This window comes from Neobacillus cucumis (genome assembly GCF_023715505.1).
In genome coordinates, this window is sequence record NZ_JAMBOH010000007.1 from 1 (window position 1) to 115,343 (window position 115,343).

The 115,343-nt window shown below is 39.5% G+C and carries 109 protein-coding genes and 2 pseudogenes; 24 read left to right on the forward strand and 87 right to left on the reverse strand.

The window, feature by feature from the left end; translation table 11 throughout:
* Nucleotides 1-62: 62 nt before the first annotated feature.
* From M3226_RS12025 to M3226_RS12040, 4 genes are all read right to left on the reverse strand, one after another.
* Nucleotides 63-344 (reverse strand): hypothetical protein, encoded by a 282-nt coding sequence (locus M3226_RS12025; protein ID WP_251565641.1) that lies wholly within the window; start codon nt 342-344, stop codon nt 63-65.
* 629 nt (nt 345-973) lie between these two features.
* On the reverse strand, nt 974-2,617 hold the full coding sequence (locus M3226_RS12030; protein ID WP_251565643.1) for a M4 family metallopeptidase: 1,644 nt from the start codon (nt 2,615-2,617) through the stop codon (nt 974-976).
* Between the two features lie 218 nt (nt 2,618-2,835).
* Nucleotides 2,836-3,015: a hypothetical protein gene (locus tag M3226_RS12035; RefSeq protein ID WP_251565645.1), complete on the reverse strand. Its 180-nt coding sequence runs from the start codon at nt 3,013-3,015 to the stop codon at nt 2,836-2,838.
* 99 nt (nt 3,016-3,114) lie between these two features.
* Entirely contained in the window at nt 3,115-3,411 is a 297-nt protein-coding gene (locus M3226_RS12040; RefSeq protein WP_251565647.1) for a phospholipase, read from the reverse strand.
* A 273-nt stretch (nt 3,412-3,684) separates the two neighbouring features.
* Between M3226_RS12040 and M3226_RS12045 the strand changes: the two genes are divergently transcribed.
* Nucleotides 3,685-5,196 (forward strand): ATP-binding protein, encoded by a 1,512-nt coding sequence (locus tag M3226_RS12045; RefSeq protein WP_251565649.1) that lies wholly within the window; start codon nt 3,685-3,687, stop codon nt 5,194-5,196.
* An 87-nt stretch (nt 5,197-5,283) separates the two neighbouring features.
* On the opposite strand, the gene M3226_RS12050 is transcribed toward M3226_RS12045, so the two are convergent.
* Nucleotides 5,284-5,892: a flavin reductase family protein gene (locus M3226_RS12050; protein ID WP_251566074.1), complete on the reverse strand. Its 609-nt coding sequence runs from the start codon at nt 5,890-5,892 to the stop codon at nt 5,284-5,286.
* A 137-nt stretch (nt 5,893-6,029) separates the two neighbouring features.
* Nucleotides 6,030-7,067, reverse strand: a complete 1,038-nt coding sequence (locus M3226_RS12055; RefSeq protein ID WP_251565651.1) for a GGDEF domain-containing protein — start codon at nt 7,065-7,067, stop codon at nt 6,030-6,032.
* A gap of 313 nt (nt 7,068-7,380) precedes the next feature.
* Between M3226_RS12055 and M3226_RS12060 the strand changes: the two genes are divergently transcribed.
* A complete protein-coding gene (locus tag M3226_RS12060) occupies nt 7,381-8,364 on the forward strand; it encodes a DUF3231 family protein (protein WP_251565653.1) in 984 nt (327 codons plus the stop codon).
* 153 nt (nt 8,365-8,517) lie between these two features.
* On the opposite strand, the gene M3226_RS12065 is transcribed toward M3226_RS12060, so the two are convergent.
* From M3226_RS12065 to M3226_RS12125, 13 genes are all read right to left on the reverse strand, one after another.
* Nucleotides 8,518-9,897, reverse strand: a complete 1,380-nt coding sequence (locus tag M3226_RS12065) for a tetratricopeptide repeat protein (protein WP_251565655.1) — start codon at nt 9,895-9,897, stop codon at nt 8,518-8,520.
* A 173-nt stretch (nt 9,898-10,070) separates the two neighbouring features.
* Nucleotides 10,071-11,141 (reverse strand): sulfate/molybdate ABC transporter ATP-binding protein, encoded by a 1,071-nt coding sequence (locus M3226_RS12070; protein WP_251565656.1) that lies wholly within the window; start codon nt 11,139-11,141, stop codon nt 10,071-10,073.
* On the reverse strand, nt 11,142-12,029 hold the full coding sequence (gene cysW, locus M3226_RS12075; RefSeq protein ID WP_251565659.1) for a sulfate ABC transporter permease subunit CysW: 888 nt from the start codon (nt 12,027-12,029) through the stop codon (nt 11,142-11,144). It lies immediately after the preceding gene.
* A gap of 17 nt (nt 12,030-12,046) precedes the next feature.
* Nucleotides 12,047-12,868, reverse strand: a complete 822-nt coding sequence (cysT, locus tag M3226_RS12080) for a sulfate ABC transporter permease subunit CysT (protein ID WP_251565661.1) — start codon at nt 12,866-12,868, stop codon at nt 12,047-12,049.
* Between the two features lie 332 nt (nt 12,869-13,200).
* Nucleotides 13,201-14,283, reverse strand: a complete 1,083-nt coding sequence (locus M3226_RS12085; RefSeq protein ID WP_251565663.1) for a sulfate ABC transporter substrate-binding protein — start codon at nt 14,281-14,283, stop codon at nt 13,201-13,203.
* A 140-nt stretch (nt 14,284-14,423) separates the two neighbouring features.
* Nucleotides 14,424-14,594: a YezD family protein gene (locus M3226_RS12090; RefSeq protein ID WP_251565665.1), complete on the reverse strand. Its 171-nt coding sequence runs from the start codon at nt 14,592-14,594 to the stop codon at nt 14,424-14,426.
* Nucleotides 14,595-14,914: 320 nt separating this feature from the next.
* Nucleotides 14,915-15,433, reverse strand: coding sequence for a GNAT family N-acetyltransferase (locus tag M3226_RS12095; RefSeq protein ID WP_251565667.1), 519 nt, complete (start codon nt 15,431-15,433; stop codon nt 14,915-14,917).
* A gap of 212 nt (nt 15,434-15,645) precedes the next feature.
* The gene (locus M3226_RS12100) at nt 15,646-16,071 is read right to left on the reverse strand and encodes a DUF4395 domain-containing protein (RefSeq protein ID WP_251565668.1); all 426 of its coding nucleotides are present in this window, start codon (nt 16,069-16,071) and stop codon (nt 15,646-15,648) included.
* Between the two features lie 232 nt (nt 16,072-16,303).
* Complete coding sequence (locus M3226_RS12105; protein WP_308211942.1) at nt 16,304-16,759, reverse strand: DUF2269 family protein; 456 nt, start codon at nt 16,757-16,759, stop codon at nt 16,304-16,306.
* A gap of 45 nt (nt 16,760-16,804) precedes the next feature.
* Complete coding sequence (locus M3226_RS12110; protein ID WP_251565670.1) at nt 16,805-17,344, reverse strand: HD domain-containing protein; 540 nt, start codon at nt 17,342-17,344, stop codon at nt 16,805-16,807.
* A gap of 83 nt (nt 17,345-17,427) precedes the next feature.
* Nucleotides 17,428-18,675 (reverse strand): MFS transporter, encoded by a 1,248-nt coding sequence (locus tag M3226_RS12115; protein ID WP_251565672.1) that lies wholly within the window; start codon nt 18,673-18,675, stop codon nt 17,428-17,430.
* Nucleotides 18,676-18,936: 261 nt separating this feature from the next.
* Nucleotides 18,937-19,119, reverse strand: coding sequence for a hypothetical protein (locus tag M3226_RS12120; RefSeq protein ID WP_251565674.1), 183 nt, complete (start codon nt 19,117-19,119; stop codon nt 18,937-18,939).
* 142 nt (nt 19,120-19,261) lie between these two features.
* The gene (locus tag M3226_RS12125) at nt 19,262-19,792 is read right to left on the reverse strand and encodes a GNAT family N-acetyltransferase (protein WP_251565676.1); all 531 of its coding nucleotides are present in this window, start codon (nt 19,790-19,792) and stop codon (nt 19,262-19,264) included.
* 141 nt (nt 19,793-19,933) lie between these two features.
* On the opposite strand from M3226_RS12125, the gene M3226_RS12130 reads away from it, so the two are divergent.
* The gene (locus M3226_RS12130; RefSeq protein WP_251566078.1) at nt 19,934-20,224 is read left to right on the forward strand and encodes a YqzG/YhdC family protein; all 291 of its coding nucleotides are present in this window, start codon (nt 19,934-19,936) and stop codon (nt 20,222-20,224) included.
* Nucleotides 20,225-20,730: 506 nt separating this feature from the next.
* Here M3226_RS12130 and M3226_RS12135 read toward each other — a convergent pair.
* The 4 genes and pseudogenes from M3226_RS12135 to M3226_RS12150 all read right to left on the reverse strand — a co-directional run bounded on the left by M3226_RS12135 (nt 20,731) and on the right by M3226_RS12150 (nt 23,769).
* On the reverse strand, nt 20,731-21,429 hold the full coding sequence (locus tag M3226_RS12135) for an MOSC domain-containing protein (RefSeq protein ID WP_285857824.1): 699 nt from the start codon (nt 21,427-21,429) through the stop codon (nt 20,731-20,733).
* A gap of 2 nt (nt 21,430-21,431) precedes the next feature.
* Nucleotides 21,432-21,925, reverse strand: a pseudogene (locus M3226_RS12140) (HIT family protein).
* A 75-nt stretch (nt 21,926-22,000) separates the two neighbouring features.
* Nucleotides 22,001-22,798: a pentapeptide repeat-containing protein gene (locus tag M3226_RS12145; protein WP_251565678.1), complete on the reverse strand. Its 798-nt coding sequence runs from the start codon at nt 22,796-22,798 to the stop codon at nt 22,001-22,003.
* A 266-nt stretch (nt 22,799-23,064) separates the two neighbouring features.
* Nucleotides 23,065-23,769 (reverse strand): hypothetical protein, encoded by a 705-nt coding sequence (locus M3226_RS12150; RefSeq protein WP_251565680.1) that lies wholly within the window; start codon nt 23,767-23,769, stop codon nt 23,065-23,067.
* A 307-nt stretch (nt 23,770-24,076) separates the two neighbouring features.
* On the opposite strand from M3226_RS12150, the gene M3226_RS12155 reads away from it, so the two are divergent.
* From M3226_RS12155 to M3226_RS12185, 7 genes are all read left to right on the forward strand, one after another.
* Nucleotides 24,077-24,826, forward strand: a complete 750-nt coding sequence (locus M3226_RS12155; RefSeq protein ID WP_251565682.1) for a DeoR/GlpR family DNA-binding transcription regulator — start codon at nt 24,077-24,079, stop codon at nt 24,824-24,826.
* Entirely contained in the window at nt 24,823-25,740 is a 918-nt protein-coding gene (pfkB, locus tag M3226_RS12160; RefSeq protein WP_251565684.1) for a 1-phosphofructokinase, read from the forward strand. The genes M3226_RS12155 and pfkB overlap by 4 nt, the downstream gene beginning before the upstream one ends.
* 12 nt (nt 25,741-25,752) lie before the next feature.
* The gene (locus tag M3226_RS12165) at nt 25,753-27,627 is read left to right on the forward strand and encodes a PTS fructose transporter subunit IIABC (protein WP_251565686.1); all 1,875 of its coding nucleotides are present in this window, start codon (nt 25,753-25,755) and stop codon (nt 27,625-27,627) included.
* Nucleotides 27,628-27,785: 158 nt separating this feature from the next.
* Nucleotides 27,786-28,508, forward strand: coding sequence for an ABC transporter ATP-binding protein (locus M3226_RS12170; protein ID WP_251565688.1), 723 nt, complete (start codon nt 27,786-27,788; stop codon nt 28,506-28,508).
* Complete coding sequence (locus M3226_RS12175; protein WP_251565690.1) at nt 28,505-29,611, forward strand: ABC transporter permease; 1,107 nt, start codon at nt 28,505-28,507, stop codon at nt 29,609-29,611. The genes M3226_RS12170 and M3226_RS12175 overlap by 4 nt, the downstream gene beginning before the upstream one ends.
* 11 nt (nt 29,612-29,622) lie before the next feature.
* A complete protein-coding gene (locus M3226_RS12180) occupies nt 29,623-30,273 on the forward strand; it encodes a TetR/AcrR family transcriptional regulator (protein WP_251565692.1) in 651 nt (216 codons plus the stop codon).
* A gap of 62 nt (nt 30,274-30,335) precedes the next feature.
* A complete protein-coding gene (locus M3226_RS12185; protein ID WP_251565694.1) occupies nt 30,336-30,815 on the forward strand; it encodes a GyrI-like domain-containing protein in 480 nt (159 codons plus the stop codon).
* Nucleotides 30,816-30,875: 60 nt separating this feature from the next.
* On the opposite strand, the gene M3226_RS12190 is transcribed toward M3226_RS12185, so the two are convergent.
* The 8 genes from M3226_RS12190 to M3226_RS12225 all read right to left on the reverse strand — a co-directional run bounded on the left by M3226_RS12190 (nt 30,876) and on the right by M3226_RS12225 (nt 38,741).
* Nucleotides 30,876-31,841 (reverse strand): hypothetical protein, encoded by a 966-nt coding sequence (locus M3226_RS12190; protein ID WP_251565696.1) that lies wholly within the window; start codon nt 31,839-31,841, stop codon nt 30,876-30,878.
* 161 nt (nt 31,842-32,002) lie between these two features.
* Entirely contained in the window at nt 32,003-32,596 is a 594-nt protein-coding gene (locus M3226_RS12195; RefSeq protein WP_251565698.1) for a VanZ family protein, read from the reverse strand.
* A 319-nt stretch (nt 32,597-32,915) separates the two neighbouring features.
* A complete protein-coding gene (locus M3226_RS12200; RefSeq protein WP_251565700.1) occupies nt 32,916-33,752 on the reverse strand; it encodes an aldo/keto reductase in 837 nt (278 codons plus the stop codon).
* Between the two features lie 20 nt (nt 33,753-33,772).
* A complete protein-coding gene (locus tag M3226_RS12205; protein WP_251566082.1) occupies nt 33,773-34,420 on the reverse strand; it encodes a bifunctional 4-hydroxy-2-oxoglutarate aldolase/2-dehydro-3-deoxy-phosphogluconate aldolase in 648 nt (215 codons plus the stop codon).
* 287 nt (nt 34,421-34,707) lie between these two features.
* On the reverse strand, nt 34,708-34,863 hold the full coding sequence (locus tag M3226_RS12210; RefSeq protein WP_251565702.1) for a hypothetical protein: 156 nt from the start codon (nt 34,861-34,863) through the stop codon (nt 34,708-34,710).
* 1 nt (nt 34,864) lies between these two features.
* Nucleotides 34,865-36,112 carry a Ger(x)C family spore germination protein gene (locus M3226_RS12215; RefSeq protein WP_251565704.1) on the reverse strand — a complete coding sequence of 416 codons (1,248 nt, stop codon included), beginning with the start codon at nt 36,110-36,112 and terminating at the stop codon, nt 34,865-34,867.
* Entirely contained in the window at nt 36,087-37,193 is a 1,107-nt protein-coding gene (locus M3226_RS12220; RefSeq protein WP_251565706.1) for a GerAB/ArcD/ProY family transporter, read from the reverse strand. The genes M3226_RS12215 and M3226_RS12220 overlap by 26 nt, the downstream gene beginning before the upstream one ends.
* A 6-nt stretch (nt 37,194-37,199) precedes the next feature.
* The gene (locus M3226_RS12225) at nt 37,200-38,741 is read right to left on the reverse strand and encodes a spore germination protein (RefSeq protein WP_251565708.1); all 1,542 of its coding nucleotides are present in this window, start codon (nt 38,739-38,741) and stop codon (nt 37,200-37,202) included.
* A 145-nt stretch (nt 38,742-38,886) separates the two neighbouring features.
* On the opposite strand from M3226_RS12225, the gene M3226_RS12230 reads away from it, so the two are divergent.
* From M3226_RS12230 to M3226_RS12245, 4 genes are all read left to right on the forward strand, one after another.
* A complete protein-coding gene (locus M3226_RS12230; protein ID WP_251565710.1) occupies nt 38,887-39,477 on the forward strand; it encodes an HAD hydrolase-like protein in 591 nt (196 codons plus the stop codon).
* A 59-nt stretch (nt 39,478-39,536) separates the two neighbouring features.
* Nucleotides 39,537-40,235: a DUF421 domain-containing protein gene (locus M3226_RS12235; RefSeq protein WP_251565712.1), complete on the forward strand. Its 699-nt coding sequence runs from the start codon at nt 39,537-39,539 to the stop codon at nt 40,233-40,235.
* 93 nt (nt 40,236-40,328) lie between these two features.
* Nucleotides 40,329-41,219, forward strand: a complete 891-nt coding sequence (locus M3226_RS12240; protein WP_251565714.1) for a DMT family transporter — start codon at nt 40,329-40,331, stop codon at nt 41,217-41,219.
* A gap of 156 nt (nt 41,220-41,375) precedes the next feature.
* Nucleotides 41,376-41,894 carry a DoxX family membrane protein gene (locus tag M3226_RS12245; RefSeq protein ID WP_251565716.1) on the forward strand — a complete coding sequence of 173 codons (519 nt, stop codon included), beginning with the start codon at nt 41,376-41,378 and terminating at the stop codon, nt 41,892-41,894.
* A 51-nt stretch (nt 41,895-41,945) separates the two neighbouring features.
* On the opposite strand, the gene M3226_RS12250 is transcribed toward M3226_RS12245, so the two are convergent.
* The gene (locus tag M3226_RS12250) at nt 41,946-42,335 is read right to left on the reverse strand and encodes a YybH family protein (RefSeq protein ID WP_251565718.1); all 390 of its coding nucleotides are present in this window, start codon (nt 42,333-42,335) and stop codon (nt 41,946-41,948) included.
* Between the two features lie 362 nt (nt 42,336-42,697).
* On the opposite strand from M3226_RS12250, the gene M3226_RS32220 reads away from it, so the two are divergent.
* Nucleotides 42,698-42,820: a hypothetical protein gene (locus M3226_RS32220; RefSeq protein ID WP_285857826.1), complete on the forward strand. Its 123-nt coding sequence runs from the start codon at nt 42,698-42,700 to the stop codon at nt 42,818-42,820.
* 21 nt (nt 42,821-42,841) lie between these two features.
* Here M3226_RS32220 and M3226_RS12255 read toward each other — a convergent pair whose 3' ends face one another.
* The 13 genes from M3226_RS12255 to M3226_RS12315 form a co-directional block, all read right to left on the reverse strand.
* Nucleotides 42,842-43,339, reverse strand: a complete 498-nt coding sequence (locus tag M3226_RS12255) for a DMT family transporter (RefSeq protein WP_251565721.1) — start codon at nt 43,337-43,339, stop codon at nt 42,842-42,844.
* A 19-nt stretch (nt 43,340-43,358) separates the two neighbouring features.
* A complete protein-coding gene (locus tag M3226_RS12260; RefSeq protein WP_251565723.1) occupies nt 43,359-44,036 on the reverse strand; it encodes a Crp/Fnr family transcriptional regulator in 678 nt (225 codons plus the stop codon).
* Between the two features lie 16 nt (nt 44,037-44,052).
* Nucleotides 44,053-44,478 (reverse strand): DMT family transporter, encoded by a 426-nt coding sequence (locus tag M3226_RS12265; protein WP_251565725.1) that lies wholly within the window; start codon nt 44,476-44,478, stop codon nt 44,053-44,055.
* A 1,167-nt stretch (nt 44,479-45,645) separates the two neighbouring features.
* The gene (locus tag M3226_RS12270) at nt 45,646-46,629 is read right to left on the reverse strand and encodes a fumarylacetoacetate hydrolase family protein (protein WP_251565727.1); all 984 of its coding nucleotides are present in this window, start codon (nt 46,627-46,629) and stop codon (nt 45,646-45,648) included.
* A gap of 86 nt (nt 46,630-46,715) precedes the next feature.
* Nucleotides 46,716-48,011 carry an MFS transporter gene (locus M3226_RS12275; protein ID WP_251565729.1) on the reverse strand — a complete coding sequence of 432 codons (1,296 nt, stop codon included), beginning with the start codon at nt 48,009-48,011 and terminating at the stop codon, nt 46,716-46,718.
* An 81-nt stretch (nt 48,012-48,092) separates the two neighbouring features.
* The gene (locus M3226_RS12280; RefSeq protein ID WP_251565731.1) at nt 48,093-48,887 is read right to left on the reverse strand and encodes a 2-keto-4-pentenoate hydratase; all 795 of its coding nucleotides are present in this window, start codon (nt 48,885-48,887) and stop codon (nt 48,093-48,095) included.
* 471 nt (nt 48,888-49,358) lie between these two features.
* On the reverse strand, nt 49,359-50,246 hold the full coding sequence (locus M3226_RS12285; RefSeq protein ID WP_251565733.1) for an alpha/beta fold hydrolase: 888 nt from the start codon (nt 50,244-50,246) through the stop codon (nt 49,359-49,361).
* Between the two features lie 33 nt (nt 50,247-50,279).
* Complete coding sequence (locus M3226_RS12290; RefSeq protein WP_251565735.1) at nt 50,280-51,263, reverse strand: hypothetical protein; 984 nt, start codon at nt 51,261-51,263, stop codon at nt 50,280-50,282.
* Nucleotides 51,264-51,279: 16 nt separating this feature from the next.
* The gene (locus M3226_RS12295; protein WP_251565737.1) at nt 51,280-52,089 is read right to left on the reverse strand and encodes an FAD synthetase family protein; all 810 of its coding nucleotides are present in this window, start codon (nt 52,087-52,089) and stop codon (nt 51,280-51,282) included.
* Between the two features lie 21 nt (nt 52,090-52,110).
* Nucleotides 52,111-52,584 carry a flavin reductase family protein gene (locus M3226_RS12300; protein ID WP_251565739.1) on the reverse strand — a complete coding sequence of 158 codons (474 nt, stop codon included), beginning with the start codon at nt 52,582-52,584 and terminating at the stop codon, nt 52,111-52,113.
* Between the two features lie 227 nt (nt 52,585-52,811).
* A complete protein-coding gene (locus tag M3226_RS12305) occupies nt 52,812-53,996 on the reverse strand; it encodes an acyl-CoA dehydrogenase family protein (RefSeq protein WP_251565741.1) in 1,185 nt (394 codons plus the stop codon).
* A gap of 598 nt (nt 53,997-54,594) precedes the next feature.
* Complete coding sequence (locus M3226_RS32485) at nt 54,595-56,460, reverse strand: XylR N-terminal domain-containing protein (RefSeq protein WP_251565743.1); 1,866 nt, start codon at nt 56,458-56,460, stop codon at nt 54,595-54,597.
* Between the two features lie 189 nt (nt 56,461-56,649).
* Entirely contained in the window at nt 56,650-57,297 is a 648-nt protein-coding gene (locus M3226_RS12315) for a pentapeptide repeat-containing protein (RefSeq protein ID WP_251565744.1), read from the reverse strand.
* 210 nt (nt 57,298-57,507) lie between these two features.
* Between M3226_RS12315 and M3226_RS12320 the strand changes: the two genes are divergently transcribed.
* The gene (locus tag M3226_RS12320) at nt 57,508-57,687 is read left to right on the forward strand and encodes a DUF5808 domain-containing protein (protein ID WP_251565746.1); all 180 of its coding nucleotides are present in this window, start codon (nt 57,508-57,510) and stop codon (nt 57,685-57,687) included.
* A 145-nt stretch (nt 57,688-57,832) separates the two neighbouring features.
* On the opposite strand, the gene M3226_RS12325 is transcribed toward M3226_RS12320, so the two are convergent.
* Nucleotides 57,833-59,113 carry an MFS transporter gene (locus M3226_RS12325; RefSeq protein ID WP_251565748.1) on the reverse strand — a complete coding sequence of 427 codons (1,281 nt, stop codon included), beginning with the start codon at nt 59,111-59,113 and terminating at the stop codon, nt 57,833-57,835.
* 304 nt (nt 59,114-59,417) lie between these two features.
* Here M3226_RS12325 and M3226_RS12330 point away from each other — a divergent pair, with 304 nt between their 5' ends.
* On the forward strand, nt 59,418-59,999 hold the full coding sequence (locus tag M3226_RS12330; protein WP_285857828.1) for a M15 family metallopeptidase: 582 nt from the start codon (nt 59,418-59,420) through the stop codon (nt 59,997-59,999).
* Nucleotides 60,000-60,007: 8 nt separating this feature from the next.
* Here M3226_RS12330 and M3226_RS12335 read toward each other — a convergent pair whose 3' ends face one another.
* Nucleotides 60,008-60,901 (reverse strand): LysR family transcriptional regulator, encoded by an 894-nt coding sequence (locus tag M3226_RS12335; RefSeq protein WP_251565750.1) that lies wholly within the window; start codon nt 60,899-60,901, stop codon nt 60,008-60,010.
* 138 nt (nt 60,902-61,039) lie between these two features.
* On the opposite strand from M3226_RS12335, the gene M3226_RS12340 reads away from it, so the two are divergent.
* Complete coding sequence (locus tag M3226_RS12340; protein WP_251565752.1) at nt 61,040-61,807, forward strand: class I SAM-dependent methyltransferase; 768 nt, start codon at nt 61,040-61,042, stop codon at nt 61,805-61,807.
* Nucleotides 61,808-61,910: 103 nt separating this feature from the next.
* Here the strand turns inward: M3226_RS12340 and M3226_RS12345 are convergent, their stop codons facing one another.
* The 23 genes from M3226_RS12345 to M3226_RS12455 form a co-directional block, all read right to left on the reverse strand.
* Nucleotides 61,911-62,474, reverse strand: a complete 564-nt coding sequence (locus M3226_RS12345) for a TetR/AcrR family transcriptional regulator (RefSeq protein ID WP_251565754.1) — start codon at nt 62,472-62,474, stop codon at nt 61,911-61,913.
* Nucleotides 62,475-62,884: 410 nt separating this feature from the next.
* Nucleotides 62,885-64,228 (reverse strand): NAD-dependent malic enzyme, encoded by a 1,344-nt coding sequence (locus M3226_RS12350; protein WP_251565756.1) that lies wholly within the window; start codon nt 64,226-64,228, stop codon nt 62,885-62,887.
* Nucleotides 64,229-64,580: 352 nt separating this feature from the next.
* Entirely contained in the window at nt 64,581-65,513 is a 933-nt protein-coding gene (locus M3226_RS12355; protein WP_251565758.1) for a response regulator, read from the reverse strand.
* Between the two features lie 4 nt (nt 65,514-65,517).
* Nucleotides 65,518-66,831: a sensor histidine kinase gene (locus tag M3226_RS12360; protein ID WP_251565761.1), complete on the reverse strand. Its 1,314-nt coding sequence runs from the start codon at nt 66,829-66,831 to the stop codon at nt 65,518-65,520.
* A gap of 141 nt (nt 66,832-66,972) precedes the next feature.
* Nucleotides 66,973-68,409 carry an aspartate ammonia-lyase gene (gene aspA / locus M3226_RS12365; protein ID WP_251565763.1) on the reverse strand — a complete coding sequence of 479 codons (1,437 nt, stop codon included), beginning with the start codon at nt 68,407-68,409 and terminating at the stop codon, nt 66,973-66,975.
* Nucleotides 68,410-68,435: 26 nt separating this feature from the next.
* Entirely contained in the window at nt 68,436-69,716 is a 1,281-nt protein-coding gene (locus M3226_RS12370) for a cation:dicarboxylate symporter family transporter (protein ID WP_251565765.1), read from the reverse strand.
* Between the two features lie 483 nt (nt 69,717-70,199).
* Nucleotides 70,200-71,165 (reverse strand): MBL fold metallo-hydrolase, encoded by a 966-nt coding sequence (locus tag M3226_RS12375; RefSeq protein ID WP_251565767.1) that lies wholly within the window; start codon nt 71,163-71,165, stop codon nt 70,200-70,202.
* A 191-nt stretch (nt 71,166-71,356) separates the two neighbouring features.
* Nucleotides 71,357-72,358 carry an MBL fold metallo-hydrolase gene (locus M3226_RS12380; RefSeq protein ID WP_251565769.1) on the reverse strand — a complete coding sequence of 334 codons (1,002 nt, stop codon included), beginning with the start codon at nt 72,356-72,358 and terminating at the stop codon, nt 71,357-71,359.
* A gap of 99 nt (nt 72,359-72,457) precedes the next feature.
* Nucleotides 72,458-73,711 (reverse strand): MFS transporter, encoded by a 1,254-nt coding sequence (locus M3226_RS12385; RefSeq protein WP_251565771.1) that lies wholly within the window; start codon nt 73,709-73,711, stop codon nt 72,458-72,460.
* A 502-nt stretch (nt 73,712-74,213) separates the two neighbouring features.
* The gene (locus tag M3226_RS12390) at nt 74,214-75,140 is read right to left on the reverse strand and encodes an alpha/beta hydrolase (protein ID WP_251565773.1); all 927 of its coding nucleotides are present in this window, start codon (nt 75,138-75,140) and stop codon (nt 74,214-74,216) included.
* A gap of 24 nt (nt 75,141-75,164) precedes the next feature.
* Entirely contained in the window at nt 75,165-76,271 is a 1,107-nt protein-coding gene (locus M3226_RS12395; RefSeq protein WP_251565774.1) for an FAD-dependent oxidoreductase, read from the reverse strand.
* A gap of 13 nt (nt 76,272-76,284) precedes the next feature.
* Nucleotides 76,285-77,619 carry an MFS transporter gene (locus M3226_RS12400; protein ID WP_251565775.1) on the reverse strand — a complete coding sequence of 445 codons (1,335 nt, stop codon included), beginning with the start codon at nt 77,617-77,619 and terminating at the stop codon, nt 76,285-76,287.
* A 74-nt stretch (nt 77,620-77,693) separates the two neighbouring features.
* On the reverse strand, nt 77,694-78,449 hold the full coding sequence (locus M3226_RS12405; RefSeq protein ID WP_251565776.1) for a GntR family transcriptional regulator: 756 nt from the start codon (nt 78,447-78,449) through the stop codon (nt 77,694-77,696).
* Nucleotides 78,446-79,132, reverse strand: a complete 687-nt coding sequence (locus M3226_RS12410; protein ID WP_251565777.1) for a 3-oxoacid CoA-transferase subunit B — start codon at nt 79,130-79,132, stop codon at nt 78,446-78,448. Before M3226_RS12410 ends, M3226_RS12405 begins: the two co-directional genes overlap by 4 nt.
* Nucleotides 79,125-79,820, reverse strand: a complete 696-nt coding sequence (locus M3226_RS12415; RefSeq protein ID WP_251565779.1) for a 3-oxoacid CoA-transferase subunit A — start codon at nt 79,818-79,820, stop codon at nt 79,125-79,127. Before M3226_RS12415 ends, M3226_RS12410 begins: the two co-directional genes overlap by 8 nt.
* 15 nt (nt 79,821-79,835) lie before the next feature.
* Nucleotides 79,836-80,783 carry an MBL fold metallo-hydrolase gene (locus M3226_RS12420; protein WP_251565782.1) on the reverse strand — a complete coding sequence of 316 codons (948 nt, stop codon included), beginning with the start codon at nt 80,781-80,783 and terminating at the stop codon, nt 79,836-79,838.
* A gap of 117 nt (nt 80,784-80,900) precedes the next feature.
* Complete coding sequence (locus tag M3226_RS12425) at nt 80,901-82,598, reverse strand: CocE/NonD family hydrolase (protein WP_251565783.1); 1,698 nt, start codon at nt 82,596-82,598, stop codon at nt 80,901-80,903.
* Nucleotides 82,599-82,758: 160 nt separating this feature from the next.
* A complete protein-coding gene (locus M3226_RS12430) occupies nt 82,759-83,172 on the reverse strand; it encodes a Zn-ribbon domain-containing OB-fold protein (protein WP_251565785.1) in 414 nt (137 codons plus the stop codon).
* Between the two features lie 3 nt (nt 83,173-83,175).
* A complete protein-coding gene (locus tag M3226_RS12435; protein WP_251565786.1) occupies nt 83,176-84,339 on the reverse strand; it encodes a thiolase domain-containing protein in 1,164 nt (387 codons plus the stop codon).
* A gap of 125 nt (nt 84,340-84,464) precedes the next feature.
* Complete coding sequence (locus tag M3226_RS12440; RefSeq protein ID WP_251565787.1) at nt 84,465-85,460, reverse strand: phosphotriesterase family protein; 996 nt, start codon at nt 85,458-85,460, stop codon at nt 84,465-84,467.
* A 20-nt stretch (nt 85,461-85,480) separates the two neighbouring features.
* Nucleotides 85,481-86,521 (reverse strand): phosphotriesterase, encoded by a 1,041-nt coding sequence (locus tag M3226_RS12445; RefSeq protein ID WP_251565788.1) that lies wholly within the window; start codon nt 86,519-86,521, stop codon nt 85,481-85,483.
* Between the two features lie 429 nt (nt 86,522-86,950).
* A complete protein-coding gene (locus tag M3226_RS12450) occupies nt 86,951-88,144 on the reverse strand; it encodes an FAD-dependent monooxygenase (RefSeq protein ID WP_251565791.1) in 1,194 nt (397 codons plus the stop codon).
* Between the two features lie 439 nt (nt 88,145-88,583).
* The gene (locus M3226_RS12455) at nt 88,584-89,486 is read right to left on the reverse strand and encodes a LysR family transcriptional regulator (protein ID WP_251565793.1); all 903 of its coding nucleotides are present in this window, start codon (nt 89,484-89,486) and stop codon (nt 88,584-88,586) included.
* Between the two features lie 261 nt (nt 89,487-89,747).
* On the opposite strand from M3226_RS12455, the gene M3226_RS12460 reads away from it, so the two are divergent.
* From M3226_RS12460 to M3226_RS12470, 3 genes are read left to right on the forward strand one after another with little or no spacing between them, the layout of a single operon-like run.
* Nucleotides 89,748-90,806 carry an ABC transporter substrate-binding protein gene (locus M3226_RS12460; protein ID WP_251565794.1) on the forward strand — a complete coding sequence of 353 codons (1,059 nt, stop codon included), beginning with the start codon at nt 89,748-89,750 and terminating at the stop codon, nt 90,804-90,806.
* Between the two features lie 27 nt (nt 90,807-90,833).
* Nucleotides 90,834-91,619, forward strand: coding sequence for an ABC transporter ATP-binding protein (locus M3226_RS12465; protein ID WP_251565796.1), 786 nt, complete (start codon nt 90,834-90,836; stop codon nt 91,617-91,619).
* A 15-nt stretch (nt 91,620-91,634) separates the two neighbouring features.
* On the forward strand, nt 91,635-92,489 hold the full coding sequence (locus M3226_RS12470) for an ABC transporter permease (RefSeq protein WP_251565798.1): 855 nt from the start codon (nt 91,635-91,637) through the stop codon (nt 92,487-92,489).
* Between the two features lie 93 nt (nt 92,490-92,582).
* Here the strand turns inward: M3226_RS12470 and M3226_RS12475 are convergent, their stop codons facing one another.
* The 3 genes and pseudogenes from M3226_RS12475 to M3226_RS12485 form a co-directional block, all read right to left on the reverse strand.
* Nucleotides 92,583-93,077 (reverse strand): GNAT family N-acetyltransferase, encoded by a 495-nt coding sequence (locus M3226_RS12475; RefSeq protein ID WP_251565800.1) that lies wholly within the window; start codon nt 93,075-93,077, stop codon nt 92,583-92,585.
* 18 nt (nt 93,078-93,095) lie between these two features.
* On the reverse strand, nt 93,096-93,533 hold the full coding sequence (locus tag M3226_RS12480; RefSeq protein WP_251565802.1) for an SRPBCC domain-containing protein: 438 nt from the start codon (nt 93,531-93,533) through the stop codon (nt 93,096-93,098).
* A gap of 137 nt (nt 93,534-93,670) precedes the next feature.
* Nucleotides 93,671-94,079: pseudogene (locus M3226_RS12485) on the reverse strand (NUDIX hydrolase).
* Nucleotides 94,080-94,259: 180 nt separating this feature from the next.
* On the opposite strand from M3226_RS12485, the gene M3226_RS12490 reads away from it, so the two are divergent.
* Nucleotides 94,260-95,228 (forward strand): NAD(P)-dependent alcohol dehydrogenase, encoded by a 969-nt coding sequence (locus tag M3226_RS12490; protein WP_251565803.1) that lies wholly within the window; start codon nt 94,260-94,262, stop codon nt 95,226-95,228.
* Between the two features lie 564 nt (nt 95,229-95,792).
* On the opposite strand, the gene M3226_RS12495 is transcribed toward M3226_RS12490, so the two are convergent.
* The 14 genes from M3226_RS12495 to M3226_RS12560 form a co-directional block, all read right to left on the reverse strand.
* A complete protein-coding gene (locus M3226_RS12495) occupies nt 95,793-96,776 on the reverse strand; it encodes an ROK family glucokinase (RefSeq protein ID WP_251565805.1) in 984 nt (327 codons plus the stop codon).
* Nucleotides 96,777-96,922: 146 nt separating this feature from the next.
* Nucleotides 96,923-98,110, reverse strand: a complete 1,188-nt coding sequence (locus M3226_RS12500; protein ID WP_251565807.1) for a Gfo/Idh/MocA family protein — start codon at nt 98,108-98,110, stop codon at nt 96,923-96,925.
* Between the two features lie 66 nt (nt 98,111-98,176).
* A complete protein-coding gene (locus M3226_RS12505) occupies nt 98,177-98,998 on the reverse strand; it encodes a sugar phosphate isomerase/epimerase family protein (RefSeq protein ID WP_251565809.1) in 822 nt (273 codons plus the stop codon).
* Between the two features lie 493 nt (nt 98,999-99,491).
* Complete coding sequence (locus M3226_RS12510; RefSeq protein WP_251565811.1) at nt 99,492-100,292, reverse strand: SDR family NAD(P)-dependent oxidoreductase; 801 nt, start codon at nt 100,290-100,292, stop codon at nt 99,492-99,494.
* A 128-nt stretch (nt 100,293-100,420) separates the two neighbouring features.
* Entirely contained in the window at nt 100,421-100,714 is a 294-nt protein-coding gene (locus tag M3226_RS12515) for a putative quinol monooxygenase (RefSeq protein ID WP_251565813.1), read from the reverse strand.
* A gap of 45 nt (nt 100,715-100,759) precedes the next feature.
* Nucleotides 100,760-102,040 carry an MFS transporter gene (locus M3226_RS12520; protein WP_251565815.1) on the reverse strand — a complete coding sequence of 427 codons (1,281 nt, stop codon included), beginning with the start codon at nt 102,038-102,040 and terminating at the stop codon, nt 100,760-100,762.
* A gap of 55 nt (nt 102,041-102,095) precedes the next feature.
* Nucleotides 102,096-103,067 carry a sugar phosphate isomerase/epimerase family protein gene (locus tag M3226_RS12525; protein ID WP_251565817.1) on the reverse strand — a complete coding sequence of 324 codons (972 nt, stop codon included), beginning with the start codon at nt 103,065-103,067 and terminating at the stop codon, nt 102,096-102,098.
* The gene (locus M3226_RS12530; protein WP_251565819.1) at nt 103,064-104,299 is read right to left on the reverse strand and encodes a Gfo/Idh/MocA family protein; all 1,236 of its coding nucleotides are present in this window, start codon (nt 104,297-104,299) and stop codon (nt 103,064-103,066) included. The genes M3226_RS12525 and M3226_RS12530 overlap by 4 nt, the downstream gene beginning before the upstream one ends.
* Before the next feature lie 417 nt (nt 104,300-104,716).
* A complete protein-coding gene (locus M3226_RS12535; RefSeq protein WP_251565821.1) occupies nt 104,717-105,724 on the reverse strand; it encodes a LacI family DNA-binding transcriptional regulator in 1,008 nt (335 codons plus the stop codon).
* A gap of 532 nt (nt 105,725-106,256) precedes the next feature.
* A complete protein-coding gene (locus tag M3226_RS12540; protein WP_251565822.1) occupies nt 106,257-107,345 on the reverse strand; it encodes a GerAB/ArcD/ProY family transporter in 1,089 nt (362 codons plus the stop codon).
* 22 nt (nt 107,346-107,367) lie between these two features.
* On the reverse strand, nt 107,368-108,573 hold the full coding sequence (locus M3226_RS12545) for a Ger(x)C family spore germination protein (RefSeq protein ID WP_251565824.1): 1,206 nt from the start codon (nt 108,571-108,573) through the stop codon (nt 107,368-107,370).
* The gene (locus tag M3226_RS12550; protein ID WP_251565826.1) at nt 108,563-110,176 is read right to left on the reverse strand and encodes a spore germination protein; all 1,614 of its coding nucleotides are present in this window, start codon (nt 110,174-110,176) and stop codon (nt 108,563-108,565) included. Before M3226_RS12550 ends, M3226_RS12545 begins: the two co-directional genes overlap by 11 nt.
* Before the next feature lie 227 nt (nt 110,177-110,403).
* A complete protein-coding gene (gene iolB, locus M3226_RS12555) occupies nt 110,404-111,207 on the reverse strand; it encodes a 5-deoxy-glucuronate isomerase (protein WP_251565828.1) in 804 nt (267 codons plus the stop codon).
* A gap of 35 nt (nt 111,208-111,242) precedes the next feature.
* Complete coding sequence (locus M3226_RS12560; RefSeq protein ID WP_251565830.1) at nt 111,243-112,256, reverse strand: LacI family DNA-binding transcriptional regulator; 1,014 nt, start codon at nt 112,254-112,256, stop codon at nt 111,243-111,245.
* 219 nt (nt 112,257-112,475) lie between these two features.
* Here M3226_RS12560 and M3226_RS12565 point away from each other — a divergent pair, with 219 nt between their 5' ends.
* Together M3226_RS12565 and M3226_RS12570 are read left to right on the forward strand one after the other, a co-directional pair.
* Nucleotides 112,476-113,648: a M24 family metallopeptidase gene (locus M3226_RS12565; RefSeq protein ID WP_251565832.1), complete on the forward strand. Its 1,173-nt coding sequence runs from the start codon at nt 112,476-112,478 to the stop codon at nt 113,646-113,648.
* 194 nt (nt 113,649-113,842) lie between these two features.
* Entirely contained in the window at nt 113,843-115,090 is a 1,248-nt protein-coding gene (locus M3226_RS12570; protein WP_251565834.1) for an MFS transporter, read from the forward strand.
* Nucleotides 115,091-115,343: the final 253 nt, after the last annotated feature.

Consider the following 115,343-nt stretch of genomic DNA (forward strand, 5'->3'; position numbering starts at 1 on the left):
CCCTTTGGGTGTCAGGCACCTTTTTTACTTTGTTAACTCCGTTTATACTCAAAGTCTGTTTGTTACCTTTGACCTCGTTGGTATGTGCCGTGGCCGTGGTGGTAACCATGACCTGGATAATATCCTCCATGACCATGATGATAACCATGCCCCGGATAATAGCCCCCGTGGCCATGATGATAACCATGCCCTGGATAATAGCCTCCGTGTCCGTGATGGTATCCATATCCTGGATATCCTACCGGAGTTGGATAATACCCTCCATGGCCGTGGTGATAACCACCACCTGGATAATAACCGCTATGGCCATGGTGATATGCTCCAGATTGTTGTCTATCTTCCATTGTAATAACCCTCCTTTACGACTAGCTGTAAACAGTGTATGTGTACACTTCAAAATTGGAATGGATACTTGCCCATTACACTTCCGTGCATATATTAGTAAATCTTCACAACTTCCACATAAGATTTGCACAAGTTCTACATATATTTTTCATATAATAAAAATAACTTAATTAGGAAATGGTTCAACGAACTCATTTCTTAAAACTTCCCATACTTTGATTGGTGATCCCGCCAATCTATTTTTTTGCAATCCACTCCCAATCTTCACAACTTCCACACAACTTCCACCTATTTTCTACACAATTTTTCACTATTATAAAAGTAACTTATTTAGGAAATAGTTCAATGAGCTCATTTCTTAAAACTTCCCATTTTTAGATTGGTGCCGGCACCAATCTATTTTTTTTGCTCCTCTAACAAAGAAAAGGGCTGCAGAAAGAGGGCACTGCAAAAGTCAAAAAATAAATGAAAAAAGGGTGAGTACCTACCACTGGTAGTGTCTCACCCTTTTACTATTCCTCTACATATCGTGCTTCAGTAATTAAATCTAGTGTTTTGCAGTAGCCTCAGAAACGCGCAGCCTTTTTCTTGTATGATGTTTATTTATCTTTTATATTCCACTCTTATCTTAATTTACTCCTACTTGGTTCCAAGCGGAGGCAACTGCGTTGTACTGGGTGCTGCCTGTTCCGTAGAAATCTGCAGCGGCTGCAAGCAGTGAGGCGCGTGCATCACTAAAGTTACTTTGTGGGTTTAGATACACGATAAGCGCACGATAGTAGATTTTCTCAGCAACAGCTGTTCCTAAGCTGGAAATCGTTAAATAGGCCGCCTTGTTAGGGATTCCACTATTGGTATGAACCCCTCCATTATCAGAAGTAGTATAAACATAGTTGTTCATATGATCAGGCTGTCCATAAAGTGTTGGGTTAGATAAGCTGCGGAGCGCATCCCCTGATTTATTTGGTGTGTACACATCCTCACCAACTAAATAATCCCCCTTATCTAGGAAAACCCCAAACGTATCGGAAATCGACTCATTCAATGCCCCGGATTGGTCAACATAATCTAACCCTGCGGTTCTTTCCGTAACAGCGTGTGTTAATTCATGGGCAACCACATCGAGAGCGCCTGATAAAGGTCTAAATGTTACTCCATCGCCATCCCCATATACCATTTGCGAACCATTCCAGAAGGCATTATTGTAATTTCTGCTATAATGTACCGACGAACGAATCGTTGCCCCATTGTTATCGAAGCTATTACGATTAAACGTATTTTTATAATAATCATAGACTTTGCCGGCATAGTAGTTGGCATCTACATCTGCACCCTGAGAAACCGCATTGAATTTATTATCTGGGTCTACAGAATAATTACCTGGCAGCACGCTCCGGCTTTGTGCCGTTCTAGTTTCAATTACACCTGACATCGGTTTTGTTACATCATATAAATAGTAAGTACCGTTTGAATAATAGGTATTTAGAGTTTTATAATCTCCTAATACTCCGTATCCAGAGCCTGTGGTGGCACCATCCGCTACGGCATTATATGAATCTATTACATTCCCATTCACCGCATCCACATATACTACCCAGTTGGCCCCATAAGGCTGGATGAATTGCAGGTTAGTTTTGTAGGCCAGATAGAAATCATTTGCCTTTTTATAAACGACTAATTCAGCTTTCTCAATCGTATCTTCAAACTTCGCTCCAGTTGGACCTGCCTCCGCATTTGTTAATGTTTCTTCCTTAGTCAAATTTATAGATTTCCAGGCCCTATCTAGCGCAGCATCCTTAGTCAGCTTTGCTTTCAGGTTCCCCTTGAAATAGTTGGACGCGGCCGGAAAAACATCGCCATTAATAGCGGTAATGAAACCATTTTTATCGGTATGCACCTTGAATTTTGCCCCATCTACCGGAATACCTTGCACAGATTGAACAAAATTATAGTGTTTGCTGCCAAGCTCGTCGGTCTGCACATCAAGCAAAGTTAAATCTTTATCTGCATCTAATTGATAAAGTGATTTATTGTCTTTTAAAAATTGCTTTACGGATGCTTGATCTTTATAAACCTTAGTAGAGAGTTTACCGTGGACGAAGGAGGGAACCGTTTGACCCTTTTTCCAAGTGACCTTTGCATCCTTGCCAAACTGACTTGCATCCTTTGAAACAGTAACATTATACGGAGTAGTGTTGGCCGCGGCCGATATCGGCAGCACTGCCCCAACCGTTAATCCTAATGCTAGTATAATAGATGTTCTTTTCTTCATCGTTTCCCAGCCTCCTAATTCTATATTTGTTTACTATTGCAAAAACATCATATCACGCTAAAAGCCTCCGCATAATTGGGAAAAAAGTGAGGAAAAGGGGGTCAGCTCCTGTCGATTCTTGAAATTCCATAAAAAATCCCAACACTCATATCTACTGGCGTTGGGAAAATTAATAAACCTCTATTCTTATGACATGAAATTCAAGTTGAGTTTTTACACTATTTCTTCTTTGCTAAGATGATCTTTTCCATGCTTTTATTAATCAAATGATTTCCCGCTACAAACACAGCTATACATATGATGACAGACCATAAACCCATACGGCTTAAATAAATATTTCCAATAAAAATAATCAGCAGCAGCCATCCACATTTGAGGAACCAATAGAGGAAGTGCATGAACTCCCTCCTTTCCTAAACTCTTTAGCATTATATTCTCCGAAACCACTTAAATTTTCAATCAATCAGTTTGACAACTTATCCTATTTTTTATCCACTTTACAGCCAATTCTTCCTGCCGCAGTTAAAGGCAGTTCTTACTTTCATAAAATCATACATCAGCGCAGCCTTTCTGCCTTTTTCCGTATTGGGATTCATCTTTGGACGAAGACACTCCATAAATTGCGTATCACATTGGCAGGATGATAATCCGCGGCTCAAGCAGTAATCATGTTTTTGACAGCAGGCATCTACATCATTTATCGGTGCTCCAGGGCCGCTGCAGCCCGGTCCGCACCACTTATATCCAGGAAAAATACAGATTGAAAAGGGACTCCTTCTCCTCTTATTTTGCATTGTAACACCTCCCTAACCTCTTTCTATTAGGGTATGAAAATTTAATTTGGATGAAATAGCCAAAATCCCTATTCAGTTAGTAGGAAATATTAAACTTTTCTATTTTCAGATAATAAGATATTTGATATAACTAACATAGCAACTAAACTATTTTCAAAAAACAATATAGATGTGCACCACGATTTATTACTTCTTTTTCAGCAATTACTCCTAAGTGTATCAAATTAATAAATATATGGAAAAATAGTACATAACATAGAGGGGTAGATCCGCTTGGTACTTTTTCGCCTGCTTAAGGCTCTTATACATAAAAAATCATTAATCTATCTTTTAATTGCTCTGATTCCATCCCTTGCTGTCAGTTTGACTTTAGCCCGGCACCAAGTGAGAGTGGTGAAAAGTGACTATAAACTCAGGGCACAAGAGTATGCTAACTTTCATGCCATGAATATTGAGAGGTTTGTTGGGGAGACAGTCGGACGATTAGAAATGCTCTCCACCGCCCTTAATATCCAGCACATCAGCTTAAAGGATATAGAAAAAATACTCCGAGAAACCAAGGGGAAAGACCCGCGTTTTTCTGGTTTCTATTGGGCTAATACAAGTGGTGACGTTATCATAAGCACCAACAAAATCACAACCCGTATAAATGTTAGTGATCAGCCTTACTTTCAACAGGCCCGCGATGAAGCACAAACCAGTATTTCTGAAGCTCATAATGGACGGGTAACAGGACGGTATATTATCTCAATTGCTACCCCAATCGTCGATAGGCACAGAGTTAAGGGTGTATTCGTTGCGAGTTTGCGAATGGATGAAATAAAAAAAGAAATATTTAGATTAGTAAATAATGAACGTATTACCATTAAAGATGCGACTGGCAAACCATTAATTCAATCTGGTTCCATTCCAAACCAATATAACGTTAAATCAGTTATGAAGATTTCTAGGGTCCCATGGACGATAACAGCTTTTGTTAACCCTAATACTAAAAAGGTATTTTGGGATAGCTTTTTTAAAAATCTCTTCATCTCCTTATTCACAATGAGTATATTATTTTTATTGATTAACTATCTGCTTTTAAAAAGAAAGGTCCAAAAAGAAAAAGAACAAACGGAGCTCCATAAACTGGAGCTAATTGGCAATCTTGCAGCTAGTACCGCCCATGAAATTAGAAATCCGCTCACTGGTATAAAGGGTTTGGTCAAACTATTAAGTGAAGAAAACGATGAGCCGAAGGCACAATCCTATTACAAGGTTATCCAATCTGAGATTGACAGAATTAATGCCATTGTAAGTGAACTGCTTATCCTTGGAAAACCAACGGCTTACACGCTTAAAACCTATAATGCAAATGTGATTGTTTCGGAAATCGCACCGATTATTACCTCTGAAACCAATTATACAAACGTGGAATTAACCTTCCACTACCATCCGGAAGAGTTGCCGGTATCTTGTGTAAAAGACCAATTAAAACAAGTCATTCTTAACCTTACAAAAAATGCTTTACAGGCAATGCCCTACGGCGGGAATTTATCCATCCATTTAGATAAACAATCAGATAACTGCCGGATAACTGTTAGCGATAACGGGGTTGGTATGAGCAAGGATCAAGTTTCACAAGCGTTTAATCCGTTCTTTACTTTAAAAAAAGCCGGTTCAGGTCTGGGGTTAACGGTTTGCAAGCGGATCATAGATTCCTACGGAGGAGAAATTAAGATAAAAAGTACCCCAAACCAAGGGACACAAGTCGAAATACTTCTTCCATTAGTTTCACAAATATAGCTTCAGTTTGAAGAATTGGTACTTACTAAAAACGCTCAGAGTTTAACCCTCTGAGCGTTCCTATTTCTTATAGTATAGGCAGTTAGACTACTTAGGTCTTTCGATTTCAAAAATCTCGCCGATTTTCGCATAATTATTACCCGCCAGGCGGCTTACCGCAGCTAAGCCTTTTGAATCGATTCGTCCACTTTCATAAAGGTCACTTTCAATATGGTATTGAACAATTCTACCGATGATAAAATCACATCCTGGAGAATCCTCCCCGCCTACTTCCAAGGAATGCTCTAATCTACACTCCATTCTAATTTTAGCTTCCCTAACACCTGGTGTAGAGACCTTTATGCTTTTTACAGGAGTTAATTGCGCTAGTTCAATTTCACTTTGATCTGGCGGGAGGCTCGCGGCTGTTTTATTGATTAATTCAACATTATGTTCATCAACAATATGCACGACAAATTCTTTTAAGTCGATTATATTTCTAGCTGTATCCTTTTGTCTTCCTCCCGAGCGTTGAATAGCTACCGATATCAATGGAGGATTGGCCGAGACAATATTAAAATAACTAAAGGGTGCGCCATTCAAAACACCCTCTTTCGACAAGGATGTTACGAAAGCGATTGGTCTAGGTATAATACTTCCAATTAGAAATTTATAATTTTCTCTTTCAGTATTTTTAGATGGGTCTATTGAAATCATCATTACGCCCTCTCCTCGCTCTTTGGGTCTGGTGTAGATCCATTTTTATTATAGCAGTATTTACCAATTTTATGCGAATTAGAGCTTAATTAAGACCAAAAAAGCCCCCAGAATAAACTGCCCGGGGACTTTATTATTTAACTTACACTGCTTACCTTATTTCGGCCGCGATGCTTGGACTGGTACAATCCCTCGTCAACACGGCTTAATAAAGAATCAATTGTGTCTTCTGGCAAAGATTCTGTAACGCCAAAGCTAGCTGTTAATCTCCCTACAATTTGAAAGTCATGCGTGGCAACCGTTTCCCGTAATAGTTCCGCTAGGTTAATAGCTCCCTGCCCTGTCACTGTAGGAAGGATAATAAATTCCTCCCCGCCCCATCGACCAAACCATTCTCTAGCCGAAAGGTTGCTTTGGATTAAATCAGCTAGCTCAATTAATAGAGCATCCCCTACTTTATGGCCATACTGATCATTAATCATTTTAAAATGATCAATATCGAAAAAGATCACAGAAAATGTGATATTCATTTCCTTGGCATCTTTTAATTTTTGTTCAAACCATCCGTCAATTTGATGGCGGTTGGCAATTCCAGTTAATGAATCTAAATATGCATGCTTTTTAAACAGTTGGGCTTCCGCATATACTTTAAAAATGTGCTGGGCACTATAAAGAACGACGATATAAACAAAATTTGCGAAATAGTATTGAAATAAAGAATCCATTGATTCAGTTGATAGCCTGTTAAAATAAGTAAGACCATCTACCAGAGTAAGCAGGAAGATAAAAATAGAGAAAGTAAGCCCCTTCTTAACTCCTAATGTTAAGAAAATAAATACGATATAAATGGGCATCCATACAATAAAATCTCCTAAGGAGCCGCCACTTGGGAGCAAATAATGAGCTACCGTGTCACAAAAAGTAGCAATATGATAGACCGTTATTAAAGCTAAACATGAATACTCTATAAACTCACCCCCACGCCTTTTGATTAATAATACCCAGCTCAAAAACAGCCAAATGGTGAGGGCATTGTTAATGATAAAATTCATTTTAAATTCGTTATACCCATTTTGCATGACGGTATTTAAAATAAGAGCGATTATAATTATCGGAACAATCCAGAGATAAACACCTCTCTTTAGATCGGCTAGTGATTCAAACTGTTTTTTCATCAAATGATCATCTCCCTAACTAATCAGCAATGATTAGTCCAGCCCAAGAGTTCTTTAAAACTGACATTACTTGTCACCATTCCTTAAATTTACAGTCTTTACATTCTTATTTTAAATGAAATGTTCCGATTTTGATATATGATTTATGACATTTGGATTGGAGCATTTTGACTATTTCATGATATTTTTTAGTCCATCAAATCATCTACCGTGGATCTTTTAGAAATAATGGGTTCCAATACAGATTCATGCATAACAATTGAACGTAGAGCGAAATATATGTAATATTTGAATGGAATTTTTAGGAGGAATTATGGAGTTTAAACCAACAGCAGGAGAGATTTCGAATTTATGGCAGTTTATTATCGCCAATCAAGCTCACCTTTGTTTATTAGAATATTGGGGTCATCACGCAGAGGATGAAGAATTAAACCGGATCATAGAGCAATCAAAAAAAATAGCTACGCAAATCGTTGAAGATGGCCTCTCTTTATATAAAAGAGCAGGGTTTGCCCCGCCCATTGGATTCAGTCTGAAAAGTGACGTGACAAAAGAGGTACCCCGGCTGATGTCTGATAAGCTAATACTTTTTGTGCTTCATGTACTTTCCGAGTATGGTATATATGGGTACGGGTTAACCTTGGGAAAAACAGATTATCCGGAAGTTTTAACCTTTTTTGAGACATGTCTCAAAAACTCAACAGATCTTTATAGGATGATTACGGAAATTGTTCATAAAAAGGGCTACGGGCATCAGCCTGTTTACATACCAGTAGTAAAAGAGCCAGAAATGATTGAGCATCATTCTTTTATGTCAGGCTGGTGGGGTGACCAACGTCAACTTAGTGGGATTGAAATCGATAACCTTATTTTTAGCCTGCGAGGTGTAATTCTCGCGAAAACAATGTTTATGATATTTTCACAAATTGCTAAGGACCCTAAGGTTCAAAAATTATGCCGTAGAGGCAAAAAGATCGCAGGAAAAAGGGTAGAAAGGTTTCAGTCCTTTAACACAGCGGAAAACATCCCATTTCAAGCAACGTTTGAATCCGAGATTACGGACTCTTCCATTTCTCCTTTTTCCGATCGTTTAATAATGTTTCAAGTCCTATCACTCGCACAAATTGCCATCGCTAGATATGGAAATGCCTTAAGCTTTGTCGTAAGAAGAGATTTAAGCAGTTTGTTCGGATTCTTAATTGTGGAAACCGGCACGTTTCTTGACGATGGGCTAAACTTAATGATTGAGTATAAATGGATGGAACAACCCCCAATGGCTACCCATAGAATAAAATAAAGCGGATATCTTCAAGAAAAACCTCAATATGAATTAATTGAAAATGCCGAACATGCTTATCCCTTTTTCCACAAACGGGTACCTAATATGCTGCCTTTATTCGGACCTATAAAAATGACGTCGAACAACTAAACTGGTGTTCGACGCCTCTTTTTATCCTAAATGTTGATTCGATGGTAAATGGTTCAAGATTTGCTGATAGGCCGCCGCTTCCTTTACTAGTCCTTTAAATTGATACATTTTACTAATCTTGCGGATGGGTGAAGGGTTCTGTGGCTGCAGCTCCATCTCCCAAGCGAAACAATCGATGGCTTTGTCATATTGTTTAAACTCCGCATAATAGTCGCCTAAAGTCATCATCCGATCAGGATCCTCTACTAAGGCTGCCATTTCCTTTATTTTTCGAATAACCTCTGATGTTGGGAATACCATCTGAAACGATAAGAGTTTCTCCTCAACAGAAGGAAGATCATACAAATCAAGCAGCTTCACCGACAATTGAAATAATTTCTCCTCCCATTGCTGATGAGGATGGTTATCAGGCAGATGCTTCAATACAAGAATCCATTCATTAATGTGCACTAAGACAAAATCTGGGTCAGACTTTTCCCAAATCTGTTCTAGCATGTCACCATAAGCTGCTGGCAGGTCTTCAATAAAGGGGAATAAGCACTTAGCAGCTTTCTCCACTCTTCCAGCCTGCAGCATTTTTTCTAATGTTGGTTTTGCCTCAAGTAAATAACTAAACGGATTAATTTGGATCTGACTTAAGAGAAATATCCAGTCTTCCATAGTGATAAATTGTAAGGCTATTTCTGTATATTTTTCCACTTCCCCAGCATTTGGGAGTTCTAACCACAGCAATAAGGCAACTAAACCATCTTGTTTTTGTAGAAGGAATTCTCTTTCCTTTTGTTGGGAACGATGTCTGAAACAGTGTAATTCCACAAATAGTGGGTCTTTTTCATAGAGAGAGGGTAAATCCTTGGAATGATAAATTAGATGATAGGGATTGAATTCATGTGAATCCAAGCGTTCCTTTGCAGATTTTAATGACGGAGAGAAATCATGTAAGAGTTGTACCACTTGAAAGGATTTTAAAAATTTGCCGCTTCTTTTAAAGTGAAAATATACTTTATCTAATAGGCTGATTAGCTGTTCTTTTTCGTAAAAGGCGTCAAGTGTTGTGGCAATAAAGGCAACTTCCTGAAGTGGAAAATGGAGTTGCAGATGGGAGAAAAGTTTACTTTTCGCAGGAATCGTAACGGATTGATGAGGCATTAGTGCTGCTAAGACTGGATGGGAAGAATGAAGAACCATTCCCTTGGTAAAGACCTTTTGAATAAATGTACCTTCTTCCATATGATCAAGCTTAGCTCCATAAACTAAGGTATGTTTATAATAGATAAGATACCATTTTTCGTCATTCTCGGTTAAAACCTCGAATACCTTGCTCCTTGCAAAAACTCCCCCGCGAGCAAGCGTCCCTTTTACCGTTTGTTTTTTATCCTTAATCAAGATTTCACTACCCATTGCACTCGTCCCCTTCCTCATATGACAACTGGTTCTTAACTAAAGTATATCACAAGTTTGAAAAAGTGGTGTTGAAACGGCAATCTGTAAAAAAGTGATCACACTAACACAGAGCTGCGATTTTAAAAAAATAAAAGGGCCTACTTCTTTTATGAAGTAAAGCCCACTTTTAATTATATGGAATAATCTTCGGGGATAAACACTTTTAACTGCTTCGGTTTTACATATACCTCTTCACCTGTTTTTAGGTCGAGACTTCGAAAATATTCCTTGGTTAATTCAGCTTCTAAATAGTCGCCGGTATCTTTTCGAATTAATTCCACTTGGACCACCGCACCAATTTGATGGATATAGTTCACTTTTGCGGTGGCATAATCCTGCCGATATTCTCGTTTGATACTAATATCATGCGGCCTCGCATACCCAACCGCTTCAGTATTAATAGTCTCAGCAAACTCAGGAGCATCGACCTCAAACTCACCATGCTGCAGCTTTCCATTATGCAAGCGGCCTTTAAATAGATTCACATTCCCTAAGAAGTGATAAACAAACGGACTATTAGGCTGTTCGTATACTTCCTCGGGTGTGCCAATCTGTTCGATTTTCCCCTCGTTCATCACCACAATCCGGTCGGCCACATCTAGAGCCTCCTCCTGATCATGGGTCACAAATATACTTGTAATTTGATAATCATCATGAAGCCTTCTAAGCCAGCGTCGGAGATCTTTTCGGACCTTCGCATCCAAAGCCCCAAACGGTTCATCTAACAAAAGCACCTTTGGCTCGACGGCTAATGCTCTAGCGAGGGCGACACGCTGCCGTTGTCCTCCTGATAAATGGGAAGGATAACGATTGGCAAAAGCCTCAAGTTTTACTAGTTTCAATAATTCATTGACTTTTTCTCTTATTTCACTTTTAGTAGGTCTATTTTTTCGCGGGCGCACCTTTAAACCATACGCAATATTATCAAAAACAGTCATGTGGCGGAATAAGGCATAATGTTGGAAAACAAACCCCACCTTACGCTCTTTAGCACTTAATAGAGTAATATCCTCTTCCCCAAACAGAATGACACCTTGACTTGCTTCTTCTAGTCCTGCAATGATCCTTAATAGAGAGGTTTTCCCTGATCCAGAAGGGCCAAGGAGTGCAACGAGTTCTCCGGTTTGAATGTCTAGATTAATATGTTCAAGGGCTTGAAAGCTGCCGAACGATTTAGAGATGTTATTAATTTGAATGCTCATTTATGCTTCCCCCTCAACTGGTGCCATGGACTTATTTGCTTTCCACTCAATGATATTTTTTACAATTAACGTGATAATGGCGAACAGCGACATTAAAGATGCGACGGCAAAAGCTGCCGAAAATTGATATTCATTATATAAGATCTCAATATGAAGCGGCATCGTATTGGTCATACCGCGAATATGCCCGGATACCACTGATACTGCACCAAATTCACCGATGGTACGGGCGGTACAGAGAATGACTCCATATAATAAGCCCCATTTTATATTCGGCAGGGTTACAAGCCAAAACGTTTTCCAGCCGCTCGCTCCCAGCGTCATTGATGCCTCTTCATCGGCTGTTCCCTGTGTCTGCATTAACGGAATCAATTCCCTGGCTACAAAAGGCAAGGTAATTAACAAGGTGGCAAACACAATACCCGGTACGGCGAAGATGATTTTTATATCATGCGCCTGCAGCCATGGACCAAACAACCCGTGACTACTGAACAACAAAACAAATACTAGTCCGGCGATAACTGGTGAGATCGCAAACGGCAGGTCAATAATCGTGAGCAACAAACTCTTTCCTTTAAAATTAAACTTGGTGATCGCCCATGCTGCCGCAATACCAAATATTGCATTAAGCGGAACGGCTATCACAGCGACTATCAGGGTTAATTTGATCGCCGCTATGGCATCTGGACTGCTGATGGCTTCAAAAAATACGGCACTTCCTTTATCGAAGGCTTTAATAAAAATTGCAATTAGCGGTAAAACCAGAAACAATCCTAAAAATCCAACCGCTAATGTAATTAATAGATAACGAACCCAACGCGGTTCAGCTTCCTTACTCGATTTCTGTATCTGTGGACTTGAGTATTGCAATGGAACATGTCCGGACATTTTCTACACCCCACTATTTAAATAATTTTTCGATTGGTCCACCATTGTAATAAGTTAATAACCAATAGCATGAGAAAGGAAAAAACAAGCATGACAGCGGCGATTGCGGTTGCTCCCGCATAGTCATATTGTTCTAGCTTTGTCATAATTAGCAGTGGGGTAATTTCTGTTTTCATCGGCATATTACCAGCAATAAACACCACAGAACCATATTCCCCCAGCGACCTGGCGAATGCTAAGGCAAAGCCAGTCAGCGCTGCTGGCATCAGTTCAGGAAAGACCACTTTAATGAAAGTTTGAAGCCGGTTTGCACCTAAACTAGCTGATGCTTCTTCTACTTCCTTATCCACGTTTTGTAAAACAGGCTGTACCGTTCGAACCACAAAGGGCAAGCCGATAAACATTAAAGCTACCGTAATGCCGAGAGATGTGAACGCCACTTTAAAGCTTAAAAATTGGCCAACCCAGCCATTTTCCGCATATAAGGTTGTTAAGGCGATACCTGCAATCGCGGTTGGCAAGGCAAAAGGCAGGTCTACGAGTCCATCAATGATCCGCTTGCCCGGAAATCGGTATCGAACAAGCACCCAAGCGATTAAAATTCCAAAAATAACATTAATCGCTGCCGCCATAAGAGAGGCACCGATGCTTAGCTTATAAGATGCAACCACCCTTGGCTCTGAAATGGTTTGCCAAATTTTCTCCCAAGGGGCCGTCGCTGTATTGATAAAAATCATTGATAATGGCAAGATGACAAGAATGCTAATGTAGGTCATCGTAAACCCTAGCGACAGTCCGAAACCCGGCAATACGCCGGTTCGTTTCTTAAATAGACCCATGAGGTTGACCCCTTCCAATTTAGATACAAAGGGAGCACGAATGCCACCTTTTCTAGAAGATAGAAAGTATAAAAGTTGCTTCGAGAAATGTCCAGCTTCAGGCGCCATCGGCTCGAGGTCACAAGCTTATCCAGTTGCGGCTCCTTGGGACTGAAGTCATAAGCCACCCCCTGAAGAAGGCAAAAAACGCCTTCTTACAGGGTGCGTCTTATGCATTCGTCCCAGAACAGTCGCCTCCACATTTAGATCAATCCGTCCAAAAGGTTAAAGAACAACCTTTCGGCCGGCTCGTCTTGTGCTTGTCGCCGAAATCTAAACGCCTTACGCTTTTCCTATTTAGGCTGATAGATTTGGTCGAATGTCCCGCCATCATTAAAATGTTTTTCCTGGGCTTTTTTCCAGCCGCCGAAATAATCATCAATGGTAACCATCTTAATTTCTGGGAAAACATTTGCATATTTTTTCAAAATTTCTTCGTTACGCGGCCGGTAGTAATTTTTCGCAATAATTTCCTGCCCTTTATCGGAGTATAGATATTTCAGATAGGCCTCAGCTGCATCTCTCGTACCCTTTTTATCTACTACTTTATCAACAACTGCTACCGGTGGTTCTGCAAGAATGCTAAGCGACGGATTTACGACTTCAAACTTATCCTTACCTAACTCATTTAGGGTTAAGTACGCTTCATTCTCCCATGCGATTAACACATCACCAATCCCGCGTTCTACAAAGGTAGTCGTCGCTCCACGTGCTCCAGAATCTAACACTTCGACGTTTTTATATAATTGACTCATAAAATTCTTGGTCTTACCTTCATCCCCGCCAAATTTCTCTTGTGCATACGCCCAAGCGGCTAAATAGTTCCATCTGGCACCACCAGACGTTTTTGGATTTGGTGTGATAACAGATACTCCTTTTTTGGTTAAATCATCCCAATCCTTAATCCCTCTTGGATTCCCTTTTCTAACTAGGAAAACAATGGTAGAAGTATATGGGGTTGAATTATCCTGTAGATTCTTCTGCCAATCTGGAGAAAGCAATTTCCCGATGTTGGCAATTTCATCAATATCGTAAGCGAGCGCCAGTGTCACTACATCTGCCTCTAATCCATCAATAACCGCACGCCCTTGTTTTCCTGAGCCGCCATGTGATTGTTGAATAGTTACCTGCTGGCCTGTTTTCTTTTCCCAGTATTGAGCGAATTCCTTATTGTACTCTTCATAAAGCTCCCTTGTTGGATCATAGGAAACATTTAATAGTTGAATAGGATCTTTCTTTTGTTTCGTTTTCTGGCTTGAGTTATTTTCTTTTTTCGTTGATGTTTGTGAACTTGATTTTTCCGTACTGCTGCAGCCGGCTAATATAAGCGCCATTAACGTAAGTACCAATGTAAATTTGTATATATATTTTTTCATCACAAATGCCCCCTTTTTAGTAAAAAAAGCTGCCTAATTTTTAGCTATACTTAAGAATGAATGTGCCGATATTTTTAGGCAGAATAAGTCCTTAAGGATATGTAAAATTAAGCAGCCTTCAGTCGACTGATCGGCTAGTCTTAAACTCTTTGATTTTTGGAAGTAGAACGTCTTGCTTCAAAACGTGTTTTTTCTGTCTTATCTATTTGCGTGATCGCTCCATCATGAATCGTGATTATAACAGATCCATACTCGATATTTTTTAATGCCTCTAATATTACTTTCGTTCTCTCTTGATCCAATGCAGCCATTCGACCACTCTCCCTCTCCGCTTAATCCACTAATATCACATCAAAATACTTGGTTTTATGGATAAAAAATTTTAAAGGTACATTTGATTGACTACAATGTGGGCTGCATTTACTAATTGGATAGGTCATTGGGTGATCTCTCCTTTCTTTGTACACAAAAAGGCCTATACTCTTATTGAAGGAGTATAAGCCTTTGGTTGACCAATCAGCTTACTTTTTTAGTTTATATGGGCTTGAATTATCTCTATTTTATTCTGACTTTTCCGAGGTGTCAAGTGGGTTTTGAGATGATTTTATTAAATTATTAAAATATTTTAATTTTAAAATAGATTTTCTTTATCAATGCTGAGTCGGTATGCTTTGACTATGATACCGTCATTGGCAGGTTCAAAGTCGTATTGTGGGATACGCTCAAATCCCAGCCGTTCATATAATCTCATTGCACCTGTCATAAATTCTCCGGTATGCAAACCGACCGACTGGCAGCCTTTTTCTTTTGCCCTGACGATACATTCAGAAATCAGCCTCGTTGCAATCCCTTTACCTTGAGCATCAGGAGCAACGGCAAGCATTCGGATTTCAGGATAATCCAGCTTCTCCACATTGCCTTCGTAGGCATCTGTTTTAGCCGGAAATAAAACCACACTGCCGACGATCTTTCCTTCTAATTCGGCAACGATTCGTTCAATCCCAGGATTGGCATCCACATCGGATGAAATCGCTTGTCTCAATGCCTTCCAATGGTCTTCTGGAATGCTTTTAGCATGTATTTCATATGCTTGTATCCGTTGTTCCCGAATCAGCGGTAATTCCTTTACTACAGCATCACGTATAATCATTATCACTTAAACTCCTATTCTGTTTTCTCACATTTGATTAAAAATTTTTCAGACCTATTACTTAAATTTTCCAGCCCAAGCTTAATTTTAGGGGGTCCAACTTTTATCAGTCAACAAAAATATTTGATTATAAATAATATTGAGAATTAATGTGCTTTACTTAAATAAAAAAGCCCTTGAACCTATCAAGAGCTTTTGAGGAATTACAAAGATTAATGAATGGAACGTCTATATTTATATTGCCTCCATTGATAATGGATAAAGCAACCGATACAAAAGCCCAGAATGGCTACAAATGCTGCTACTGCAACTAAAATGGTAAAGATATAACCCAACGTATTCCATCCCGCAAAAAAGCTAATAAAGCCTATTGCTAAACACAAGACGGCAATCTTCTGATTAAACTGCTGCTGCTCCCAATCTTCAGGAATGTAAGCCTTAGGATCCTTCTTTAAAAATTGCTTTGCAAGCTGCATAATCGGATTAAATCCAAACAAGAGTCCACTTAAACCTGAAAGAAGCGGTATTAATAAAAGCCACTCTACACCAGATACCCATGTTAAGACCACACTTAGAACAATAACCCATTGGTTTGTTTTTACAAGCGGACGAGGAATTGAACGTATATTGTCAGCCATTCAAAATACCTACCTTTCTTATTGGAATTCTATGAATAATATTTAATACAGTTTAACCTGAATTTAATTTTTTGTATAGTTAAACGGCCCTTCCACTAACAAAATCGTATGCAAGCGTACAGTCTGTTAGACCATGACGTTTCAATACCTGTAGAACATTATCGACAATTACTTATTTTTTAGTCAAAAAAAAGAAAGGCAGGCACTGTAATCTTTGCCATACCTTTCTTAATTAAAATGGTTTTAAGATCATAAGCGCGATAATGATAATGAAAATCACGTTTTCTAAGTATTCATAACGAAATAAGATCTTCGATAAACGCCAATACTCCTCAGGTATTTCCTCGCCTTGATGTTCGGCCAGCAATGCTTTTACAGGCTTAGACCTTGGTGATAAGACCAGGGGCCCAATCGCAAGCGCGGCTAAAAAAAGAACAAGACTTGTCACATACCATCCCATGCGAAACAGACTGGGATTTAAAAAGCCCATTGTTAGACCTGTTATCAGAAGCAGAGTGCCGCCTGCCATAACAAAAATATGAAGCTTGTGTCGGAGCCTATAAGAATGTCTAAGTTCAGTCATGTTATTCCCTGATTTAACAACGGTTGTTAAGATAAAACCCGGCCCCATACCGATGATAGCGGAAAAAATATGAATAACCACGATTATTTTGTAGAATGATATCACTGCAAAAGCCTCCGTTCCGTTTCCAATGATCCCATTCTACCATATTTATTTCTTAAATAAGTTGTGGACTGCTTTTTCCAATTCCTCTACTAATGGAAAGGAGTCTTGTGATTTCAGACTATCTACAATATGGTTATAGTACCATTCTTGCTTTTCCTTACCTGCATTAAATTTACTCCAGATTTCATCCCCAATCCGTTGATAATCATTGGAAATAGAACGTATGTTATGTAATTTGTCCGCACAAGCCACTGTGCGAATATCACTGGGAGCTCTCTTAAGGTATTCTATCGTATGCAATTTGCGCTCATCCCACGATAAGGATTTGTCCGGTTCAGAGCATCCTTCCACAATTTCTGCAATCTCGGCGCCAAATTCATGTTCAATCTCCACCAACGTAAGGTCAGTGTCTTCTACCGTATCATGGAGAATTCCGGCTGCAATTAGTATATCGTTATAACCAGCCTTCATTAAGATCATCCCTACCGCAACCGGATGAGTTATATAGGGAATATCACTTCCTTTTCTGCGTTGATTCGCATGGGCTTTGGCTGCGGTTTGCAGCGCTTTTTCAATGACATCCATAATCTGATTCCTCCTTCTATCAATCCTAATTTTACCAATCGATAAAAGGAGCTTGCATGTCCAAGCTCCTCATAGTGTTAAATTTAAGCTTCTTTACTTTTTTCCAAGACTGTAGACCCTTTGAATAGAGGAACTAGAAAAAGGACTCCAATCACAAAAAGCAGTGCTGTCGTTTCATACATCGAAACTAGGGAAAAAGTCTTCTTCAACCACCCGCTTGATGTCATTGTAATCACCATGCAACCCATGAATATCGGGTTTAGTATCCCATTAACCCGGCCAATAAAAGCTGCATCGGTATTCTTTAAAATCATGGTATTAATTCCAATATGAACACATGGCATAAACAAACCGCTGATAAATTGAGCGGTCAAGGTCAACCAAAACATATCGGAAAGCCCCATTACCAAAAAGCCAAGGGCACTGACACCCATACCAATCGCAAGCAAAATCTGCGGTGGTGTCTTTTTCGTGAAGCCGACTGTAAGGCCTCCACCCAAAATCATGCCGATTCCAAATGCCGCCATCAGCCATTGCAGCTGCTCTTTCGGCAAACCAAGCTGTTCAGTTACGAGAAATACAGCTAACGGCTGCGTAAGCCCCAACGCCAAGCCAGCTGCCGCAAAACAACCGCCAAGCAATGTAAGGGAACGGCTCTGCCAGACATATTTGAATCCAGCCTTCATCTCTTCAAGTAACGTCGTAGCTTCTGCCTTTTCTTCTACTTCATAATCTGATGGCAGTAAGAATAAAATCCCAGCGGAAAGTAAAAAAGCTACTCCCATGATGGCAATCGCCACATCGATTCCAAAGCGTTGGTAAACAAACGTGCCAAGCACCGGGCCAACGATCATAAACAAAGCAAAGATGGTTTGGTAAATGGACATCCCCATTTGGATAAGTTCTTCTTTTACATGAAGTTTAAAAAGCTTCATACCGGCAGGCTGTGAAAACTGTGATAAGATCGACGATACCAATGTCGCAAAAAAGATAACCTTCCAGCCGCCAAAGAATAGCGCGAGCAGGACCACAAAAATGGAAACAGCACTTAGAAAATCACACCATATCATCGTCATTTTCGGTTTCCACCGGTCAGCAAAGGTCCCCCCGATAAAAGAAAACAGAAAGATGGGGGCAAACTCGGCTACCGAAATGAGTGATACTGCTACAGGGTCTTCATTTGTCTTTTCTACTACATATAACAGGATAGAGTAGTTTCGCACCCAAACCCCAATTTGAAGAAAGAACGTTGAGAGCAATAAAGTCTGAATGACCTTATTTCGAAATAAAGAACCAATTGAAATATTTGTATTTGTACTTGCTTGTTCCATAAAAAAACCTCCTTATCCAACAATCCGGACAGGAGGCAATACAGGGCAGAAAACGGCCAAGCACTTGTTCACTTCGCCCTGCTTATTAAAAAAGCCCGCACTAATCCTATCCAGAATTTGTTCGTTTATCGAATTTTTTCCAAAAATAGGATTAGTCAATCATCGGACTTCAAGTCACCCTTTCGTTATAACGTATTATCATCTTACTTTAATTCCTATTAAGAATCAAGGGACTTTTGTAACTTTATGGAAACCCCACTCTTACTCGTGATCAAGTTCTTCAGTATGGTGTTTAGCGCTAAGGTTAAACTCTGTATAGTTATTTTGATTCGGGCTGTTATTTAAAATCTGGTGTGCATCCCACTGTGCCTTTAAAGGTTGAATGTAATGTTCTGGTACAACAACCCCTCTTTTTTTCAAATGTGAATAAATGCTTTCTGTCATACTTGAACGACCCCTTCCCTGTTCATTAAGATGTGACATACTTGCTCCTCTATATAATTATACTACCTAAACTCCAATTATGTTAGCGCTTTCATCATTTTTTAATAAAAGAAAACAACGTTCTTCTTGAGCATGAACGTTGTTAATTGTTTGAATTGACACTTGGCTTATCTAAATGTAATACCATATAAGCGTCATCATAATATTTTCCGTCTATTTTTAAAGCATTCTTCTCTAATCCAAATGCCTGAAAGCCAAGTTTGGTATATAGCTGTTTTGCACCTTGATTACTGGCCGTTACGTTTAAATTAATTTGTTCGACTTCTTCTATTTCCTTTGCTTTATTGATTGCCGCGGTCATCAAGGCCTTCCCTGCGCCTTGTCCCCGTTTATTTGGGGTGACATACATGGCAAAAATGTTTGCCCGGTGACGAATTTTCTTCCGTTCTTCTTGAAGAAGAGTGACGACACCAATTAGTTCATTATGATCGAAGGCTCCAAAAGTGTAGTTCCCCTCCGCGGTGAAGTTTTGGGCTGCTTGTTCCACCGCATTTTCCCTTTTTACTGATTCCTCATAGCTAGTTAAAAAGGCCTCGGGATGGTTCTTTAGTGCCTCTAGTCGTAATGCCCAATAGATTTCAGCATCAGCTGGGGTCAATAATCGTATTTTCAAAACCACTCTCTCCTTTCTAAATTGCATCTTTCAATTTTTCCCAACATAAGTTGTAACCCGAAATGTAAATGCTAAAGAAAAAGGGGGAATAATGTGAAAAAACTTCTGTTTAGTTTGATTATTACGTTTGTTTCTATAGATATGGGATTATGTCAGTTCCCCCAAATGACTGCCGCTCAACAAAAACCTATTCCGCCATATGCTAAATGGGGTACATTAGCAATGAAAAAGACCCAAGAAAGGTATCCACAAGCAAAAATTATCGACTATCTTCATGTAGGCAGAGTAACAGGTCCCAAATCCACCACAGAAAAGTTTAAACTCTGGTTAAAAGATGACAAGAGGGAATTTGGTGTCTTTGTGAATATCGAATTTAACCCTGCGACTAACCAAGTCATTAATATCGATTTTAGAGAAACATCCAGGCAATAAGGGAATTGAAAAATGTACAACTTTTGTCAATAACTCTTATTGACTACCATGGAGGCTCTTTTCTCCCTTGTTCGGTCGTTAATAAGAGCTATAGGCTACCTTGGGAGCTTTTTTCTCCTCGCTCGGTCGTCAATAAGGGGTATTGGCTACCTTGGGGGCTCTTTTTCTTCTTGTTCGGTCGTCAATAAGGGGTATTGGCTACCCTAGGGGCTTTTTTTTACCTCATTCGGTCGTCAATAAGGGCTATTGACTACCTTAGGCGCTCTTTTTCTCCTTGCTCGGTCGTCAATAAGGGCTATTGACTACCATGGTTACATTCGGACTTTTTTCGATAATAGTCTGGCTAAAGTACTTTAACCTGAACCGCCGCAGCCATCAACCGCCATTTAAAAAGGGTTAATTGTTTTCTTGGACGGCTAGGAACAGAGTTTATCCATTGTTCAACTGAAGTGAATTCCCCTTTTTCACCTTACACTCCACGATACAATTCTCCTCTTTTATTACGGTCAATCGTTCGGACCAAACACACGATTTCGAATGTCTGGTGTCTCTCGTTTCTCAACACGCTGCTGTAAAGTTTCTCTCATCCCTGGGGCCAGAAACTCACAGGCGGCAAGTTCCCGCATTTTTTCAAAATCTTGTTGGCCATGGAGGATTTCATTGCATTTCTGGATGGTCCAATGAGGGCAGGGCCGCTCCAATAAGGTGAACGTTTGGCCTTCCTCCACTAGACCTTCTTTTAAAACACGAAAGTACCAGCCAGTTCGGCCTGTGTTTTGTAATAATAGAGCTAATGTTTTCGTCTTGAACCGGCGGGCAGGCTTCCAGCAGGGCTGCCGTGGCTGCGATACTTGAACAACAGCTTCGCCAATTTGAAAGGTATCGCCAATTGAAATGGAGTCTTCTTTTACATGCTCGAGTATAAAGTTTTCTCCCATTCCGCCTATGGAAATATCGGTAATGTTGTGTTCATTTTGCCAGTATGTATAATGCTCTGAGGAATATGCAAAAACGGCTTTCTCCGGTCCGCCATGATTTTTCTGATCATATTGGCCATCCCCCGTTAAACCTGTTTTTCCAACCCAGACCGCTCCTTGGACAGGTTCTTTAAAAATAGCACTCGTCCATTCACGTTCCATCGGTTGGTTGGCCTCTTTTTTCCCAACTGTTTTTGGCAAGCCTGCATAAGCTTTTTTTAGAAGCATCTCTATTCCCTCTCTTCCCGTAATGCTTTTGTCAGCATCCTGATCGATTTAATTACCTTGTTCACATTTTCTTGATCATTCATTTCATTCCTAGCATGGCGTAAAACTGGCCTTAGAGACTCTACAGAACGTCCAAAATTATTCATCCATTCATAGCGTGAACCTTCCACGTGTGAAAATGGCCGGTGGTATCCTCATTATAAAAATAATAAACGTGCTCGATTCCTAGAACTTCTCTTTGAACTTTTCTTATGTTTGTTAATAGGTTAATATAATCAATTTTCTCTTCTTCCGTTGGTTCATCGAAACCATAAATATGCCGTTTTGACGCTAAAATGATTAATCCTTTAATGGGGCAGGCGACATCCTGATGTGCGTGAAAGTGTTCCGCCTCAATGAAAACTCCACCATCAGGTTCCACCATTCCGCTCGTTAATGCACAGCTTAAACATTCAACCTCAACGGTGGTTCCGTTTGATAACGTTATTTGTCTCATAGCTTTCCCCTTTGCTCATGAGCTGATCTTTTTTTAGTATAAAAGGTATGAGTTAAAAAAAGAATTAAAAGGGAATTAACTTGAGCTCTTTTGGGTCTTTCTTTTCTTTTGGACTCCCCAGTGGATTGGATAGGTAAGTGATGGAGGCAACTTAGTCTCGGTATCTCCCTTGGCAGCATTGATTTGGGCTTGAGTGAGAAAAATACTTCCTGTCAGGTCTGCTCCGCTAAGGTTGGCATCACGGAGGTCCGCTCCAATAAAGTCGGCTTTTCTTAATTTCGCTCCGATTAAATCGGTTCCTCGAGTTGTCTTATGTTTTGGTCGTGAATTGGCACGGACGAGTTCACTAGTTTTTAAAAGCAATGTATTTACTTCGGCTCTGTGTGCAGGTACATCGAGTTGCGTAAGCTCGCCGGGACTGAGAAGTGTCAGCTTTTCTGTTTGATCAATGGCTTGACGGAGTACTGTGTGGATGGATGCTGTCGCTTTTAATGATAGGGCTTCTGTTAGGTACCAAAGCATCTCATGAAGCTGCTGCATGATTGGGAATACATTAAACATCTCATTGGCTAATTCGATGTTATTGCGCCAGTCCTTTCCTTGGAACGTGACTTGCGAAACTTTCTGTCCGGTACCGAAACATTCATAGACGGTACAACCTTTAAAGCCTTTTTGTCTTAAGTCTTGATGAATCCCGCATCGAAAGTCTGATTGAAGATTCGGACATGGTGTTCCACCGTTTTTGTTTAACGCGAAGTCCGCAGAAGCAGCAAACGGCAAGGCAACACAGCATAAACCAAAGCAGTCTTCACATCGGGCGTGAAGATGCTCATTGCAGCGGTCATCATGTGATAAAACGGTGTGATAAGACAATAGTTTCACTTCCTTTCTATTACCTTTTACTATAAAACAAAATGGAGGGATGTGGGAGTAGATTTTTACTAGTGATAATGATCGGGTATTCTTTAGTTAGTTAAGGGATTGAATGGTTCGACTGGACACAGGTTAATAGATTTATTGGTAAATTGTCTAATTGAGCAAATATCTAATATTTATTTTTGGCTTTAAGCCTAACAATCAGTCCACAAAAAAAACACACAAGCAATACAACTCACTTGTGCAATACCAAAATACCATATTTACTCTTTATCCCGCGCCGGAGCAGCACCAACCAAATCTCTAACTGCCTTCCTCCATACCGAATACCCATACTCCATTGTCGACAACGTCAGCCCCATCCAGGTAAATAGACACAATCCAGGATAAAACTCATATGTACCCTGTTCGACAGCCTCCTCCTCTTTCTCTTTCTCTTTCTCCCTCTCAGCCCGGCCAGCAGCCATTTTTTCATCAGCACGACCTTTACTCGTATCCAAAGACACAGCTGCCAGCTTCTCCTGATCCTCAACTGTCTCACCTTCTACTACTTCAGGAGCATCGACAACTTCTATATCAGTGGCCAACATATCCTCATCTGCTACAGGAGCTTTCTCTTCAAAAGTCTCAGCCACACTAGTTTCTTCATCCGGAAGCAGCGCCTCCACATGCCCCCCAGACATCGACTGTATAGCCTCCGTTATAACCTTTGCTATCTCTTCTTTAGAAAAAACCTTGATGGAAATCCAGCCGCGTGGATCCACCTGATAACCGTGTTCCTTGATTGTTTCCTCTGACATATATTTTCCGATCACGTAGCCATTTCCACTTGGATGTAATTGGGTGGCCAAAACCTGTCCCTTTTGAACACTTTCAGGATAAACAAAGCTCACCTTTCCATTACTGTTCTTTTTTTCTTTCAACTTAAATGAATGAAAAATAGCCTTTTTTTCCTCAAAAGATAACACTCCAATGACTCCCTTCCAAAATACCTATGATTTTTTATCAAAAACAGGCAAAACTAGTAAAGAAACAGTCATCTATTTCCAAGTAAAAATTACCAATATCAACGTTATTATACCAAATAAATGACATTAGGACTTAATTTCTTGCTATTTTATAAGGTTTAAAGCCTTTTATTAAATTACGACGAAATGGTGAATGTTTTTGATTGGTAAAGAATGTTTATGAAAGTTTTTGGTTGATTTTTATCAAAAAAAACAGTAAAATAAAACCACAAACAAGTTTTGAAAGCGTTTTTAGGAGGCAAATAGGATGTTAGAACCTGAACGCCATCAAATTATTCTAGAAGCATTAAAGAAAAAAAATACCGTTAAGCTGCAAGAACTAGTCGAGCTTACGAATTCATCAGAATCAACCATTCGCCGGGACCTCACTCAGCTAGAAGAGGGCAAATTTCTTAAAAGAGTCCATGGTGGTGCGGCCCGACTTCAAGGAAAGCTGCAAGAACCCAGCATGACAGAGAAATCATCCAAAAACCTTCAAGCTAAGCGGGAAATCGCTCAATATGCGGGAAGCTTAGTAGAAGAAGGAGATTGTATCTATCTAGATGCAGGATCCACTATTTTTGAAATGATTCCTTTTCTTCCTAGTAATATTGTCGTAGTAACAAACGGCCTTATGCATGCAAATGAGCTTCTCGACAGAAATATAAAAACATTTTTATTAGGAGGCTATATCAAGCCCACCACAAAAGCCATGGTTGGCCGCGGTGCACTTGAGAGTCTCGAACAGTATCGTTTTGATAAATGCTTTATGGGCGTAAATGGAATACACACCCAACTAGGTTATACCACTCCTGATCAAGAAGAGGCCATGATAAAACAACAAGCTATTAACCTAGCTCGTGAAGCCTATGTTTTAGCAGATGAGTCCAAGTTCTCTGAAATTGCATTTGCAAAAATAGGCGGACTTCACGAAGCGACGATCTTAACAAATGAGCTTGACCCCGATACGAAGGAGCAGTATTCCAGTAAGACAAAAATAAAGGTGGTTACTTCATGATTTACACATTAACTCTAAATCCATCACTCGATTATATCGTTGAACTAGAACAAGTCACTTTAGGTGGATTAAACAGAACAAAAAAAGAAACTAAATTGCCTGGCGGTAAAGGGATTAACGTATCACAAGTTTTAAAAAGACTAGATATAACTAACAAAGCCCTAGGTTTTATCGGCGGCTTCACAGGCGATTATCTTGAAAACTACTTAAAGTCACTTGAAATTAACACTGATTTTGTCAGGGTTGATGGAGATACCAGAATCAATGTAAAAGTAAAGTCTGACTCAGAAACGGAAATCAATGCATCCGGTCCTAACCTTACGAAAGAAAACTTCGAAGCATTGAAGCAAAAAATTCATGAGCTAACAAGCGAGGATATCCTTGTTTTGGCGGGAAGCATTCCTTCCACAATGCCAACGAACACATATGAACAGCTCGCTGAGATCTGTAATGAAAAAGGCATTAAATTTGTCGTAGATGCCGAAGGCGATTTATTAAAAAAGGTGATTCCATTGCAGCCTTTCTTAATCAAGCCTAATCATCATGAACTTGGAGACTTATTTGATACGACTCTTACCACATGTGAAGAAGTCATTCCATATGGCAGAGAGCTGATCAAACAAGGTGCACAAAATGTGATTGTCTCACTCGCAGGTGAAGGTGCCGTCCTTATTAACAAGGAAAAAGCGATCATCGCAACGGTTCCAAAGGGAGAAGTCAAAAGCTCTGTTGGTGCTGGTGATTCAATGGTAGCAGGCTTTCTAGCAACCTATCAAAAAACAAAATCAATTGAAGAGGCCTTCCGCTTCAGCGTTGCCTCAGGAAGTGCAACTGCCTTTTCAATCGGCCTCTGCACACCTGAAAAAATTGAAAGTTTACTTCCACAAGTAGAGCTCGAAACGAAATTATTCTAAAGGAGAATGTTTATGAAGATAACAGAGCTTTTAACAAAAAATACAATCCACTTAAACATAAAAGGCACTCAAAAATTAGATGTGGTTGAAGAGTTAGTGTCTGTATTGGATAATGCCGGCAAATTAGCTGACAAGGCCGAATATAAAAAGGCAATTATCGCAAGAGAAGAACAAAGCACAACTGGTATCGGTGAGGGAATTGCTATTCCTCATGCAAAAACAAAAGCAGTTAAACAAGCTGCGATTGCTTTTGGCCGATCAACTGGCGGCGTAAACTATGAATCTCTTGATGGCCAGCCTGCCTACCTTTTCTTTATGATTGCCGCCACTGAAGGTGCAAACAATACTCACTTAGAAGCATTGTCAAGATTATCTACAATTTTATTAAATGAGGATGTTCGCAAGCAGCTGCTTGCTGCGAACTCTGAAGATGAAGTATTAGATATCATCAACAAGTATGATCAAGAAGATGAAGAAGAAACACAGTCAATGACTGGGAAAAGTCAGTTTATTGTGGCCGTTACTGCGTGCCCAACTGGGATTGCCCACACATATATGGCAGCTGATTCCTTAAAGGCGAAAGCAAAGGAAATGGGTGTAGACATTAAAGTCGAAACCAATGGTTCCGGTGGAGCGAAAAACGTGCTGACAGCGGAAGAAATTGAAAACGCTGTGGCGGTTATCGTCGCTGCTGATAAAACCGTAGAAATGGCCCGCTTCAACGGTAAGCACGTGATTGAAACTGCGGTAGCGAACGGAATTCGCAAGCCGAAGGAATTAATTGAAAAAGCGTTAAAGCAGGATGCACCTATTTATCATGGTAATGGTTCTGCCGCTAGCAATGATAGCAGTAAACAAGGCAGAGGCGTTGGTGCAACAATTTATAAGCACTTAATGAACGGTGTATCTAACATGCTTCCATTCGTTGTCGGCGGTGGTATTTTAATCGCCATCTGTTTCATGTTTGGCTTCAATGCTTTTAAGCCTGATGATCCAACTTATAATCCGATTGCTGAAGCCTTAATGACAATCGGCGGCGGTAATGCCTTTGCTCTAATGGTTCCTGTACTTGCTGGTTTCATCGCCATGAGTATTGCAGACCGTCCTGGATTCGCTGCTGGTATGGTTGGCGGTATGCTTGCAAATGCCGGCGGCGCTGGTTTCCTAGGCGGACTTATCGCAGGTTTCCTTGCTGGTTATTTAGTAGTTGGTTTGAAGAAAGTATTAACTTTTATGCCTGCATCGCTTGAAGGTATTAAAACGATTTTATTATATCCATTATTAGGTATTGCTTTAACAGGATTTATCATGTTGTTTGTTGTCAATAAACCTGTCGGAGCTCTAAACCAAGGAATTTCTCACTGGTTATCAAATCTTGGAACTGGTAATGCCGTTTTACTAGGAATTATCCTTGGAGCAATGATGTCCTTTGATATGGGAGGACCAATCAATAAGGCAGCATACGTATTCGGTACTGGATTATTAGCAAATGGTGTATATGAACCAATGGCTGCGATTATGGCTGCTGGTATGGTTCCTCCGCTAGGTATCGCCATCGCAACAACTTTATTTAAAAAGAAATTCAGCCAGCAAGATCGTGAAGCTGGAAAAGTAAACTACATTATGGGATTATCTTTTATCACTGAAGGTGCGATTCCGTTTGCAGCAGCAGACCCGCTTCGCGTTATCCCTTCTGTAATGGCTGGTTCTGCTGTAGCTGGTGCTTTATCAATGATGTTCCATATCGGCCTTCGCGCTCCTCACGGCGGAGTATTCGTAATGCCACTTGTTAGCGGCAACTGGTTATTGTACCTATTATCAGTTGTAATTGGAGCAATTGTTTCAGCTGTCCTGCTTGGTATCTTGAAAAAGCCTGTAACAGAATAAACTATTCAAAGCACGATTTCCATTCAGGGAATCGTGCTTTTTTCATAACCGCCATCCAATTATTGAACTTTTTCAAAACACAATTGACCTTAGACTTTTAGCTGCTTTATAATAAAAGTGAGTAATCACTCATTTTTATTCCCGAAGGGGGTTTATCAATGTCAGCTTCTATTGTGTTGAAAGATGTTAGTAAAAGTTTTGGAAAAAAAGAAGTTTTGCATAATATCAATCTTTCGGTCGAGCCAGGTAAAATCTATGGTCTAATTGGGCCCTCTGGTTCTGGCAAAACAACGCTAGTAAAAATGATTGTCGGCATGGACCGACCCACTAAAGGTGAAGTACAGGTATTAAATACAAAAGTCCCTAGCCTGCACCTATTGCAAAAAATTGGCTATATGGCCCAAGCCGATGCTCTATACACCGACTTGACTGGTGAGGAAAATTTAGCTTTCTTTGCTTCTCTTTTTAAATTAAAAAATGGTGTGCAAAAAGAACGCATTGCCTATGCTGCCGATTTAGTCAATCTTACATCCGATTTAAAAAAGAAGGTTCAAGACTACTCTGGCGGCATGAAACGAAGGTTATCATTAGCTGTTGCCCTCATCCAAGACCCGCAAGTTCTTGTATTAGATGAACCAACTGTCGGAATCGATCCCGAACTGCGCCTTTCGATTTGGGCTGAAATCAACCGTTTAAAGCAAGAAGGCAAAACCATTTTAGTCACAACCCATGTAATGGACGAAGCGGAAAAATGTGATTATCTGGGCATGGTTCGAGACGGAGAAATCTTAACGAGCGGCTCGCCGCATGAATTAAAGGCACAATACGGAATTGCAACATTAGAAGAGGTATTTTTAAAGGCTGGAGGCGCTAAAAAATGAGGGTTTTTGCCTTAGTTAAACGAATTATCCATCAAATGCTCCGCGATAAACGGGCGCTTGCCTTGATGATGGTTGCCCCCTTATTAATTCTTACCCTTCTCCATTACCTGCTGGGAAGTAATACGGTCGATCCGAGAATTGGGGTTGCCGGAGCGGATGCTTCCCTTGTAAAACAGTTAAAAAGTAAGGATATCATCGTCAAACAATATAACAATCGTTCCAACTGGAACCCTATTATGGATCGAGATGATTTAGATGCTATTCTTCAAGTGAATGATAATGATATCAAACTAACACTTAAAAATGAGCAGCCTTCCGCCACTAAGGCCCTGTTAATCAAGGTCCAACAGGCACTCGCTGCGGAAAACGCAAAAAAACAATCAGCAAATATGACCCAATTCCTTCAACAGATTCAGAGCAAGCTTCAAGGGGCACCAATAAACATCGAACAGGCTAAGGCTCCAAAAATTACAACGACATACATTTACGGTGATAAGGATACGACCTTTTTTCATCAGTTAAGTCCTATCTTAGTCGGTTTCTTTGTTTTCTTCTTTGTTTTTCTGATTTCCGGAATTGCTTTACTTCGGGAACGAACAACCGGAACACTGGACCGTTTACTAGCCACACCGATTCAACGAAGGGACATCGTTTTTGGTTACCTATCCGGGTACGGTTTGTTTGCCATCATTCAAACCCTAATTGTCGTGATTTATTCAGTTAAAGTATTAGACATTATGCTCGTTGGGTCTTTTTGGAATGTGGTCATTATTAATCTGTGCTTAGCGCTCGTTGCACTGTCCCTTGGTATCCTTTTATCGGCTTTTGCCAATTCCGAATTCCAAATGATGCAGTTTATTCCGATTGCGATTGTTCCTCAGGTCTTTTTTGCAGGGATTTTCCCATTCGAAGGTATGGCGGACTGGATGCAAGTCATTGCAAAAATTATGCCCTTATACTATGGCGGTGATGCTTTGGTTTCGGTTATGTATAAAGGTTTAGGTTTCAGTGATATTATCAAGGACCTACTCGTCTTGTTAGGATTTGCTCTTGTATTTATTATCCTAAATATAGTAGCTTTGAAGAAGTATCGAAAAATTTAAAGGAGTAAACCATGTTCGAACAAGAAGAAATGCTGATACAGCAGCTGTTTGATGAGGAAAAATTAACCGAGAAGCAAAGTAAAATACTTATAGCAGCAATTGAATCGTTTTCCGAAAAAGGGTATGCCTCCACGTCCACAAGTGAAATTGCTAAAAAAGCTGGTGTAGCGGAAGGAACCATTTTCCGTCATTATAAAACTAAAAAGGATTTATTAATGGCAATTGTTGTTCCAATCATGGCAAAGGTGGTCGGACCCTATATTATAAATGACTTTGATAAGGTCTTAAATCAGCAGTACGACCGCGTCGAGGATTTTCTCAGGGCGACTATCGAAAACCGAAGAGCAGTCTTAAAGAAACTTCTTCCTGTGGTTAAGATTATGCTTCAAGAGATTCCCTTCCAGCCGGAATTAAGGGAACAATTTATTGACTTGATTGCAAAAAACTTATTTGGCCGTGTTTCACATATCATTGAAGGTTATCAGCAAAAAGGGCAAATAATTGAAATGCCTGCCCTAAGCGTAGCCCGTCTCGTGATAACTAGTGTCATGGGCTACTTATTTTCACGTTATATTTTGTTCCCGGAAGCCCCGTGGGATGATGAATTGGAAACAGAACGCACGATACAATTTATCATGCATGGGCTAGGTAAAGGAGAATAGATCTTGGATTGATCCCCTCCCTAATTTCATAAATACAGTTTAATCTGAAAGGAGCAGAACAGGTGAATTATCGAATTGTAGAGCGTGAAAGTTTTCAAGTGGTGGGAATCAAGCGAGAGTTTTCCTGTGTGAATGGCGAAAATCTAAGGGAAATTCCTAAAATGGGGGACGATGTTCACGCCGATGGAACAAATGACTTGTTAATTGAACTGAATAATGGTGAAATCAACGGGGTGGTGGGTGTTTGTGCAGACAAACGTTCCCAGCAGCCCGGATTAATGGATTACTGGATTGCAGCTGAATATGAAGGCCCCCAGCCAGAAGGTTTAGAAATACTCGATATTCCTTCAGGAAAGTGGGGAGTATTTGAAGTTCACGGTGCAATGCCAGACTCGATACAGAATGCTTGGAAACAAATCTTTTCGGAATGGTTTCCGTCTAGTCATTATCTGCATGCAGCAGGTCCTGAGTTAGAAGTATATTCGGCCGGCAATCCTTGGAGCCTGGATTATTACTCTGAGATATGGATACCGCTAAAATAATACTCTTTAAAAAAGCGATGCACCTGTGCATCGCTTTTTACATTATACCTTCTGGTAAACTTACGATGAACAACCGCTGCCACAGCTCGAGCAGCTTGAACAGCTTGAATGGCCACTTCCACTGTCACCGCCATCACCTGATTGGTCGGAGGAGGACGTCCCGCAAAAAACAGCGGTTGTACAGCCGCTTGTGTAATGGCCGGGATTCGCAAAAGCATACAGCTTGGCGTAATTCCAGTACTCATCGAAATAGTAGTAAGAAAAAAAGATCATCACCATGGATAACGAGGTCATTTCTCCATACGTTTGAAGTCTTGTAAACTTGCCTTTTTTATCGACATAATACATCTTTTCCGCTTCACTTAATTGTTTTTTCATCATAGAAACTAGGTATTCAATTAATTCCTTGTTATCCTCATTCACTCTAAAGTATTTTTCCTTTAAAGTTTCACTAGGACTCTCTTTAAATTCCCTTAAAATTTGAACATCAACTGGATGATTGAAAAAGCTCCCCCATGATTTCCAGCTATATTTAGTAATTTGAAACAACTGTGAAAAAGTCCAGTCAAAAAATGCTCGTTCTTGTGGCGCTGGCTTGGGATTGATGTTTGGTGTATGATGAAGCATCTCTCCGAGAAACCTTTCGGAAAAGATTTGATACTTTTGTGTAAAAAGGATCATCGTATGCCAGACTTCATCAACCTCTTGGCTGAACATGGGTGTCGTCTTTAAGAGATTGGATAATAGGAAATAGCGCTTTAACTCAAACAGTCTCCATTCAAATTCATCCTCAGTTAGCTTGGGATTTTCTTGTAAAAAGCGTTCCTTCACTTGGTGAACATAGTCGTCATCAAGGGAGTTATTTAATTTATCAATTAGAGGTTCCATTGGGATATGGTCAAGGATTCCAAGCCGTGGCGGGATATTTCTCTTCAATAAAGCCGGACTGCGGTTTTTTACAAGTTTCGTAACACCTGCCGTCAGCCCAATTAAAATAAGGCCTGCAATAATAATTCCACCCGTCATTTAATCAACCTCCCATTGTTGTATGTAAAAGTAGATTAGCTCACTGAGTAATCTTTTTTAAGGGGTTTTCCGACAAACTGTATACCACCAAGGATTTAGCCGGATTTCATTGTAATTCTGCCTAGTATTTTTAAGTGTCAAGCTCATTTATGCTTCCTTAATCAACTTTTTACTTTTACAACTCTTTGAATAACAGAACTTAGGCCATAACCAATCCAGACACCTAGCAGATTTAAGATTAAATCATCAATATCCATGCCGCCGCGCTTGGTAAAATACTGCATGGTTTCAATTAAAATGATGCTTGCAGCTGGTATTAAAACTAACCTCCACCAAGAGAGGTGCCGTGAAAACATAAGAGCAGTTACACCGTAGGGTACGAATAATAGGATATTGGCAGTTATATTGTAAAAAGCTATTAGAAAATTACTGTCTCCACCAAGGAATCCGCCTATGGTTTTAAAAGGGACATAATTTATTTGACTATACTCCTGATTTGCTGGACGAAAAAATAACAAAATTAGTAATCCTATGCTATATAACGTTATTAATATTTTAAAAATGAAAGTAGAGATATTGATTGTACATTTGCGTACATAATAAACTATAAACGTAGCAAGACCTGTTAGGCACATCCAGATAACGACCAGAACAATCGGATGAAGATAAGCTAGAAGCCTGAGCCATACCGGTAATAATAAAACATAGATTAGTTGTGAAATCCCTAAAGTAAACCATAACAATTTAGTATCCATTCTTTTCTTCCTGCCTTCGAATTGTTCCACTTAGGGAATGCTGCAAATCTCATCACCTTATTTCAATCATATCCCATTTGCATCATAATTGGATTCCTTTTTTTCTATTTAATACTTAATTGCTTTAATAAGTCGACTAGGTGTTATCTTTCATTTGATTACTGAAAAACATTCTTTCTCTCGCTCAGCCAACTTTTGGCCTTCACTATCTTGATGAAGGCCATATGACATCTTCCCAACCTACTTTTTGTCCTTCATTCTCCAAGCCACAAAAAAGCACAAGCAATTTATAATCTAATTGCTTGTGCTTTTTTAATTTTTAAAAACCCACCGTCATCTGATCTGGATGAGAGCCTGCACGACTATCTTGATTTAATCCATCGATTCTGTCCATATCCTCTTGAGTTAACTCAAAATCAAAGACATCGGCATTCTCAATAATGCGATGCTCTTTAATGGATTTCGGAATCGTCACTACTTCATTCTGAAGATCCCAGCGCAGGATGACTTGAGCTACGGATTTATTATATTTTTGTGCGATATCGACAAGTACCGGCTCGCTTAACAGCTGTCCTTGTTTTAAAGGCGACCAGGCTTCAAGTTGGATGCCTTCCTTTTTACAAAAAGCGTGAAGCTCCTTCTGTGTTAAATGAGGATGATACTCAACCTGGTTCACCATTGGTTTAATTTCAGCAGAACTAATTAACTCTTCTAAATGGTGGATTTGGAAGTTGCTTACGCCGATGGCGCGCACCCGTCCTTCTTTATATAGTTTTTCAAACGCTCTCCACGTATCTTTATATTTATCTTTTCCTGGCCAATGAATTAAATAAAGGTCCAGATAATCGAGCCCAAGCTTGTTAAGGCTGCTTTCAAAAGCCTCTAGCGTGGATTCGTATCCCTGTTCAGAATTCCAAAGCTTTGTCGTAATAAACAACTCCGCGCGGGGAATACCCGACTCTTTAATAGCTTGACCTACACCCTCTTCATTACCGTAAATCGCAGCCGTGTCGATGCTGACGTATCCATTCCGTAGAGCGGCTTTTACAGACTCGACAACTTCTTCACCTTCTTTTACCTTAAACACGCCTAATCCCATCCATGGCATTTTCACGCCGTTATGTAAGGTGGTCGTATCTTTTAAATTAGCTGGCATCAACTTAGCCTCCCTAACAATCATTTTCCTCTTGCAGCTTGTACCTTTTGAATATACTGTTGTGCATACTCAGTGATTTTTTCATATTCCCCTGTTTTAGCAGGTGCAACTAAATTCCCTCCTACACCTACTGCTACACAGCCATTCTTGATCCATTTATCAACATTCTCCAAATCAACACCGCCTGTTGGCATAATATTAATTTGTGGAAGCGGCGCCTTGACAGCTTTAACAAAATCCGGACCAAAGGCACTTCCAGGGAATAGTTTCACGATATCCACACCTGCTTCTAAAGCACGCTTCATTTCAGTAAGTGTCATGCAGCCTGGCATATAAGGAATTTGATAAAGATTACATAGTGTTGCCGTTGCTTCATCAAATGCTGGGCTTACTACAAACTGGGCTCCAGCTAGGATCGCAATTCTAGCCGTTGCCGCGTCAAGGACCGTACCTGCACCAATCACAACATCAGAATTTTCCTGATAAAGCGTTGCCAATTCTTTAATCACTTGATCCGCACCTTGGACTGTAAAGGTAACCTCAATCCCTTGAATGCCCCCTTTCACACAGGCTTCAGAAATGTTGACTGCCTCTTCCTTAGAATCAGCACGGACAACTGCGACTATTCCGCAATCTACAATTTTTGATAATATATCAATTTTCTTCAGCACACTGGTCACCTCATCCAATCTTTTTTTTAATAAATCTACTACCATAGTATAAACCGATTTATTATTTATTGAAAGTTTGTAAATAAAGCTAGCAGACTATTTATAAAAAATTCAATAAATTAAGCTCTGCTGCATCTTATCTTTTTTCTTAAATTCACCCATCTCAACAGCTGGTATAACAGCGGTGAATAATTCAGCAGTTTCGTCCAATAAATCTTATAGTTCTCTTAAATTTGGACAAAAAAAGGAACCCGGCCAAAAGCCAGGTTTACCTCATAAATTTTTTAAATAATAGTAAAAAAAGGAAGGACAATAATCGTCAGGCAAAGGAAAAAAACAGCCATCGCACTAGATTTCTGTTTCTCCTTCCAAAGCGTTACACCAAAACCAAAGGTATAGGCTGTAATGACAAATAAAACGATGTAGGTCAATAAATTCATTCTATCCTCCTACCTGTGCAGGTTTTCTTGTTTGTTTTCCATAATCAATAATTTCTACTTCTGGTTTTACAATAATATCTGCTCGTAAAAAAGATTTCCCCCAATTGAATTTTTCAAATTCCTTATTAGTTAAAAAATAGGGACGAGCATAAAGGGATAACGGATAGGGTACACCCTTTAATTTTGTTTGTGATTTCCTAATCAATTTTTCATTCACCTCTTTAATATGACGAATTACTTGTTTTTTAAGAATTTGCCTGTTTTTTTTTGACGCGTAGGAAACCATGGATGGGTTTGTCATAATTTCTACTTTTAAAGGGATGATGATGGTAATTTGGGGCTTGCTTCCTTTTAAATTCATTTTCACCTTATTATTTTCCCTTTTCATAATTCTGGCAGCAAATTGCCTATCTTTTTCAGAAAAAGGATTAGGGATATCAATTAGGATATCTTTAATGTTGGTGGTATCGTCAAGGATATTTACTGTACGGGTTTCCTGGCCTGTGAGTTTATTAATCATCACACCATTTTTAAAAACAGCAGACCCAATGAATTGCGTATCGTCTAGCTCGCCGCTTGCATTCAATTGACCGGGCAAGTATTCATCCTCCATTTTAATCTTAGGATTTTTAGCCTTTTTAGCAGTCGTATACATTGCCAAATAAAGGTCTGTTCCTCTCTCTAGCGTTTTAAAATAGCGGAATAACGTGGAATCTGGAATCATCCCATTTTCAATTCCGTGATCGATAATGTATTGAAAATACTTATGAGGCCTTGTTTCCATTTTCGGTTTATTTTCTACAAAATAATCACTTGCATTTTCTTTAGAAATAGCTAAATATGCATTCATACGGATCTCTTTGTCTTTTTGAGCATCATAAATGGTAGTCACAAATTTTTTTTCCTTCGCATATTTCTCTGAAACGATAATAATTTTTAGAAATTCATAACTAATATTCCGAGAGATAATCGCATTGGCGGTCCCTTTGGCGGCAATAAAGTCATTTACATCAATTGTAATGATTTCCCGAGGTTTTTCCGTTGAACCGCCGCCGCCTTGCATACTGCCAACTTCAGGATTGGCTAGTAGCATGGTTATCTTGATTTTCCCTTTATGTTCGGACTTATCAATTCCTATACCAATAACATAGGAGCGGTCTTCGAGTTCCTCACGATCCCAACACCCAGTTAAAAGGCAGACCACAATTAGAAATAACAGTCCTTTACATACTACGCCTTTTTTTTGCATGTTTAAATTCTCCTCTTAACATTGCCACTAACCAAAGCATGACTGAAATGGCTGTAAACACGGACCCGGCAGCACTCGAAGTAAACATTTTAAACTTACTGGCTTCCAAGGTTGATTCGGCAAAGCTTCCAATTAGTAAATAAATCACAGCTAAGGATGGAATTAAGTATTCAAAATCTTTAATTTTAAAAATAAGACCGAACATCATCCCATTAATGTACAAAAATGCCGTAAAGCGAATAAATGCTAACATGAGCCAAATGACAAAAAAGAGTATTTCCACATTGGGAAGATAGCTCCCTAGTGATATAAAACGGATTAGTGTATGGAAGGGATATCCAATTGTTCCTAACGAAGTATCAAACAAACATATATAAACAAGAAACATTAAGCTAATTTGGAAAGTAATATAAAAAAAAGCAATCCATGTACCTTTCCTAAAATCTTTTCCAGAGCTAAAAAAAGGGATTATCATAGTAAGTAAAAAAAAATCAACAAAAAGAGAAAGTCCGAGAAAACTGTCTTTTGTTAATTTTAATGGCCCTGGCCCCAAAATAGGAAATATGGCTCGAATGGTACTGCTCTGTTTGCTTAACAATAAGGCAATGTTTAAGGTAATAACAGCATAGAAAACAACCAGATAGGATACCGATCCAATATGTTGAATTCCTTTTTTTGCACCATAAGCACAGATGGTCATTAACATCGCGTAAATCACCAGTTTCGGTGTTGTTGGAAAATAAAATGTCCGAATTATATTCGTATAGGATCTTGAATCGAACGATATCCCAAATGAGCAAATAAGGAAAATTAGCAGGCAAACTAAAAAACCAATGTATTTGCCAAATAATTTTCGAATCACAGAAAACAAATCCTTGTCGGGGTACAATGAAAGAGTTTTTAATAATAAAAGCAATGGAATAAGAAAAATTCCTGCTGCAAGAATAGGAATCATCCATGAGGCATTTTGCACTGCCTTGTAAAGGATGGTCGAGGTATCCTCAGTTCCCTTAGCCCCCATCATTAAAATAGCGATGGATACATACTCACGAATACCAAGTTTTCTAGGCTGCTGATCCATAAATTTTTATCCCTTTCTTTGTTTAACCATATCCTTTGGTTTCAAATAACCAGGGCGAAACCTTTCTTTAAACGGAACATGCCGGATAATTAAATCCTTAGATGAAAAACTTCGCGGTGTCATCGGTGCGAAGTATGGAGTACCAAAGGATTTTAATGAAACCAGATAAAACAATCCAAAAATAAATAAAGACGTTGCTCCATAGATCCCCATAGTTCCTGCAGCAAAAATAAATAAAAAGCGACTGATTCTAATAGCGAAATTCAAACTAGTATCACTAATAATAAACGAGCTTAAACCGCTTAATGCGATGACAATAATTACAATTGGGCTAATTACATTGGCTTGTACTGCCGCTTGCCCTAGAATTAATGCACCAACGATTCCAATCGTTGGACCAATTGGAGAGGGTACACGCAATCCTGCCTCACGAATCAGTTCAAAGGCAATCTCCATCATCAAGATTTCAATCATTGATGGAAAAGGAACTCGTTCCCTTGACCCTGCAATTGCCATCAATAAATCCGGAGGAATCATTCCTACATGATAATTGGTAATGGCAAGATAAAAGGCAGATGCAAATGCAGCAACAAACATTGCCATTAACCGGAGGATTCGAATGAAATTACCATATGGTGTCCTTAGATAATGATCCTCAGGTGAATGGATCATGGCCCAAAAGGTAGCCGGCAGCACTAAACAGCTGGGGGAATTCGACATCAATAGGATAATATGACCCTCTTCAATGAAGGAGGATGCCCGGTCAGGACGTTCTGTATACAATAATGTTGGAAATAGAGATCTCGGACGTTCTTCAAGATATTGCTCCAAAATACTAAGATCGAGGATCCGATCAGTGTCAAGTGCTGCTAGTTTTTCCTTTATGTTTTTGAGCAGCTCCTCATTCGCTAAATCTTTCTGATAAACAAGAAAAACATCATTCCTGGATCTTTTCGAAACAACCTGTGACTCCACTATCAGATTTTCATTTTTTATCTTTTTTCGGATTAGGGAGATATTATCAATAACCATTTCATTAAAGGCTTCCTTAGCCCCTTTGACAATGACCTCATTTTCTGACTTTTCTATTCCCCTGCCTCGGGTTTTGGTTGTTTCAAATAGATAGCATTTGCGATCACCATCGATAAACAAAGCCGTTATGCCGCCAGTAATATACTCTGTAATTTCCCCAATGATAGTCGCTGATTTTAGGATTGGATATGAGGTTATATCCTGGATATTCCCTGTAGGCCCATCGTTTTTTAGTAATTTCTCGAGTATGCCTTCCTGAATATTTTGAATATCAACCATTGTACTTATATAGATAATAAAGGCACGACGGTCTAGTGCTCTGACCCTGAATTCACGTAATTTGACATCGGTGTTTTTTGGATAACTAAAGAGGTTTTTAAAGGTCTCCAAATTTTCCTCATAATGCCTGCTTATATCGCTTTCCTTTAATTCCATTACGGATTGATTTGATTTTTCATTAAAATGTGGTTCAGTATTGAATTTTCTTAGGAGCGTCTTTAATAGAGTTTTCTTCATTACGAACCACCTCCCATTTTTATATAGTTTTCCAACTTTAGGTGTCTTTATGTATGTAAGGAAAGGTTTGGAATAATTGAATATAGAGGGATTTTTCTATAGGATAAGAAAAGTGAAAACTTTTTATGAATAGAGGGATTTTAAGATGAATGTACTATGGGATTTTGATGGCACCCTTTTTGATACATATCCAGCACTGGTGGAGGGTTTCATCAGTTTAAGCAAAAGAAACTTGGATCGTACCGAGGTTTTAAGTTGGCTTAAGAAGGATTCAAAAACAGCCTTTAAACATTATGGAATATCTGAAGATTTGCGGGGTGAATATCAGCGGTTATATAATATGCACTCTGTAAACAGTCTGCCTTTTGATCATATTGAGGAAGTATTAGCAGCGGTCGCTGAAAATGTGATTGTCACTCATCGCGATAAGGAATCAACCTTAATGCTGCTTAAGAAATTTGATTTATTAAAATATTTCCAAGAAGTGGTTTCTGTTGAAGAACAAGGGTTTACAAGAAAGCCACATACCGCTTCCTATGAATATGTCCTAAAAACTCGTCACATCGATTTGGTCGTTGGTGATCGGGAGTTAGATTTAATCCCGGCACGTGGATTAAGCATTAAAACGGTTGCGTTTCAGAATCCTAACATCACTGCTGATTTTCATATTAATCATTATGCTGATTTTATTCCGAAGGTTCTCAATCAGTTAGACGGTTCAGATTTTAACATCTAGTATAAATCTTACCTAAAAGAACAAACTATCCCAAACAAATCATCGTTTGGGAGTAAGGTATGTCAATGTTTTTAGAAATAATTATTAGAACCTTTACCGCCTTTATCATATTATGGATTTTTGTACATATTCTCGGAAAACGAACCATCTTTCAAAAAACCTATCATTTGTTGATCGCAACCATTACCATGGGGACGATAGCGGGAAATTTAACCTTTAATTATAAAATAAAATTTATCTATTTTATCCTTTCGTTTGTCATTATGGGATCCGTTATATTCACCCTAAATATACTTTCAGTCAAAAGCCGACGCTTTCGCGAACGAATCGCCGGAAAACCTGTTACACTCATACAGGAGGGGAAAATCCTAGAAGCAGCCCTTCAGAAAACTGGCTTTTCAATGGATATGCTGAAACAAGCATTACGGGGGAAAGATATCTTTAATTTGGATGAAGTCGATTGGGCCATATTAGAGGTAAATGGCTCCCTATCCGTTTTAAAAAAGGCAGAATATCAGAATATCACCCGAAAAGATGTAAATCTGAATCTGCCATCCTACAAAGTCCCAGTAGAATTAATTATGGACGGTGCGATATTATCGGATAACCTCTCAAATTCCACTTACAACGAAGAATGGCTCAACAAAGAACTAAAGAAAAGAAATATCCAGGTTTCCGAAATCGCCTACGCTGTCGTGGGGACAAAAGGGAACTTGTATATTGATTTATATGAAGACAGCCAGCAGCCATCAAATTAATGGCTGCTATTAATTTTTAAGAAAATCCTTTGAAAAACGATTGTGTAAAGATTTATATTATGATTCGATAGAATAAAACAAAGGGGGGTAAACATGAGAGGAAAAATGAGACTCATCACGACCATGCTCATCTTTGGAAGCATTGGGGTCTTTGTAAAAAACATTGAGATGTCTTCAAGTGAAATTGCGTTTTTAAGAGGGATAATTGGAAGCCTATTTCTGCTTGGTGCCAGCTTTTTACTTAAACATAAGCCATCGTTTAAGGCATTAAAAGAAAATGCACTCCTGCTCTTACTATCAGGAGGAGCCATCGGGCTGAATTGGATCTTCTTATTTGAATCATATCGGTACACAACCATCTCAAATGCCACCATTAGCTATTACTTCGCTCCCATCTTTGTCATGATCCTGGCTCCATGGGTTCTCAAGGAAAAACTAACGAGTGTAAAGATTGGCTGTATTATAGCGGCTATGATCGGCCTGTTTTTAATTGTGAATCCTGGGGGAGAAGGCCAAAACCATACTCTTGGCATATTCTATGGTCTGTTAGCAGCGGCACTATATGCAAGTGTAATTATAATGAACAAATTTATAAAAAACCTATCTGGCTTTGAAATTACATTAGTTCAACTATTGGCCGCAGCCATTGTGCTTCTGCCTTATATCGCTTGGCAAGGGAATCTTACTTTTTCAGGGCTAAACTCCACTTCGATTATCTTTATCCTGATCTTAGGTATCGTTCACACAGGATTGGCTTATTTTTTATATTTCACCTCAATTCAAGAGCTAAAGGGCTCCAGCATCGCAGTCCTAAGTTATATAGATCCCATTTCCGCTGTTATTATCGCGGCGATTTTCTTAGGTGAAAGTATGACGGTTATTCAAATGATGGGCGGTGTTCTTATCCTCGGCTCAACCTTTTTAAGTGAAAAACTAGAGTTAAAATTGAATAAAGAAAGTAAGACTCCCACTACATCTCCGTAATGGGAGTCTTTTTTTGTTTGATTCAGTGGATGTTCATAATTCTGTAAAAACATTTCGAACAAACTTTGAACTTATCACTATTGCCATCTTTTTAATATGAAAAAGGAATATAGTAGAACCATAAAGAGAAACAAAATTTGAAAGGTGGAATCATTTATGTTTAACAAATTTTTAAGAGAGAATAAAGTTGCAGCAGTTATCTTAACTGTTTTACGTTTATACCTTGGCTACTCTTGGATTACCGCAGGAATTGGAAAATTATCTAGCGGAGGGTTCGATGCTTCTGGATTCCTAAAAGGAGCAATCGCCAACCCAGTAAAAGGTCCAGACGGCGCAGTCGTATTTGGCTGGTATGTTGACTTCCTTAAACACATTGCCTTACCAAACGTTGATATTTTTAACATGATTGTACCTGTTGGCGAATCTTTAATTGGTTTAGGCTTAATCCTTGGCTGCTTAACCACTACAGCAATGTTCTTTGGTCTTATGATGAACTTCTCTTTCTTTTTAGCAGGAACTGTATCTCATAATCCTAGAGACATCTTCTTAGGCTTCATCATCTTAACTGCAGGTTACAATGCCGGTAGAATCGGTTTAGACCGCTGGGTAGTTCCATTCGTTAGAAAAATGGGTAACAAAAATGCTGGTGCTGAAAAATCAAAAGCAATGGTGTAATTACAGTACAACAAAAAAGACGATTCGGGATCCGAACCGTTTTTTTTGTTGCTAACTATTTATTAAATCGGTTCCATATGAGTTATCGATGGCACATAACCAATTTCCTTGTGTATTCTTCTTAAACACATAGGTTGCTCTTCGATCCATTGAGAACTCCGAGTCCTTTTTTTCGGCATCAAGCAGCGTTTGAGAAATAACCAAAGCTGTGTCTCCGGCTTCTAGGATAATCATTTCCCCCTGTGTTGGTACAAGACTGTTATTAAAATACTTAGCGATAGCAATGAAAGCTTTTTTTATTTCCTCCCTGCCTCTAGCAACCCTGCCAGGCTTTACGACCAAAATGGCATCCTCTGTGTAATATTTCATTAACGTATCAAAATTTTCCTGCTTTATGGCCTCGTCACACTTCTTAATAAACTCTTTTAATTCATGTTCCATCTCTTTTCCCTCCCCTTTAAACATGTACATTTTAATAATATTTTAATAGACAATTAATATGCCCATAACAATTAAGACATAGTTTGTTAACATTGGTGCTTTAAACTATATGTTAGTGGGGATAGCATGCGTGGCTATCATGGTATTTGGCGTAGGCGGAGCCGGTACTAGTGGGACGGGAAAATTGGATAACGATTAAGTTATGGTGTTGTTCAATATCCAGTATTTTATTTTTTGGCCAATTTTGTTTATTCACAGAAAACTCGATTAAATAGTTGGTATACTTCATCTCCTTCTAGAGACGATAAGAATGGAGGTGTAATAAACCTATGAAAAATGAAAACAATGGAGGGGGAAACCAAATGAAATACAGTATTTGGAATACTCGTACCGAAGAAAACATTAATATAACGAAAGAGAAAATGACAGATGCGTTAGAGCATTCCCCTCTTGAATCAAAATCCACAGAAGAACAAGATGACTAAAAGCAGCCGTAAAAGGTTGCTTTAGTTTCCACCTAAATGCTTCAAGCCATTCTGAATCACCCTCGACTCCTCCTGACTTTCTTTACCACCGCCCAACTTAAATACAACAATCCCCGCCACAATCACCAACACCCCAAGCAAATGCTTAAAGGTAAAAGGAACCTTATCTAACCCCAGAAAACCCATGGAATCCCACCATAAGGCAAACACGAGCTGTGAGATTAAGGCGATTGAAACGGCAATTGTTGGTCCGAGCCTCTTAATCCCTTGAACGATACATGTAACCACTCCAACTCCGATTACTCCGCTCATCCAATACCAGGGCTTCATATCATGCAGATAAAACATTTGTTTTCCTTCAAAAATTAGCCCCATCAATAGCGAAGCAAGGAATCCAAGTCCCAGCACCAGCGTGGTTGTCGCCCAAGAACCTGCGCGTTCATTGACCTTACTGTTAAATATATTCTGCAAACCAACTAAAGAACCTGCTATTAACGCGAAAATGAATCCTACTAACATCCAATCCTCTCCCTAAACTTTATTCGTAAATATTGCCCCCGGCAAGCTTCCTTAATCCCTCTAAGTCCTTCACGAGAATAAAGCCTCTATTCCTCTCAATCAAACCTTCCTCGCAAAACTTAGTGATTACTCGATTTAGATGCCGGTAACTTGTTCCAATTAAATTCGCAGCATCTTTTATACTGAGAGCCACCTCAGATTCCTCAAACGATACAGATAAGAGGTAACTGGCGAGCCGTACTTCCACCGGATACATAATATTAAAACTCATTGATTTATTTTTAAGGTGGAATTTTTTCGTAATAATTTCTAATAAAAAATTGAGTAGTGGCGCATGGTCATGTCCATATTGTTTCAACCAGCGATGATGAACACCAATCATCATCACCGGCGATACCGCCTCAACCGTGTTAATAAAATCAATGCCCTGTACGTATTCAAGGTCCCCAATCACCTCAAGCGGCTTTTTAAAAGAAAGGATAAGGGTTTTGCCTTCAGGTGAATTCGTATAGATTTTTAGTTTTCCTTTAACAAGGATATATAAATATTGATACGGGTCACCTTGAGAGCAAATCAACTCTCCCTTATCAAACCTATACAGCGCTAGATGTGGAAGGAGCTGTTCCGTAAATATGGCATCGATTTGATGCATCTTGATATAAGACTCCAATTTCCCACGATCGTTTATTTCCAGCACACATTCCACCTCCATTTTAAAAACGAAGTATTACCACACCAGCAATCATCAAGCCAATTCCGATAAATTGCGGAAGCTTCATTCGTTGTTTTACCAGTCCAAACCAGCCATTACTATCAATGATAAAGGTTAACGTTAATTGGGAAATCAATATGGCCGAAATCGACAAGGTCACGCCAATCTTCTGGATCGATGTGACGTTACCAAAAATGACAATCGCAGCAAACGCACCGCCAGTTAAATAGAAAGGATTTACCTGTTTGAATCCCTGCCATTTATTTTCACGAACAAATAAAGATACTAGCAAGGCCACCACAAATCCGGTAAACTGAGTAATCGCTGCTGCCTGCCAAGTCCCGATATCATCACTTATCCGTGTGTTTGCCACACCTTGCAGTGTAATAAAGGCCCCTCCTAAAATGGCGAATAAGCATCCTTTCATTTTTTATCTCTCCCTAAACTAGATCTACCTTTATTAAAAAGTATTTCTCCATGTTCAGGATAGGACATATGTCCTCAACTATCATTTTATTTTCGTCATTAGGTATTAATCTCCAAAAACGATTAAGACTACGTATACCTTTTAAATATCGAAATCCAATTGAATCAGACACTAAGGTATATTGGGGATTATTTTTATTAATAATAATCTACGCGTGCTTAGGATTATATATATTAAACCAAATTTGGACTTAAGGCTTTTTATAACAGTCTAAAAATGTCCTGCAAAGGTATATTACAAACAAAGATGTGTAATCTAGAATTCGTTAATAGTTACATATGAGTGAGGGATATTATGTACAGTCATATAGAAAAGATGGGCAGCAGATACCATTCATTAGAAACACATATATGGATACATCAAGATGTATTTAGTATTCAATGGTGGACTATTGTCCTTTTAAATGCTTTATTTTTTATTTTATAACTTTAATGGTTCGAAGTAGAATATTGTTAATTTCTTTAGCATTTGTACTTAATTTTATTATTGTTGGTCTGGCAGAAGAAATAGGCACTTTTTACGACCGTTGGAGTTATCCCCACCAATTATTAATATTTACTCACCGCTTAAATTCAGTGGATTTTCCGATCGTTCCCGTACTGATGGCTTTGTGTTATCAATTTTTCAGTAAATGGAAAGTTTATTTACTAGCTGAAGTTATTATTTCTGCTGTAATGTGCTTTATAGGGATACCAATTTTTGTTTATTTTAATATGTATAAGTTAGAAAATTGGAACTATCTATTCTCATTTATAGTTACACTTCTTATGTTTATCCTTTCAAAAATGATCCTTGATTTTGTACGTAATAAAGCGAAAAGGTATTCACATTAGAACCTTGGATCCTTTCCCTTGTTCTTTGTTTCAAAAAGTCATTCGTTACCTGAGCACTTTTCTTGGCATTACTTCATTTGGCAGTCCTACTACGTCGCTTCCGAGTAATGCATGGCAAAATCACTAATCTTAAACAGTGATAATCTGATCGTTCTTAATGGTGACTCGTACATCAATGGACCATGCCGATTTATTCCGGCACCTGTATAGGTTCCCTGCAAAGTAAAAAGTAAAAAGACGAACAGTTCATAGCACTGTTCGCCTTAGTACCAGCTTATAGGCTGACTGGCTTTTTACTCCCTGTCACCACTTTATTTTTCTGTTCACCCAAATCAATGGAACCGTCCGGACTTTTGATTTGGCAGCGGATAATGTCGCCATCCTTTAGATATCGTTCATTATTGGCTTGGCTTGCCAATAAAATCTCCAGCTTTTGCTGAGCAGATAATGAGGAATTGGCAAGCTGTCCATTGACTTCAGGAGAAAGATTTAAAGCGACTCCACCAGTTGTCCCCGTAATAACTAAATCCCCTTTTGATAAATCCATCATTTCGGATAGCTCTGTCAAGGTCTCTGTCGGTTTAAAAAGCAGCTGACTTGAATTAGCAGATTGGCGAAGCTCATCATTAACCCAAAGGTTTAATTCTAAATTATGAATCTTTGCCACTTCATCTTGATCAAGTAAATACAGAATGGGACCAGCAGGTGCGAACGTCCGGTAGCTTTTTCCCTTTAACCACTGGCCTTCCGTAAACTGCACGTCACGGGCTGAGACATCATCCACCATCACAATACCGGCAATATATTGATGAAGATTATTGTCCGTCACCTCAACAGGCCCTGTAATATCCTTACCTATAATGAGACCTAGTTCAATCTCATAATCTAACAATTTCACATGATCGGGACGGATAATTTCGCTGTTCGCCCCACATAACGTACTATCCGCTTTACTGAAAAACAAGTTAAATGGAGGCCGGTTGGCTTCAAGTCCTGCTTCGGCACGATGGGAGGCATAGTTTGTACCCTGACAAATAAATCGTGCTGGTGTCGTGACAGGACTTAAGAGCTCCACATCAGCAAATGAAACAGCCCTTGCAGATCCTTCTTCCTTGATCCTTCTAGCTTCTTCCGTTCCTACTTCTAAAAACTCAGCTAAACTGCGATAAACATGTTCTAATACAAGGATGGAATCTCCTGAAACAACGCCCCACTGCTCTTGATTATCCGTTTGAAAACGTACCACTTGCAAACCCATGTGGTCATCCCTCTCTTTTTTTAAAATTAATTTAAAAGAGAACAGGTTCAGTCACTGTTCTCAATTTTTATACTTATTAGTTAATTTTACAAGACTTTTGATGTATTTGCATTTAATAGGCCTGAATTTTCTGACTCCTTTGGACGAACAGCCAGCCAAACTAATCCACCGAAAACAAGAAGGATTAATCCACAAAGCTGGAACGCATGTTGGAAACCAGCTGCTGGACTTGCTGAGTGTTCGATGAAATAACCCGTTACATATGGCCCTACAATGCCGCCCAATGAAGTTAGCGCCATGAACCAGCCTTGAATTTTACCCTGATGCTTATGTGAAACCAAATCTACTAAAATAGCTGGTCCCATAACCAAGGTAATACATCCAAATGTTAGCCCAAGCGATAATAATACTATTGCTAAAATATTCGAGCTGACCATCGCTCCAAAAAAGTAGCTGACTGCTCCAGCTAACATGACTGGTCCAAGGACAAAAATTCGGCCCTTCACCACACTTTTCGTTTTATGGTAAAGCCGGTCAGAAATTGTTGAAAAGATAATTTGCGAAAGGGTAATCATAATCCAAGGCAGTGCTACGACAATTTTTAAAGTGCCTTCACTTAGGTGGCGGACATTTTCTAAATAATTCGGAAGCCAGTTCAGCCCAATCGTAAAGGACCAATAAGTGGCAAAACCACATAATGCGACAAAGATGAAGTTTTTTGAGAATAGAGCAGAGGTGAATTTTGACTCGTTCGATACGATTTGTGAACTATCCTTTTCTGTAGCAAGTTCCGTATCTGTAACCGTTTTCTCTTTTGCAATCCATAACCACACTAAAATCCAAAGAAAACCTACAACTCCGGTTGTGATAAACGCAGAACGCCAGCCATAACTCATGATGAGGTGCATTAATATAGGGGCTGAAATGGCGACACCAAGCGGACCGCCAACTGAAACCATTGTTAAGCCAATACCTAATTTTTCTTTTGGAAGATATTTTGAGGCGGCTGTCATCGCTAAAGCGTATGAAGGCCCTTCTCCAGCTCCTAAAATGATTCTAGTTACCAATAAATACGAAAAACTGCTGACAAATATCGTCGAGAATTGAACGATTGACCAGACTGCTACCATTCCAGCAATAACCTTTTTCGCTCCAATCTTATCTGCAAGGCTGCCGCCTAAAACCGCTGAAAGTGAATACAGTAAAAAAAAGACACTTCCAACAACTCCCCATTGCTCGGGAGATAATCCTAATTCCTTCATAATCGGAACGGAAGCAAATCCAACAATGGCTTTATCCGCATTACTGATAACTGTTAATAAAAATAGCAGAAAGATGATCACCCATGCTCTTTTTGATACAGAACTTTTCTTTTTCCCCATAAAAGGACCTCCTTAAAATTCACTCATTTATATTACTTATTTTCAAGACCTTTCCTCCCTGAGAAAGGTCTTGTTAGTTGACTACTTAAATGTAACCTCAACTTTCCCAATATGAGAGAATCCAGCTGTGAATCGATCTCCTTTTTCAGCTGCTACCGCTGCTGATAATGCCCCAGATAAAATAACCTCCCCTGCTTTTAACACCACATTGTACTCGGATAGCTTATTTGCCAGCCAAGCCACACATTTAGCAGGATGACTTAAAACATCTGAACCATATCCTGTATTGACCAATTGACCATTTTTAAACAAATTCATTTCAATCGATGGCAGATCGATATCTGTGAGCGAAAACCGCTCATCACCGATGACAAACAATCCGCTCGATGCATTATCGGCAATCGTGTCGGCCAAGGTAATCTTCCAGTCCGTAATCCGGCTGTCGACAATCTCTAAGGCTGGGGCTACATAATCTGTCGCATCAATAACATCATCGATTGTCACAGAAGGCCCTTTCAAATCCTTGCGGAGTACAAAGGCAATCTCACCTTCCACCTTTGGCTGAAACAAATCATCTAAATGGATTAACCCATTATTACTGATTTCCATCGGGTTCAAAAGAAAACCGTAATCCGGCTGATCAACACCTAACAGCTGCTGCATGGCAACAGAGGTTAACCCAATCTTCTTCCCAACAACCCTCTGCCCGCCTTGAACCTTTTGATCAATTCCTAAAAGCTGGGCCTGATACGCCTCATCCACCGTTAAATCTGGATAGATTTCTGAAAGAGGTGTGATCGATTTCTTTGCTGCTTCAGCCTGCTGCAAAAGCTCATAAACATGTTGAACACGATGAATGACTTGATTACTACTCATAGACAAAACTCCTTTTAAAAGAAAAGTGCAAGCGCCTTGGTCAGCCCCGATATAGGGCGACTTGTCGACTGGCCAGCGAAAGCAGGGTCAAAGACTAGTCGCCCTTAATGCGTACAGAAAGCGATAGCTTTCTGTAGCCAAGCATAAGACGAGCCGGCCGAAAGGTTGCTTTTTAACCTTTTAGACGGATTGATCTAAATGTGGAGGCGACTGTTCTGGGACTCTAGGCTAAGACGCACCCTGTAAGAAGGCACTTTTTGCCTTCTTCAGGGGGTGGCTTAGACTTGCGTCCCAAGGAGCCGCAACTGGATAAGCTGTAGATCATCGAGGGGCTAGGCGCTGGAGCTAGACAATTCTCAAAGTCAAAAACTTTTCTTTCTTACCTTATTAAAAATAGAGCACTATCTGATAGATTCAAAAACATGTTAAGCTATGAATCAATTTAATAGTGCTCTGCAAAGGTTGTTTCTATTATTTTGTTACTAGTGTTTCATCCTGCTTAGCAGCTTCTTTACCATTTTTCAACAAGAAGTCTATTAATACAGCATTGAACTCTTCGGGTTTCTCCCACTGCGGCCAGTGTCCGGCATCCTTTATGACAACTAGTTCACTATTTGGAATCATATCCTGAATAGGTTTCGCTTCCTCAACAGTAGAGGTTGGGTCATGGTCTGTCCAAGCTAACAACGTCGGTACATTGATTTTGCCGCACCATGATGGTTCCCAGCTGTATAACTTCCTAATTTCAATATCCTGCAGGCAGACAATATGATGAACGGCTTCTTGGTAAGACGGCTGTGTATAAATTTTGTAGCGGGCTTCAATCAATTCATCGGTCACCTGGCTCTTGTCATACATTAACCACTCTAGTCTAGTTTTAACATTTTCATAGTTAGCTTCAAGAACCGCTTTTAATGTAGAATCTTTTAATTTTTGCATGACTTCAGGCTTGTTATTGACGTTGCCCGGTGTATTCAATACCATTGCTGTTACATACTCTGGATGCTCAGCTGCAAACCATGCTGCTACCCAGCCGCCTAATGATTCTCCAGAAAGATATACTTTTGTTAATCCTAGGGCTTGAATAACTCCTAATAAATGCTCGCTATAATAATCAATTCCATACTGGCAATCAGGTTTAGCTGTATATCCGTGTCCTACCATATCGATGCAAATGACGCGGAAATGTTCACTCAATCCTCGAATATTTCGGGCATATGCCTCAATATGGCCACCGGTACCATGAAGTAAAATCAACGGTTCCCCTGTCCCAGCTTCTAGTACTCTTGTTTTAATATCGTTTGCATTTACGTAATAAAGTTTGTATTCCAAATCAGCTAAGTCTGTCCAGATCGTCATTTAAATCTCTCCTTTTTTTTAACAATAAACCCCTTAAATGCTAACTTCGTATTGTGATGATTGTTTTGAATCATACTGTTCAACCGGCTGGCTAAACTGAACAATCGCCATCCCTGTCACCCATTCTGGAATTGGCTCATAGCAAGCAACACTCGCATCAAATTTTTGCAGCGCACCAAGCAGGACAAGCCAATTGCGAATCTCTTGACCGCCGTTTCCTAAATTTTCCTCAATAAAATCGGCACTCCAGTTTCTTAATGCTGTATAATTCTTTTCGGTAATCAATCGTAAAAACTCCCGATCGATTTGTTCGTTAACAGGGCCTGATTTGATTCTTGTTACATTTGTTTCCCTTAACTTTAAATAGGTATCAAGCTGCTCTATTTCCTGACGGCCATTTTTTAAAACATTAATCAAGAATTGGTCTTCCGGTTTTTCACTCTCGATCTTCGGTATCGGCACCCAGTGAGATAATCCGCCTGAAGCAACAATAGCAACCTTAAGATCTGCATCCCAGGATTCAATCGCTTTGCGGATGACTTCACCAATTTGGAAACAGCGATCCATTGTTGGCAGTGGCGGAGCAGACGTATTAACGGCAATCGGAACAACCGGTATTTGAAGATCAGGATTTAAAAAGTAAATTCCCTGTGTATGACCGTGATCGACCTTCATTTTTAATGTAAACGCTAAATCAACATTATTTTCTAAACCTGTGTGAAGAATATGCTTTGCCAGGTCTTGCTGGACGGGGATATTATATTTAGGCAGCTGCCAGTCTCCCCAGCCTTCACACTCACCAATTCCAATCGTAAAGGAAGGCATATGGTCGTAGAAATAACTATTAAAATGATCATCAGACACTAATACCATCACATCGGCTCCTGTAGCTTCAAGGTACTTCTTCATTTCAGCCGCTGTTTGAAGGAAACGCTGTCCTTTTTCTCCGCCTCCCTCTTCATTTGTCATGATCATGGGACTATGTGACATGGCCACGCCTGCAATAATTTTAGCCATTCAATCATCTCCTTTTTTAAGAAATTTGTAGTTTCCTAGCCTCAACAATTTGTTTTTTCCAGACTATCGATAGTTTCCCTATGAAAGGAATTTCATCCTTACACTTGAGTGTTGTACCATCGTTGAGAACGGTGAGTTCTGTTTGGACCGAACCACTCAGATTCTTTAATATAACTCGGTATCGGCCTGGGCCCGGCAGAGTATAATACGGATACAAGATGAATCTCTCCCCATTCCATTCGCACCGTGTTTCGTAGAATTGACCAAGTAAATTGGGCAGTTCTTCAACTTTGCCGTTTAACAGCCGTTCGCGAATACAGGAACTGCTAATCTTCTCCCCCCTAAGCTCTACCTTTGCTACCTTTGTGACATCTATCCGGCCGCCGGAGTCGCTCGTTAACCGATCCATATTTCCCGCCCCGCGAGCACCGTATGAAAAATCAAATCCGGCCACTGCATGAACAACACCAAGTCCGTTTAAATACTGTGCAACAAACTGTTCTGGCGCTAACCCAGCGAAGTCTTTATCAAATTCAACAATATAAAACGTATCAACACCCATTTTCCTGAGCTTCGCCTCTTTTTCAGCAAGCGGCATTAAATAATGGACGTGAATTTTCCCATTGCTGATAACAGTCTTGGGGTGAGGAAAAAAGCTCATGACAGCTAATGGTACTTGCTTTTCGTTTGCCTTTTGAAAAGCGGTGATGATGACTGCACAATGCCCATGATGGAGACCGTCGAAACAACCAAGTGCCATCACATTTGGCCTCGCCTTTTTCTTCCATTCTGCCAAATTACTTCGGTTTAAACGAATTGTTTCCATAACAGTCTCCTCTCACGGTTCTTAAATGGTCACAGGCTCTAACTCTACTAATGAACGGTACTTTCCACTGTAAAAAATTAATGGCTCAGCATCTTCAAGGTGAATATCGGTAACCTTGCCAATAAACAAGGTGTGGTCCCCTTCCACATGCTCAGCCGATACTTCACAGGCAACTTGGGCAACGGCACCAGGTAAAACAGGCTTTCCATCAAGGCGGTCAAATACTACTTCCTTTTTTAATTGTCCGGCGAAAATCATGGAAAGCTCTTGCTGATCAGCGGCTAAGATATTAACAGTGAAATTCTTGCTTTCTTTTATTTTGTTTAAGATTTTTGCTTTTTCTCCGATAGAAATAACCACAAGCTTTGGATCAAGCGATACGGACATGAACGCATTCGCTGTCATTCCGTGGACATCACCTTCTGCATCAGTAGCTATAACGGTTACCCCTGTTGCAAACTTCCCCATCGCACTGCGAAACTGACGATCATCCATTATAAAAATCCCCCTATTTTTTTATATAATTGCATTGTTAATCTGGAATGTTGATTTCCACTCCAGGCGGCAAGCGGTTCGCGGGCGTGCCGGGGAGCCTCATCGACGTACTTGCGCCTGCGGGGTCTCCCCGGCCCCGTACTCCCGCAGGAGTCTTCGCCGCCTTTCGCTCCAATCAACAAGCTAAAATACTACAATAGTCATAAAAAAGCCGATTTCCAGACCTCTTATCCCCTAACTCCACTTTCAAAGCCGAACAAATCCTTACCATATGCTGCAACAGCATCTTCATATAATGATGTCTTATGTGTAGCTACAGCAATGATATCTCGTAGGAATAATTCCATTGGGCCGCCTTTATAAAGGGCGCCTCCGCCTAGAGTTAACAGCGATCTTACCGCAATATCGGTGCAGAGCTTAATCGCTTTTGTACGAATGGCAAAAAATTCAGAAGGCGGTGTTTTACAGCCATCTTTTTCATAGTTTTCAAGCAGGTCAATATATTTTTCCAATAATGCCTCTGCCATGTGAAAATCTGTTGTCATTTCTGCTAATACCCGCTGGCTTCTTGGTGACTCACTTTCTCTTACTCCATCCATTAAGCGCACTCGTTTTTCAGTCAGCACTTTGAATTCCCGAAGCATCCGTTCTGCCCCGCCCAGTGCCATGTAGCCGAAACCTATATAGAAGGAAGGGAAAAATGGGACATGATAGAAAGGATAGTCCACATCGTATTCTTCAAAAGGTGGTCTTCGAGTAAGTTCTGCCTGGTCCAAACGTAAAATCCGGTCCATTGGGACATATACATTATCAGCAATAATTTGGTTACTTCCCGATCCTCTCAAGCCAAATGTATCCCAATTGCGGATTACCTCCACCTCAGAAGTTTTTAACATCGGCAGGCAGTATACTGGTTTCTCACTTTCTGGGAACTGAATCATCACTCCAACGCCAACCCAGTCACTGTAATTGATGCCGCTTACAAAACTCCATTTACCACTGATGCGATACCCCTCTCCATCACGTTCTGCTTTACCTAAGGCGGCAAAGATATCGGCAATTAATCCGCCATGATTGACAATCTCGTCGGCACCCTTTTCAGGAAGAAAGGCTGGAAGCATGTTGTGGAGAGGGTATAAATATGTCAGCCATGCTGCCGAAATATTATAGTTGGCCACCTTGCGAACTACTCTGGCAAACGTTTTCAAATCTGCTTGTGGACCGCCATATTTTTTTGGAAGCATCATCCGTGAAATTTGTGTTTCTTTAATCATATTCACAACATTTTGTGAAATCGTGGCATTTTTCTCAGCCTCTAAGGCTTCCTGTTCCGCTAATTTTCCAATTCGTTCTGCGCCGGCTAATAATTCTTCGACGGTCACATCTTCCCCTTTTAAAACGATACTAGCCATTTCTTTGACACCTCTCCATTTTTTTTAATAATAAAGTGATTGTGGACTACTGTCCGTTAGAAATTAAATTTGACATCGCTTACATTTGCATTTCAACTTGCGTTTCTAATATATTAACCTTGTAAATATTGTATAAAATTCAAAGTCTTCATTCTAGGGCAACTATTGCTCATCATTTTCTTTTTATTAGACAAAAATTGTTCATCATATATAAGAAAAGCGCAAGCGCCTTGGTCAGCCCCGATATAGGGCGACTTGTCGACTGGCCGGCGAAAGCAAGGCCAAAGACTAGTCGCCCTTAATGCGTACAGAAGGCGTTAGCTTTCTGTAGCCAAGCACAAGACGAGCCGGCCGAAAGGTTGCTCTTTAACCTTTTGGACGGATTGGCTTGTGACCTCGAGGGGCTAGGCGCTGGAGCTGGACAATTTTCGAAGTCAAAAACATTTATACTTTCTTATCTTTTAAAAAAAGCGCAAGGCGCCCGCCTATCGGCTTGTGGGCCCGAGCTGACGGCGCCTGGAACTGGACAATTCACGAAGTCGAAATTTATACTTCTTGTATAGATAGAAAAAAGCCATCCGGTCTAGCCGGATGGCTTTTAATCTAAACTGATTTCCCCCATCGCAATTAACGATTTTATAATTAAAAGTAATTGATGCATTTCGTTGGGATCACGTAAATCTTTTTCTAGTAGGCTTTCTATCCGACTAACCCTATGCCTGAGACCGCTCATTGATAAGGCTAAATCATTCATCGTTTGTTCAAGCTTTCCACCGTTTAATAAAAAACTATACAAGGTTTTTAGAAGTTCGACCATTCTTGGATCTACTAAGTTATATAAAGGACCAAGCTCCTGCTCGGCAATCATTCGAATTCCACTGATATTTTTCGAGTTTATCAGCACACCGACGATTCCTAGGGATTGAAAGGGAACAATCTTCTTCTTTACGGCTAAACGTAAGGCAATCGCAGCTTCTTCGTAACATTTAGGGGCTTGGTGAATATCGTCACCTAAACGGCTGATGCCCATCTTAAAATGACCTTCAGGATAATTTCCAATCATATAGTTAATATATTCTTGCATCACTTCATAGATCGATTTTTTATTGATCGTTTCATTTGTAATCAATAAGACCAAGTTGCCGTCCCGATGTCCTACTAATATATTATGCTTTTTTTCCTTAAAATAACGGAAGGTGGTTTCAAAGACATGTTCCTGCAGGAGGAATTCATCCTCAATCGAACCCTGTATTTTCTTATATTCCATTACCGATATATAATAATTTTGCTCAAGATCTAAGCCTGTATATTTGCCTCGCTTTGATATCTCATTTTTAGGCAGTCTGCCCTCTAAGATTTGTTCCAAAAAGCTGCCCTTCATTCTTTCAAAGGTTTCAAACTTGGTTTTTTCATTTAAGAGAATAAGAGAGGCGGCATTGGCAAACCGATCTAAGAACAAATAATCCTCTTCATGGTGATGCTCCATTTGATCATAAACAAAGCTGCAATAACCGATTACTTCTTTTTGTAATAGAATTGGGGTAATGAGACGTTCCTGAGTTTCAGTTTTGATGATCTTTTTTCTAAAAGGGAAAAGTCGATTGGTATCTAGACTCTTTTCTTGGGAATAACACTCCATATCTGATTTTACCCGTAAAAATTGTTCCTCCTGCAGGCCTGAAAAAGTGATTGTGCGAAGAGCTGTATCCTCCACGATAATGGGGATTTGAACCAGTTCATAAACCATATCGGCTAACGTCTGCAAGTCAGTACCATTGATAATCTCTTCGGTCAGCTTGTTTTGAAAATTAGCCAAACGTGTGACCACGTTTTTTTGGTCTAGGAGCTGATCATACGTATATTCAAGTTCCTTCACAATGGGTGCTTCATTATAAAAATCCAGCTCATGCTCGTCTTGAAGTTCTGTTTCCCATTCTTTTTTTGGCTTCATCTCCCAGCAGCATTTCGGGTCCCCTTTTCCAACACAGGAAATTTCTCTGGCTAGAAGAGGTTCCCCAAAGATGGTTGTCATAAAACCGCTTGCAAAACCAATTAAGGTATGACAGACAGGACCATTTGATATTCCAAAACGATTTAAATGTTCCTCGGCCTCATATGAATCTATCCAAGTTCCGAACGAATGAAAATGTTTGATCCTTTGCTTCTCATCCACATCAAAATTACATTCATGCTTGATCCCTCTTATATGGCCATTTAGTATATGAAGGATCGGTCCATTCTTGATGAGATATTCGAGAGAGGATTCGGTTTGCAACGCTTCTTTAGCATTTTTCACACCCATTTCCCAGCCATAATGAAATAAGAACCCCTTAATTCTCTTAATCCCAATATTTTTGGCAAGCTGCTGCCTGAGGATACCGAATACAGACGCAGATGTGATTATCTTCCTGTCACCAGCAACCTCCTCAAGGCTATAACTCTCTTCCGCAACTATAACAGTCACACTAACACATCCTCTTTGAGATCAGTTTAAAAAGTAAGCGCTTTTACCATTATTCTAGTCTAAAGATTGAGAGAGTTCAAAATTTTTTGTAGTGTGTTGGTATAGACGACCACCCAGATACCTTCTTTAAATCCAATATCATCAAAAACGATGCCTAATCTAATAAGCATCGTTTAGGTAAGCCGTGTATTATTGTTTCACTTTTAACCCTATCAAAGAAACAAATCCTATTGCCTGTTCTGGTGAAACTTCACAGCCAGCCAGACTTTCAATTGACACATTTAGTCGTTCAAATCGACACGTACTAATGTCAATCCCTTTCAACGATGTTTGTTCAAAATGCGCATCATTTAAGTCGCATTCTGTTAACTTTACTTTGGAAAGCTTACTATCATAAAAGTTCGCACTCTGTAACGTACTTTGCTGAAAGGCCACCAGTTTTAAACTTGCATCGACAAACTCACTGAAATTCGCCAAACAGTTTTCAAATGTTACATTTCCCAAATTTGCATCTGAGAAGTCCACGCCCATTAACTTGCAGTCCCTAAAGGAAACGCGATGGATGATTCCCTCACTAAATCTGGCATTAGACAGGTCACAGTTTTCAAAAACAACATCCGTCATATCAATTCTATGGAGTTTAGCATTGAGAAACGTTACATTTTTAAAGACAACTCCTGAAAGTATCAGGTTATTAATTTCGACCTCATCTGCCCGAGATCCGGTCACCATGCAGTTGATTAACTGCGGTTCTTCTTCATGATAAAGATCATCAAAATTAGCTTTACTTAAGTTGGATAAGATTTTGGGAGATTCGATTTTAAGTCCTTTTCCCATATGAAAACACCCTTTATTTAGATATTATTAGGTAACTCTAACATATGGCAGCATCAGATGATAGGTCTTTTAATTATGAAAAAAATATGTCAAAGTGCTTAAATTTAAAAACTGTACACCAATATCCCCCAAAATAAACAGCTATTAAATTTCAAATTAACTATAAAAGAGTTAAAAGAAAGACCATTTATTAAGAAGGTGTGATTTAATATGGATAAAAGAAAATGGTCAAATAAGGAAATAGAAGAGTTCAGAAAAAGGAATGGTAAATTTGCGTATTATAATAAGGAAGACGCTTATCTCTTTGTTCCAAAAGCTTTAGGTTTTGGATGGACTTTGAACTGGGCAAATCCACGATCATGGCTGTTTATTTTCCTCATTTTGGAGTAATTATTTTTCGGCATATATTTAAATAAGGAGCAAAAGCGCTGGAGCTGGACGTCGATAGTCCGTTTTTTAATTGTTATCCACAAGCGAAAATTTTATAATTTCCTTAACGACAAAAAGAGATTGGACTTCCAATCTCTTTGCATTATTAACTCCCCGACAATGACCGAATTTTTCTCAATGAAGGGAACAAATACATCCACAGACCGGCAACAATAATCGTTCCGACTCCTCCTATAAAAGCGGCAGGTACCGTGCCGAACAGACCGGCCATCGTTCCCGACTCAAATTCCCCAAGCTGATTGGACGTCCCGATAAAGAGTGAGTTTACGGCATTCACACGGCCGCGCATTTCATCTGGTGTTTGCAGTTGGACAAGTGAGGATCTAATCACCACGCTGATGACATCCGAACCTCCGATTAAAAATAAAGCAAATAAGGAAACAATTAAACTAGTTGAAAGGGCAAAGAGCATCGTGGCCAAGCCAAAAACCGCAAGTGCACCGAACAATTTAAGTCCGATATTGTTTTTAAGAGGATAATAAGCCAGTACCAATGAAACGATTAATGCTCCCACTGCCGGCGCAGTCCGCATTAACCCTAAGCCCCATGGTCCCGTATGTAAAATATCCTGGGCATAAATCGGTAAAAGTGCCGTCGCCCCGCCAAGCAGGACAGCAAATAAATCAAGGGAAATCGTTCCCAGTATAACAGGGTGGCGATAAATAAATTCTAAACCTAAAAAAATCGAACGTATTGAAACTGGCTCCGATTTACGAACAAATTCATGTTCCGGACGAATCATAAATGTTAGAATAGCTCCGACAAAGAGCGCAACTGTTGCCGTACTGTATACATATGAAGCTCCGATTGAGAAAAGTAAACCGCCAATCATTGGACCTAATATTTGGGAAGTCTGTCCTGCAGTGGTGGCTAAAGAAATAGCTTGCTGCAATATCTTTTTCGGAACCAACTGCGGTAATAGAGCTGATGAGGTTGGACCTTCAAAAGCCCGGCAAGCCCCCAGAATGGCCGCCGCCACTAAAATTTGGTCTCTGCCGAGCCAGCCGCCAATATTGCCATAAAGAAGCAATCCGGCAATGAACGCTTCGATAATTTGGCAATAGAAAACGATTTTTCGACGTTCAAACCGATCTGCCACTTGCCCAACTACAAAGGTCAAAAATACCATTGGAATAAACTGAGCAAGACCCACTAAACCCAAACTAAAGGCGTCATGTGTCAAATCATACATTTGCCATCCGATGGCGACGGACAGCATTTGAAATGAGGTGGAGGCTAAAATCCTTGATACCCAATAGTTCCGAAAAGATGGCTGTCTAAAAAGTGAATCACCTGATTGAAGCAAAATCAAATTCACGCCCTTTTTCTCAATAATTACTTTAATTTCAGCAATATTATACTCCATTTCATGTCGATCTTCATTCCTTTAGTACTTCAGGGCGCTCTAAGCGATGTTTCCCCATTTGGCATCCTGCCGATCCTAACTAGAATTTCGCAGACTTTACGTTTATACCGGGAAAATTCAACATATTTCCGCGGAAATTTATTTCATTTCCTCAAAATTCCTTATTTAGTTATCTTTTTCGATAATTTTTTAAGCTATAATAAAGAAAAGCATATTATATTTATCAATATAAATATACGAAACTACGACAATATTTTTTACGTCATACTTTTATAAAATAATTTTTTTGAAAGGACGTTTCATCTTGAAGCTAAAACGGATAGGAAGTGTATTATTTACTTTAACTCTTGTATTGATCTTCATCCTATTCTATTTGGATTCTAAACCCTCAACGGAATCACCAAAAAAACAGCCTGTTTCCATGCCGACTGAGCTCAATCCGATTGTCAAGGAACGGACCGAACAATTAATTCAGCAGGCGGCAAAAAAGGGAATTGTGGTAGTGATTACGGATAGTTTCCGTAGTGCAGCAGATCAGGATAAACTTTACCAGCAAGGCCGGACAACTGATGGGAATATTGTCACTAATGCCAAAGGAGGAGAGTCCTATCACAATTATGGTCTTGCCATTGATTTTGCATTAGAGACCCCATCAGGTGATGTGGTTTGGGATAGGGAATATGATCGAAATGGAAATGGAAAAGCCGACTGGGCTGAGGTAGTTAAAATGGCCAAAGCCTTAGGTTTTGAATGGGGCGGCGATTGGAAGGGATTTAAAGATTACCCCCATTTAGAAATGAATTTTGGTCTGACCATTGCAGATTTACAGAATGGCGAGAGACCCGCCGGTACCTCCTTAACGGCAGATCTCGAAACAGACAATTAGCTTTTTAATTAGCACCGCATCTGTGGTGCTTTTTCATTTTCTTGATTTTTAATAGTGCTTTTTAAAAACTCAGCAAATGCTAATACTTCTTCCGTTTCTACTTTTGTAAGTAAATACGTAGAGGATGTTGGTGAAATAATTTTATCTGATTTTATTTCGACCAGCTTGTTCAACCCAATTTCTTCTTTAACCACCGTAAGCGGTAAGAAGGAAACACCAAGTCCTGCCTCAATGAACCGCTTGGTTACTTCTACCTGATTCACTTTCATTGTTTTTACAGTTGGATAATGTCTCTTAATCTCGTGCAATAAATCTTCCCAATAATCTGGATGGTTATGTGTGATCAGCCTATATTTTTTAAGGACGGTCTGTTCATCTAAGGAAGGCTCATTGGGCCCAATTAACCTGACAGATTCATTGTGAACCGTCTCTGTTCTTAAGTTTGTTTGAACAGGCTGGATTCTGCTTAATCCTAAGTCGGCACTTCCCGCACTGACTTCCTTTCCTATATCATAAGAGCTTAGGACATTGATAATCACTTCTATATAGGGATGTTCATCCATAAATTTTCGTAATAATGCAGGTAAAAACGATGAGGCAATTTGTGGTGCAGCGGCAATAATTAACTTTCGATTATACCCTTGTTTCCACGATTCAAAGTCCATTATTCCTTGTTCATAATTGGTGATTAACTCCCTAGCAAGGAATAGAAACTTGTGACCAGCCGGTGTAAGAGTAACTCTAGTCCCTATTCTTTCAAATAAAAGGATGTTCAAGCTTTCCTCTAATCTTTTAATATGTTTGGTGACAGCAGGCTGTGTCAGAAAGAGCTCTTCAGATGCTTCCCGGAAATTTTCATATTTTGCAGAAATAATAAAGGTTCTTACCCACTTAATATCCATATCGCTCCTTCAATAACAGTTCGTTATTAAATTTCTTATTTTTTGTTAATATCCATTATTCAACACCTCCATTATAATCGAATCAACAGTAATATACAGTTTATTTTAAAAATTCTTGCAAAGAGGAGCTGCTGCAAAATGGAAAAAATAAGGGACACTTGGAATGCCAATCTATATGATTCAAAACATTCATTTGTATCGATGTATGGGGAGAGTTTAATTGAATTATTAGCTCCTCAACAAGGGGAAAAAATCCTTGACCTTGGTTGCGGAACGGGAGATTTAGCAAAGCAATTATCTGATTATGGTTCAGAGGTTACCGGGGTCGATCAATCTGAAAAAATGATTGAACAAGCGAGAAGTAAACACCCAACTATTCAATTCATCGTCCAAGATGCAACAAAGTTAGTATTTCATCATGAATTTGATGCAGTATTCTCAAATGCTGCACTTCATTGGATTAAACAACCAAAGCCAGCATTAACTTGTATTTATAACAGCTTAAAACGAGGCGGAAGATTTGTGGCTGAATTTGGAGGCAAGGGTAATGTTCAGGCCATATCTGATGAAATCATTCATCAAATTAAGGCCGAAGGTTTCACTTTTAATATGGAACAATTCCCTTGGTTTTTCCCGAGTATTGCTGAATACTCGTCCTTAATGGAACAAGCAGGATTTAGAGTGACCTTTGCTCAACATTTTGATCGGCCAACCCCATTGGATGGGGAAAATGCTATAAAAAACTGGATTCATATGTTTGGAAGCAGCATGTTAACAGGTGTTCCTGAACGTAAAAAAGCTGGCATAATTGTAAAGGTGGAAAACAATTTAAAAGAGGTTCTATATAGGGACGGCAGATGGATTGGTGACTATAAAAGGATTCGTGTCATCGGCTATAAAGAATAATAAGAGGTAAGAAAACGGGCACAATTCACCTCAAAAATAAGCGAATACATACAAGTTATCTAAAAATAACTGTATGTATTCGCTTATTCATTTTAAACAGCCATTATTGGAATTCCTTCATGAGGTTAGGTAATAACTGTGAAATAACTTTTAATGGGTGGCTTGATTTTTGTGTAAGACAGAGCATAATTCCACCTTCGAAAGCAGCTGTCATCATAAGGGCAATGGAATCAGCGTTATCTTTTGAAAGACCATCCTCTACTAACTTTTTGGAATAGATCCCTTGCATCTTTATGTATAGGTAAGAACAGGCATTTCGGACTGGATCACTTAATGTTGCCAATTCGCTAACGATACTAGTAAAGGTGTACCCAGAAATCGAACCTTCGCGATTATAGTTTTCGATTAATTTTTCAATCATAGCCAGTGTGGCTTCTTGCGTGGTTTGATATCGATTGAAAATATCTTCAATGTCTGTCGTAATTGACTCACTCATTGACTTAAGACAGGCGATAAGTAATTCTTCTTTTCCATTCGGAAAATGATGATAGAGCGAACCTTTTGAAATGCTGCATGTTTTTAAAATTTCGTTTAGCCCTACACTTATATATCCTTTTTGCTGAAAAAGAGTGGTTGCAGTGTCGATAATCATCGATTTTGTATCCATTCTGGTGGTAAACCTCCTCCATACTTCTGTTTATTACACTATCAAAAATTTTTTCTATTTCAAGTTTTTGTTGTTAATCTTTTTATTCCTATATGAAAAATACATACTAATGTGGAATAAATCCTCCTGGTTTTACATTTTTATTTTTTTTACAAGATCCAGTAAATTGGAACATACCTGCTTTTCTAATTACTGAATTTACCTATCTGTTACAGAATTTCACAATAAATAAAGAAAGGACAAAAAGCATTCTACGACCGTTCCTTGAATGCTCTTTGTCCTTTTTTAGAGTATAAATTTTTCAAGCAGGTAAAATTATACAGGAGATCTATGATAAATACCGAATTATTTACCATAATTAAAGGGGAACAAGTTTTTCATCAGAACCCCAAAATCATTAGCCGGCAAATCTATATGGAGCAAGTATATTCTGCTTTCCTATTATCTTGAACAGCTACTCTTTCTACCGCTTCGGTCACCATTTTATGAACATTTAAATCTAAAGGATGCGGAACCAAATCTCCAGGTTTAGTACATGCTGCGATCGTTTCGGCAGCAGCGACTAGCATAGGATGGGTTATTTCACTGGCTTGTGCGTTTAAAACTCCTCGAAAAATACCGGGAAATCCAAGAACATTGTTAACAGAGCGGCCATCTGCTGCATAAGCAGCTCCGGCTTTCAGGGCTACTTCCGGTTCAATCTCTGGTTTGGGGTTCGATAAGGCTAGAATCACCTGTCCCGGACGTACCCATTGCTTTTGAATAAGTCCAGGAAGACCTGTCGTTGCGATAACGATGTCACAGGTATTCATTAACATTTCAATACTATCACCTGGATGACCGCCATAGTTCGCTAACCGCGCCTTCGCATCTGGACTTTTATCTGCTCCAAAAACATCCTTTACTCCGTATGCCATAAGCATTCGAGAAATCGCCAAGCCTGCAGCTCCAAGGCCAATCTGTCCAACTTGTGCATTTTTCAAGTCAATACCGGCACTTTTACATGCAGAAATCGTTGCAGCCAGAGTGACAACAGCAGTTCCATGCTGATCATCATGCATAACCGGAATATCAAGCTCCTTCTTAAGTCGTTCTTCTACCTCGAAACAGTGTGGAGATCCAATATCTTCGAGTAAAATACCACTATACCCTGGAGAAATATTCATCACCGTCCGTACAATCTCATCCGGGTCTTTCGTATTTAGAAGAATCGGAATCCCGTTAATGCCGGCTAATTGGTCGAAGAGTACAGCCTTCCCCTCCATAACTGGCATTCCGGCAACAGGGCCGATGTCTCCCAAGCCAAGAATCGCTGTTCCATCTGTAACGATAGCTACCGAATTACCTATACTCGTATAAATTTTTGCTTTATCCGGTTCTTTTTCGATGATTCGGCAAACATTGGCCACACCTGGTGTATAAACTCTTCTTAAGTCGGCTAATGTTTGAAGATCCACTTTGCTTTTCATATGAATCTTCCCTCCTTCATGTACGTGAAGGACTTCATCTGAAACAGCATGAAGACGAATTCCCCCGTCTAACCGGGAGAGAGCGTCTGCCAATTCTTCTATCTGCTCCTCATGATCAACTTGAACAGTAATATTACGTATTGTGTAATTTGGACCTACTTTTACCGTTTGTATTTCCCCTATATCTCCTCCTGCAAGACCAATTGTCGTTGCTACTTTCCCAAGATTACCAGGGATTGAAGGCGTTTCTACCATCAACGTCCGAATGATTTGTTTGCTCATCATCTAATTCCTCCAACTACTTGTCTATGAATGGGGAAGGGAAGAAGTGACTCCCATTTTCCTCTTTGATGTAAACATTTTATTCCATTCCCTTTGACCATTTAAATAAATGATTTCCTATTCGTAATATAAGAGTTGATATACATAGAACTACAAAACTCTACAAAAACTCACAAAGGTAATTTATACATTTGACTGAAAATTTGCTATACTTTAAATTTAACTTGGAAACACTCGACATATAACAGGTAAGCAGGGAGAAGATGTACCTTAATTTTTAAACATTTAAGATATCGATTTCGGAGGAGGCCAGAAGTACTTGAAAATAAAAAAACCCATCTTAGAGTTCTGTCAATTAATCCTCTAAAATGAGCCGCTTCGATTCGAAATAAAGTACTTGGATAAATTTCTTCGTATTAATTCGCGTACTGGTAGGAGCAGAATTAGGATTTCTTTGTAATTCGGTCATCTTCTTGCGCACAATCGTAAAATCAAAAAACTTGGAAGCATAATTTTCGAACTTGGGATTTGAGAAATCTGTTAAACCGAGTGACGCTAAATGATTAATCGATTGGTAAATCGCTCTTCTTACCCTTTGTTCAGAGGCTCTTACTTCCCGCTGGATATCAATTTGTGCTGCAGGTGCCCCAATCTTTTTTAAAGTAATTTGCACAAAAATTTTTTTAAGAGGCGGAAATTGCTGTTCGTACGTATGATATTGTTCATATTGATCTAAATATTGGAGGATATCCAGTAAATCTTTGCTGCCGCTTTCACCCAAGATACCTAATTCAGATAAGAGAAACTCACCAGCTGTAACGATACTGGTTTTCTTCAATGCATTTGCTGTTTCCTGTTTTGACTGCTGTAAATTAAACACGGTATTTAATGATTTTTGAATCTCTGCAATCGACCTTTCCAACTGGATTCGCTCTATTACTTTTCGGATAACAGTCAACACTTCAAGGCGATTTATTGGTTTTGAAATATAATAATCAACATCAAGTGAATAGGCTTCACCGATTAATTCCTTTGATTCCACTTGTGAAATCATAATAATTTTACCTGTAAATTGCCCTTTTAAGCGGCGAATCGTTTCAATTCCGTCACGAACAGGCATTAACAAATCGATAAATAGAATATCCACGTACTTAAGGATCATTAAGTTTTTATCGAGCAGGGAGCCATCTTCGGCTTCTCCGATAATCTCGCCCAAATCCTCATCCTCGATTATTCGCGCCAACATTAAACGATGCACCTCATCATCATCTACTATATAAAATTTCATCGAGTTACCCTCTTTCGACTAGGCTATTTATCGGAAGTTTTATGGTAAAAATTGCTCCGGCATTTTTTGAACCATTTTGGAGATCCACACATCCCCCAAGTTCTTCGGTAATTTCTTGTACATAAGAAAGACCAATGCCTGTTGATGGCGTGCCGGCGTGATCAAATTTTAAAGTAAATCCTGGTTTAAAGATAAAGCTTTTATCCTTTTCAGATACTCCGGGACCATCGTCCTCTACTTGAAACCATACAAACTGATTCTCCAGTTTTACATAAATAGCTATTGTTCCCTTCTCCTCAATAGCTTCTACCGCATTTGCCACTAAATTATTGATCAACGATAAAACTAGATAGGCATGATATTCCGGATGTTCACCATCAATTTGATAGCGAAATTCAATCTTCTTTCCTAATGAACTGGCATATTGTTCATTTGTTCGGATCATGGCCGGGACAAGTTCTTGGATATCCATGTAATCGGAAAACTTTTCATCTTCAATCAACCTGAATAGTCCGGCAAAAATCCGTTGATTGTCTTTTTTGATATCGTGTACTTCTCCAGCAATTCGTAATGCCCTGTTACTAAATGACTCTAAGGAAAGTCCTGTTTGTTTCATATATTCATTTATGTCCCGATATAGATCGTATGATGTAATTGTAATATTTTCTGCGTTTTTTAGTACTTTTTTCAACTGAACGGATTCCACATACAAATTCGATAACAGCATCAATAAGTAATGGTTTTTTTGCCGAATTTGCCTCTCTCTTATTTTTCCTTCATATAACTTCATCATACTAAAAAAGGAAAGCACAAAAAAACTGCGAAAAATGGCTATGATAAAGATCTGGGTTAGTATTGACAGGGAAAGGTAGTTTCCGTCAACTACGTGCTGAAACATCAGTTCCGTTAAACTGGATATGATTTCAATGGTAATGCCTAATACTCCGATAATCCAAGGACGACTGTGGAACTGATTCAATTTTAATAGATAAAACAGGAGTACGAACATAAAATAATAAAGGGAAGATGGATAGCGTGTTTGAACGGAAGCCAGCAAATCGAAATGATCCTGTGTAAGCCAGTCTAATCCTACCCGAAAGGAAAGAATAGATAGTGCTGTACAAATACCGAGTAAAATCGGTGAAATGCCCCGCAATAATAAGAGAGAAAAGAAAAAAATTGGCGTACCCAGACTAACACGGAATGTATCATGAAAAGGATAAAATTTTAACTCTCCCGCTAACGGAACTGCAACTAGAATAAATATAAAGACAAATAAATTACTTTTAATTAATTGGTTGATTTTCAAACGATTCACTTCCTGTTAATATCAACAGATATAAATATAAATAACGAACCCAACACAGGCAAATACCATCTATGCTGAATTCGTTATGCAAGTTTAGAAAAGTATACAATGGTAAAAACGAAAAGACAACTTAGTTATAAAAGATACAGTTTATTCTCTGTCCAAAAGCGATGCCCCGGAAATGCCTGGGTTGGTCATTTCGTAAGGGTTTAAAATCAGATCAAGCTCTTCCTCTGTCAATACATCATATTTCAAGCATAATTCACGTACTGGTTTACCTGTTAAAATGGCCTCTCTTGCAATACGTGCAGCGGCTTCATATCCAATATGGGGATTAACAGCGGTAATGACTCCTACACTTCTTTCAACATATTCTTTTAACTGTTCCGAATTTGCTTCAATCCCCATCAGGCAGTAACCCGTAAACGTACGAAAGGCATTATTCATGATGCTGATAGATTCAAGCAAATTAAATACAAGCACAGGCTCCATTACATTTAATTCAAGCTGCCCTGCTTCGGAAGCTAGGCAAATGGTATGATCATTTCCAATTACTTGAAAGGCTACCTGGTTAATCATCTCGGCCATGACCGGGTTAACCTTGCCCGGCATAATAGATGAACCCGGCTGACGGGCTGGTAATGTGATTTCCCCAAGTCCTGCACGGGGACCTGACGCCATTAACCGTAAATCATTTGCGATTTTGGACATGTTCATCATACATACTTTCAGCGCGGCCGATACCTCAGTGTAAGCATCCGTATTTTGAGTGGCGTCGACAAGATGTTCAGCCCCAAAAAGCGGCAGTCCGGAAATAGCTGCTATATGTTTGACCACATTTTCGATATAGCGGGGATCTGCATTTAAGCCTGTACCAACTGCCGTTGCCCCCATATTGATTTCATATAAGTGCTGACGTGATTGTTGGATCCGTTTAATATCGCGCTCCAGGACCCGGCTATACGCTTCAAACTCTTGACCGAGACGGATTGGCACGGCATCCTGAAGATGTGTTCGTCCCATTTTAATCACATCATCAAATTGATGTGCTTTCTGTTTAAAAGCTGCCAGCATCTGCTGCATCGTATCCAATAGCTTTTCAATTAATTGAAGAGTAGCAATATGAATCGCGGTTGGAAACGCATCATTTGTAGATTGTGACATATTCACATGACTATTTGGGCTTACATTCTTATACTCGCCCTTTTCTTTCCCAAGAAGTTCGAGCGCACGGTTAGCAATGATTTCATTCATATTCATATTCATGGATGTTCCTGCGCCGCCTTGAATGGGATCTACGATAAATTGTTCATGCCACTTACCTTCTATTATTTCCTCTGCTGCCTGAACAATGACCTTGCCGATTCCTTCATATAACCGTTTTGTATCCATATTCGCTAAAGCAGCTGCTTTTTTGACAATTGCCAGCGCTTTAATTAACTGTTCGTGAACACGATAGCCTGTAATCGGGAAATTTTCAACTGCCCGCAGTGTTTGTATGCCAAAATAAGCCTCTGCCGGTATTTCTTTAGATCCTAAAAAATCCTTTTCTATTCGTACTCGAGTACTTGTCTCGGAAGCTGACATGATACTCCCTCCTATTCTCAATAAAATTACGCTACTTTTGACTCTTTAGACTCTTTAATGGAATCCACATATTGTTTTGCTTTATCTTGGTCAAATTTGCCTTCCCATTTTGACATAACGATTGTCGCCAAAGAATTTCCAAGAACGTTAACTGCCGTCCTAATCATATCCAAAATACGATCAATACCTGCAATGAACGCAACGCCTTCTATAGGAAGTCCCATTGTGCCAAGTGTTGTTAAAAGGACCACAAACGACGCACCTGGAACACCAGCCATTCCTTTTGATGTAAGCATTAACACAAGCAGCAACGTAATTTGCTGCATGACGGATAAATGAATTCCATACATTTGTGCCACAAAAAGTGAAGCAAGAGCTTGATAGATCGATGATCCGTCCAGGTTAAAGGTATAACCTGTTGGAATTACAAAAGAAGTAATTGATTTTGGGCAGCCAAACTTCTCCATCTTATCCATAAGTCTCGGTAAAACAGCTTCAGAGCTTGCAGTTGTAAACGCCAGAATGAGCTCATCTTTCAGTACCTTCATGAGAACAAAAATACTTGTCCCAGAGATTTTCGCAATGACACCAAGAACAACGAGGACAAAAAATATCATTGTTACGTAAACAGCCAGCACCAGTTTTCCAAGAGGAAGTAACGAGGCAGCTCCAAATTTTGCAACGTTCACCCCAATGAGTGCAAATACTCCAACAGGGGCTAATTTCATAATAAGATTCGTTACCCAAAACACCGCTTCCAATATACCTTCAAAAAATGTCAGAACAGGCTTTCCTTTTTCTCCTATTGCTGCAATTCCCAATCCTAAGAAAACAGTAAAGAAAATGATTGGAAGTAAATCACCTTTAGTGAAAGATTCAAATACGTTTGTCGGAACCAGATGTACAATCGTTTCCCCTACACTCGGAGTTCCAGTCGTTTTCACTGTTTCTTCATACTTTGAAATGTCATTTGCCTTAAGACTGCTCGTATCTACACCTGCCCCAGGCTGAAATAGATTTGCCGCCAATAGTCCAATCGCTATAGCCAAAGTTGTAACGCTTTCAAAATAAAGTAGAGTCTTTCCGCCTAACTTTCCTAATTTTTTGATGTCTCCCACACCGGCTATTGAAACTATTAATGCCGCGATAACAATTGGCAGTACAATCATCTTAATTAAATGGATAAAAATGTCCCCTATAGGGGCTAAAATGGCTATCGCTGTCTCATTTCCGTAAAAAACGATACCAACGATAATCCCGAGAATAAGTGCAACAAAAATTTGTGTAGCCAATCCAAATCTTTTCATTGAAAAGCTCCCCCTTATTTGTTCTCAAGCATGTTTGTATCTTTATCAGGACACATGACAGGCTATGTTTTTACTCTATTAGAAACCTACTCGATTACACAAAAATCTACAAAAAGTCTAAAATAAAAATATTTTTTTAATTATTACTATTTTTCTTTCTTTTTTAGAGATTGAATGGAGGCTGGCTGGCTGGATAACTAGTCTTCCGAAATATCTTCAGTTATACGCATCCCCTACTCTTCGTTTCATAGATATCGAAGGAGACGCTTTTAATGTGGATGTATTAGCCTCATGGAAGAAAAAAAATAAAAACCCAACCTGCCTTTATTTATTGAAGAACTTGAGTTGCTGCTTTTACAGCAAAATGTCTAACATTATCTTTTCACATTCCTACACGGTAGGACGATGTTGGAATTAACTCGGGTACGTTAAAAAAACCCTTGCCAAAGCAAGGGTTTTTTCTCAAATAAAAGACATCATGAGTTAGTTGCAATAATAATGCCAAATTCCTTTCTTCATTTCCTTATTAATCTTCCCTTGTAATTCAAGATAATCTAGAGTACCAGTAACTTCAGACATAATATTGAAAAAGTGCTTTTCATACTTTTCTTTATATCTTAATTGAGCAATTCCACTTGCGGTTGAAATTCCTGATTTAATCATGTTTATATATATGCCGGCTTTTACATCTATCTCTTTAATTCTCTCTTTTAATAAATCAACAGGATTTTCGATCATATTACCGTGACCTGAAAAAACGAGTTCTACATCCATTGACAAACATTTCTCTAATGACTGCCTTTGTTGTAGCAATGATTTGGTACGATTCCCGTCCACATCTGGTTCAATAAACGCGTTGCTTGGAAGATTTTCAATTAATAAATCGCCAGCAAATAGCCACTTACACTCTTTATGATAAAAGGCAATCTGGTCTGGAGAGTGCCCTGGGATATCCAAAATATCAAAGCCAAAAAGCTTGTTGTCGGTAATTTGTTGGATTTCGCAATGGATTTTCTCATCCTCATGAAGACTAATAGGATTATATAAATTAGCTACTTGTCTCTCACCCATATCACCACATCCCATCTGTTGATATAGTTTTCTGAAAAACTCTACCCTCATTTTTATATATTCTGAGTCTCTTTTCAGTACAAGGATGGCATAGGGATGGGCGTATACAGGGATGGAATGGGTGGATACAATTCGGTTGACTAAGCCTACATGGTCTGTATGGTGATGCGTTAGTATAATGCCGGTGATATCAGTAAGTGTATAACCATGTACCTTTAAAGTCCTTTGTAAGGAATTCCAACAATCATCAGTGTTCAGTCCGGCGTCAATTAATGTTAAGGAATTCTCCTGTTTAACTAAGAAAAAGTTATAACTTTTCAATTTATTGGAGGCCGGAACTATAACAGGAGATACTTCCATATTGTTTTTTTTAAACAACAAATTCCTCCCCCTCTTAAAAAATGATTTTGCTTATGTCGAGCTTTGCCTAAGAACTAGCATTAACTTATAAATTCTTACAATACAGAAAAAGAAGAACTTAGCCCACGTCTTTCCAGAAGAGGCGGGCTAAGTTGCTACAAAGACATTATTTTGTATGAAAGGCTCGTTATCGTCTTGAAATTATAGATTTACGGATTAATCACAAGGCCATCCTCGGCAGCTATAACTTCCCCTTTAAAACCTGCATCTGATAAAATTTTTGAAATACTTTTCATGTCTTCCTTACCCAGACCAATATGGGTTAAGACAACTTTTTTAGCTCCTGAATCTGCCGCAATTTTGGCAAGTTCTTCAGTGGTGGCATGGGATATCTTTAAACTCCCCCTTAAATTTTCCCGTGCTTCTTCGGGTACGAATGAAAAATCACTAGTTAACATTCCATCTATAACTAGAATATCTGTATCCTTTGCAAAAGGTGCAAACTTATCAGTATAAGTTAAATCACCTGAAACAACCACACTTTGTCCATCGGCATCAAAACGATATGCATAGGTTGGAATTGTATGCGGGACAGGAATTGATGTAATTTTCACCCCATCAAGCTCAAAACTATATTTATCCTCTGTAAATTCTTTAATATTCACATTTGTTAAAAGTCCATCTTTTGGCCAGCCCAAACTAGCACGATACTCTAAATCTTTCTTGAAAAAATTAACAGTAGTATCATAAAGCTCTTGGACTTGAGGCCCAATTAAATTAAGGGAACGCCTTCCTGTAGGTCCTTGCCAACCATCAATAAAAAAGTTCCAAAAGTCTCCATTATGATCAACATGTTGATGTGTAAACAACATATTTGTAATTCTTTCTGCAGGCAGACCAATCTTTAATAGTGTGCTAGTTGTATTAGGGCCACTGTCAACTAAGAAAAATTTATCTTTAAATTGAACTAAAGTGCTTGGACCTCCACGGTTAATCTCAGTTTTTGGATTACCTGATCCAACTGTCACTACTCGAAAACCATCAGGGATTGTTGCGAATACAGATTTTTTTTTTCCTTTGCTAGAATTAGTTTGAGAACTATCACTTTTATTTTGTTGAGGTTTTTTATTAGCAGAAGCTGATTGATTATTACTACAGCCACTAATTATCATAAATAGTAATAAAATAAAGAATAAAAATTTTCGGTTCATCTATTCCACTCTCCTTGTATAATTGATATTTTCCATTAAATTCAATCAACAGATTTTATAAAGCAATTTCAATTTCTTTAGTCACCTCAATAACTAAAACTATACTTGGATACTAGGTGTGACTTCTTGCTGTTGCGTTGATTGAACTTTAGATGGGGCTGTTTCTTTGAATAAGAATGAGAATAGTAATGCCAACAATGCCGTACCAGCAGCTACGAATAATGGTGTTTGAATACCATACATGTCTGCTAAAGCACCATTCAGCATTGGATTTAAGAATCCCCCGATTAACTCACCAATACCGATTGTTAAACCAATTGTAAGACCAGAGTATTTTAATGGAACAGACTCAACTGGAATAACTGACATCGACATACCAATGACACCTGAACCAGCTGAACCGATAAATAATAGAATCATCATTAACGGAATTGAATCCACGAATACAATGGCAAGTGGTACAAGAATTAACAACAAACCAGAAACTAAGGAAGCAGGTTTACGGCCAGTGCGCTCTGAAAGTGTTGGGATTAAGAAACCGAAAATTGCATAACCAACACCGAATGAAGCCATGACAAAGCTCATAGTTGTTTCGGATAATCCTTTTGCTTTTACTAAATAGGTTGGTCCAAAAATTTGGAATGCCATAAGTGTTGTCATAACCAAGCTAAATACAACAACAGATAACCAAACATTCCGGTGTTTAAGAACATCTTTCACTTTCACCTTTTCAGTCGATTTTGTAGCATGCATCGCATGGAATTTCGACGGATTTGGATTTTTAACTGTTTTAAAGATGAAGAAACTAAGTATAATCCCTGGAATAATTGTTAAGTAAAATGCAGTATGCCAGTCAAAGTTTGTCGCTAAGGCAACGATTACAACTGGTGCCAAAATGCTGCCGAATAATGCATTACTTGTGTTCATTGTAAAACCCAAGTTAAATCCTTTACGACGTTCCGACGATTCCATGGCTAAAATGGATTGTGTTTGTGGAATCAGTGGACCTTCTACAATTCCCATTAATAAGCGTAAAACGAATAACACAGCGAATGATTGTGCTAAACCGTGCATTAATGAAATTACAGAGAATAAAAGAACTAAAATAGCTAACATTGTTTTCTTGCTCTTAACTTTATCCGAGATGAATCCGCCTAATGGTCCAGATACCGACCAAGTTAACGCCAGAGCTGCTCCAAGTAAGCCTAATTGCGTGTAGTTTAGTCCTAAATCTACAGAAATCATCGGGAAAAGATAGTTAATCGCTAAACGGTCAAAGAATACGAACCCGATTGTAAAGAAGAAAATCATTACTAACTTATTTTCATATGTCCAAAACTTTTTATTTTCCATATAATAAAACACCCTTCCTTAAAATCACGTATTGTTATAGCTTTTAAAATAATTCATAAAATACGGTGATACCGAGGTGATTAGTAAAAAGTACAATCATCTGGATTTCAAGGCTTCATGAGGCTGTATCACCTTCTACTAAAAAGGTGATAACAATAAATCCTCATTACGTTCCAAGAAATAGGAAATAGTCAAAGATGGGTGTTCGTTAGAAACAAAGTTCTGAATATTAAGAATTTACTTTGCGGTTTTGTTCCTTTCGACAATGATGTTACAAGATCCAGTGATGCTCCTCTTTAAAAGTACCAAAGTCCATCGATAGATATACTTTCCCTGGACTTAATTATAATTACTACCCTTGCTAAGGTTTTTATTGGTGGAACGGAAGTGATCAAACGCAATGCCTAAGCTTTCTTTCTGACGCAATGATCACTTCCATGGAAGTACCTGTCCTTCAAAATAAACTGTTCAAGGTCACGTTAGGTGCGATTTTAGAAATTCCTCACTTAGAACTTAAGAAATCACCTGTACGTTTATAAACATCTTTATATTCATCAAGATGCGTGAATTTACCTAAGAAGCCATGAGTAGCCCCTTCATACCGTTTTGTTTCAACACGTACACCACATTTTTTTAAATTCTCCGCAAATAGTTCCCCTTCATCGCGGAAAGGATCATATTCGGCAGTGATGACAAGCGATTCTGGAAGGTTTTCTAAATTTTCTTCTCGAATGGGTGAAACTAGCGGATTATCCGTATCCACATTTCCTATTAAGTAGAAGGAGTTATGTTCTGCTAATTGATCACTTTCTACGAAGTAGCCCTTTCCATTTTCCACTAATGATGGGTAACGAAATTCACTGAAGTCCAGGTCTAGCGACGGATAATATAATACTTGCTTTGTAATGGTAAATTCCTTTTTTTCACGGGCCATTAGAGAAACAGCAGCCACTAAGTTACCACCAGAACTATCCCCTGCAAGAGCTAGATTCTTTCCATCCCCTTTTAATTCATCCTGATGTTGGGCTGCCCATTTTGCTACGTTATAGCAATCTACTAATGGAGCAGGAAATGGGTGTTCAGGCGCCAGGCGGTAATCAACAGAAATGACTTTATATCCGGATTCCATGCAAATCGGGCGAACGATTTCATCGTGACTTTCTAAATTTCCTGAGAAAAATGCTCCACCGTGGAAATAGATTAAAAGAGAATAAGAATCTGCTTCCTTTGGTGTATAAATTCTTACAGGAATATCCGCTTCAGAGGTTGGAATTGTTTTTTCCTCAACTGAATAAACTTGGACACGTTTTTCAACGGGTAATACGGGTGCATTGAATATTTTTCTATGCTCTTCTGGAATGATTTTAGGTTTCGAATCAGTTTGTGGAATAAAATCCAATATTTTTTTTATCTCGGGATGTACAGGCATCTATTAAACCTCCTTATTTACACGTTACTCGGGAACATTTTCAAGGAATTCCTTTTCAGGAAAAGCAGTCACTTCTTTGTCAGTATGGAACTGGCGAGATAAATTTTGGAATAAGGTTCCAATCGGTTTTCTGAGGGACTCGTATTTTTGTAAGGCATTTTCAACCGTATCTGCTTCAAGTAAGCATTCAGCCAATACCCCTGCATCCTGAATCGCCATATTGGCACCTTGACCTTGGTTATGAAGCATAGAATGTGCGGCATCGCCAAGCAGGGCGATACAATTATTTGTCCATTGTTCAACTGGATCGATATCGTATAGTGCCCGAACATCAAAGTTATTTATATTTTGAGCAATCTTCTGAAGGTTAGGGTGGAAATTCTTTAATTGGTTGAGCATATCTTCTTTCGGTACGTTTGGTCTGCCTGCTCGGTCATGGTGTGGGACGGTAATATCAACCGAAACTTGTTTCCTATATTTTAACGGCAGTAAATAATAATTAATTTTATCATCACAGAAAATTCTCAATGTGTCTTCAGAAGCTAGACCATAGGTTTCATCCTCATTGACAAGAGCTCGATAGGCATGGTAACCGTGGAAAACCGGCTCAAGCTTACTGAAAAATAGCGAACGAGTAAGGGAACGAATACCATCTGCAGCAATGACCAAATCAGCTTCTACTTTAACACCGTTCTCAAACTCAATTTCTGCATAATTTTCATGGCGAACGATGTTTCTGCATTTGTGATTCAAATGGATGAACTCAGACGGTATGGCATTAATAAGCGTGTCCAAACAATCTGCGCGATGGATTAATCTCGCCCATCTTTCTTCGGGGTCATCTGTTAATGCAGGCCATTTTTCCTCAAGTACTACCTCTCCTTTATCTGAAAGGATTTCCATTAATACGCTTTTATGGGTTACTCTTTCAATTTCTTCTAGAAGCCCCCATTTCTTGAAAAAACGGATGGATGGCGGACGCAAACCGATCCCAGCACCTACCTCTTTTATAGCTGAAGCTTGCTCATAGACGTTGACATTAAATCCCGCATGCCGTAAAGCAACTGCCGCTGATGCCCCGCCAATCCCACTACCGATAATAGCAATTCGTAATTCAGATCTTGATTTCATAAATATTTCCCTCCTAGGCGATATCAATCTCTTTTTTTATTTTTTGGTGATAAGCAAGTTTTAAAGGAACAAATGAAAATGCAACAGCTGCAAATATACCTGGGAGTGCAAACGAAAGGAAATTCATTTGGGTAGATAGATTAAGAGATACTAATATCCCTCCAAATGTTGGCCCTATAATCCCTCCAATTCTTCCAATCCCGGAGGCAAACCCTATAGCAGTTGAGCGCATTAATGGCGGATAGTATTGTGATACAAAGGAATATGAGATGTTTTGAGCCCCCATTGTACATGCACCAGTAATAAAAACTAACAAATATAGAATGATCATGTTATTTTTAAAACCAAGAAGCGTTAGAGAAACCGCTGCCATTATATACATGGGAACGAGTACCTTTTTAACCCCAAATTTATCCGCAAGACCTCCAAGGATTAACGTTCCAACAATTGCCCCGATATTTAAAACAATCATAAAGCTTAAACTGGATCCAAGAGCATAGCCAGCACTAAACATCAAATTAGGGAGCCAAGTACTTACCCCGTTAATCATTAACAAACACATAAAAAATGCAATCCAGATCATCACAGTGCCTAGTGTACGCTTATTTTTAAACAATGCAGCCACAGGTGAACCAGGTTCTTTTACTATATCTGTTACAAACTCCATCTCCGTTGTTAAGGATACCTTGTCATTAACCTTTGAAAGAACAAAACGAAGTTCCTCTGTTCGCCCTTTCATTAAAAGCATAGCTGGGGAATCATGAAAATACTTGACCATCATTGGAATGAGCAAGAGTGCAAGCACTGCTACCCAGTAAACACTTTTCCATCCCATAAGAGGGATAAAGTAAATCCCTATGAAAGCAGCTAAAATACCACCTAAAGAAAAGGCACACATCACGATTGATACCATCATGTTGTGCATGTGTTTCGGTGCGTAATCGGTCAATGAGGCAATCACATTTGGCAATACACCGCCAATCCCTACGCCGGCAATAAATCGGAAAATAGAAAACATAAGTGGGCCAGGTGCAAAGGCACATAAAAACGTAAATATACTAAAAAGGACAACACTTAAAATAAGGATATTTCTTCTTCCAAATTTGTCAGCCATAACACCAAAGAATATGGCCCCCAGCATCATTCCGAAAAACCCGTAACTGCCAATGGCTCCTACTTGAACAGGTGATATGGACCATTCCTTCATCAGGATAGGAACTACGGAACCATATATAACCAAATCGAACATATCAAAGATAATAATGAAGCAACTACAAATCAGTAATCCAATATGAAAGCGGTTAAATTCACCTTCATTAACAACCTCATTAATATTTACTTTTGGCACCGTCCATCCCCCCTGTTGTATAGTTCAGATGCTACTTGTGTCATTTGATTCGTTCTCTCCAAATAATTGTAATCCTAACGATTCACCGTAAAAGAGAACTTATACTCATATGCTCTATGAACAGCCCTTCTCCAGCCTATAAGGCGATCATTACGAGTGTACAACTTCGTCTCTATTACGAGAACAGGGTCCCCTTTTTTGATACACAAAAGCTCTGCCTCCTCATTGTTCGCACTTGAGGTAAAGATCTGGTGATCGCCTCGAGAAATGAAAATGCCATGTTCACTCTCAAGGAGCACGAAGATACTGTCAACTTTGGCAAGCTTCCATGTATTCGGTTGGAAATCCTCCGAGACAAACAGATAGGTCTGTGTCCATACAAGTGGTTTCTCTTTGAGCAAAATTAAACGGGAGGCTCTCAAGACCTTATCATTCAGCTCAGAACCAAAGATAGCGCACTGATTCTCTGTAGGTAATACATTTTCTACACCTAATATTTTCGAAGTGCAATCTATACCTTGATCGCGAAGGAAGCCAACTAGTCCTCCTAACTCTAAGCCTGGAGGTCTTACAGGTAGTTCTTGAACGGGGAAGGTACCCTTCGCCCGCTCTCTGTATACGTAACCCTCATCAGCAAGCTCCTTCAGTGCCTGTCGAACAGGTGCCTGACTTACGTGAAAGCGCTGAACAAGTTCATGCTCGGTGATGAAGGGGCGATCAGTCTCACCATCAGCAGCCTGCAGTTCCTCAATCAAGATTGCCTTGATCTGTTTATAAAGAGGCACTGATGAGCTGCGATCAATGGTAAGTTTTTGAGTGTATCTAATCAATGTTGTACTCCAATAGTCTCTGATTGCATATCAGCTTGCAGTTTAAGCGGAGCAGCAGTCCGTTCCTGAAGGTAGTCAAATGTTACGCCAGGAGCTAGTTCTTGGACGACAAGCCCATCATCTGTCACGTCAATCACTGCAAGGTCTGTATAAATACGATCTACGCAGCGAGGCGCGGTCAGTGGATATGAGCACTCTCCAACGATTTTCGGCGTTCCCTTACTCGTATGCTGCATACAGAGGAAGACACGCTTGCTGCCAACCGTCAAATCCATGGCTCCTCCAACACGTCCAAGTGGAGCGTTAGGGAGCTTCCAACTAGCAAGATCACCATACATCGAGACTTGGAACGCGCCAAGTACCGCTGCATCGAGGTGACCGCCACGGATCATGGCAAATGAGTCAGATTGTGAAAAAAAGCAGCCACCGGGTTTTAATGTGATTGGTTCCTTACCAGCATTGACCAGGTCCATATCCTCTTGCCCTGGTTCTGGTTTTGGACCCAAACCAAGAAGACCATTCTCACTATGCAGAATAATTTCCTTGCCTTCAGGGATGACATCAGCCACGAGTGTCGGTATACCAATACCAAGATTTACGAACCATCCATCTTCTAGGTCTTGAGCTACTCGAGAAGCTAACTCGAGCTTTGACCATCCAACCTTCTGTTCGCCTCTAACCATTTACTAACACCTTCCCTTCAGGCTGCGTTTCCAATTCTACTAAACGATGCACATAGACGCTCGGTGTGGCAATGTTCTCTGGATCTAATTCTCCGACTTCTACAATTTCATCAACCTCGGCAATGGTTATTTTTGCAGCTGTCGCCATTACCGGATTAAAATTACGCTGTGTCTTATTATAAACAAGATTCCCCCAGCGATCTGCCAGGTGGCCCTTGATAAAAGCGAAATCACCTTTGATGGCATGCTCCAGGAGGTGCATCCTGCCATCGAATGTACGTGTTTCCTTACCTTCTCCCAGTTCAGTATGCGCTGCTGTAGGTGTGTAAAAGGCTGGAATTCCCGCACCGCCTGCACGGATGCGCTCCGCTAATGTCCCTTGAGGAACTATTTCTAACTCGATTGTTCCGTTTTGAAGACGCGCAATCAAATCGTCAGCGTGTGGGCCAACTGGGAAAGAGCAGATAATCTTCTTTACTTGATTGTTGCTGATTAGTGAGGCAACACCATCGCTAACGGCACCAATATTATTTGATACAACTGTCAGATTCTTCGCTCCCTGTTCTACGAGGGCAGCGATCAAATGGGATGGCAGGCCGCTTCCTCCAAATCCTCCAACAAGCAGCGTTGCTCCATCATGTATATCGGCAACGGCCTTTGCTGTATTTTCGAATTTCTTTTGAATCATTTAGAATTCCTCCTCTCATTTAATTTGCAAACCAATAAGTTCTTCGTGGTAACCATGCATTGTCACAAAGAACGAGCAGGGTAAGTTCCGCGGATCGCCTGTATATCCAATCTCCGAAGCAATCGATCCATACGGCCCATACAGTTCATGCTGTTCGGCAGGAAGTCCATTCGATAAATGGCGCCGCGCGATATTACTCAATTTGGCATCCATATCAAGACTCGCCTGTAACACTGCTTCTACTTGTCCACCTTCAATTTGTGCACTTTGCAAATCGCCATTACTATTGCGGAATGGATGGCCTAGGTATAATCGTTTAGGGCAAACTTCCAACAAACGCTGTACACTCTTGCGATAGGAGCTAGGATTTTCAATGGTTGGTAAGCCGCTTAGACCACCATAGATTTGAACAGCATCTGCTGCGAATGCCCAATCTAATCCATCTAATAAAAATGTAACCGAACCGATTGAATGACCTGGGGTTTCAATCACTTTTAGAGTGATATCACCTCCAAGATGGATAGAGTCCCCTTCAACTACTTCCAAGCTCGGTTCGATATTTTCACCAATATCTGAAGTTAACATTGCGATATGTTTTTCTTGTATGACTGAATCGGTGATATATTTTCCTTGTAGTGCTTTGTAATCAACGATATGTTCATTACGGTCACGCAGCAGCCGCGCTTCTTTTTTGGGAATGACCACTTTTGCGCGACGTCCTGTTTTTTCCCATAAGGCATATGCACCGCCGAGATGATCTACATGACCATGCGTTAACAAAATCCAACGAATATCTTCTATTCGTATACCATGTTCAGCTAATGTTGGCTCAATGTCTTGCCTTGCCGAGATATTCACACCAGTATCAATTATTGCTGGCTCTAACGAATCCACATAATAGGCAAATGCTGAAATTGGTCCAAATTTACATTCAATCGGAATAACACGAACGCCATTTGTCAAGTTATTCACTCCTATAATCAATTTGTTACCACAGCACCCTTTCACTTTATAAGAAGGTGTGATCTTTGGCTTTTCTTCAGCAGGAGGTACAGGCTAGCCGGCATTTGATTTTTTTTCTTATTTATTGGTAATGTCATATTGTTTTGGAATTACTGGCAGTACTAAACGTGATGGGTGGTCTGCATCCCGATAGATTTTATGCGTTGTTGCGCGTCCACTTGGTAAGTGGTAACTATCTGGCGGCAGTAACTTTGCATCTTCTCCATCAAGTGGTTCGTTACAGGCAAGATCTAATTCAATCCGGTGCCCAGGTTTAATTAAGAATGAGAATGGATATAATCGAATCGCATACTCATTAATTTCACCAGGTGTTACTGGTATCACCCGGCTGTGAGGATGCCATGGCTCACCATAGGTTGTTTTTTCTTCATTTAGCTCACGATGAGACGCTTTTAAATAACCGGACGTCATTAACGTACGTTTTCCGCTTGGGTCTACATCATAAAGCTTTGCAATGAAGTTTGTATCATCAGTATCGATTTCTGCATGGATATACAAAGCTCCCGTACCTGTCATTTCTACCGGCTCTAAAAACTTATCACTAGTCCATTTAATCTTTTCTGATGTTGTTGTGACTGTTAATGGGGCTTGATAGAATCCATCTGGATGAGCAAATTCAGATGTTAATGGCTCTGGTTTCTCGCTAATTTTGTGGCGAGGTCGTAAGTAGAACTCTTTCTTTTCTTCATATGGTAAAGGCCACTGATCTTCTCCACGCCATTTGTAAGAACCCTCTACAGAGAACTGCACTGCTGGTTCATCCATAATGCCAGTATCAATGCCTTTTAACCAGTAATCATACCAGCGGAACATTTCGTCATGACTTTCATGGAATGGGCGCTCTAACATTGGCGGCAGCGCTTGGATATCGAGCTTTTTAATGCCTGATACTTTATGGAAGCATTCAATGGTGCCTTCCACGTTCCAACCGCGGCCCCATTTTGCTTGGAAGTAAGTTGGGATTGTTACCTTATTGGCTACATCCATTGCGTTACCTTCTTGCCAGAATGGACCATCAAGTGGATTTAATAAGTAATCCATCCATAATTCGTGACGGTCTTGATAATGTAAAAGATGTACAAAATCTGACCAATGTGCGATATCTGGATCGTTTAAACGTTCTTGTGTTTTTTCCTTGAGCTCTTCTGGGGTGAATACTTTCGAGCTTTTACTTGCTACATTATTAAATGCATTACCGCTATCACCTCCACGTCCTTCACGAGAAGCACGCGGCATTAACCACATGATACCGCCGTGATAACAAAGTTCATAAAGGTCGAAGTGACCGCCGTTCGCAAAGATTGCTTTTAAGTGTGGTGGATTTTCTGCTGCTCCTAAAATTTGAACAGATGCAAAATAAGAAATACCGATCATACCAATGTTGCCATCGCACCAATCTTGCTCAGCCATCCATTCCACAAGGTCATAGATATCTTTCCCGTCACCATGCCCTCCTGAATTGTAGTTACCGCACATTTCGCCTTCTGAGTAACCTGTTCCACGTACGTCAGCGATAATATGTGCATAGCCATGTTCCACAACCGCATGGATATCGCCTGCCTCAATTGCACCATTCCAAAGATGACTTGGACGCGCCTGCGGAGGTAATGTTAGCGCCTGTGCTTGCAGTTCCTTACCATACGGGCTAAGAGCAAGTAATGCAGGGACCTTTTCTACCCCATCAGGAAGGTAAATATCAGCAGCAATATGTACGCCATCACGCATTGGAATGCGTACGTCCTTCATGATTCTCATCTCTATCCGCTCCCTTCAGTCTTCCTAAGTATGTTTTATATCATTCAGATTTTTCAGATTTTTTTCTGCGACGTCTGTTAAACTAGTATCAACGCATATACATTGTCTAGTATTCTATATTGCAGCGCTTTAAGAAAAACGCTAGTATGATATATTCTTATTACCCTTCAATAGGTGTGAAGCAAGGTATAAAAGGACCTGGATGATCTTGATCACCGCTTTGCTTAAATAGCACTTTTACTCTTTGATTGATGTGCACCTTATCTAAATCACAATTGACGATATTGGTCATCATTCTTGGTCCTTCATCAATCTCAACGAAGGCGATAGCATATGGGATACCTCGCCGCATCACACTATATGTGTAAATGCTTCCAGTGCCCTTTGCTTCCACCCAGCTCGTATGCTCGCTCATGCAATACGGGCATAACACACGTGGATAGTAATGATACTCTCCACAGGAATCACACTGTTTGATAAGAAGTTTTCCTTCAGCAGCGGCGTCCCAATATTCCTTATGTTCAGGATGGATCTCAGGGATCGTCATCGTTCTATCTTGATAAGTAGTTCCCATGCTTTACACCCTCTCCATGATAAGTGTTGCACTGCCATGACGGCTTGCAAGCCCGCCGCCCGTACCATGAGCTAACGCAATATCACAATTTCTCACTTGTACTTGCGGGTATGCCTCACCGCGCAGCTGGCGGACAGCCTCTATCACTTTCACGATTCCGCCTCGGCTAGCAGGATGATTGTTGTTTAACCCGCCGCCGTCTGTATTGATTGGAAGCTTACCAACACCTGAAATCAGATTTCCATCAGCAACGAACTTTCCACCCTCGCCTTTTTTACAAAAACCTAAGTCCTCAAGCTGCATTAACACTGTAATGGTAAAGCTATCATAAACAGACGCATATTTTATATCTTGAGGGGTAACTCCTGCCTCCTCAAAGGCTTTAGGTCCTGACCAAACAGCTCCTGAATACGTAAGGTCGGTTTTTCCGCCTAGTAATCCTTTAGGTGCTTCTCCGCAGCCCATCACTCGGACAAGTGGACGTTTTAGACTTCTAGCAATCTCAGGTCTTACGATAACTAGGGCACCACCACCGTCGCTCACTACACAGCAGTCCAGTCTATGCAATGGATCAGCAATCATAGGTGACGCAAGTACGTCTTCGACTGTTACTACATCTCGAAGCATTGCGTTTGGATTGTATTGGGCATGATGCGAAGCTGCGACTTTAACCCAGGCTAATTGCTCACTAGTAGTGCCATATTCAAACATATGGCGCATCGTTGCCATCGCATATTCATTTACAGCAGTGGGTCCAAAAGGAAGTTCAAACGGTGTGTCTGGAACATTTGCACCAACCAGCTTTTGCTTAACACCACTTCTGCCTTCTGACCGTGGACGACCTGCCATTGTAATTAGCGCGACATTGCATTTGCCAGCTGCGATTGCCTGTGCAGCATGTGAAACATGGGCAATGTACGACGAGCCGCCAGTGTCTGTACCATCTACATGACGTACATTAAGGCCTAAATAATCAACCATAGACAGCACACCACCCGGAGCGTCACCGGCACAAAAATATCCGTCTACACCTGCAAATGTTAGTCCTGCATCTTCTAATGCACCTTTCGCACATTCAGCATGTAAAGCAGCCACGGATTGATCTGGGGCCTTACGCGTTGGATGCTCGAACGCCCCTGCAATATAGGCCATTCCTTTAATACTCATTGCATTTACCTCCTGTTATTCAACCAATTTTCCCAGTCACATCACATCACTTTATTCGAAAGCAACAAGCAAAATCAGAAGTGTGTCAGCAGCCTCTAGAAACAGAAGCAACCGACAAGCCGCTTCTATTTCGTTTCTAGTAATGCTTCTGTTTTTATGATTGAACGAGGCTCTTGCATTGTTAAGATTTTCGCAGGATTGTGAACTAAAAGTTGTTCAAATACTTCTTCACCCACACCCGCTTTACGCAGATCAGGCAAGAATTCTTCAAACAAGTAGTTGACAGAGTGTCCTTTTAATCCCGGCCAGCCAAGAGCACAGCAATTTGCATCAGCTGAAATAAGGGCACGGTCAACATAACCTTTATCAAGGAAACGGAGGAAATGTTCAACCCGTTCTTGGCGGGGACGGGACCAATACGGGGCACCTTCCATCTCACTGTCATAGCCGATTGTATCGAAGCCAACCCATCCACCTAGATTTGCAATCAAATTATCACGTTCTTCATCGAGATATCCTCCATCATCAGCATGACCCATAAGTACTCGATCAAGTGATAAGCCTTCCTCATCGAAGATGGCGATAGCCGTTTCGGCATCTACGCATAAATGGGTTATTATTGGTGCCCCTGTCTTTAACGCCGCTCGTGCAGCTGCACGATATATGCGCTTATCAAGTTCACTCAATTTCCCACCACGGCTAACACCTACCTTAATAGCCCCTGCTTTTGCGCCCGTACCATCAATACCAACCGTAATTTCATGGATGAACAAATCCGTAAGATACTCGACTGATTGGTTACGGAAATACGGCAGCGCTGAATCTCCTGCTACAAATCCTGTAACAGCAACAATATTTACACCCGTTCTACGTGAGAGTACCTGGAAATATTCAACATCGCGTCCGTTTCCAATCCCCGTACAGTCTACAAATGTTTTACCACCATGTTCACGGAAGCGACGTAACTTTTGGATTGTAACGTCAAACGCTTCTTCAGGTTTTTTCCACCATTCAGTGTCTAAATAACACCCTGGCAGACCAAACCCAATATGTTCGTGCATTGCTGTGATCCCCAAATCTTCTGTCGCGATTGGGCCTAGAACCGTATTAACCTTACCCATCTTTTATTCACTCCTCACTTTTACTTTTGTTCTGCTGCCACAACAGATTCTTTTTCTGCAGCTTCTAAAGATTTTGCAGTAAGTACGCGTTGTGGATTGTCTTGTAATAAAGTGCGAACTTGTTCGTCCGTCACACCTGCTTTCTTTAACATTGGAACAAATCTTGTCAATAAGTAATCATAGCTGAGATCTTTTGCTGCATGACCTTTTGCAACACCAACTGCATTCGTTGAAATCAGTACCTGATCACCAAGACCTTCTTTAAACAGTTCAACAATTAATTGAACACGTTCTTCATCGTTCACGTAGCCTTCGCTTGTTGTCCAGCCAACATGGTCTAACGCCACCATGGCACCGCACCGTGCAACAGCGAATGCTTCTTTGCGGCGGACAGCATCTAATCGGTCAAGCCCACCGATGATAACACGGTTTGGTTCAATTCCTTCACCTAATAAAATTTCTAGATCATTAACAGCATCCGCGCCATATTGTACAGATACAGGCACTCCTGTTGCGAGAGCTGCTTGTGCAGAACCACGGAAAAGATTAGTTTCTTTTTCTGAAATACCACTTTGACTTGCCATTGATGTTACTAATCCTGCTAGACCTGAACGTTCAATACGTGGTACAACGATACCTTCTGTTACCTCTTTTATAAATAAATCAGCAAACATTTCTGCTGACCAAGGTGTAGGAGGGTTTTTTTGCGGTGTTACAAAGTAACCGCTTAACATTGGCTCAGGCCCTAAGCCAGTTGATGCTACGATATGTACGCCTGTTGTTTTAGATAGTGTTTCGTAAAGTTTTACATCACGGCCGTGGAACATGCCTGTTCGGTCGACTATTGTTTTTCCTCCAACCCTACGAAACTCAATAAGCTTACGCTTTAATTCCTCAAATATCTTACTTCTGTCCATTTCTATTTCAGGAGCATATTCTGCACCAGGTACCACAGAAAGCAGCGATTCATGGATAAGAACAACACCTAATTCTTGAGCAGGCACTAGTCCAAGTACAGTACGAACAACGCCTGAATTTTTTTCTTGTAAATTATCTAGCATTGTAAAACCTCCTATCATTTAATAGTTCCTCACCTTAGAGGTGTCAAAGGTCAGGGTTAGTTGAAAAGCGATTTTTTAAACAGACCGGTTGGTTTATTAATGTGAAATAAAACAGGTTGATTCATAATAAACGTAGCGGATATAAACAGACCGGTTGGTTTCAAACAAGCATATTTGTGTCTCACAGTATACAAAACATGTTCCCTTTCGCATTCCTCTACTAAAACAATAATGTAATCGCTTTCCCCTAAGAGAATATTATAATATTGATATACCAAAGTCAAATATTAGTTTTACTTTTCTAAATAAAATAAAAATTCTGTTTACTAATTTCATATACTCAAACATCTATATTATCGTATAACTTGAACTACCTGCTGAAAGGTACTATCTCTAATAGAGAATGGTGCCTTCTCCTTTTTATATAACTTAACGATCATTTTTTCCTGGACCATTATTGTAGCCATATAACCAGTCAATCATCTCGAATTCTTGTGCTTCCCTGCTTTCCAAAAGCGTATTTCTCAGCAAAATGGAAACTGAGTCTACTGCGTGGATAATTTCTCCCCAAGTACGTGCACTCTTTTGTACCTTTGCTGTCCGTGGAATTCGTTCTTCTTGATAAGCTAAGAATGCTTGCTCAAAGTTCTCCCCATGAAGCTTGAACATATCCGCTAAGCATGAAGCATCTTCTAATGCTTGGCATCCCCCTTGTGCCAAGTATTGAAGCATTGGATGTGCAGCATCCCCAAGAAGAGTGAATTTCCCTTTTGTCCAGTTGTCGATTGGCAAACGATCATACATCGGCCAACGAATTTGTCGCTGGATGAAGTTTAATGCTGTCTCGACCAACGGGTGACACCCTTTAAATACATTGTCCATTTCAGCAGGCGTTCCCCAGTCATCGGAACCTTCCTTATAATTGTTGCTTTTGAATACAACAACCTGGTTATACAATTCTCCCCTGCGTACAGGATATTGAACGACATGAAGGTTTGGACCAATCCACATAATAACGTCGTCCATATTAGCATCCGAGCTAATTTCCGAAATAGGGATAGTCCCGCGGTATGCGACATAATGAGAACAGATTGGCTGATCATCCGAAAAATACTTACGGGTTTTTGACCAAAGTCCATCGGCCCCGATTACAGCTTTTCCGATGAATTTTTCTCCATTCCTATTTGTAACTATCACACCTGCTTCGTTTTCTTCCACTGTTTCAATGGATTGACCATTGACCAAACTGATAAGTGGGTTCTTTTCACATCCTTCGAACAATACCCGGTGCAAATCAGAACGATGCATGACAATATAAGGAAAGCCATATTTCTCTTTAAATTCATCCCCTAAATCTAAAAATGATAATTCCTTTGCCGTATATACATCCTTTAAAACCAAACGTTTCGGAAAAACGGCATATTTAGATATTTCCTCAGCAAGCCCAAATCGGTCCAAAACGGCCATTGCGTTTGGTCCCATTTGTATACCTGCTCCAATTTCCCCAAATTGGGGTGCTTGTTCCAGGACCATCGTTTTGTTGCCTGCTTCAGCAGCTGCCAGCGCTGCAGCTAATCCTCCAATCCCGCCACCAATGACTAATACTTCTTCATTACTGCTCATGATTCATCTCCCTACATACTTTTTAACCAAAGCATACGCAGTTAGAAATGCTGTTTTTACATACACAGAAATTTGCAAGATGGACAACTTAGTAAGTTATCTAGCATTCCATTCTTTTGCCGTGTAAACGTATTCATTTATCTAATTCATAGGATCCTGTTTGATAATATTACAATCTCTTCTAAAGAAGGCACTCTTTCAATCAATACCAAGTATTTATGCATTTCTTCACCTCAATTAAAAGTGGGTAAAAAATTATCACTTTGGGTACCCCAGTTCTCTATTTATATAATAGAATTCACCTATTTGTCAATATTGCTAATAAAAAATATTTTCTGAACATTATTAATATTGATTGCAGTAGTTGATTTTCTGTTTACTAATATTTGAAATGAACTGCAGGAGTTTTTGTTAGTTGTACATACTCATAACATAAAATTTATCCAAAATACTCCATAAACTTAATTGCTGCAGATGTAAGATGGCGTTTTTTTAGCCAAATAAGTGCTGATGGTCTTGCCATAACCTCTGGATTAATAATTTTTTTGAATATTAATTTAGAATTAGGCATGATTTTTTCGGCGGATTTAGGTACAATCCCGATACCTATATTACAATTTGCCCAATTTAATAATGGTACTAGATTACTACTCTCACATAGAATAGTCGGCTCAAAGCCAAGTTCAGTGCAAGCGCTTTTTACCATATCAACAGCATCAACTGATGTACGATAATCAGATGTCTTCTTATAGCTTCTTAAAAACATTAATGGTTTGTCCTTAAGTTCTGCTAAGTTTATAGAGGCTGAGTCATTTTCAAACCCCATATTTTCACTCATTGCTGCAACGATTGGCTCACTTGAGAGATTAATGGAATCAAATACATCCTTATCTACTGGGAGTCGAACAATGCCTAACTCAATGATTCTTTTTTCAGTTAGCTCCATTATTCGATTTGAGTCTCCCTCCCAAACTTTGAATCTCACATTAGGATACTTTTTATGAAAATCCTTTACTTTTTCAGGTATTAATTCAGCTCCTAAGGATGGAATCATCCCTATGCTCAACGTACCCGAAATGCCACTTGAGATCTCATTCAATTCCTGCTTGGTTTTCTCAATCATTTCTAAAATTTCTAATGATCTTTCATATAAAAATTTTCCTTCATCGGTCAGGATGAGCTTCCTAGTATGTCGTTCAAATAACTTGGTGTTTAATTCTTCCTCAAATAATTTCAGCTGCTGACTTAAGGGCGGTTGTGCGATATTTAGCCTTTTAGCTGCGAGCGAAATTTGGCCTTCCTCTACAATCGATACAAAATATTTCATGCGTCTTATATCCATCAATAAGTGCACCCTCACCTAAATTTATTCCACTTTATGCTAGATAATATCATGATTTATATGTTTTTGATATAAATAAGTAATCTTTTTTGTATTTTTCAAAATTTTCAACCTATGGTACTTTGTAGTTACTCTCCTGACTTCGAATAATCTTTTATGTTCATTTTCGCTGTTTAGTTTTAACGTGTGGAGAGGACGAAGTATTATAAAGCAAAAAGAAAGGGTTTACAAGACATATCGTCACATTTAAGGGGGATGAAGATGAAAAAATTTGTACTTACTTTATTGTTAGCCATGGTTGGGGTACTAGTTTTAGCAGCTTGTAATTCAAAAGAAACAACCAACAAGGAAAATGGAAATGTGGAAAAAGGTGTGAAAGAGACAAGTCTTGCACCATTAAGCAAACCAATAAATATTAAAATTGGCTACCCGACGCAAGGCGTTTCGCAATTACCATTATGGGTAGCAAAAGACACGGGGATCTTCAAAAAATATGGTGTGAACGCTGAATTAATTTATATAGCCGGTTCGCCAAGAGTACAGGAAACGTTAAATGGCGGCGGTATTGACGTGGGAATTTCCGGAATTGAGGCGGCAGGCAATGCGAAGGCTGCTGGGATTGAATCCGTTACATTTACAGCATTAGCGAATAAGATCAAAGTTTTTATCTATGCGTCTAAAGACATCGATACGTCGAATATAAAAAAAGCAATCAAAGGAAAAACCATTATTGCAGGGCTCGAAGGCTCTTTATATGATTACCTGGCTCAATCTTACATAAAAGATTTAGGTCTTGATCCAAAGAAAGACGTGAAGTTTTTATATATGGGTGGAGAAGGCGACCGAACTGCCGCATTTATTAAAGGAGATGCAGACTTTTATTTAGTTGCGCCTCCTACCTCATTCAAAATGGATGAAATGGGCTATTCAAAAATTTATGACTTTTCTAAACAAGACGTGCTAATCCCTGGTCTTGTTATGAAAAAGGACTATTACAATCAAAATCAAAAGGTAGCCGAAGTACTAGCTGGATCGTTAATTGAAGCCAATGCTTACATTAAAAACAATAAAGAAGAAACACTCAAAATCATTTCGAAATGGACAGGAATGGACGACCCTGAATTAGTTAAGAAAACATACGAAGCAAATTTAGGTACAATCCCAGAGAGACCATATAGCACAGATAAAACCGTGCAGTTCTATCTTGATCATTCACTTAATCCTGAAGTAAAAGCCATGAAACCTGCTGACCTTGTCGACAACTCCATTATCAAAAAGCTTGATGAGTCCGGCTTTATCGATGAGGTGTTCAAGAAATAAGCAACGTATAGGAAGGAGCGAGGCCTTATGTATACTACAAGCAAACTTCACTCAGAAAATGTGTATATAACCTATCCATTAAAGAATGGCGGCGAAGTGGCTGCGGTTGAAGACTTTAACCTCGTTGTTGAGGAAGGCGAATTTGTATGTATTGTTGGGCCCAGCGGCTGCGGTAAATCAACCGTTCTAGGCGCTGTGGCAGGATTTCAGGATATCAGTGATGGAAAATTATTTTTAGACGGAAAAGAAATTAAAGGGGCCGGACGAGATCGCGGTGTTGTATTCCAGCATGCGTCTCTTTTTCCATGGCGTACTGCACTCGATAATATTATCTATGGTTTAGAGGTAGCGGGTGTTCCTAAAAAGGAGCGTTACGAAAGGGGCCAAGAATTATTAAAATTAGTTGGATTAGAGTCATTCGGCGATCACTATCCAAACCAATTATCCGGCGGTATGCAGCAGCGTGTCAATGTAGCCCGGGCATTAGCGATTGAACCAAGCCTTATGTTATTAGATGAACCTTTTGGTGCCCTAGATGCACAAACAAGAGAATTTATGCAGCTGGAATTGTTGCGGATTTGGAAAGCGACGAAACAAACGATCCTGTTTGTCACACATGACATTGCAGAAGCAGTCTACCTTTCTGATTATGTGATTGTCATGACAGCCCGTCCCGGAAGAGTATTACAGAAAGTTAAGATTGAGCTGCCTCGGCCTCGCCCATTAGAAATTAAACGGAGCCAGGATTTTATTGAATACGAAAAGTATATTTGGGATTTAATTGTAACGGAAAAGCAGAAAAATGTCGTATAATGGAGGACTTTTTATATGGAAAATTTAAAGAGTAATAAAGAGGAAATAGCCACCACATTAAATAACCCTATTACGTCTTTACATGCAGAAAAAACGAAAAAGAAGACCTCATTTTATAATACATTTCTGTTTAGAAATATCGGTGCCATCTCATTTGTGACAGTGCTTATTCTGTGGGAGGTAATTTACAGATTAGGCATCATTAACCCGATCTTTTTAAGTTCACCTATACAAATCTTAAAAGTTGGCTACCAACTGATCGTAAACGGGATCCTGCTTGAAAACCTAGTCTTTACGCTTCGGAATTTCATTGTAGGGTTCGTTTTAGCAGCAACTATCGGGGTTTCGATCGGATTGGTTACGGGCTGGTATAAAACCGCAGGAAAAGCCTTTGATCCATTTTTAACAGCGATGCTGGGGACGCCGCGTATCGTACTACTGCCTTTAATTACATTATGGGTTGGCGTTGGCTTTACAAGTAAGGTGTTAGTCGTATTTCCTGCAGGTGTTTTCCCTATTATTCTCAATACGATGTCAGGTGTGCAAAACCTTGATCCCAATCTTACAAGAGTGGCTAAAGCGTTTGGCGCTTCACCTATTCAAACATTTGTTACAGTCGCTTTACCAGGAGCGCTGCCTCAAATTGTTTCTGGCTTACGTGTAGGAATAGGACAATCGTTAATCGGGGTTATTGCTGCTGAAATGTTTGTTTCAACTGGTGGTATTGGTTATTTTGTTGCTCAATCTTCCGCTAACTTTAACATTGATCGCGTCTTTGTAGGGATTGTTGCTATTGTTATCGTAGGTATGTTAATTACTAACTCGATTAAATGGATTGAATCCTATTTATTAAAGCATCGGATAGACTAAGGAATAGCGCTAGAAAAAAGAGATACTGCCTGATCAAAAGGTAACTAAAGCAAGGTTGGTCCGGGATGATACCCCGATCGACCTTTTCTTTAGTCATAACAATTTATATAGATAGTATTCGTTAACAAATTTCCCATTGATTTTCAATGAATGAACTTTTTCTCCTTCTAAAACAAAACCCATATTTCTATATAAATTGAAAGCTTTAATGTTGTCTTTAATAACAGTTAGTTCTAATCTTGATACTTCATTTTCTTTCGCCCACTCGAAAATCCGCTTAAATAATTTAGTTGCTATACCCTGCCCTTGAAAATCTTCCAGAACACCTAAAACGAGATATGCAGAATGTTGATTTCGCAGTACATTTCCACTTAAGGCTACGATAAAACCCACAAGTTTGTTTTCAAATTCCGCCACAAAAATAATTGATTTATTTTCAGATAATATTTTTTCTATTAAGGTTCTTTGTTGTGCAACCGTTGTTTTTTTCTCGCCGGGTTCGTATAGCATAAAGCCTGACTCATCTACTTTTTTACTTAACTCTAAAAATTTTTCTGCATCTATTACTTCAATTGGTCTTATTATCATGAATTTTTCCCCCATATGCTAATCTTTCACTAACCCTCCTCTTAGTTTAGAGATACCAAATTCGAGGTAGCCTTTTAGACAGCCCAACATAAAAACCCAGCCTTCTTTATTGTCTATTAACTGACTTACAAAATCAGCATCGTTCTCATTGAATCCATCTTCAAGAATTTCAATGATGGTAGTAGAGTGATCTACCTCTTTTAATGTTATCGTTACTATGTGACCTTCTCCATTTGCCCCCCACCGGAAAACAATTTTATTATTGGTCTCGATTTCGATTACTTCTAATTCCAATTCTGCATTGTACTCTTCGTATCTAACTGTAACAGTCTTGCCTTGCTCCCACCTTTCCGAGCTCGACGAGAACCAGAAATTTCCGATTTTCGTCGGGTCTACAAACGCCTCAAATACTTCATCTGTGGGTCTTAAAATCTTAAATTTTGTAAGATTGTTCATAATTATCATCCTTCTTTTTTCGTTTATTCTCTAATGATTGTACTGATTAGTTGGCTCTATACTTTTATTACTAAGATTTATTTCGTACATATTGTCCTTTTATTAGCTATTCTTAGACAAGTTCATTCCATTAGAAGTCAAAATTCAACATAAAAAGGATGATGCTTCTCGTTTAAACAATACTCAATTCTTTGTCTGAAATTTTTCCAGGTTACCATTTCCAATGCTTGATTAATTGTAAAGAAACCCACTTCTAGACTTTCTGAGGAAGTGGTTGGCTCCCCTCCGATTGGTTTTCCCAAAAATAATGTATTACATATTGATTCCCTTACGTTTTGATAAATACCACAAAATTTTATCACTTCGATATCTATTCCGCTTTCTTCCTTTGTTTCCCTGATTGCTGCTTCCTTTAAAGATTCTCCTACCTCAACCTGCCCCACCAGGCATTTCCCACCCTCTTCGCGGACCTTTAATTAACAAGATTTCTTTTTTCTCATTAAGTACGATAGTTGCTGCTGAAACAATATGTTTTGGTATTGGCATAACTCGACCTCACATTAAAATAAGATTATTTATTAAATTCGATGTGTCTTTCCTTCCACCTTCTTTAGCCTATGAAAAAGTCTAATTCATTAAAAAGAGCTGGGCAGTTCCTATGGGGAGTTCTTTTATAGTACCTTTAACGATAATTATTAGATATTGAAGAGTTTAGGAGGGGAAATTATGAGGGCTATCGTTTATAACGAATATGGACCGCCTGAAGTTCTTAAATTAACAGAGGTGGAAAAACCTGTACCACTGGACAATCAAGTACTAGTAAAAATTCATGCAGCATCCGTAAATTATGGCAACCTGGTTCTTTTGAAAGGTGAACCGTTCTTAGCCCGCTTTGCTTTTGGTCTATTAAAACCAAAATACTCCATCCCTGGTGGTGATATTGCAGGGCGGGTTGAAGATGTTGGCAAAAAAGTGAAGCATTTTCAACCTGGAGATGAAGTGTTTGGCGACTTATCCGGGTGTGGATGGGCTGGTTTTGCCGAGTATGTATCTGTACCTGAAAAAGCATTAGCACTAAAACCAGGGAATTTGTCCTTTGAGGAAGCTGCTGCGGTACCAATGGCGGGGGTCACAGCGTTGCAGAGTCTGCGGGATAAAGGTAAAATTCAGCCCGGGCAGAAGGTACTGATTAATGGTGCCTCTGGCGGCGTCGGAACGTTTGCCGTACAGATCGCCAAGGCACTCGGTGCTGAGGTAACAGGTGTGTGCAGTACGAGAAATTTAGATATTCTTGAGTCAATTGGGGCAGACCATTGTCTTGATTATGCAAAGGAGAGCTTTACTCAAAGGAGAGAGCGTTATGACTTGATTCTTGGTGTTAACGGTGGTCTTTCGCTTTCAGATTATAAACGTGTTTTAAATCCCAATGGTATTTTTGTTCACGTCGGAGGTTCCAGCTCTCAAATGTTTCAAGCCATGGCACTTGGACCTTTGATTTCTATTTTTGGGAGTAAGAAAATAGGAAGCTTTTTACAAAGGGCAAACCAACAAGATCTAATTTATATAAAGGAACTGGTTGAAGCTGGCAAGGTAAAACCAGTCATTGATAGATGTTATAAGTTGAGCGAAGTGCCGGATGCCTTTAGGTATTTTGAAGAGGGGCACACACAAGGAAAAGTTGTCATTACGATTTGAAAAAGCGTCAAAATACAAATAAGTTTTACATTCGGACTATCATCGGTAACTTCCTGCTACTCCTTTCCGAATTGCCAGAATCATTTAAAGGTTGCACATAAGCCTGTTAGAAAATTTGTGAGCTTTTTGTTAACTATTGCAATAATCATATTTTCTGCAAAGTTTCCCTGTAATCTAGAATAGAAATTAGATTACGAGGAGGATACTTATGAAAAAATTCATTGTAACTCGCTTTTGCATCAACAATGGCTTTAGGAACTTCCGTTTTGCAGCAGGGGTGGCTGACTGTGGATAAAGGAAAATGTGCCACAATCTGCATCTGTCCCTAGTATCGACCCCACCTACGGCATATACATAAATTGGTTAATTTTAGTATTATGCCCAATTTATCTGTCCGTAGTTTAGTCTAACATCAGGATAGGCCTAACTTTTGCTTTTACGAGCAAAAACAACAAAAAGGCACCCGGATTGGCTCATCCAAATGTCTTTTGTCTACAATCTGAGGCGAAAAACAGTAGTTTTTCGCCTTTAATCTTTTTTGAATTAGAAAAAAACTATTGTACATTATTGAAGTACTAACTTATTAATTAGCTTCTCTTTCGCCAGCCAAGCTCCTCCAATGACCCCTGCGTTATTGCCTAGTGTGGCAATAACAATCTTGACACCATGTGCAACTCTCGGAAAAGCGAATTGAATAAATTCCTCTTTCAGAGGTTTCAGCAATGTATCACCAGCTTTTGAGACTCCGCCTCCAATAACGATTTTTTCAGGATTTAAGCCATTGGCTAAATTAGCAAGGGCCAATCCTAAATGGTAGGCAACCTCACCTATGACTCTGTTGGCGAGTTCATCCCCTTCGTTTGCAGCGTCAAAAACACGCTTGGCAGACAGGGGCTGTCCATCATAATAATCTCGTAATATACTAGTCTCGTTGGTAAAAGCTAATTCCTCTATTGCCAAACGGACAACTCCTGTTGCGGATGCTACCGTTTCCAGACATCCTGATTTCCCACAATTACAAGGTGAACCATCTTTAGGAACGGATGTTATATGACCTATTTCACCACCGGCTCCATTTACACCATTCACAACCTCCCCATTGACGATAATTCCACCTCCTACACCTGTGCCTAATGTGACACAGATTAAGTTTTTAGCACTCTTGCCGGCACCTTTCCACATTTCACCGATTGCAGCAATATTAGCATCATTGTCCACAACAACCGGAAGGGATGTTTCCCTCTCAAGAATGGTTTGTAAAAGGAATCGTTCCCAGCCTAGGTTAACCGCCACTTCAACGGAACCATCCTCCGAATTCACAGGGCCCGGCGCACCGATTCCGATTCCGACTAACTGATTTTTTGTTTGATTTAATTCTTCTAACTTTTGATCAATCGATCTTGCAATCGATGCAGGTATGTGTTTGCCCTTATTAATTATATCAGTATCGATCTCCCAGCTATAAATTATGTCACCCTGCAAACTGATAAAAGCCATTTTAATCGTGGTCCCGCCTATATCAACACCAACTAACCATCTTTCTTCCATAACCTTTCACTCATTCCTTCCTGTTTTCCCACTCCGAAAAGCGCCACTTTTACAAAAGAGGCTCCTCGATTGAGAAGCCTCTTGTTAAGTTTGAGAATTGTCTAGCTCCAACGCCCAGTGACTAACGGGCGCTTCTGCCTTTCTCATTATTTTACAGCCGCAGCTGTTTTTTCAAGATTAACCCATTGTCCTTTTTCAGCGGATTCAAGGATTGCATCTGCAATTAATTCAATCTGGTAGCCATCATTGAAGTTAGGTGAGAATTCAGTACCCTCACTGATTGCTTTAAAGAAATCATATGTTTCAATGATCTTTGTTTCGCCGTAACCAATACCTAGAGCCGGAATTGGCCATAATCCTTCGCCGTAAGGAGTAGCAGGTCCTGTATAAACGGTTCTGAAGCCTTTTGCATCACTTGGATCATCTGCGAAGCAAACTTGAAGCTCGTCACGGCGCTCATAGTTAAAGTATAAAGAACCATTTTCACCATGAATTTCAAAAGTTAGGAAGTTGTTGCGGCCATGTGCATTACGTGTTGCTTCAATCGTTCCGATTGCACCATTATCAAACTTAACCATCGTAATAAATTCATCATCCACGTCTACAGCTGCTTTAGGTACATCGTTGCCACCGGCTTTTACTGTACCTAACTTGTCAATGCCGCCAGTTTGAATCGGTCTTTCAGGAATCCATGTTTTTGTGATCGCATTTACATCTGTGATTTCGCCAACAAGGTAACGAGCATAATCAACTACGTGTGTACCAATATCACCTAGAGCACCTGACCCAGCGATTTTCTTTTGGAAACGCCATGATAATGGAGAGTTCGGATCAGCTGACCAGTCTTGTAAGTACGTTCCACGGAAGCTTAGAACTTTACCAATTCTTCCTTCTTCAATATATTTTTTCGCAAGCGCAACAGCTGGTGTTCTCCTGTAGTTAAAAGCAACCGCGTGTTTTACACCTGCTGCTTTTACTGCTTCTAACATTTCTTTCGCTTGTTCAGCACCTAATGCTAATGGCTTTTCACAGATAATATGCTTTCCAGCTTTTGCAGCTGCAATCGCAATCTCTGCGTGAGTATTATTTGGAGTTACGATATCAATCACATCGATTTCTGGATTGTTAACAACTTCTCTCCAATCGGTAGCATAGTTGTCAAAGCCTAATCTTGCTGCCGCATCTTTAGCCAATCCTTCGTTAACGTCAACTACTGTATGGCGATGAGGAATTGCTGGTGCTGGCCAGAAAAACATTGGCATTCCTGCATATGCAAGTGAATGCGCCTTACCCATAAATCCTCCGCCGATCATACCTACGTTTAATTTTTTCATTTTAGTATCCTCCCACTATTATCTTCTTATTTTTTAAAAGTTTGATATTCCTAATGGATGAAACGTTTATGCTTGATTTACTTTATCAAATTGATTTAAATAGCCGCGGCTGATTTTAGCCCCTTGTTTTGGATCTGGGTAGCTGTCTAACTCAACCGTAATCCAGCCATCATAGTTTGCCTCTTCTAATGCTTTAACCATTTCATCAAATTTTTGATGCCCTTCACCTAATGGTAAAAAATCTCCATTGGCATAATCTTTGAAATGCACATACTTGATACGATCCACATATTTTCTGATGACAGCCACAGGATCTCCACCGCCTGCTTCGATATGAGCTGTGTCTGGGCAAAGATTAATTTTTGTTAATGGCATTAATTTATCCAGTTGTTCAGGAGCCTGAACATTCGTTCCTAAATGAGGGTGATAACTTGCAACAAGATTATATTTTTCAGCAATTTCTACTACTTTATTAAGCGCATTACCAAGAGCTGTATAATCACTTTCAAGAATCCCGTTTGCACGTACTGCTCCGCCGCCGATCACAAGATGCTCTGCACCTACTTCAGATGCGAATGCCGCTACACTTTCGATTTTTATTAATTCTTCTTCTAAAATATCAGGGAAAATAAAGTTCCCTCCTGTATAAACACCAACCAAAGTTAAAGAATGCTCGTTCATCAATTTTAAAAACTCATCTTTTTTATCTTTGTATTCCATCAAGTTGCCATCGAAGATTTCAAAGCCATCATAGCCAGCTTCGGAAATATCCTTTAATGCCTCTTCTGTTGATCCGTAAGCAAGGTAGTAAGAATCCTTAACAGAAGTAACACCCGCTGGATGACCAACTACGCCGCCCCAAGTATTTGTTTGATAACCTAATTTCATGTGATTACCTCCATATGTGTTGGATTTAGTGTGCCATAATTCATCATAGAAAATCCGAAGCAAACTCACCTCCAAAAAGTAATCGATTACATTATTAACAAAAATATCTTTTCTAACTTTCAGATAAGATAGTGTTTTAAGTATCATTTACGATACCTAATTAATCAAACGAAATGTAATCCATTACATTTTTTCTTACAGATGAACTGCTTGTTTCTAAGAAAAAAATGACTCATCTCTCTTTAATTCTAGTAAAATTATCACCTGACAAGAATTAAATATTGTCTATCGCTTACATGAATTATTGTAATCGATTACACTCTAAAATGCAACCTCTAAATTTATATTGTCACAAAATGTCACAAATTGTTCACTAAATCTATGGCTGATTGATCATATGGTCAAAAGGAAAAACTTTTCCTTATACAGTCCCCATGAATAGATCCGCCTAATTGATTCAATATGAAGATGATCCGTATCTAAGGAAGTTAACTTAGAGGCTCGCAACGGAGCCACCATCAACTCGAAGGTTTACACCATTAATAAAAGAAGCCTTATTAGATGCAAGATAAACGACAGCAGAAGCTACTTCCTCGACCGTCCCTGGCCGTTTAACTTCAACATGCGGACGATTTTCCTTTAAGAATTTCTGAATTGCTTCCTCATAACTTATATTCAGCTTCGCTGCGTTATCTTTTAACAAGTTCTCCAGCATTGGTGTCATGATAAACGCTGGCGAAACCGTATTGACAAGGATTCCATCTGCAGCATACGCCTTAGATAGACTTTTTGTAAAATTAATCAGTGCAGCTTTAGAAGCATTATAATGAGGCATGAACGCGTCCGGTTGAATACCTGATTCAGATGAAATATTAATAATACGGCCTAATCCTGTTTTTTTCATATAGGGAATCACAGCTTTTGTCACACGTACAGCTCCAAAAAGATTGACATCAAATAAATGTTGCCATTGGTCTATATCCAATGATTCAAAGTCATCAAATCCACTGGCGATTCCCGCATTGTTAACGAGAATATCAATGGTCTTATAACGGTCAACGGCAGTAGAAATAAGATGATCCACATCGGCTTGTTTCGTTAAGTCCACTTGAACAACAAGCACACTTGCACCCATTTTTTCAATCTCAGCGGATGTTTCATTCAAAGCCTCTTCACCACGTCCACAAATAATAACGTTTGCCCCTTCCTCCACGAACGCCATCGTAATAGCCTTCCCAATACCTTTACTACCGCCGGTCACAAGTACAGTTTTATTTTTTAATTCTAGATTCATGTTTTATCCATTCCTTTCTAGGTAGTAAGACAGTATAATCTACGTTTAAATTGTTGCTTAAAGTTATCAAATAAGGATTAACTGTAACCGATACTCGGTGGAGTTAATCCTTATGTTTGTCCAACTAATTAATTTTTCAATGAAGACTCAAATAATTCTGCATGGATCGGTTCAGAGACAATCGGTTCAACAGCCTTAATGAATCTTTTAAAATGAGGGGTCTCCTCATGCCGCCCGATCGCTTGTTCATCCTTCCATTTCTCTACAAAGATAAAGCTATTCGCATCTTCCGGATCCTCATAGTAATGGTAACTGATATTTCCAGACTCTGCTTGAGAAGGTTTCGTTACAAGTCTGGCCTCTTCTAAAAATATTTCGCGAAATCGCGCTTTCACCTTGATATTTGCATGGATAATAATCATCGTTTCATCCTCCTTGGTTATGTTTCGTTTTTAACTCTGCTTGTGTTAACCCGCATGTTTCTCTTTTAAAAAATCTCTTTCATCCTGTTTCTCTTCATACGGAAGCTTCATAAACTTCATTAAATAAGCACCAAGGAAATACATGCCTGCGAAAATCCACATAATGCCATGAACACCAATAAGTCCGATGAATGCTCCAACAATTGCCGGTGCGATAAAGTAGGACATCCCTGCACCAAAACTTACTATCGCCATCGCAGACCCTTTATTCTCAGGAGCCAGCGATGCTACAAGAGCTGAAAGTGGGACGAACCCACAAAGAGTAATCCCCATTAGAATACCGACAATATTCAAGGCTAAGAAACTGCTGCCAAAAACCTGCGGCGTGTAAAGCATAACTAATAACATGACACCCATGCCGAAGCTGCCAAGCCATTGAATCGTTTTGCGCCAGCCTAACCATTTATCACTAATGTAAGGAATGATCAGGTTAAAGATGATATTCGCAAACCACATCGTTCCCCACATTTGCAAAAACTGTTCAGTCGTGAATCCATATTCAGAATGTAAATAAAGAGGGAAAAAGATTGGCAGTGAACCGATACCTGTGGAATTGATAATTCGGACCACGCCGCCAATTGCCACTTTCGGTTGTTCGATACAAATGGTAAATCCACTCAATAGGCTTTTTAGTTTTTCCTTCGGATTTCCTTTTTGTTCTTTTCTCATATCATCTTTCACTACGATACAGCCAATAATTCCACCAACCAATACCCATGCCACAGCACTCCACAACAACCCAATATAACCGATCTTCGGAAGCATGTAGGCAGGGAAAAAGCTTCCTACAACATAGAGCCCGCCGCTCCAAGCAGCCCAAAACAATCCAACAGCTGTCGCCAAAATGCGATCAGGACTACGATACGTAACCCACACTAAGAATGAATAGCAAAATAACGGATAACCTAAACCGCGAATTCCATAAGTTGGTAACATAATAGCGTAATTATTTAGCTTTAAACCATATTCAATGAATAGAACCTGACCAAGTAACCAAGTTACAAGTCCGATAATCATAACTTTCCTTGGTCCCCACATCTCAGTGAGTACACCTGAAAAGTAAGAGGCAATAGCCAATATGGCTCCATAAACAGCAAAAAGTGTAGCAGATTGTTGAACGGTCAGACCCTTTTCGATAAGATACGGAGACAACCATGCGTGTTCAAGACCGTCACCAGCCATAAAAATTAATGTTGCAACAAATCCCCAAACCACTCCCATAGGAAGGCCGCCAAGAGTACGTTCCTGACCTAAAACCGTTTTCATTTTCAACACCTCTATTTTATAATGTTGGGGGATTAAGAGGAAGATTAACTTCTACTTAAGCCCACCACATTTCCGATACTTTCTCTTTAAACAACGTTCCTTTTAACAGTGTGATGGCTTTCATTAAACCTTCATCGGTAGACGCAAGCATATCCTCATGTTCAATGGAAACAACGTAATCATATCCTACAGCCCGAAGTGTACTGATGATGTCCTTCCACATTTTTTCATTATGGCCATATCCGACAGAGCGGAATGTCCAAGAGCGATCCAACACTTTACTGTAATGCTTGGTATCAAGAACACCATTTACCTTAATATTTGCCTGGTCTAAATACGTATCTTTCGCATGGAAATGGAAGATTGCATTTTCCCTGCCTAATTTTTTAATAGCTTCGACTGGGTCGATTCCTTGCCATACCAAATGGCTTGGATCGAAGTTGGCTCCGATGTTCACTCCTGCCTGTTCTCTTAGTTTTAGTAGTGTTTCCGGATTATAGACAACAAATCCCGGATGCATTTCGAAAGCAATTTGATGAATCCCATGCATTTCAGCGAATTTCGCTTCTTCTTTCCAGTACGGAATAACGATATCATTCCATTGCCATTCTAAGACTTCTGCATATTCTGGAGGCCAAGAGCAGGTCACCCAATTTGGAAACTTGGCACCCGGATGATCCCCTGGACATCCAGCAAAACCATTGATAACTGGTACCTCTAACTGTTCAGCCAGTAAAACCGTTTTTCTCCATACATCATGCGCCTCTTTGGCAGCCTTTACATTAGGATGTAGAGGGTTGCCATGGCAGCTTAGTCCGCTGATGGTTAGTCCCCTGCTTTCAATCGCCCGTCGGAACGATTTGATTTTATCTGGATTCCCTAACAATTCATCGGGATTACAATGACTATTCCCTGGATAGTTACCGGTTCCTAACTCAACGGCCTCTACTCCTATTTGGGCTAATTTATCTAACATGGCTTCGAAAGGAAGATTTTGATATAGAACTGTAAACACACCTAGTTTCATACTAAAGCCTCCTTATTCGCACGAACCTTCACCCATTTTTGCTGTTCATGACTTTCCAGAATGGCATCCGTAATCGCCATTGAAGTATGACCGTCTTCAAATGTGGCGAAATTCGGTTTATCCTGAAGCGGATCTTTGCCTTCACGAATAAAAGTATAAACATTTAACATCATATTTTTCAGAGCGTCCGGCCAGCCTTCATTATGTCCGCCAGGATGATGGATGGCTGATTTTGCTTCCGGTAAGAAGAGTGCTGGATCGGCAAGCAGGATTTCATTCGGCTTATCCCTGTGCCCCATCCATAATTTTTCAGGCTCTTCTTGGTTCCAATATACAGAACTCTTGCTGCCATTAATCTCAAAGCTTAGTCGATTTTTTCGGCCTGCACTTACTTGTGAAACAGTGAAGACTCCTCTTGATCCATCTTCAAAACGAACTAGTACGGATGCATAGTCTTCTGTATTGATTGAAACATCTTCATATTCTACATCTTCAGTACTTTGTGTGCTGAAAGTGGCCACACTTCCAATTGCTTTCTTTCTAACTGGAATGACCGTTGCTAAATCAGCAAATACTTCTACAATCTTTTTACCGGTAACAAATTGAACGGTGTCACACCAGTGAGACCCGATATCTGCTACTGCGCGAGATTTTCCGCCGACTTCCGGTGCTAAACGCCAGTTAAAATCCGTTTCATATAGTAACCAATCCTGCAAATAGCTTCCGTGAACCAAATTCACTTTCCCAAGGTCACCGTTAGCAATTTTAGCTCGCAGGTTTTGCACACTCGCATGCTGTCTGTAATTAAAGTTCACACCATGTACAACACCCTGTTTTTGAGCCAATGTCAACAATTCCGCTGATTCTTCACTATTCATCGCAAGCGGTTTCTCTGAGATCACATGTTTACCTGCTAAAATAATTTCTTTATTGATCGCAAAGTGCACATGGTTTGGGGTACAATTATGAACTACCTGAATTTCGCTGTCACGCAGCATTTCACGGTAATCTCCGTAAGCTTTCGGAATTCCAAGTTCAGCTGCCTTTCTTTCCGCTTGTTCTTGACTCGTCTCGGCTAATGCTACGACTTCCACGAATCCAAGTCTTCTGATTGCTTCAATATGTGTGGGGCCAATGAAACCTGTCCCGATGATTCCTACTTTTATTTTTTCCATTTGTTTTCCGTCCTCCAATCGAACTTTTCGATTCACCCAAGAATGAGTAGAAGTCATTTGGTGTAATCGATTACACTACCTTGCAAAAAAATATGTGTTTAGTCCTAGTAAATAAATAATTTACCTATCCTTCAAACTTCTATAAATGTAATGGATTACATTTTCGTCGAAAAAAATTTGAATTTATTCATTCTTTTAAATTAAGAAATAACCTTTCAGAATAAAATACCTTTTCATTTCAGCACTAAAATATTTTACTCTTTTTTTCGACACCCTTATTGTAATCGATTACAGTATAGAATTCAATATTTTTTTTTAAACTTCCTCGATTCTTTTTTAATCAGAATGATAAAAACTGTTCTGGAACCAATAGAATCGCTGGTCCCCAAATAATGATAAAAAGGGAGTGAACCATTATTAAGTTCACTCCCCTTTTGTTTTTCATTATTTTAATTCTAACAGGAATAAGCTAAACTACTCTTCTATGGTAAGTTCTTTGCATGATTCACGGACAATGAGTTTATCAGGAAGAATAAATTGATCTTTCTCTATTTCTTCATCTTTAATTAATTTTAACAGTAAACGCATCGCTTTTTGACCCATATCAAACGTTGGTTGTGCCACGGTTGTTAGAGCAGGTTCAAAAATTGATGCAAATTGAATATCATCAAAGCCAACAACAGATAAATCTTCTGGAACTCTTAAACCTTTAGATTTAGCGGCTTTAATGGCACCCATAGCCATTTCATCATTACCGGCAAAAAGGGCTGTAGGAGGATTCTCTAGTGACAAAAATTTCATCATTAAATTAAATCCACTTTCAAAAGAGAATTCGCCTTCCTGTACCAAACTTGGATCCACAGACAGGCCGTGTTGCGCCATAGCTTGATGAAACCCCCTACATCGATCTCGTCCAACGACAATATTCAAGGGTCCGGAAATATGTCCAATTCTCTTGTGGTTTAAGCTAATTAAATATTCGGTTGCCTTTCTTGCACTGCTAACATTATCAATGGAGACCGTAGGCAGCTTGGAACCCTCATAGTATTCACACGCCAATACTACAGGGTAATCCTGGGATAAATCTTCTAATATTTTTTGATCGGTCCTTGCCGTTAATAATATCAGCCCATCTGCTTTTTTCTGACCTAATATCGTTAAAAAACTAGTTTCGCTTTCGACATCGTTTCGCGCATCTCCTAGAAGTACTTGATATCCGTTTTCGATGGCAACGGATTCAATTCCGCGCAGCACCGCAGAAAAGAAAGTATTGGTTATATCAGGAACCACCACAAGAATTGTTTTGGTTTCAGATCTTCTCAATTGTCTTGCCAGCATATTAGGCTGGTAATTTAATTTCTTTATGGCTTCTAAAACTTTTTCAGCTGTTTCTTTTTTTACAGTCCCTGCATTACTTATGACTCGGGATACTGTGGCCGTTGAAACATTTGCCATTTTTGCAACATCCGCAATTCTAACCATCTATTGCTTTCCCCTTCAGTGTTCGTTTACATTTATTGTAATCGATTACATTGAGAATTACAATAATTTTCGTAAATCAGCCATAAAACGGTATCATTTCCAACAACCTGAAATTAAATGTAAATCAGTCTATAAAAATTGGGCTTGCACCACATAAACATCTGCATTGTATAAAAAAATCGCGATTAGACCCTACTAAGGTAAGGCGGTTTTATTATCAGTATTTTTAAAAAAACATTGTAAAAGGCGGTAGTTATACAATGACTAAATTCCTGCTCTTTTTCTTATTCTTTGGGTTAAGTATAGCATTTGCTTTCCTAATTGATCTCCTGATGGGAGTAAAAGTTTCCCTGGCCATGAGTAATTATAAAAGAACCTTCTCTTTTATGACATTACCTGAATACCTCATTTTGTTCTCCTTTCTACTTACCATGATCATTCCGCCCATTTTATCTTTTTTTAAAAAAAAGAGAGACACAAGGAAGGCATGATTTTTACTTGTTTTGTTTTTAGTTATGATATCAGTTTGTTTCTAACTGAATCGTTTCCGAACCAAATCAACCACAAAAAGAATGACAGGGATACCAACACAAAAAATCGGCAATATGTAACGGATAATAAATGCCCCTTCTTCGAAATGTTCGATCGCACTGATCGCAATGAGGATCGAAAGGAAAAGGATGATAATCCCTGTTGGTAATACGAGTTTATTGGGCTTCTCTATTTTGAATAAATGTGCCGCAACATTGATTGCGGCAAAACAATAGATCGAGATTTTAAAAAAAACGCCAATAATTAATGCTAGAATGACAATCGGGTCCAAACGTTGCAGAAAATCAGCGATGTTAACTTTACTAATTGTTACAAACAAAGGAAATGTAGCCCGGCTGTACATATCCGCCCCGAGAACAGAAATTTGAAGAGCATGTGTCCAGCACAACAGGATTCCGGTGAAAATTAAGGCAACTACACCCGTTTTCTTTCCCAATTGAGGTTTATTTAAATAAGGAAGAATCGTGGTAAAACAAACCATTTCACCAAAGGGAAAGATCAAAATATTAGGATAGGCTGTTGTCAAAATAGGTTTTAACCCATGTGGAAATAAAGGCAGCAAATTTTTAGGTTCAATAATTCCGGATGCAAGCACGAAAATATTTCCCAAGACACCCAAAACAATCATAATAATCAGGTAGATTTCTGCCATTCTGGCCAGTACTTCGATACCTTTTCTCACCGTATAAATAACCGCAATCATCATTAATGCATTGATCGCAAACAGCGGGGTGCGATCATATGTTGAAGCCAGCAAAAGACCTCCAGCCTCTCTTAAATCCCGGGCGGCGATATAAATGAATAATGGGATGTATAACAAACTAATGGCCCACCCGATATATTTGCCGAGAATTTTTTGAGTATACAAGCTAAAAGACAGACCTGGATACCGAATAGCAAAATAATTATATAAGAGAAATAGCAGGATCCCGCCAATTAATGCTAGAAGAATGGATGCCCAGACATTCTGCCCTGCCGCAAATCCAATCGGAATGACTAAAGCAGTCCCTAATTCAAATAAGATAATCAAGGCAAACAATTCTTTTACACCAATTCTTTCTTTTGCCATCTTCAATCACCTCCCCCTGCTGTTACTCTTCAAGGTCTGATAAATACGGTTTAGTTCTCATACCAGTACGGCGGATTATTGAATCGACCGTGACGTACACTTTTGCTTTTGCAAATGTTTCGTTCCACTCTTTTTTTAGCCCCTCCCATTCTTTTGGATTCGATCTTTTCATCCCTTCTCCAATTCCAAAAATATCACTTTTCGCACTCTGCGCAACCTTTACCGCTTCCTTCACTTCTTTATTAGTTACTTTTGACCATTCCTTTTGTAGTTTTACAAGTTCTTTGCTTTTCGACAGGTCCAGAGGATAGGTTATGCCGCCTAATCGACCTTCTTGTCGTATGCGGATATGAATCAACGGTATCCCTGCTTTTATTTCTGTGCTGACATCGGTAAGTGAGCGAAGGATTTCTATATCAACTTCTTTGTTACCAGTTGGTTTTAACACTACAAGGGTGCTTTTTACTTTATTTTGAACCAATAAGATTCCACGAGCCGCATGTCCATCTACCCATCGGCTTAACTTACCATCCTTGAAAATGGCCACTCCTCTGGTTTCCATCAAGGTAGGAGGGCTGCTCTGTTCCGTTTTCTTGTACCCTTCTTTTGTGTTACCGATGATTGCAGCCCCGCTTATGATCGGATTTTTCCCTTCTGTAACAAACGTCTTGATGACATCATCAATAGTGTTATTGATATTCTCTGACCAAAGTTTTTCTGACATATCCATTTCCCCTGCAAGCCCGTTTGCTGGAATTTTTTCTATAGGGGTTAAGATTTTTAATATGGACTCAGCCTTAGTTCCTCTAGTGACAATTACTTTCGTAGTTAGACGCACTTCATGACCTCTATCGAAGTAATCAAATAATTCCGTTACTCCGCTCTTTGCTAAATCCTCTCCAATCACCAGCAGCTGCATATGTGAAAAAAAAAGCTCTCGCGGCACTCTTTGCGAGGATTTACGAATGGCTTCCAATAAGGTTCTTCCAGTGGACGTAAACACCGTTACAGGCATCTCCCCAGCCCCTCCGCCCGTCAGTCCCGATGCAACAGCTCCTGGATTGACTACCTGAAATGATACTCGATAGTTATCGGTCTGTTCCACCTTATCAACCCCCATCGCCATGACGATCGCAATCTTATTAAGCTCCCGTTGATTCCAGCAGCCAGATAACAGAGCCACCATCACTACTAACAGAACGGTTAAGATCGCTCCTTTAACTTTCATCTTCATCCCCCATTTTTTGCTTAGGAGGTGCAGGTTGTAAACCCTCATCCATTCTCGTAATATTTTCTTGACTCACCAATCTCGGGCGTGTGACGAAGAACCAGCGAGGCAGACGTAACACCGTATCCTTCTGATCCCTTGTAATAAACGGAGCGAGTGAAGCCATATAAGGAATGCCAAAAGAACGTAATCCGCACAAATGGGCAATAATAATAATGTTAATGATAGCAATCCCATAAAAACCATAGGTAGCGGCAAAAATCATGATTAAAAATCGGAACAAACGGATAGAAATCGCCATATTGAATGCGGGCGTCGCAAAACTGGCAATCCCTGTAATCGATACGACAATCACCATCGCAGAAGAGACAATCCCGGCTTGCACCGCTGCCTGTCCCAAAACAAGTCCGCCAACAATCGATACTGCCTGACCAATGGCACGAGGCATTCGAATACCCGCCTCACGCAAAATTTCAAAACTTAGTTCCATAATAAGTGCCTCGACAAATGCAGGAAAAGGAACACCTTCTCGCTGTGCTGCCAGACTGATCAAGAGGGAAGTAGGAATCATTTCCTGATGAAACGTAATCGCTGCAATATAAATAGAAGGTCCTAATAAAGAAATCAAAAAAGCCAAGTATCTTAATAAACGAATGGCAATCCCTATATCAAACCGATGGTAATAGTCTTCCGTTGCTTGAAAGTACATAAAAAACGTGGTTGGTGCAATGAGAACAAATGGCGTTCCATCAACAAATATAGCAATCCGGCCTTCCAATAAATTCCCCGCGACTGCATCTGGCCGCTCCGTATTATAAATAGTAGGAAATGGGGTATATGTTTCGTCCTGAATTAATTCTTCGATATAGCCAGATTCCAAAACGCTGTCGATTTTGATCCTATTCAGCCTTTCCTTAACCTCTTGCACCAGCTTATCGTTGACAATATCTTTTATATACATAAGTGCTACATCTGTCTGTGTTACCTCACCAATTTTCATGGGTTCTACCCACAAATTAGGACTTTTGATCCGGCGTCTAACCAAGGCTATATTTGTCCCTATCGACTCCGTAAAGCCATCTTTCGGCCCGCGAATCACCACTTGTGAGGTTGGTTCTGAAACCGACCTTGATTCCCCGCCTCGTGTACCGCCGACAATCGCTTGTGTCCAACCGTTAACTAGGATCACTGTATCACCAGATAAAATCGATAATAATAATCCATTCCAATCCTTAACCACTTTTACTTCTCCGATGGTCAAAGCATTATCTTTAATAAAATCAAAAATGTTTTTTTCCGGTATTCTGTTTATGTGTGTCTCATCAATAGAATCAATCATCAAGGAACGCATAACAAATTCACTAACCATATTCTGATCGGCTAAGCCGGATGTATAGATTGCTGCAATTATCGTCTTCGGGTTTCCCATCTCGAATTCACGAATGACTATATCGGGGCTGTTTCCAAGTTCCTGTTTCAGCTGCTGAAGGTTGTCTTTTATATTATGATGGATGGAAAATCCACCATTTTCCCTAGAAACTTCTTTATTTATGCTTTTCCTTTTCGCTTCCTTTTTTTTATCAAATAAACGCCTATAGGACATATGGATTCCACCTTTATATAGGACATTTATTCACTGATAAACCTATTTTTATACAGAAATAAGGATACTTGGGAAAAAATATCTTTATCCATTTCGAGTAAACCTCTGTCTAGTTCGAATAACTCTTTTACCTAAAAAAATCCCGTTCATTGTGACGGGATTTTTCTCAAAAAGAAATTGTAAACAATGGACATAGCTAGATAAATCTTCTATGTCAAATGTAATATTTAATTTAAGGAATGAACCCATTTATGATCTGGATCATCATATGGTTTCAATGTTCTTCCTTCCTCTCCAGCCATGAACCATAAATAGTAAATCTGGTAGCCCCCTGCTGCATTTACAGGATGATACCCTTTGTCAATCGCAAAGCTGTCTCCATTACGAATGATATATGCATCATCAATGCTGCCATCTTTTGTGTAATGAAGCTGTACGCCAAATCCTTGTTTAGGATTCGCCTGATAATGATAGATTTCCTCCAGATTTGGCTCTTCAGGATAATGCTCTCCATCATGCTTGTGTGGTGGATAACTAGACCATTCCCCAGGAAGATTGAAGGTTTCTCCTAAGATGATCCGCTGGACTCTACCATCGGCATTATCAGCAATAATATCATGAACTTCGCGTTTCCAATTATTTTTACCGCGCTGATTAATAACGACATCGTCTGGTCGGACGATAAAAGGCACGAACTTTTCTTCTGCCTTGACCTTGCAAACAGCAACATCCAAATCCGTTTCAGCCTTAATTACATATTTTGAATGGCAAGGGATATAGGCAGCTGTAGCCTTTTCACTAAAGACATTCTCTCGTCCGCCTAACTTCTCCCATGTCTGACCCTCACAAGCTATAGTGGCAGTACCCCTTAATAGAACTAGAGCGGTTTCATAACCATTCGTTTCACTCGTGTATTCCTGACCTGCTTTTAAGGTTATTTTTCCAAAGGCTAAATATTTTAAGTACGGACTTTCTTCCTGGAAGATATCCTGATAACCTTCAAACTCCTTCGCTTTTAAAAAACGTTCCATTAAATTTAACTCCTTCCGCTTATCCGAACAAACTTTTAATCTGAAAAATGAACCGATTTAGTTGAATTACCTTCTTTTAAAATGGGATATACCTTTGAAAGTCTTTCAAAAGGTTCATTTCCTTTAATCATTTTTATCAAAATACTAGCAACTGTCTCGCCTATTTCAAAAAGCGGTAACGACATGGTTGTTAATGTGGGATTGGTAAACTGCGAAATGGCTAATCCATCAAAACCGATTACGGATATATCCTCAGGTACGTTCAAATTTAAATCTGTACATGCCTGAATGACATGGGCAGCTGCCATATCGTTATAGGTTGTGATCGAGGTAACATTTTGCTTTATCAATTTCTCAGTCATTTTATGGACGCCTTTGTTATCAACTTCTACTTGCATGACCAAATCGTTATCAAAAGGAATACCAAAGTCCTGCAAAGCCTTTTTGTAACCTTCTAATCTTTGAATACTACTGTAAGCACGCGGGGGACCCACAATGATTCCAATTTTGGAATGCCCTTGTTCAATTAAGTATTTGGTTGCGACATACCCGCCATGTGTGGCATCAACCACAACACAAGCAGCTCCATCTACATCAAGATCACGATTCAGCAAAACAACAGGTGATATTTCAGGTATCAATTTCCTTAGATTCGCATCGTCAAGTCTTGGACTGCATAAGATCATTCCATCCACATTGTAATTCTTTGAAAGTTGAACAAACGCATTTTCTTGTTCAACATCTTCTTCTGTCGTCATAAGAAAGACATTTAAGTTATTTTCTCGAAGAGTACGCTCAATACCGCGTACAACTTCCGCAAAGAATGGATTTGCAATATCAGGCAGTAACAAAGCGATCATATTCGTTTTTCTTGTAACCATACTTCTTGCTTGAAGACTCGGCTGAAATCCATGCTTCTCAATAAGTCGCTGTACTTGTTTCCGAGTGGCTTCATTCACCTCAGGTTTATTATTTAATACTCTGGAAACCGTCTGGCGAGATACACCTGCCATTTGTGCAATATCCATAATTGTTAGCTTTTTTCCCATTTATATCATCCTTTTTTTGTGAACGCTCACAAACATTTACAAAATTAAGTTAACATTTACACTTTCATGGTGTCAACTCCGGTTTTTAAAAAAAATATTTTTTTAAAATTATCTGAAAATATATTGACTAAACCTTTCTAAATGCCCTATTATGCAATTGTGAACGTTCACAAGAAAATCCACAATCATTAATCAAAAAAACGAATGGGGGAACACCAAATGTCAGTAGAAGTAGTAGCAACAGAATTTGAACGAAGATTAGCCCGTACGAGAGAAAAAATGAAGGAACAAGGTATCGATGTTCTTTTCGTTTATAGTGATGAATATCATCCTGGGTATTCTTTTTATTATACAAACTTTCGTACGATCAATTGTATCGAGGAATCCGCACACGCGCTGTTTATCCCATTAGAAGGCGAAATCCAAGCATTTTTAGGAAACCTGAATCGATTTGCTGCGAAGCGTTTTTCCTGGATAAAAAATGTGAATAACATTTATGAGATGCAAGATTTATTACCGAAATATGTCAGCGAACTTTCATATCCAGTTAAAACTGTTGGTGTTGTTGGTGAGGAATTGTTCCCAATATCTTTGTATCGCGAAATGGAGAAGGCATTTGTTAAAGATGGAATTAATATTGTAGATGCTGCTGATATTGTGATTCAGGAACGGCTCTATAAGAGCAAGACGGAATTAGATTTAATCCGAGTAGCAGGTAAATTAGCAGATGACAGTATTTTGGCTGCGCTTGAACAGGTACAAATCGGTAAAACTGAAATTGAACTATCAGCTATCGGAGAATATGTAACACGTTCCCGCGGCGGTGAAATTGGTTCCGCTTACTTAGTAGTGTCAGGTCCTGATCATACAAATCTTCCGACATGGAGACCTATGGAACGTAAAATTGAACGGGGTGATTATGTGTGGTTCGATTTTAACCCTATGGTTCAAGGCTACTGTTCTGATACCGGTGTGGTCGTTGCCATGGAAGGCGCCACAGAAGAACAAATCAGAATCATGGATTTCGCCTATGATACCAATCAGCGTATGGTGGAATTTATCAAGCCAGGTATGACAGGTAAACAGTTGTTCCAAGAAACACTTCGTATTTGTGAAAATGCTGGTTTGGCTGACTATTTCCTTCCATACACAAAAGGAATGAGAGCCATTGGACATGGTGTTGGCTTAGAAGTAGTGGAAACACCAGATTTAGGACCTAACAGTGAATTTATTTTTGAGCCGAATATGGTTTTTGGAATTAAATTTGACTTGCATGGATTCCCATTTGGCGGCGTACGTGTAGAACCAACTGTCATCATCACTGAAAATGGTGCGGAGCCTGTGAACGATCTTCGTGGACTAAGACGTAAATACGAATCGAATTTTAAATAAGGACATCCATCGATAATGCTCCAATTCCAGCACCGGAAAGTTAAATTTCCGGTGCCCATAAGAAAGTTTTTGTAAGCGCAACCAGGTTTTCTTAGCAATGGTATTTATTTATTATCGCTCGCTTGTTCCATATTTGAGGTAAAATTTTAGTAACTTTATTAACAGTAATAACCACAGAGAAGGTTGTGATAAATTTGATCAAATCAAAATGGTTAAGAATTGCCCTCCCGTTTATGATTGGATTGTTTATAGCTTACCTGGACAGATCCAATTTATCTGTTGGATTAGAGGGAATGTCAAAAGATCTTGGCTTTTCGGGATCGGACTTTTCCGTAACATCCAGCTGGGCATTAAGTGCTTTTTTAATTGGTTATGGCTTGGCAAATTTTTTTGGCGGTATTTTAACCTATAGAATGAATCCTAAAACCGTTGTTATCTTCGTGTATGCATTATGGTCAATTGCTACACTTTTAACGGGTTGGGTTAATTCAGTAGGGCTTTTAATCTTCTTCCGCCTTATTCTAGGAATTGGAGAGGGTATTTATTGGCCTCAACAATCTCGATTTGCGCAAGCGTGGTTTACAAAAAAAGAACTAACTGTAGCTAATACGGTCATTCAGCATTATGGTCAATTTTTATCCCTTGGTTTAGGGTTTTTGATACTTATACCTATAAATGCAAATTTGGGTTGGAAACCACTTTTTATTATTCTAGGAACCGCAGGATTGGTTATTGTAGTGCCTCTTTATTTATGGCTGCTTAAAAAAGAACCTGACGGAGTGGAAACCAAGCCCAAAGAGGAACAAAGTTCCAAAGAAAAGTTGACCTTTCGTTCTTTAGGTGGTTCGCGCTTTCTATTGTTGATAGGTGCTCACTTAGGTCAAAATATGCTTTTTTGGGGAATTACTCTTTGGATTCCACTCGCTGTCAAATCCCTTGGTTTTACTGGACTGACACAAGGACTCCTCAGTGGATTGCCTTACTTGGCTGCCGTGATTTTAACGATTCCGATGTCCATCATCAGTGATCGAACAGGAAAACGTGTCTTAATTGCAACTGTTGGTTTAGTATTCGCAGGTATCTTATTAGTTTTCCTTCCGGTGGTTGATAGCCCTGTTGGAAAAATAGTTCTCATTACGCTCTCCTTAGGAACACTCATTAGCACTTACACAGCAAATTTTTGGGCGATCATTCAATCGAGTGTGTCTCCAAGCTCTGTTGGTCCAGCTATCGGAATTGTTAACGGAATAGGAGTTGGATTCGGTGGAACCATTTCGAGCTTTATTGTCGGTCTTTTATTAGAACATACTGGATCTTACATTCCTGGCTTTACAGTTATCAGCTTCATAGCAATTATTGGTGGGTTCATACTGTACCTCTATGGACGAACTCTTGGTCCAAAAAATTCAGGGATGAAAGCTGAAGGGCAGGTTATATCATAAAATGAAGTTTCCTGTTTAATAGTGTCAGGGTGTGCAGTTTTAGACTGATTAAAAATCATCACAATATACAATTTGGACTGAGGGTCTACTAATTTTAAAGTGCAAAGGCTCTAAGGATCTAATCCCTAGAGCTTTTTTATCATATAAACAAAAATATATATCTTTTTAACTTCCATATAAGTATCTTTTGCATGGAAGTGAAAGATGACTTTTTCACGACCAAGCTTCTTCATTGCTTCCACCGGATCCATTC

Coding starts and splice junctions, on each gene's coding strand:
- M3226_RS12025 (WP_251565641.1), bottom strand. CDS start 344: ATGGAAGATAGACAACAATCTGGAGCATATCACCATGGCCATAGCGGT.
- M3226_RS12030 (WP_251565643.1), bottom strand. CDS start 2,617: ATGAAGAAAAGAACATCTATTATACTAGCATTAGGATTAACGGTTGGG.
- M3226_RS12035 (WP_251565645.1), bottom strand. CDS start 3,015: ATGCACTTCCTCTATTGGTTCCTCAAATGTGGATGGCTGCTGCTGATT.
- M3226_RS12040 (WP_251565647.1), bottom strand. CDS start 3,411: ATGCAAAATAAGAGGAGAAGGAGTCCCTTTTCAATCTGTATTTTTCCT.
- M3226_RS12050 (WP_251566074.1), bottom strand. CDS start 5,892: ATGATTTCAATAGACCCATCTAAAAATACTGAAAGAGAAAATTATAAA.
- M3226_RS12055 (WP_251565651.1), bottom strand. CDS start 7,067: ATGAAAAAACAGTTTGAATCACTAGCCGATCTAAAGAGAGGTGTTTAT.
- M3226_RS12060 (WP_251565653.1), top strand. CDS start 7,381: ATGGAGTTTAAACCAACAGCAGGAGAGATTTCGAATTTATGGCAGTTT.
- M3226_RS12065 (WP_251565655.1), bottom strand. CDS start 9,897: ATGGGTAGTGAAATCTTGATTAAGGATAAAAAACAAACGGTAAAAGGG.
- M3226_RS12070 (WP_251565656.1), bottom strand. CDS start 11,141: ATGAGCATTCAAATTAATAACATCTCTAAATCGTTCGGCAGCTTTCAA.
- cysW (WP_251565659.1), bottom strand. CDS start 12,029: ATGTCCGGACATGTTCCATTGCAATACTCAAGTCCACAGATACAGAAA.
- cysT (WP_251565661.1), bottom strand. CDS start 12,868: ATGGGTCTATTTAAGAAACGAACCGGCGTATTGCCGGGTTTCGGACTG.
- M3226_RS12085 (WP_251565663.1), bottom strand. CDS start 14,283: ATGAAAAAATATATATACAAATTTACATTGGTACTTACGTTAATGGCG.
- M3226_RS12090 (WP_251565665.1), bottom strand. CDS start 14,594: ATGGCTGCATTGGATCAAGAGAGAACGAAAGTAATATTAGAGGCATTA.
- M3226_RS12095 (WP_251565667.1), bottom strand. CDS start 15,433: ATGATTATACGTGATGCTGTAGTAAAGGAATTACCGCTGATTCGGGAA.
- M3226_RS12100 (WP_251565668.1), bottom strand. CDS start 16,071: ATGGCTGACAATATACGTTCAATTCCTCGTCCGCTTGTAAAAACAAAC.
- M3226_RS12110 (WP_251565670.1), bottom strand. CDS start 17,344: ATGGATGTCATTGAAAAAGCGCTGCAAACCGCAGCCAAAGCCCATGCG.
- M3226_RS12115 (WP_251565672.1), bottom strand. CDS start 18,675: ATGGAACAAGCAAGTACAAATACAAATATTTCAATTGGTTCTTTATTT.
- M3226_RS12120 (WP_251565674.1), bottom strand. CDS start 19,119: ATGACAGAAAGCATTTATTCACATTTGAAAAAAAGAGGGGTTGTTGTA.
- M3226_RS12130 (WP_251566078.1), top strand. CDS start 19,934: ATGGGATTATGTCAGTTCCCCCAAATGACTGCCGCTCAACAAAAACCT.
- M3226_RS12135 (WP_285857824.1), bottom strand. CDS start 21,429: ATGCTTCTAAAAAAAGCTTATGCAGGCTTGCCAAAAACAGTTGGGAAA.
- M3226_RS12155 (WP_251565682.1), top strand. CDS start 24,077: ATGTTAGAACCTGAACGCCATCAAATTATTCTAGAAGCATTAAAGAAA.
- pfkB (WP_251565684.1), top strand. CDS start 24,823: ATGATTTACACATTAACTCTAAATCCATCACTCGATTATATCGTTGAA.
- M3226_RS12165 (WP_251565686.1), top strand. CDS start 25,753: ATGAAGATAACAGAGCTTTTAACAAAAAATACAATCCACTTAAACATA.
- M3226_RS12170 (WP_251565688.1), top strand. CDS start 27,786: ATGTCAGCTTCTATTGTGTTGAAAGATGTTAGTAAAAGTTTTGGAAAA.
- M3226_RS12175 (WP_251565690.1), top strand. CDS start 28,505: ATGAGGGTTTTTGCCTTAGTTAAACGAATTATCCATCAAATGCTCCGC.
- M3226_RS12180 (WP_251565692.1), top strand. CDS start 29,623: ATGTTCGAACAAGAAGAAATGCTGATACAGCAGCTGTTTGATGAGGAA.
- M3226_RS12190 (WP_251565696.1), bottom strand. CDS start 31,841: ATGACGGGTGGAATTATTATTGCAGGCCTTATTTTAATTGGGCTGACG.
- M3226_RS12195 (WP_251565698.1), bottom strand. CDS start 32,596: ATGGATACTAAATTGTTATGGTTTACTTTAGGGATTTCACAACTAATC.
- M3226_RS12200 (WP_251565700.1), bottom strand. CDS start 33,752: ATGCCAGCTAATTTAAAAGATACGACCACCTTACATAACGGCGTGAAA.
- M3226_RS12210 (WP_251565702.1), bottom strand. CDS start 34,863: ATGAATTTATTGACCTACATCGTTTTATTTGTCATTACAGCCTATACC.
- M3226_RS12215 (WP_251565704.1), bottom strand. CDS start 36,112: ATGCAAAAAAAAGGCGTAGTATGTAAAGGACTGTTATTTCTAATTGTG.
- M3226_RS12220 (WP_251565706.1), bottom strand. CDS start 37,193: ATGGATCAGCAGCCTAGAAAACTTGGTATTCGTGAGTATGTATCCATC.
- M3226_RS12225 (WP_251565708.1), bottom strand. CDS start 38,741: ATGAAGAAAACTCTATTAAAGACGCTCCTAAGAAAATTCAATACTGAA.
- M3226_RS12230 (WP_251565710.1), top strand. CDS start 38,887: ATGAATGTACTATGGGATTTTGATGGCACCCTTTTTGATACATATCCA.
- M3226_RS12235 (WP_251565712.1), top strand. CDS start 39,537: ATGTCAATGTTTTTAGAAATAATTATTAGAACCTTTACCGCCTTTATC.
- M3226_RS12240 (WP_251565714.1), top strand. CDS start 40,329: ATGAGAGGAAAAATGAGACTCATCACGACCATGCTCATCTTTGGAAGC.
- M3226_RS12245 (WP_251565716.1), top strand. CDS start 41,376: ATGTTTAACAAATTTTTAAGAGAGAATAAAGTTGCAGCAGTTATCTTA.
- M3226_RS12250 (WP_251565718.1), bottom strand. CDS start 42,335: ATGGAACATGAATTAAAAGAGTTTATTAAGAAGTGTGACGAGGCCATA.
- M3226_RS32220 (WP_285857826.1), top strand. CDS start 42,698: ATGAAATACAGTATTTGGAATACTCGTACCGAAGAAAACATTAATATA.
- M3226_RS12255 (WP_251565721.1), bottom strand. CDS start 43,339: ATGTTAGTAGGATTCATTTTCGCGTTAATAGCAGGTTCTTTAGTTGGT.
- M3226_RS12265 (WP_251565725.1), bottom strand. CDS start 44,478: ATGAAAGGATGCTTATTCGCCATTTTAGGAGGGGCCTTTATTACACTG.
- M3226_RS12270 (WP_251565727.1), bottom strand. CDS start 46,629: ATGGGTTTGCAAGTGGTACGTTTTCAAACGGATAATCAAGAGCAGTGG.
- M3226_RS12275 (WP_251565729.1), bottom strand. CDS start 48,011: ATGGGGAAAAAGAAAAGTTCTGTATCAAAAAGAGCATGGGTGATCATC.
- M3226_RS12280 (WP_251565731.1), bottom strand. CDS start 48,887: ATGAGTAGTAATCAAGTCATTCATCGTGTTCAACATGTTTATGAGCTT.
- M3226_RS12285 (WP_251565733.1), bottom strand. CDS start 50,246: ATGACGATCTGGACAGACTTAGCTGATTTGGAATACAAACTTTATTAC.
- M3226_RS12290 (WP_251565735.1), bottom strand. CDS start 51,263: ATGGCTAAAATTATTGCAGGCGTGGCCATGTCACATAGTCCCATGATC.
- M3226_RS12295 (WP_251565737.1), bottom strand. CDS start 52,089: ATGGAAACAATTCGTTTAAACCGAAGTAATTTGGCAGAATGGAAGAAA.
- M3226_RS12300 (WP_251565739.1), bottom strand. CDS start 52,584: ATGGATGATCGTCAGTTTCGCAGTGCGATGGGGAAGTTTGCAACAGGG.
- M3226_RS12305 (WP_251565741.1), bottom strand. CDS start 53,996: ATGGCTAGTATCGTTTTAAAAGGGGAAGATGTGACCGTCGAAGAATTA.
- M3226_RS12315 (WP_251565744.1), bottom strand. CDS start 57,297: ATGGGAAAAGGACTTAAAATCGAATCTCCCAAAATCTTATCCAACTTA.
- M3226_RS12320 (WP_251565746.1), top strand. CDS start 57,508: ATGGATAAAAGAAAATGGTCAAATAAGGAAATAGAAGAGTTCAGAAAA.
- M3226_RS12325 (WP_251565748.1), bottom strand. CDS start 59,113: ATGGAGTATAATATTGCTGAAATTAAAGTAATTATTGAGAAAAAGGGC.
- M3226_RS12335 (WP_251565750.1), bottom strand. CDS start 60,901: ATGGATATTAAGTGGGTAAGAACCTTTATTATTTCTGCAAAATATGAA.
- M3226_RS12340 (WP_251565752.1), top strand. CDS start 61,040: ATGGAAAAAATAAGGGACACTTGGAATGCCAATCTATATGATTCAAAA.
- M3226_RS12345 (WP_251565754.1), bottom strand. CDS start 62,474: ATGGATACAAAATCGATGATTATCGACACTGCAACCACTCTTTTTCAG.
- M3226_RS12350 (WP_251565756.1), bottom strand. CDS start 64,228: ATGATGAGCAAACAAATCATTCGGACGTTGATGGTAGAAACGCCTTCA.
- M3226_RS12355 (WP_251565758.1), bottom strand. CDS start 65,513: ATGAAATTTTATATAGTAGATGATGATGAGGTGCATCGTTTAATGTTG.
- aspA (WP_251565763.1), bottom strand. CDS start 68,409: ATGTCAGCTTCCGAGACAAGTACTCGAGTACGAATAGAAAAGGATTTT.
- M3226_RS12370 (WP_251565765.1), bottom strand. CDS start 69,716: ATGAAAAGATTTGGATTGGCTACACAAATTTTTGTTGCACTTATTCTC.
- M3226_RS12380 (WP_251565769.1), bottom strand. CDS start 72,358: ATGAACCGAAAATTTTTATTCTTTATTTTATTACTATTTATGATAATT.
- M3226_RS12385 (WP_251565771.1), bottom strand. CDS start 73,711: ATGGAAAATAAAAAGTTTTGGACATATGAAAATAAGTTAGTAATGATT.
- M3226_RS12390 (WP_251565773.1), bottom strand. CDS start 75,140: ATGCCTGTACATCCCGAGATAAAAAAAATATTGGATTTTATTCCACAA.
- M3226_RS12395 (WP_251565774.1), bottom strand. CDS start 76,271: ATGAAATCAAGATCTGAATTACGAATTGCTATTATCGGTAGTGGGATT.
- M3226_RS12410 (WP_251565777.1), bottom strand. CDS start 79,132: ATGGTTAGAGGCGAACAGAAGGTTGGATGGTCAAAGCTCGAGTTAGCT.
- M3226_RS12415 (WP_251565779.1), bottom strand. CDS start 79,820: ATGATTCAAAAGAAATTCGAAAATACAGCAAAGGCCGTTGCCGATATA.
- M3226_RS12425 (WP_251565783.1), bottom strand. CDS start 82,598: ATGAGAATCATGAAGGACGTACGCATTCCAATGCGTGATGGCGTACAT.
- M3226_RS12430 (WP_251565785.1), bottom strand. CDS start 83,172: ATGGGAACTACTTATCAAGATAGAACGATGACGATCCCTGAGATCCAT.
- M3226_RS12435 (WP_251565786.1), bottom strand. CDS start 84,339: ATGAGTATTAAAGGAATGGCCTATATTGCAGGGGCGTTCGAGCATCCA.
- M3226_RS12440 (WP_251565787.1), bottom strand. CDS start 85,460: ATGGGTAAGGTTAATACGGTTCTAGGCCCAATCGCGACAGAAGATTTG.
- M3226_RS12445 (WP_251565788.1), bottom strand. CDS start 86,521: ATGCTAGATAATTTACAAGAAAAAAATTCAGGCGTTGTTCGTACTGTA.
- M3226_RS12450 (WP_251565791.1), bottom strand. CDS start 88,144: ATGAGCAGTAATGAAGAAGTATTAGTCATTGGTGGCGGGATTGGAGGA.
- M3226_RS12455 (WP_251565793.1), bottom strand. CDS start 89,486: ATGGATATAAGACGCATGAAATATTTTGTATCGATTGTAGAGGAAGGC.
- M3226_RS12460 (WP_251565794.1), top strand. CDS start 89,748: ATGAAAAAATTTGTACTTACTTTATTGTTAGCCATGGTTGGGGTACTA.
- M3226_RS12465 (WP_251565796.1), top strand. CDS start 90,834: ATGTATACTACAAGCAAACTTCACTCAGAAAATGTGTATATAACCTAT.
- M3226_RS12470 (WP_251565798.1), top strand. CDS start 91,635: ATGGAAAATTTAAAGAGTAATAAAGAGGAAATAGCCACCACATTAAAT.
- M3226_RS12475 (WP_251565800.1), bottom strand. CDS start 93,077: ATGATAATAAGACCAATTGAAGTAATAGATGCAGAAAAATTTTTAGAG.
- M3226_RS12480 (WP_251565802.1), bottom strand. CDS start 93,533: ATGAACAATCTTACAAAATTTAAGATTTTAAGACCCACAGATGAAGTA.
- M3226_RS12490 (WP_251565803.1), top strand. CDS start 94,260: ATGAGGGCTATCGTTTATAACGAATATGGACCGCCTGAAGTTCTTAAA.
- M3226_RS12495 (WP_251565805.1), bottom strand. CDS start 96,776: ATGGAAGAAAGATGGTTAGTTGGTGTTGATATAGGCGGGACCACGATT.
- M3226_RS12500 (WP_251565807.1), bottom strand. CDS start 98,110: ATGAAAAAATTAAACGTAGGTATGATCGGCGGAGGATTTATGGGTAAG.
- M3226_RS12505 (WP_251565809.1), bottom strand. CDS start 98,998: ATGAAATTAGGTTATCAAACAAATACTTGGGGCGGCGTAGTTGGTCAT.
- M3226_RS12510 (WP_251565811.1), bottom strand. CDS start 100,292: ATGAATCTAGAATTAAAAAATAAAACTGTACTTGTGACCGGCGGTAGT.
- M3226_RS12515 (WP_251565813.1), bottom strand. CDS start 100,714: ATGATTATTATCCATGCAAATATCAAGGTGAAAGCGCGATTTCGCGAA.
- M3226_RS12520 (WP_251565815.1), bottom strand. CDS start 102,040: ATGAAAACGGTTTTAGGTCAGGAACGTACTCTTGGCGGCCTTCCTATG.
- M3226_RS12525 (WP_251565817.1), bottom strand. CDS start 103,067: ATGAAACTAGGTGTGTTTACAGTTCTATATCAAAATCTTCCTTTCGAA.
- M3226_RS12530 (WP_251565819.1), bottom strand. CDS start 104,299: ATGACTTCTACTCATTCTTGGGTGAATCGAAAAGTTCGATTGGAGGAC.
- M3226_RS12535 (WP_251565821.1), bottom strand. CDS start 105,724: ATGGTTAGAATTGCGGATGTTGCAAAAATGGCAAATGTTTCAACGGCC.
- M3226_RS12540 (WP_251565822.1), bottom strand. CDS start 107,345: ATGGCAAAAGAAAGAATTGGTGTAAAAGAATTGTTTGCCTTGATTATC.
- M3226_RS12545 (WP_251565824.1), bottom strand. CDS start 108,573: ATGAAAGTTAAAGGAGCGATCTTAACCGTTCTGTTAGTAGTGATGGTG.
- M3226_RS12550 (WP_251565826.1), bottom strand. CDS start 110,176: ATGTCCTATAGGCGTTTATTTGATAAAAAAAAGGAAGCGAAAAGGAAA.
- iolB (WP_251565828.1), bottom strand. CDS start 111,207: ATGGAACGTTTTTTAAAAGCGAAGGAGTTTGAAGGTTATCAGGATATC.
- M3226_RS12560 (WP_251565830.1), bottom strand. CDS start 112,256: ATGGGAAAAAAGCTAACAATTATGGATATTGCACAAATGGCAGGTGTA.
- M3226_RS12565 (WP_251565832.1), top strand. CDS start 112,476: ATGTCAGTAGAAGTAGTAGCAACAGAATTTGAACGAAGATTAGCCCGT.